This is a genomic window from Acinetobacter sp. LipI_15 (assembly GCF_058242865.1).
Genome location: NZ_JBZAYN010000001.1, coordinates 749,729 through 865,071 on the forward strand (window position 1 = coordinate 749,729; position 115,343 = coordinate 865,071).

A 115,343-nucleotide genomic window follows, 5' to 3' on the forward strand; every position below is an offset into this window, starting at 1 on the left:
TAAAGTACCAGAGTTAAATAGAGTAGGCGTAGACGCCATGTAATCGAAGCTAGACAATAAGTTATAGAATTCGATTGCACGTTCTTCACGGTTGTCTTCGTTCAATGAAAGACCCATTGAAACACGCATGAAGAATAATTGTGGTAATTCGAAACGTACGCCATCTGAGTGGATGAAGTAACGGTCAAATAAGGTTTGTAGACCTAAATAAGTAAATTGGTTTGAGCGTTCTGGTTGAATCGCAGCAGCCAATTTTGCAAGGTCAAAGTTAAGTAGTTCTGGAGAAAGAAGATCAAGCTCGATACCTTTCTTCAAGAAAGTTTCTAAAGCGTCGCCTTCATTCGTGTCAGTATCTAAACCTAAGAACTCTAAACCTGTAGCAACAAGGTCATTACGCAATAAACGCGCAGTCACATATGTATAGTTTGGTTCTTGTTCGATACGTGTACGAGTAGCCATCATCATGGTCGTTGAGATGTCTGACTCTTTTACGCCGTTATAAAGGTTTTTTACAGTCTCATCGATAATCGCTCGAACATCGATGCCTTCTAAACCTTCAGCTGCTTTGACAATATTTGCCTCAAGCGCGCCAAGATCAAGCGGTTTAAGCTGACCGTTTGAACCTGTCACTTGTAAAGTAGGGTGATGGTGAGCACCAGTTTGTTTACGAGCTTCGGCACGTTGTTCGCGGTAAATCACGTAAGAGCGAGCAACTTTTTGCTCACCTGTACGCATAAGCGCAAGTTCAACCTGATCCTGAATTTCTTCAATATGAATGGTACCGCCAGAAGGTAAACGACGGTTAAAGGTATTCAATACCATCTCAGTTAATTGAGAGATACGGTCATGAATACGGCTGGAGTCAGCGCTTTGCTGGCCTTCAACGGCCAAGAACGCTTTACCAATCGCCACAGAGATTTTTTCTGCATCAAAAGGTGCAACGTCACCGGTGCGTTTAATCACCTGAATTTGACCAGGGGTTGAATTCGTTACGCTCATGCTAGCATAGCTCCATTTGTCATCTATTTTTATGTTAGGACCGTTTGAACTGGGCAATTTTTATGCCACAGTGTTTGAGGTTTAAACACAAGACCTAGTGGTTTAAAAATTTATTGAACACAAGATACGGGAAAATTTAGGGTAGATCAATATTGACATTTATTTAAAAATTTCGGTCAGTCCGAACTGCCTTCCATTGCGTAAAAATCCCTATTTTTTATCTTTGTTATATATGCCTTATCCGACAAGGGCATAGCATAGCAAAGTCGAAAAAGAGTGCTTATAGATAACATTGTGGATAACTTCAGAAAGCGTAAAAAGTTGTGAATTAACCAGTCAGTTTTTATCCGATGAAAATGTATCCAAATTTATAATTGTTGCTATTGTGAGCAATAGGTCATGGAAATGATCGACAAATAAAATTGCAGAAATGTGGCAGGTTAAAATTTATTACAAAATACGATATTGATGTATCAGTTTCGTGAATGCCATCTTGTTTACAATGTAAACGTGTGTATATTGCAAACTATGTTTAAGCGTATCTATCGGATTTCAAATAGGATACGCCCAATCAAATAAGGGGCAATCAATGAGCCAAGAAGAAAAGTTACCTAAAATTTTAATTGTTGAAGACGATGAGCGTCTTGCTCGTTTAACTCAAGAATACTTAATCCGTAACGGACTTGAAGTTGGGGTAGAACCAGACGGTAATCGTGCGATTCGCCGTATTATCGCTGAACAACCAGATATGGTATTACTCGACGTGATGCTTCCGGGTGCAGATGGTTTAACCATTTGTCGTGAAGTTCGCCCACACTACCATCAACCAATTTTAATGTTGACTGCACGTACCGAAGACATGGACCAAGTGTTGGGTCTAGAAATGGGTGCAGATGACTATGTTGCAAAACCTGTTCAACCTCGCGTTTTACTTGCGCGTATTCGTGCATTATTACGTCGTACAGACAAAGCACCAGAAGATGAGGTTGCACAGCGCATCGAATTTGATGATCTTGTAATTGATAATGGTGGTCGTTCTGTCACACTCAATAATGAGTTGGTTGACTTTACCAGTGCAGAATATGACCTTTTATGGTTGTTGGCATCTAATGCAGGTCGCATTCTTTCTCGTGAAGATATTTTTGAGCGTCTGCGTGGTATTGAATACGATGGTCAAGATCGTTCAATTGACGTGCGTATCTCGCGAATTCGTCCAAAAATTGGTGATGATCCAGAAAACCCGAAACGCATTAAGACCGTACGTAGTAAAGGTTATTTATTCGTAAAAGAAACCAACGGCATTTAATGTAAAATACCGTCCCTTAGTTTGGCAAAGTAGGACACTTTTACGTGTTTAAACACAGTATATTTTTGCGCGTTTATGCGGGGCTACTGATTTTAGTCTTTTTAGTCGCTACATTTGGCTATTTGCTGGTGCAAATCATTAACTACCAGCGCGCGCAAGAATATCGTGAATCGCTTACTGACGGTTTGGCTTTCATTATAAGTGAAGGTATTGCACGTCAGCCAAATGAACAACAAAAGTCAGATTGGGTGTCAGATGCATCTGATCTACTTGAGTTGCCTATTTATTATGTAAAAGCTAATCAGGTTGATTTAACCCGAGCGGAAACAAAACGTATAGAAGAGCGTAAAGCTGTAGTGCGTTGGGACGCACAAACGACGGCAGCCTACATTATTATTGGCTTAAAAGATGACCCTGCACATCTGCTGTATATTAAAGCCGATAATATTTCAGAACGCCAAATGAAGGCGTTGCCTGTCTTTATACTGGATTATTTGGTTTATTACCCAGGTCAAGAAAAACAATATCTTGAAAAAATCCAGCATCATTTTTCTTACCCAATTTCAATTCAAAATGTTCAGAGTTTGCCTTTAGATTCTGAGCAAATCGGCCGATTACGCTTAGATCACAGCATTATTTTGTATCGTGACAGTGCGACGGAGCGCGGCACGACCATTTCGATTGTATCGCCAATTCCAAGTTCAACTTCAGAAGTCTTGGTCATGGGGCCGGTACCATTATTTAATTGGATGCCTTTCCAGTTGGCAGCCGGTATTACGCTACTAAGCTTATTTGTCTTGAGCTTGGGTGTTTATGGTCTATTGGTGCCGATGCAACGTAAGTTACGTGCTGTAAATTATGCGTTAAATAAAATGAAGGGTGGGGACTTATCTGTACGTCTGCCTGTCGAAAGTACCGATGAATTTGGTACTTTAGCATCGAGTTATAACTCGATGTCAGATCATATTGAGCGTTTAATTGAAGCACAGCGTGAGTTGATGCGCGCGGTATCGCATGAGCTGCGAACACCTGTGGCACGTATTCGCTTTGGTGTTGAAATGATGGCGGATGAAGACGACTACGATTACCGTCAGCAGCAAGTCGAACAGATTGATAAAGATATCGAAGCGCTCAACACCTTGATTGATGAAATCATGACCTATGCTAAGCTCGAACAGGGTATGCCATCTTTGGAGTTTGAAGATGTTAGCTTGTTTGAAGTCTTAGATCAGGTTCTGATTGAAACAGAAGCCTTAAAGACTGGGAAAACCTTGGAATTGCAAGCACCACCAATTGGAGTGGTTGTGGAAACCGAGCGTCGCTATTTACACCGTGTTGTACAAAACTTGGTGGGGAATGCAGTGCGATATTGTGATGATAAAGTGCTGATTAGTGGTGGTGTGAATGATGAAGGTATGGCTTATATCTGTGTTGAAGATGATGGCCCCGGCATTCCAGAAGAAGATCGTAAGCGTATTTTTGATGCCTTTGCGCGTTTAGATGATAGTCGTACCCGTGCTTCAGGGGGTTATGGTTTAGGCTTATCGATTGTTAGTCGTATTGCATATTGGTTTGGCGGGACTATTGATATTGATGAAAGTCCAATATTAGGTGGAGCGCGTTTCACCATGACATGGCCTGCAACTCGTTTTAAGAAAAATAAACCGAAGTTAGATATTAAAGAGCCGAGTACCAATGAAAATTAAGTAAGCTTAGATATGTAGCTAAGCTGATTTTAGTGAATGATAAGTATAAAAAGCCATTCAATTTGAAGGGCTTTTTGATATCAGTTTTCTACTTATTCCGTAATTGTTGCATCGGGTTCAATAATAGGTTTGCCATTTTTTAATGCGGCAAGAGCATCTGCATTAAAATCGATGAGTAAGGAGTTGTTTTTAGCATCGATAGAATAATTGCTAATAAGTTTTTGATCACCGTTTAAAGTTTCAAGTTTATATTCATCTGCAATATTCATAATCCCGTTAAGGTTGGTTGTTGCAGAAGCTAAATCTTGTCGTAACAACTCATAGATATCACGTAAATCAAAAATGGCATTTTGAGCATCAGGATGCTTATCTAAGTAGCTTTTAATATGGTGAATCACCAATTGCGCAGATAGAAAATAATCAGGTTTATGCGTAAATTCTAAAGTCATTATTGTCTCTCCGTTGTGATTGCTTTTTGTGTTTTAACTACAAATATCACACTCTTTGTGGGTCGTGTCAAAGAATTGCAAAAAAGTCACAAGAAGCTAAAAAAATGCCTTTTTACATAGAATCAATACAGCTCGGTTTTTATTTTAAGAACAGACCAAAATCAGAGGAGATGAATAAAGAAGTAACAAAGTTGAGGTGGGGGAGTATTTATTTAATAAATGACACAGTTGATAAAAATGCGGCAAATTTGCTGTGTATGTTGAGAAATGAGGGGGTTTGTTTATAAAACTGAACAGTCATAATTTTCTGATAAAATCACATAAATGTAATAATTAATAAAAAAATACGATCTAATCTAATTAAGCGATTAATCCTAATTTTAAGGGAGTAAACCCAATTTAAATGCTGAAATGATTAAAAAATCATCCTAAAGACGAATACCGATAAGCTAGCAAGAAGCCTCCTCAATCGGGTACAATTGGCGGGATTAATTTTGTGTTTGGTGTATTTGAAGGCCAATACATACATTCTTTGTTAATAAATAGGCCTGCCAGGAGTTATCCCCGCATGAGTGCCATTACTCCATACGATTGGGCAATTATTGCCTTCGTGATCGGCGTTACATTCCTTTGCGTCTTTATGCTGACCGTCCCTTTACTCCTTGGGGGTAAATCATGGGGTCGTGCTAAGCAAGAGCAGTTTGAGTCAGGTGTAGTAGGTGCTGGTGGTGCACGTATTCGCTTGTCTGCGAAATTCTATTTAGTTGCGATCTTCTTCGTGGTGTTCGATATCGAAGCACTTTACCTTTATGCATGGGCATCTTCTGTTCGTGAAACTGGGTGGGTTGGTTTTGCAGCTGCAGCAGTCTTTATTTTAGTTTTACTTGCTGGTTTGGTTTATGAATTGTCTTCTGGTGGTTTGAATTGGTCACCTTCTGACAAGCGTAAAGCGGCGGGAATTAAACCTAAAATTGGTTCGCCAAATATGGATATCGCAGAAATCACACGCTTTAACTCTATTGAAGAGTTGGTTATGGACCCTACAGGTCAAATTCCAGCGCAATCATCTGGTCGTGTGAAATCTAAGTCACCGACTGCATCATCTGACAAGGAGTAAGACGGGATGAAATATACATTAACCCGTGCGAATCCGGATGCTGATCAATATCCACTTCAAGAGCGTCAAATCGTTACCGATCCGCTTGAAGAAGAAGTGAATAAAAATGTGTTCATGACTCGTTTAGAGGATGTTGCACATACAGCAGTAAACTGGGGGCGTAAAAACTCAGTTTGGCCGTTTAACTTTGGTACATCTTGCTGCTACGTAGAGTATGCAACGACTTTAACAGGCGTGCATGACTTGTCACGTTTCGGTGCCGAGGTTATTCGTGCTTCACCACGTCAGGCTGACTTGATGATTGTTGCAGGTACATGCTTCATGAAAATGGCGCCTGTAATTCAACGTTTGTACGAGCAAATGCTTGAGCCTAAATGGGTAATCTCAATGGGCGCATGTGCAAACTCTGGTGGTATGTACGACATTTATTCAGTTGTACAAGGTGTGGATAAAATCATCCCTGTCGATGTGTATATCCCGGGTTGCCCACCACGTCCTGAAGCTTTAATTCAGGCATTGATGTTATTGCAAGACCAGATTCAACTTGAGCGCCGTCCTTTATCGGCCGTGATTGGTGATGATCTTAAGCCAGTGTATAAGCCAAAGATGATGCCAGAACGTGACCGTAAGAACGCACAGCGTATTGCAGTGAAAAACTTACGCTCAATGGATGAAATTAAATAATCACTGCGACGAAATATTGATACACCCGGACTGGGTGTAATTGTCGTTTTGATTGACTGAATTTGTATTAAATAGGAAGCCAAGCCAATGGCTGAAACTGACATTGCTATGCCAGAATCAACTCCAGTTGATTCCCGCCCTGCATTTGCAATTGTAGAAGAGCTCAAAACCAAATTTGGTGAGAACTTCTACGTGCAAACGACTTTTGAAGACTTTCCAACAGTCTGGGTTGAGCGCGCACGTGTACAAGAAGTTTTAATGTTCTTGCGTACGGTGTCACGTCCATACGTGATGCTGTTTGACTTGTCTGCGGTTGATGAGCGTTTACGTACACACCGCGATGGTCTGCCTGCATCTGACTTCACTGTGTTCTATCACTTGTTATCGTTAGAGCGTAACAGTGATATTCGTATCAAGGTTGCATTAGCTGAGAATGATGTAAACATTCCAACGGCAACCAATATTTGGCCGAATGCCAACTGGTACGAACGTGAAGCTTACGACATGTTTGGTATCAACTTCGAAGGGCATCCAATGCTCCGTCGTATCTTGTTGCCAACATATTGGGAAGGTCACCCGTTACGTAAAGAATATTCTGCACGTGCGACTGAATACACGCCTTATCGCCAAAACCAAGCGAAACAGGATTACGAACAAGAACATCTTCGTTTCGTACCTGAAGATTGGGGTATGAAGCGTGGGAATGATGATGAAGACTTCATGTTCCTAAACTTGGGTCCTAACCATCCATCTGCGCACGGTGCCTTCCGTGTGATCTTGCAGTTGGACGGTGAAGAAGTGAAAGACTGTGTTCCTGACATCGGCTATCACCACCGTGGTGTGGAAAAAATGGCTGAGCGTCAAACATGGCACTCATTCATCCCGTATACAGACCGTGTTGACTACTTAGGTGGTTGTGCGCAAAACATGCCTTACGTTCTTGGCGTAGAGCAAATGGCAGGGATTACCGTTCCTGACCGTGCGCAATGTATCCGTGTCATGATGTCTGAATTGTTCCGTATCAATAACCACTTGTTGTTCATTGGTACTGCGATTCAGGATGCCGGCGGTATGACCCCAGTATTCTATATGTTCGCTGACCGTCAAAAAATCTATGACGCGATCGAAGCGATCACGGGTTACCGTATGCACCCAGCATGGTTCCGTATCGGTGGTACAGCGCACGACTTGCCAAACAACTGGCAGCACCTCATTCGCGAAATCCTAGATTGGATGCCGAAGCGTATGAACGAGTACTACACTGCAGCACTGAAAAACTCAGTGTTTATCGGTCGTACCCGTAACGTTGCTCAGTATGATGCAAAATCAGCATTGGCTTGGGGTGTAACGGGTACTGGTCTACGTGCTACAGGTATTGATTTCGACGTTCGTAAATACCGTCCTTATAGCGGCTACGAAAACTACGACTTTGATGTGCCTTTAGAGTACGAAGGCGATGCTTATGCACGTGTTCTTGTTCACTTCCGTGAAATTGAAGAATCGCTGAAAATCATCAAGCAATGTTTAGACAACATGCCTTCTGGTGCATACAAAGCAGACCATCCACTGGCTGTTCCACCACCAAAAGATAAAACTTTACAAGACATCGAAACATTGATTACGCACTTCTTGAGCGTGTCATGGGGTCCTGTAATGCCAGCAGGCGAAAGCTCTGTAATGGCGGAAGTGGTAAAAGGTGCGTCGAACTACTACTTGACTTCAGACAAGTCAACGATGAGTTACCGTACACGTATCCGTACACCAACCTTCACGCACTTACAGCAAATGCCTTCTGTGATTAACGGCAGCTTAATGTCTGACTTAATCATTTATTTAGCGACAATTGACGTCGTAATGGCTGACGTGGATCGCTAAGGGGTAATCGCATTATGATGATTTTGACTGACAAAAAACCACGTGTGAATGTTGAAGGGATTTTAACTGCGGAAGAAATCCACGATATCGAACATCACATTGGTCACTATCCGTACCCACGCGCAGCATGTCTTGATGCTTTGAAGTGTGTACAACGCCGTAATGGCTGGGTAGATGATGCACAGATGAATGCTATTGCGCAATTGCTTAGCATGAGCCTTGCAGACCTAGAAGGTGTTGCAACTTTCTATAACCGTATTTACCGTCAACCAGTTGGTCGCCACGTAATTTTATTATGTGACTCGATTGCTTGTTTCTTGATGGGTGCGGAAACACTTGCTGAAGCATTCCAGCGTGAATTAGGCATTTCATTTGGTCAAACGACTGCAGATGGTCGCTTTACTTTATTGCCAATTTGCTGCCTAGGTAACTGTGACAAAGGTCCGACGTTAATGATTGACGAAGACACTCACGGTCTAGTTGAAGTGACTTCAATTAAACAGTTATTGGAGAAGTATGTATGAATACTGAACCAAAACCAATTTATGGCGACGGTAACCCAGAAACTCACCCATTAACTTGGCGTTTGAGTAAACAGGAACACGTTCGCAGTGCAGATGATTACGAAGCACTTGAAGGTTATGCAGGCTTTAAGAAAGCTGTTGGCATGCAACCGAAAGAAGTGCTTGAAGTGATCAAAGCTGCGACTGTAAAAGGTCGTGGTGGTGCGGGCTTCCCTGCAGGGATCAAATGGTCGCTTATGGCGCCAAATGATAACTCAGGCCCTCGTTACCTCATCTGTAATGCCGATGAAATGGAACCAGGTACCTTCAAAGACCGCCTGTTAATGGAAAAACTTCCTCATCAGTTGATCGAAGGTATGTTGATTGCTGCTTATACATTAGAAGCAACACAGGGTTATATCTTCATCCGTGGTGAATACATCGAAGCGGCTCAATACTTAAATGAAGCATTGGACCAAATTCGTGCCAAAGGTTACTTGGGTGAAAACATCTTAGGTACAGGTTGGAACTTCGAGTTACACGTGCATACTGGTGCGGGTCGTTATATCTGTGGTGAAGAAACTGCATTGATTAACTCGCTTGAAGGTCGCCGTGCGAACCCTCGTACTAAACCGCCATTCCCACAAGTTGCAGGTGCTTGGGGTCGTCCTACGATTGTAAACAACGTAGAGACTTACAACAACTTACCCGCAATTATGCTTCGTGGTCCTGAATGGTATATCGGTTTATCTGAAGGTAAGTCGAAAGATCCAGGTACTAAAATTTATGGCGCTTCAGGCAAAGTAAAATTCCCTGGTCTTTGGGAACTTCCATTTGGTACAACTGCGCGTGAAGTGATTGAAGATCATGCGGGTGGTATGCGTGATGGTTTAAAACTCAAAGCATGGTTACCGGGTGGTGCTTCTACAGACTTCCTTGCTGCTGAACATATTGACCTTCCTATGGATGCTGAAAGCATCATGAAAGCAGGTTCACGTTTAGGTACGTGTTTGCTCATGGTGGTTGATGAAACTCAGTGTATGGTTTCTGCGACACGTAACTTAGAAGAATTCTTTGCGCGTGAATCTTGCGGTTGGTGTACACCATGCCGTGATGGCTTACCTTGGGCGGTTAAAGCGCTTAAAGCCTTGGAAGATGGCACAGGTAAGAAAGAAGATATCGATCACTTACAAGAACTTACTCGTAAGCTTTGGATTGGTAAAACTTTCTGTGCGCATGCTCCAGGTGCGATGGAACCGTTAATGGGCGCACTCAAACATTTCCGTGGCGAATTTGAAGCTAAAGTCGTAAATGCGGCAGCTCAAACTAGCAACGTAGAACAAGCTTAAGGAATTCGACTATGGCTACAATTCATGTCGATGGAAAATCGTATGAAGTCAACGGCTCAGAGAACTTACTACAAGCATGTCTTAGCCTTGGCATCGACATCCCATACTTTTGTTGGCATCCATCCTTAGGTTCTGTCGGTTCTTGCCGTCAATGTGCTGTGACTCAATACGCGAATCCTGAAGATACTCGCGGTCGTTTAGTTATGTCATGTATGACGCCTGCATCTGACAATACCTACATCTCGATTGAAGATAACGAAGCAAAGAATTTCCGTGCTTCTGTTGTTGAATTCTTGATGACCAACCACCCACACGACTGCCCAGTCTGTGAAGAGGGTGGTCATTGTCATTTACAAGATATGACTGTAATGACTCAGCATGACCGTCGTCGTTACCGCTTCACAAAACGTACGCATTACAACCAAGAGCTAGGCTCTTTCATTTCTCATGAAATGAACCGTTGTATTGCGTGCTACCGTTGTGTGCGTTACTACAAAGATTATGCAGGTGGCACAGACTTTGGTGTGTATGCAAACGCTTCGCGTGTTTACTTTGGTCGTCCAGAATCAGGTACTTTAGAATCTGAATTCTCTGGTAACTTGACTGAAGTGTGCCCAACAGGTGTATTCACAGATAAAACTCACTCTGAACGCTATAACCGTAAATGGGACATGCAGTATGCGCCAAGCGTATGCCAAGGCTGTTCTTCAGGTTGTAACATCTCTCCGGGTGAACGTTATGGCGAACTACGTCGTGTAGAAAACCGCTTTAACGGTGACGTGAACCAATACTTCCTTTGCGATAAAGGTCGTTTCGGTACAGGTTATGTGAACCGTGAAGATCGTCCACGTCAACCACAATTCCGCTCTGGTGCAAATGTGACTACAGTTTCTGTAGACCAAGCATTGGATACCGTAATTGAAAATATCCAAGGCAAAAAAGTATTGGGTATCGGTTCACCACGTGCGTCACTTGAATCAAACTTCGCGCTTCGCGAACTTGTAGGTCAAGACAACTTCTCAACGGGTATGGCTCAAAAAGAGCAAAAACTTGTTGAACTTGCAGCTTCTATTATGCAAACCGAAGGTGTTTATAACCCAGGTATGCGTGAAATCGAAAGCTACGATGCTGTGTTGATTTTGGGTGAAGACTTAACTCAAACTGCACCACGTATGGCTCTATCTGTTCGCCAAGCTGCGAAAAATAAAGCCAAAGAAATGGCTGCAGAGCGCCGTACGCAAGAGTGGTTGGCTGAACCTGTACAACGTATTGCCCAAGATGCGAAATCTCCGATTTACATCCTTGCTGCAACTCAAACACGTTTAGCTGATGTTGCAACAGGTGAAGTTGTTGCATCACCTAACGACATTGCACGTTTAGGTTTTGCGGTCGCTGCTGCTGTCAAAGGTGAAGTGATCTTAGGTTTGGATGACGATGCAAAAGCATTTGCACAAACGATTGCTGACACTTTAAAAGCTGCGAAAAAACCATTAATCATCTCTGGTACAAGCTTGCAAGACGCATCAATCATGGAAGCTGCTGCACAAGTTGCACAGAACCTTGGTAATGCGGGCTTAACATTGACTGTTCCTGAAGTGAACTCAATGGGCTTAGCGATCTTTGGTGGTCAAAGCCTAGAACAAGCATTTGCACAAGATTACGATACCGTGATCGTGGTGGAAAATGACCTTTATCGTCGCTTACCAGCCGCGCAGGTGAATGCTGCACTTTCTGGTAAAGAAGTGATCGTACTTGATCATTCTGAAACTGAAACTGTGAAAAAAGCCAACATCGTACTTTCTGCTGCTTCATTTGCTGAAGGTGATGGTACAGTTGTCTCTCAAGAAGGCCGTGCACAACGTTTCTACCAAGTGTATGACCCAAGCTACTACAAACCAGAACTTGCGATCAAAGAATCTTGGCGCTGGTTACATGCCATTGAAACTGGCGTGAAAGGCAAAGCGATTTCTTGGACAGTTCTTGATGACGTGATTGAGTCAGTAGCGAAAAACGTTCCTGCACTTGAAGCAATTCAAGATGTCGCACCAGATGCTGGCTTCCGTGTACATGGTCTGAAAGTGGCACGTGAACCACGTCGTTACTCAGGTCGTACTGCGATGCGCGCACCACTTTCTATTCATGAACCAAAACAACCAGTCGATAAAGACTCTGCGTTGACGTTCTCAATGGAAGGTTATGTAGGTAACCAAACTCCAGCTTCACTTGTACCATTTGCTTGGTCTGCAGGTTGGAACTCTCCACAAGCTTGGAACAAATTCCAAGACAACGTGGGTGGTCACTTAAAAGGTGGCGATGCAGGCGTTCGTTTATTCGATCGTTTAGCGAAACGTCCAGCACGTACTTTCGTTGCACCGGCACCTGTTGCGGTTAATGGTGAAAGCTTCCGTCTTGTACCGATGCATCACATCTTCGCTTCTGGTGAATTTACAGTGAAAACACTTGCGATGGAATCGCGTATTCCTGAAGCAATGTTTGCTGTGGGTGAACAAGATGCAGCACGCTTAAATGTTCAAGATGGTCAACGTATCGCTGTGAAAGCAGGGGATGCTGAAATCGTCCTTCCAGTTCAAGTGATTGAATACTTACCTACAGGTTATATCGGTTACCCAGTGGGTCTTGCACCTACAGTATCGCTTGCAGAACCTGTTTCAGTCGCGGTAGGAGTGTAATTCATGGAACAAGAATTAATCCGTCAAACGCCGCTGTGGGCTGAAAACTGGCCAATCGCCTATTCAGTTCTTCAAGCAATTGTGATCTTACTGGTTGTAGTATTGATCGCTGCGTTGATGTCTTTTATTGAACGTCGTTTACTCGGCTTGTGGCAAGACCGTTACGGTCCGAACCGTGTAGGTCCGGGCGGTATGTTCCAGATCGTTGCCGACATGCTGAAAATCATGTTCAAAGAAGACTGGACACCAAATTTTGCTGACAAATTGACTTTCCGTATGGCTCCAGCAGTTGCGATGGCAACTGCGGTGCTATCGTTCATGGTTATTCCTGTTTCACCTTATCTAGGTGTTTCAGACATGAGCATCGGTCTATTGTTCTTTATGGCAATGGCTGGTATTGCGGTATATGCAGTATTGTTCGGTGGCTGGTCATCAAATAACAAATACGCATTACTTGGTGGTTTACGTTCTGCTGCTCAAACCATTTCTTATGAAGTGTTCTTGGGTATTTCATTGATGGGTGTGGTTGCGATTGCAGGCTCATTCAACATGCGTGAAATTGTTGAAGCTCAACGTGATGTTTGGTTTGTTATTCCTCAGTTCTTAGGTTTCTTGATCTTCGTGGTTGCGGGTGTTGCGGTAACTCACCGTCATCCATTTGACCAACCAGAAGCAGAACAAGAATTGGCGGAAGGTTACCATGTCGAATACGGCGGTATGAAATGGGGTATGTTCTTCGTTGCGGAATACGTCAACGTAGTACTGATCTCTGCATTAATCGTGACTTTATTCTTCGGTGGTTGGTTAGCGCCTTTCAACCTAGATATTCCATTCATTCCAGCTGCGTTCTGGTTCATTATTAAAACAGCATTCTTTGTCATGATGTTTGTCTTGGCTCGTGGTTCTTTAATGCGTCCACGTTATGACCAAGTCATGAACTTTGGTTGGAAAATTTGCTTGCCATTGGCGTTGGTTAACCTTCTGGTAACTGGTGCTGTGATTCTGATGAATCAGGCCTAAGACAGCAGGGAGAATAAAATGTTTAAATTTCTAGCTGGATTTGGGTCAATTGTACGTTCGTTGTGGATGGTATTCTCACACGCGACACGTAAACGTGACACCATTTTATATCCAGAGGTTAAAGCGGAAGACATCGTACCACCACGTTTCCGTGGTCGTATCGTGTTAACGCGTGACCCTGATGGTGAAGAGCGCTGCGTTGCATGTAACCTTTGTGCGGTTGCATGTCCAGTCGGCTGTATTTCACTACAAAAAGCTGAAAAAGAAGATGGTCGTTGGTATCCGGAATTTTTCCGTATCAACTTCTCACGTTGTATTTTCTGCGGTATGTGTGAAGAAGCATGTCCTACGACTGCGATTCAAATGACACCTGACTTTGAGTTAGGTGAGTATGTTCGTCAGGACTTAGTATATGAGAAAGAAAACCTTCTTATCTCAGGTCCTGGTAAATACCCAGACTATAACTTCTACCGCGTAACAGGTATGGCTGTTGCTGGTAAAGATAAAGGTCAGGCTCAACGCGAAAGCACACCAGTTGATGTACGGAGTCTATTACCATGATGTGGCCATTTTATTTGATGGCGCTTGTGGCCATCGTCTCTACCGTTCGTGTTGTAACTAACACGAACCCAGTACACGCTTTATTAAGCTTGATTATCTCTTTACTTGCAGTTGCAGGTATCTTCATGATCGTGGGTGCGCCGTTTGCCGGTGCCCTCGAAATTATCGTTTACGCTGGCGCAATCATGGTGCTATTCGTATTCGTCGTGATGATGCTGAATCTTGGTCAAAATACAGTTGAACAAGAAAGCAAATGGCTGACTTCTTCAGCGTGGGCATATCCTGCGTTGATGAGCTTCCTGATGGGTCTAATCCTTGTTTGGATGTTGAAGTCAGACTACACAACTGCTGGCACTGTCATGGGTGCTCAAGTTGTCGGTCCGAAAGAAGTGGGTACTTCACTCTTTACTCAGTACTTATTGCTGGTTGAAGTTGCTGCGATGTTATTGCTTGGCGCACTTGTCGCTGCATTCCATCTTGGCAAACGTGAGCCAGGTGCAGAAGAGGACAAAGAATAATGGGCAACATCCCTTTAGAACATGGTTTGATCGTTGCAACCATTCTTTTTGCACTGGGTTTTTACGGTGTGATGGTTCGACGCAACCTACTATTTATTTTAATGAGCCTTGAAATCATGATGAACGCTGCTGCTTTAGCGTTCGTATTGGCAGGAAGCGCATGGGCACAGCCAGACGGTCAAGTGATGTTTATCTTGATCTTAACGCTTGCTGCAGCAGAGGCTTGTATCGGTCTTGCGATCGTCCTTCAGTTCTATCATCGCTTCCATCATCTGGATGTGGATGCTGCTAGTGAGATGCGCGGATGAGTTATTTATATTTAACAGTACTTTTCCCGCTAATTGGTTTTATCCTGTTGGCGGCAGGTCGTAAAAATCTTCCTGAATCAGTTGCTGCAATTATTGGTGCAGGTTCAGTGGGTCTTTCAGCTTTATTTGCATTAATTGCGGGTATCGACTTTGTTAATAATGGTTCAGTTGCAACAACTCAGCATCTTTGGACTTGGTTCAGTGCAGGTAACTTAGCACCGGGCTTCACGCTTCATTTAGATGGCTTATCATTATTGATGATGGGCATGATCACAGGTGTGGGTTTCTTAATTCACATCTTTGCAACATGGTACATGCGTGGCGAAGAAGACTTTGCACGTTTCTTCTCATATTTCAACCTATTCGTAGCAAGCATGCTGCTTTTAGTGTTGGGTGACAACTTAGCGTTGTTATTCCTCGGTTGGGAAGGTGTAGGTCTATGTTCATACCTATTGATTGGTTACTACTACCAAACACCTGCAAACGGTTTTGCTGCTATTAAAGCATTCACTGTGACACGTGTGGGTGATGTATTCTTACTGATCGCATTGTTCTTGATCTACCAACAATTCGGCACTTTAAACATTGCAGAAGTTGTAGCTGCTGCGCCAACAGTTTTGGCTCAGAGTTCTTCGATTGCGATTTGGACTGCATTGATGTTGTTCTTGGGTGCTGCAGGTAAATCTGCTCAGATCCCATTACAAACATGGTTGGCAGATGCGATGGCTGGTCCTACACCAGTATCTGCATTGATCCACGCAGCAACAATGGTAACAGCGGGTGTTTACCTATGTAGCCGTATGTTCAGCGTGTTTGAACAAGCACCAGAAGTGATGATGTTCATCTCAATCACGGGTGCAGTGACATTGTTAGTAGCAGGCTTTGCTGCATTGGTACAAACAGACATCAAACGTATTCTTGCTTACTCTACTATGAGTCAGTTGGGTTATATGTTTATGGCTGTAGGTGCTGAAGCTTACCAAGCTGGTCTATTCCACATGCTGACTCACGCATTCTTCAAGGCATTATTATTCTTGTCTTCTGGTGCAGTGATTTTGGCTTACCATCACGAACAAAACATCTTCAAGATGGGTGGTCTATTCCACAAAAACAAATTCTTGTTTGCTTGTTTCGCGATTGGTGGCGGTGCATTGGCTGCGATTCCATTCATTACGATCGGCTTCTTCTCGAAAGATGCGATTCTTGGTGCTGTATGGGTGAAAGGTCAAGCGATTGCAGTTTATGACTGCTTGTACTGGACTGGTGTAGCAGGTGCGTTCTTAACTTCAATTTATACATTCCGTCTTATTTGGGTTGTATTCTTTGGTAAAGAAAACACGCCTTACCACGAAATCAAAGGTGTTACTTACTGGGGTCCATTGGCGATTCTTGCAGTGCTTTCAACTGGTTTAGCTTATGTATTAAAAGCACCAGTAACGAATATTTTAAATGCTGCACAAATCCCAGCGTTTAATATTCCAGAAGCACTAGAACACGGTATGCATAGCGCTGAATATACAGCAGTTGGTATTGCACTTGCAGGTCTTGCAGTTGGTGTGGTGTTATTTGCCTTTGCTTATGGTGCAGTGAAATCGTTCGCGAAAACTTCACTGGGCGCGGGTCTTGCAAATATCTGTCGTAATGCACTTGGTTTCGATGCTTTGTACAACATTGTTTTCGTTAAGCCTTATTTACTACTGGCTAAAATCTTTGGTCGTGATCCAATTGATGGCTTATGGCTTGTATTGCCTGCACTTGTTAAAGGCGGTAATAGCTTTACAAGTTCACGTCAAACAGGTTCATTGCGTGAATACGCATCTAGTATGGCATTCGGTACGTTTGCATTACTATTGATCCTGGTCGTGATTCAGGTCGTGGGGAAATAAAATGGAAACTCCAAACAATTTAATTCTACCCGCTCTGATCCTTATTCCGTTCATTGCAGGTTTTGTATGCTGGCTTGTCGATAAACTCGACAAGCACTTACCACGCTATATTGCCTTAATTGGTATGTTATTAACGTTGGTGTTAACCGTCGTTTTATGGCAAAGCGGTAGTTATAACTACGAGTTGGGTACGCAAGCTCCACAGTGGGCTGCTCAATTTAACCTACCGTGGATTACCACTTTAGGGATTAACATTCACCTTGCGGTGGATGGTCTTTCACTGCTTATGGTGGGTTTAACTGCATTACTGGGTGTACTTGCAGTTGGCTGTTCATGGGGTGAGATTCAAAAGAACGTTGGTTTCTTCCACTTAAACCTACTGTGGTCTTTAGGTGGTGTGATCGGTGTATTCTTAGCAATTGACATGTTCCTATTCTTCTTCTTCTGGGAGATGATGCTGGTACCAATCTACTTCTTGATCGCACTTTGGGGTCATAAAGGGGCAGAAGGTAAGTCACGCGTTTACGCTGCAACTAAATTCTTTATCTATACTCAGGTTGCGGGTCTGATCATGTTGATCGGTATCTTGGGTCTAGTGGTTGTTGGCTTCCAACTTCACGGTCAAATCAGCTTTAACTATGACTTCTTGATGAGTGTTGCACACACTGTTGAGGCAAAAGCTCCAGCACTTGCGTATGCATTCATGATCTGTATGTTTATTGGTTTTGCGGTAAAACTTCCAGTTTTCCCATTACACGGCTGGTTACCAGATGCACATGCGCAAGCACCTACAGCGGGTTCTGTCGACCTTGCAGGTATCTTGATTAAAACTGCGGCTTATGGTCTTTTACGTTTCGTTATTCCATTCTTCCCAGTAGCATCTGCTCAGTTTGCTGACATCGCGATCATTCTTGGTCTAATCGGTATTTTCTACGGTGCATGGTGTGCATTCCAACAAACAGACATGAAACGTCTGCTTGCGTACACATCTATTTCGCACATGGGCTTCGTACTTCTTGCCTTGTATGCAGGTAACATCCTGACATTCCAAGGCTTGATGATTATGATGCTGGCTCACGGTCTATCTTCTGCTGCATTGTTCATTATGTGTGGTCAGGTTTACGAACGTCTGCATACACGTGACATGCGTTTGATGGGCGGTATCCGTGGTCAGTTCCAATACCTTTCATTCTTCTTAATGTTCTTTGTTGCGGCACTTGTAGGTATTCCAGGTCTAGGTAACTTCATCGGTGAATTCCTGATCTTGATGGGTTCTTATGACAAGTTCCCTGTGTACACAATCCTTGCTGCAGTAAGCTTAGTATTTGCCGGTCTTTACGGTTTAATCCTGATCCACAAAGCATTGTTTGGTACACCAAACGAAGAACAAAAACAGCATTACGCAAATCCGTTGAAAGACTTAAATGCGCGTGAAGTTGTGATTCTTTTAATCTGTGCTCTTGGTCTAGTATGGCTTGGTCTATTCCCACAAACCTTCCTTGATATTTCAAATTCAAGCATGGCGTGGATTGCAAATAGCTATATTCCAGTTCAAGAAGTCGTTGATGTTGTGCAGCAGATTGCTGTACAACCTGAAAATGTGGAGATGCAATAAGCCATGGACTTCACAATGTCATTTTCTGAGCTTATGCCATTAGCTCCTGTGATGATCGTGGCTTTAACTGCGATCGTCGTGATGTTGCTAATTGCAATCAAGCGTAACCACAATTTAGTTGCAACGACTTCCGTTATCGGTCTGAACCTTGCAGCCTTTTATATTATTTTTGTTTTCGTTGCAGGGCAGTATGCACCTGCAAACGTAATGAATTTGTTCATCGTAGATCCATTTACGATGTTGTACCAATTCGTGATTTTGATTGCAGCACTTGCTTGCTGCACATTGTCACATGCGTATATCGAAACCTATAAAGATAACCGTGAAGAACTTTATATCTTGATGCTGTGCTCTGTAACAGGTGCATTGTTAATGGTTGCAAGTTCGCACTATGCGTCTTTCTTTATCAGTCTTGAGTTAATGTCGATTCCTGTATACGGCCTATTGGCTTATACACACCAACGTTCACAGTCGCTTGAAGCGGGTGTGAAATATTTGGTGCTTTCAGCAACCGCTTCTGCGATGTTGTTGATGGGTATGGCTTATGTATATGCATATACAGGTACAATGGCATTCGTTGCTGAACCAGGCAAAATGTTCACAACTTTCAGCCAACCGGGCGTAGTCCTTGGTCTTGCACTGATTGTTTTTGCTGTTGCATTTAAATTGTCTCTTGCGCCATTCCACAAATGGACACCAGACGTGTATGCAGGTGCGCCAGCGCCAATCGCGACATTCTTAGCGACTGTGGCTAAAGTGGCAATGATCGGTCTATTCGTTCGTTACTTCTTAGCTTCTGGCTTAATCCTTTCTGACAGCTTCATCACGATCGTGACCATCATTGCAGTATTGTCTATCCTTGCGGGTAACTTACTAGCAGTACGTCAAGTGAACTTGAAACGTATCCTTGCATACTCTTCAATCGCTCACTTTGGTTACTTACTTGTTGCGATTGTCAGTGCACGTAATACTGATTTTGTTCAAGTACAAGGCTTTGCAACATTTAGCAGCGTCAACGTTTATGTGATTACTTATGTATTAACAACGATTGGTGCGTTCGGTGTTGTGACACTGATGTCTAGCCCTTACAACAACAAAGACGAAGCAGGTAGCCTTGCTGAGTACCGTGGTTTGTTCTGGCGTCGTCCAGTGTTGACTGCAACACTGACTGTCATGATGTTATCTCTTGCAGGTATCCCATTAACAGCAGGCTTTATTGGTAAGTTCCTTGTGATCAAAACAGCTGTTGCTGGTGGTTCATGGTTCTTAGCTGCAATGGTGATCCTTGGTTCAGGTATCGGTTTGTACTACTACCTACGTGTGATGGTTGTGATGTACATGACTCCACCGGAAAACCCACGTATCGACGCTGTCGATCATTGGGGTCAAAAAGTGGGTGGTATTATGGTGCTTGGTGCAGCTGCTCTTGTGTTGTTGATCGGTGTATATCCAGATCCAATCATTGCAGTTTCTCAAGTGGCATACTTTGCGATCTCACCTGAATTACAACAGTTCATTTTTAGCTTAATTCAAAGTGGTTTTAACTAATGAATTAAGCAATTAATTTGCTTATTACAAAAAAGCCTCCTGTAAAGGGGGCTTTTTTATTTTTATCATTTGTTAAATAGCTTTATAATGGTTGAAATTTTATCTTAACCTTTTAGGTGTTCTCCCGTGGCTATCCATGAAATCCGTCATCCTCTTATTCGACATAAACTCGGCTTACTTCGTCGTGCAGATATTAGTACTAAAAACTTCCGTGAGCTTGCTCAAGAAGTGACTATGCTTCTGACTTATGAAGCAACGAAAGATTTACCAATGGTCGATCATGAAATTGATGGTTGGAATGGTAAAGTAACTGTAGATCGTATTGCCGGTAAAAAAATAACAGTTGTACCGATTTTACGTGCAGGTATTGGTATGTTAGATGGTTTCTTAAACCTGATTCCAAGTGCGAAAGTATCTGTATTGGGTTTAGAGCGTGATGAAGAAACTTTAGAAGCGCGTACTTACTACAAAAAATTAGTACCAGACGTACAAAACCGTTTAGCGATGATTATTGACCCAATGCTTGCAACAGGTTCATCGCTCGTTGCTGCTATTGACGTTCTAAAAGCCAGTGGTTGTAAAGATATTCGTGTCATGGTGCTTGTAGCAGCTCCAGAAGGCATTAAACGTGTGAATGAAGCTCACCCAGATGTGATCATTTACACAGCATCTGTAGACCAAGGTTTAAATGAAAACGGTTATATCGTTCCTGGTCTTGGCGATGCAGGCGATAAAATTTTCGGTTCAGTTCAAAAAGACTAATTTTTGAATCATGAACAGAAAAGGGGCTTTTATAGCCTCTTTTTTATATACTAAAGACATTGGAATAAATGGAATAGGGTACTTTATGAAGTCCGAACAATATAAAGGTAAAGTGAAGCAGTACAATCCTGAAAAGGGCTTTGGCTTTCTTTCATGTGAAGAAGGTGATGTATTTTTCCATATCTCTGACTTTCCCGCAGATGGTGTCGAGCCAAAACGTAATGATCGTGTGAAATTTAATGTGGTGAAAAATGGTGATCGTTATAAAGCCATAAACATTGAGCGTGAAGAAGACAAATCTGCAAAAGCTAAAAAATCTAAAGTAGTGGCAAATAACCAGTCAATTACTTCAGCTTTGCTTTCGAATTTGCGTAAATAATGTGATTTTAAGATTTCATAGAAATCTTTGAAATAAAAAAGAGGTCTATAGGGCCTCTTTTTTTATTATCATAAGAGTATTAAAAGAAAAGATGAGAGACAATTTTTATGTTTAAAGAGGGGAAAATCAAAAGCTATAACGTTGAGCGCGGCTTTGGATTTATACAACAAGATCAAGCAAAGGATTTATTTTTTCATATTCGTGATTTTCCTAGCCGACACATCGAACCACGTGTTGGAGAAAATCTCAAATACAGGATTGAAGCAGATCAGGGTAAATTTAAAGCGGTAAATATCATCCGTTTAGATTTGAAAAAAGAGCGGTCCACTCATGAACAGATAAATCCGTCATTTGAATCAAGGTCGGATCGAGTGAATGACCAAGCTACTCCTCACGATACAGCCAAAGGCACAGTTTGGGGCAGTAAAATCTTCAGCATGATTGGACTCATTGTAATTGTAGTATTAGCTGTGGCTGTATATGGGAAATATCAGCAGTACCAAGAACAGAAGCAACTACATTTACAACAGCTCATGCAAGAAAATGAAAACATTGTAAAAGAACAACGAAAAGCACAGGGGGATTTACCCGATCGGGTGCTGTCTGAGCAAGGTGAAAAAAACCTATACGGCACAGCTTCAACGCAGGCTCAGTCTGTTGTTCGAGACACTGTGCCAGCTCATGCTTCAAGTGATACGCCAAGGGCGGCAGAGAAAGCACAGTTTAGTTGTGATGGGCGTACACATTGTAGTCAGATGAAATCTTATGAAGAAGCGGTCTATTTTCTACAACATTGTCCAGGCACGAAAATGGACGGAAACAACGACGGAATACCTTGCGAACGACAATTTAATAAATAAGAAAAAGCGCCATTAGGCGCTTTTTTATTTAGACAGATTTTTCACAAAATTGCATAAAGGCTTTGAGCCCTGGTCCTTGGTATTTCTGACGATGTACCAACATGAATAATGGACGGGCAAGTTGCCAGAACGGTGTATCTAAAACCACCAATTGACCTTTTTCACGTAAAGGCTCAATTGCCAGTTTAGAAATACATGACATTCCTAGGCCACCCGCCACGATTTTTAAAATGGCTTCGTTATGACCCAAGGTTAAACGAATATTGGCATCTGGCAGGTCTTTTAAAATTGCGTTGTCAAATACTTCACGTGTGCCTGAACCTTCTTCACGTAAGATCCATTCTACGTTATCGAAGTCAGCTGCAGTCAGTGCACGATCCAGCTTCGCTAAGGGATGCTCTGGGGAACAGCACACCGCAAGTTCATCGTCACGCCAGTGAATACATTGTAGCTGTGGCAGATGGCATGAACCTTCAATTAAGGCCAAATCTAACTGAAATTGGTTTACCGCTTCAATCATTTGGCGGGTATTGCCGACTTGAAGTTGTAAATGTGCTTGAGGTTGAATTTGTAAGAAATCTGCCATGAGGTCTGGCATCAAGTAGTCACTGATGGTTAGGGTCGCGCCCAAACGCAGATCAATACTTTGTAGTTCGCCTTTGGCTGCTTGTTCAAAAGCTTCACAGCGCCCTAAAATTTCCAAAGCTTGTGGCAATAAAAAACGACCCAAGTCATTCAATTGCAAGCGTTTACCAAGTCGGTCAAACAGTGGAGCACCGAGACCATCTTCGAGGTCTGCCAATGCCATACTTGCTGCACTTTGAGTAAGTTTGACAGCATCACTGGCTTTGGTAACGGTACCTTCTTGAGCGACTGCTACAAAAACAGCCAACTGGCGTAAAGTCATGCGCATGAATCAGGCCTTAACATTTAAAAAATATTAATAAATTATGCTGTCATGCTAACATGAGCACAGTCTGTCACGCCACGTTCAAATCATGTCAATTGAAAAATTTAGCTTAGAAAAGGTTTTATCTGTACACCGTTGGACCAATACTTTGTTCAGTTTTACCATGACACGCCCTGCACATTTTAAATTTACCGCTGGTCAGTTCGCACGAATTGGTTTGAAAGTGGGCGATGAATTGGTGGTTCGTGCCTATTCTGTGGTGTCGTCACCCTTTGATGAAACTTTAGAGTTTTTCTCTATCGTCGTTCCTGATGGTGCGTTTACTTCAAATTTGCAGCATCTACAAGTGGGCGATGAGCTGTATTTAGAAAAAGTGCCTTATGGTTTCCTTACCTTGGTGCGTTATCAGTTGCCATTGCCAAAGGACTTATGGCTGTTGGGAACAGGAACGGGTCTAGCACCATTTTTATCGATGCTACAAGACTTTGAAACGTGGTCTAAATACGAAAAAATTAATCTAGTCTACAGTGTGCGTACAGTATCAGAACTGGCTTATGTCGAGCGTATTCAAGAAATCGCCGAGACCTTTGGTGAAGGGCATACGGGATTTAAATTTATTCCTATTGTGACACGTGATCCAAATGCACCGCTGCATGACCGTTTACCCGTTTTAATTGAAAATGGCGAGTTAGAACAGGCGGCAGGCTTAGCATTTAATGTGGAAACGACGCATGTCATGTTGTGTGGTAATCCACAAATGGTTGATGACACCAAGGCGGCATTAAAGGCGCGTGGTTTGACCATGAACCGTCGTGGTGAAGGAAATATTGCTGTAGAAAATTATTGGTAATCTGCCATGAAAAAAAGCTCATCGATGGATGAGCTTTTTTATTTTCGGAAACTAAATACGTTTTGTTGTTAATGCAGAATTTTATTTAAGAACTGCTGCGCTCGTTCACCACGAGGGGCATTAAAGAAATCATCTTTGCTGCAGTCTTCTACAATTTTTCCTTGATCCATAAAGATCACTCGGTCTGCAACCTGACGAGCAAAGCCCATCTCATGGGTTACACACATCATGGTCATACCTTCTTTGGCAAGACCCACCATTACATCAAGCACTTCGTTAATCATCTCTGGATCAAGTGCCGAAGTTGGTTCATCAAACAGCATGGCAATCGGGTCCATACTGAGCGCACGTGCAATGGCAACACGTTGCTGTTGTCCACCTGATAACTGTGCAGGGAATTTAGCGGCATGCGCACTCAAACCCACACGGTCTAAATAAGCCAAGCCTTTTTTCTTGGCTTCGGCTTCTGATCGACCCAAGACTTTGACCTGCGCAATGGTCAGGTTTTCGGTAATGGATAAATGTGGAAACAGTTCAAAGTGCTGGAACACCATACCTACACGACTACGCAATTTATTTAAATCGGTTTTTGGGTCATTAATGGAAATTCCGTCGACCAAAATCGTACCGGCTTGAAAAGGCTCAAGCCCATTGACGGTTTTAATGAGCGTTGATTTACCTGAGCCAGAAGGTCCACACACCACAACCACTTCACCTTGTTTGATTTGAGTCGTACAATCGGTGAGCACTTGAAAATCTTTATACCATTTACTGACATTTTGGAGGTCAATCATCGTTTTTTGATCGGTCATACACTTAACCTCCGTTGTAATTTTTTAACTGCATAGGTGGCGATCATACTAATAGTGAAATACACCAGACCGGCAAACAGAATGTATTGAGTTAACAATGACATGAGGTCGCCTCGAACATAATTGGTGCGGAAAAAGTCTAACAGCCCGATGGCATAAACCATGGTTGAATCTTGGAACAGAATGATGGTTTGCTGTAAAAGCAGTGGCGTCATTTTGCGGAAAGATTGCGGCAAAATAATTAGGCGCATTGCTTGGCCATAGCTCATACCCAAAGCATAAGCTGCAGAAGTTTGGCCTTTAGGAATCGATTGAATCCCGGCACGGACAATCTCTGAAAAGTAAGCAGCTTCAAATAGCATGAAGGCCACGATACTCGACACGAGGGCAGTATCAATCGTTAGATAGTTACCTGTGATCCCTGTGTAGATAAAGGGTACGGCAAAGTAGAACCACATCAGCACCAAGAGCAAAGGAATAGAACGAAAGAGGTTCACATAGCCTTTAGCAAAAATATTAAATACTTTAATCGAGGACAGGCGCATCAACGCCAATAAAGTCCCAATAAAGACACCACCAATGGTTGCCGTGATCACCACTTTTAGCGTGATGCTGAAACCATGCCATAGCGCAGGGCCAGACGCTTGGAGGTCTTGAATAAAAGAACTGAGCCATTCCATTATTTATCTCCTGCAATTAAGCCAGGAACGCGTAGGCGTTTTTCCAGAAAATTCATGAAACCAATTAAACAGATATTGATCACGATGAAAATAATGGTGACGTAGGTATAAATTTCGATGGTGTTTTGCGTGTATTCACTGATGGTTTTCATCTGCGAAATGATTTCTGCAACTCCGACCAAAGACGCGACTGAGGTGTTTTTGACACAGTTGGTCAACTCAGAGCTGAGGGGTGGCAAAATCGTGCGGAATGACTGCGGTAAGATCACATAGCGGTATAGTTGAGCCGTACTAAATCCCATGGCATAACCTGCATTGGTTTGCCCCAAAGGAAGCGCTTCAATACCAGTCCTGACTTGCTCACAGACCCGTGCAGCTGTAAATAGACCCAAGCCGACACTTGCAGAAATTAAGGCGGTCGTATTTGCCCCAAGGTCATTCATCCACCAGCTTTTAATCGCAGCAGGGAGGAAGTTAGGTACAACATAGAACCAAATAAACAGTTGAATCAATAAGGGTACATTTCGGAAAATAGTCACGTAGGCCGTACCAATACCTCGTGCTATAGGACTCGGTAGGGTACGCATAATACCCAAGATGCTGCCAAGCACCATCGCAATGCTCCATGCCACCAAAGCGATGACAAACAGCCAGCCGATTCCAATTAAAATCCAATTCAGGTAGGTCGAATCACCTACACCAGTAGATTGGAACAGCACACCCCAATTCCAGCTATAATTCATAGGAACTCCCTATAATGAGCTTAAGCCAAAATCCGTTTGGCTTAAGCATCTTTAGAATGTTTAGGGAAAGTTATTCGTCACGGTCATGTGGATTGCTAATCAATGCTTTTAATTGATCAGACATCGGGAAATTCAAATTGATATTTTTTGGTGGAATTGGCGTTTGGAACCATTTTTTATACATGTCATTGATTTCACCAGAGCTATAGGTCGCTTTGATTGCATCATCAACCACTTGTTTAAAGCCAGTATCGCCTTTACGTAGCATACAACCATAAATTTCTTGAATCGGTGCTGTACCCACGATTTCCCATTTATTTGGATCTTTGGCTTTCGATTTTTCACCCGCCAGCAAAATATCATCCATCATAAATGCCGCTGCACGACCATTTTGTAGCATGAGGAAAGACTCAGCGTGGTCTTTGGCAGAAATGACTTCACCAATACCTAACTCTTTTTCATGTTGACGAATATAACGCTCAGATGTAGTTCCTGCCGTGGTGACTAATTTTTTACCTTTAAGGTCAGCGAAGTCTTTAATCCCAGAGTCTTTTGCAGTAAGTAAGCGTGAACCCACCTCAAAGAAACCTGTTGAGAAATCAACTTGTTGTTGGCGTTCTTTATTGTTGGTGGTTGAACCACACTCTAAGTCAACAGTACCATTAGAAACCAATGGAATTCGGTTTTGGCTGGTCACTAAGTTATAACGGATTTTTAAATCGGGAAGATTTAATTGTTTTTTTACTGCTTCAACTACTTTTAATTGAAGATCATGCGCATAACCCACAGGTTGGTTTGGATTATCTGCGATATATGAAAATGGAATCGATGAATCGCGATAGCCTAAAACAATCGTGCCCGATTTTTTGATCTTATCTAAAGTCCCTGAGTCAGAAACAGCAGCTTCACTTCCTGCAGCTTTATCCGTTGTAGGTGCTTTATTGTCACTACATGCGCTAAGCCCTAAAGTGAGCGCACTTGCACAGAACAAAGTTGCTAAATGTTTTTTTGACGTCATCGTTAAAACTCCTTTTACCCTGATTTAATATCCACTTTTTATGATCTTGTTACGTATTTAGTTTTATTGCTCTGTTTTTAAGAATGTTTCAACAATAAAAAAGAGATCATTTTCTACATCTTAGGTGATAAATCGAACAAGGCTCAAGCAAAATTTATTGCCGAATTGTTACTAAGAAATGGGATAAGTTATGAAGATTTTTTATAAGAAGGTTTGCTATAAGTCATTAAATATAAAATAATTTAATTTTATTGTGAAATAAATGATGAAAATAAAAGGGCATAAAAAAACCTCCAAATGGAGGTTTTCGGGATTAAACTTTAGTTTAATCTCCGTGTTAATGCACAAACATATCCATAAATTCACGAATTTCTTGAATCGCTGTGTCTACGTCGGAAGTCAACCAAGTCGGTTCAAAAAAGCCAGCATAATGCTCCAGTCGATCTTGGGGAACAACTAAGCGAATCGGGCATTCTTCTTCGAGCAAGCGCCAAGGAATAATAGGCACTTCATTATCTAAAAAAGCCGCAATATTTCGAATATCAATCACCATCGCATTGATGCATTCAGGGAATGGCATCACTGAAAACTCTTCAGTACGTCGGCGGAAATATTCCAAATCACCCCATTTCAACACATAACTTGGCTTACTAAATTCAATAATGCCAATAAGATGTTGATCGCGAGTGTAATGAAGGGAACATTGATGAGTGACGTCAGTGTCAAGATCAAGCGTTACACCTTGTTGATGGTACGCCATAGATTTGATAACAGGTGAAAAATAAGGTGCATGATTATAGCTCATTTCATCCATCAAAAGCAGAGAATTCCATCTAGCTCAAAAAAGCAGTTATTTTCGAAAAACTTATCACTCTGAAAATGAATACGATTGAAATGTAGTATTCAGCTCATTGTCCCATATTTATACCTTAGCGATTGATTTTAAATCTAAAATTAAGGGAATTATCTAAACAGAAAAACGGATGTGAATTGAAATGATCTTTCAAGTTACATGTTTTCACGGATTGTAATTGTTCTTCACACAACAATGGATATTGTATTGCTAGTATAAAAAGTGAACGACGAACAACAAAATAGCGAGGGGAATATGACACACGATTTTAATAAACCGCCCCATACCACCAGCGCAGAAGAAACAACACAAAAAAAACGTATCCCAGTGTATATGCTAATTTTAGTGGGTATCTTCTTAATCGCGTTATTGTTTTATATGTTTGCAGATATGAAACCGTCTGCTTCGGATGCACCACCTGATCATCCTGCACCGAATGCACAAACTGCAACTGCCAATGATACGACTAGCGGTACAGCGGGGGATGAAGCTGTTGCCAATGATTCAAATACTGCAACTGCGACAGATCATTGATGATAAATACATGAACATAGTGATGTGATTCTAGGATTTGTACCTTAAGCATCTCATCAGAATGACACAAATAAAGCCTTGGTTATGCCAAGGCTTTTTTACATTCAATTGTGAGCTTTTGTTGGAGTTATGCATACTTTGGTTGATTAAAAAATACGCAAAAACTAAGGTGGAAAAGAAAGCTCAAGTTTAAAGCACCAATGCTGTGTGATATCGCGGCATACGTAAAAATGCACATAACAACAGATCATGTATAACAATGAGGGCGAACGTATGAATGATTATCTGGGTGGTCCGCGTGGCCGTTTTGATGCCATGTATTATTGGGAACAGTTTCACCCCATTTTAAGTGCAGTAGCAATTCTCCTGATTGGTTGGGTCATTGCTTTATTGATTGCTGCTGGCGTCAAAAAAGTTCTGCAACAATTAGGTACAAATCAAAAACTTTCAAATGCAACTGGGCACCGTTCCAATGTTGAAAATATAGTCTCCAGAGTAGTGTTCTGGATTATTTTGATCATTGCCGTCATTGGTGCGCTCAATGTGCTGAATTTGACCAGTGTCAGTGGCCCATTCAGTAATATGATTCAGCAGTTCTTGTTATTTATTCCACAGCTCTTGGCTGCGGTAGCTGTAGGTTTTATTGGTTGGATCGTGGCGAGTTTGGTCAAAGTCGGTTCAAAGAAACTGCTTGATAAAACCCAACTCGATGAAAAACTTAGTTCTGAGGTTGGCGTCAGCCCAATCAGTCAAAATATCAGTGAAATAGTTTATTGGCTAATCTTGTTACTTTTCCTACCGATTGTTTTATCGATCTTGGGTTTGAATGGTCTCTTGTTCCCAATCCAAAATATGGTCACTGAAGTTGTTTCTTATCTTCCCAATATCTTTATTGCCGGTGTTATCGTCTTTGTGGGTTATATTTTGGCGAAGATTGTGCGAGGCATCGTGGAAGGCTTGGTGAACAGTTTAAGCCTGCAGCAGCAAGTCGAAAAAGTGGGCATGTTTAAAAACGCAAAACTTGCTCAAGTTTTGGGTAATTTCGTCTTTGCTATAGTCATCATCACGGCATTAATTGTGGCTTTCGAAGCACTTGGCATCGAGGCGATTTCTCAGCCGGCAACGGCCATGTTGCATGAGATCATGTATGCAATACCGAACATCATTGCCGCAGGTTTAATCTTAATCTTGGCTTATGTGGTGTCACGCTTTGTGGCACGTCTAGTGGTGGATGTGATCTCGGGTACTGGTGTCGATGCTGTACCAGAAAAATTAGACATTCAACGCTTTTTGGGCAAAACCAAAGTGTCGGATGTTGTCGGTTGCCTCATTGTATTTTTCACCATGTTGTTTGCGGTATCTGAAGCTGCTAACCGTTTAGGCTTTGAGCAAATCAGTGCCCTTATTGCTATGTTTATCCAGTTCGGTGCAAGTATTTTACTTGGTGCTGTAATTTTGGTGGTGGGTTTCTGGCTTGCCAATATTGTGGCAAATGTGGTGCAACGAGGGGAATATAACAGTTCACGTTGGTTAGGTAATTTGGTCCGTGTGCTGATTATGGGCTTGGTTGTAGCCATGGGCTTGCGTGCCATGGGTATTGCCGACTCGATCGTGAATTTGGCCTTTGGTTTAACTCTCGGTGCGGTTGCAGTTGCTTTCGCTTTGGCCTTTGGTTTAGGTGGTCGCAATCCGGCGGAACGATTGTTATCAGATCTTATTGATAAAGCAAAACGTGAAGCCAACGAACCGAATCCAGTACAGGAACAGGCGAAGGCAAAAACCACCTTTAATACGCCAACATCGTCTACAGCGAGTCCAACGCCATCAACATCTGTGATGACTTCTGAAGTGAAAACCGATGATGGCTATCCAAACATTCAACAGGCTGCTCCCGGCGTCAGTGAAAAAGAAACCGCGACGCCAGATCAGTTGGATGTAAACCCAAGTGATCAACCACAAAATAATCCATTTGGATCGACAGGCGAGGCTGAAAAACAGGTCGATGCACCTTCGGCACCTTTAACCCCGCCAAAACCAGATGATCCAAATTAAACTATTCTGTCTTTAAAAAAATCGGCCACGCTTAAGTGGTCGATTTTAATGCTTTATAAGGAATATTGTATGGCAAAAACACCGAATAAATTTTTAGCCCCAGTGATTATTGCTGGGATCACAGTTGGTTTTTTGGCGAGCGCACGACGCTTTATTTTTGCAAAATCAAAACGCACTGATTTTGAGCAGACAGAACAATCACCGCCAAAAAGTGAAAAAAATTATACCAATCAGTCCAAAAATAATGATTGAAATTTACTCGAAAATTGGTATTTTAAGTAATAGTGATATATGGAATATTACTTAAAATATAAAAACTTAGGATTCATATTGCTGTCATGAATGACACTTATGATCTGTGCAAAGGAATGGCAAAATGGGGGTAATTTCAATGCTCAATACTTTAGTATCGACACTCAAACAAACCGCAAGCGTGCAACCACAACATATTTCAGTTGCCGTTGAAAAAATGGATCTGACAATTCAACGAACTTCGACGTCGTCAGTATCATTATTTAAAACCGACTATCTTGAATAAGTCCGATTGGGCAAGAAAAAGGGCTGAATGAATCAGCCCTTTTTTTATGCAGAGATCTTCTGCAGGTTATATTTAATTAATTCTATGTCGAGATCAGACGTATTCAGAAGCTGCATGCGCAGAAGCCCATGCCCATTGGAAGTTGTATCCACCTAAATGACCTGTTACATCAAGTACTTCGCCAATAAAGTACAAACCTTTCTGTTTTTTACTTTCCATGGTTTTTGATGAGACTTCAGTGGTATCGACACCACCCAGTGTAACTTCAGCAGTACGGTAACCTTCAGTGCCTGATGGTTTTACTTCAAAGCTTTCTAAACGGCTTGCAATGAGTTCTAGTTTTTCATCACTGATATTGCCAATGGCTAATTCAGCTTGTTCAGGCCAAATCAGATTTTGTAATTCCACAACCACGCTTTTCGGTAAGTGTTCATTGAATAGTGTGCGCAGTAACACTTTTGGTTGACTAGATTTCTTAGATTTGAGGAAATCTAAAACATCTAAAGTTGGCAGGAAATTGATGTTAAAGCGTTGACCGACATCCCAGTAGTTTGAAAGCTGCAATGAGCTTGGGCCACTTAAACCACGGTGAGTAAAAAGTAAAGCCTCAGTAAAACTATTTAACTCATTCGATAACGTCGCTTCAACAGCATTGCCGCTCAAGCGAGTGGTGACTTCTTTAAAACTATCGGAGAAAGTGAAGGGTACTAGGCCAGCGCGAGTGGGGTAGACAGAATGACCAAATTGTTTGGCAATCTCATAGCCAATTCCTGAACCACCTAAAGTAGGAATAGAAAGACCGCCACTGGCAATAACCACGGATTCTGCTTCAAAAAAGCCTAGATTGGTTGCCACTTGAAAGCCTTGTTCAGGCAAGGCATTGACTGCTTTTACTTCACAGTTGGTTTTAATATCCACCAAGCCCGTTCTGTCACATTCTGCCAATAGCATGGCGAGAATTTCTTTTGCACCATTTTGGGTAAATAATTGCCCATGTTTGCGCTCTTCGTACTCAATGCCATATTCGCAGACCATACCAATGAAGTCCCAGTTGGTATAGCGAGTTAATGCCGAAATAACAAAGTGCGGATTATGTGAAATATAATTTTCTGGTTCGACATACAAATTGGTGAAATTGCATTTACCGCCGCCAGACATTAGGATTTTTTTGCCAACTTTATTAGCTTTTTCAACCACCAAAACTTTGCGTCCACGCTGCGCCGCTTTATATGCCGTCATTAAGCCTGATGCACCAGCACCTAAAACAAGGACATCATATTGATTTTGCGACATGGTAAGTTTCCGCATGGAAGAAAGGACGCAGGATTATACGCTTTTTAGCGCTTCGGTTGAACCTTTCAGGCGACCTTGTAGGCCACCAGTATGAATCACTAAAACACGTTGATGGTTTTTAATCTGACCCCGCTCAATCATGCAGAAAATACCTCGCAGCATTTTAGCCGTATAAACCTGTTCTAATGGAATCGCAAAGCGTTGTTCAAAGTCATGCATAAACTGTAAAAGTTCCGGCGTTGTTTTGGCATAACCGCCACAGCAAAATTCATCACTGATGCTCCAATTGGTTTTCTGCGTCAACTGAGCAACATCGTCGCAAAGAAAATTGCCTTTGAGCGCTGAAAAACCAAGAACAAGTTGATGTTCCGCACTGGCTTCGATCAAGCCCGTTATGGTTCCACCTGTACCGACTGCACAGCAGATGAGATCAAAATTTTGTTGATTTTCATGGCTTAAGATTTCCCTACAGCCACGGATAGCCAATGCATTGGTTCCACCTTCAGGAATGACATAATGTTCGGGAAATTCCTGTCGTAATTGCGCTAAAGCGTCAACTTGTTTCATTTCCCGATACTGTTGGCGTGTGACAAAACTGAACTGCATACCAAACTGTTCGGCGGTGGCTAAAGTAGGATTTCGGGCTTGATGTTGTAATTCCTCCCCACGGATGATGCCTAAACTGCCGAATCCAAATAAATGTGCAGCATATGCAGTGGCTGCAATGTGATTTGAATAAGCACCGCCAAAGCTAAGCACCTGTTTAAACCCTAATTTCTGCGCCTCAATAAAATTATATTTGAGTTTATAAAATTTATTGCCTGATATTTGTGGGTGTACCAAGTCCAAACGCTTAATACACAAATTAACCCCTTGATATTGAATAGTCTGCTCAGGAATGGCGTGGGCGATAGATTTAAACATGTTGGTAATCGTTATCTTGGTGGTTGGAGGTCAAATAGGTAGGCATTGTAAAACGGGAGGTGCAGAAGATGAAATCCTTTACATCTTGTATTGTTCAACTTTGCTTATAGTACTTCACTGCCAGCGTCCGCTAACTATCAACATCAACTAACTAGCAACATCAACGGAGGTGACGACAGACATACCGGGTCTTAAGTTTTCCAAACCTTGTTGATTGGGATCAATCGCAATTTTCACGGCAATGCGTTGCACGACTTTGGTGAAATTTCCTGTGGCATTGTCAGGTTTCAAAACACTAAATTCAGAACCAGCCGCAGGGGAGATTTGCTCAACTTTGCCGTAAAATTTTTGATGTTTCATGCCATCAACGCTGAACCACGCTTTTTGACCTATATGCATATCTGCAATTTGCGTTTCTTTAAAGTTGGCAGTCACCCAGCGCTGCTGTGGAATCAAATACATCAGTTGAGTGCCTGCTGCAACGTATTGACCAATCCGCGGGCTGACTTCACCTAGCTGACCATCCATAGGCGCTACAATCGTGCTGTAGTCTTTGGTAGTCACAGCCTGATCAAACTGTGCTTTGGCGCTATTTACTTGCGCTTTAAGCCCCGTCGCTGCAACTTGTGCGGTTTTAAATGATTCTTTGGCAACCAGCAAATTGGCTTCTGCTTGATGAAGTTGGGCCAAACTATTTTTAGCGTCTGCAGTGGCTTTGTCTTGTTCCGTTTTCGACGCAGCACCAGTATTGCCGAGTTGTTGGTAGCGCGTCATTTGTGCAAGGGCTAACTCATAGGCCGCACGTGATTGGTCCACTTTCGCTTCGGCTGCCGTAATATCCGCTCTGCGTTGTTCAATGGCCTGGCTTTGATTGGCAAGCGAGTTCTGTGCTTGTTCCACCCCAGATTCAGCTTGTGTGACTTTTTGATCATAGGTCGTTGCATCGATATGCATAAGCACTTGACCTTTTTTCACATGATCAAAATCCGTCACCAAAACATCTTTCACATAACCATTAATTTGTGATGAAAGCACCGTGGTTTTGCCTTTGACATAGCTATTTTCAGTCGACTCGATACTGTTATGAAATGGACCAATCCGCCACGCCCATAAGATCAGCGCAATCCCCAGCAAGAGGATGATCAACATAAAAATCAGGGTCCGCTGCGGCGTAGAGATAAGCTTGCTTGATGGCGCAGGCATAGCGGTTGCTGTTTGTGGTTGCTGCGCTGCTGCTTGCTCAGTGGGTTTATGGTCTTCGGTCATGGTGTTCTCAATATCAATTAGGTCATTTGGCTGTTGCTTATGTTGTTTAAGTCGGGAAAATTTTAGCTACTATCCGTGCGTTGCTGTTGGCGTAATTGATATTTATTTTTGCCAATCAGAAACAAGCCCCAAAGCAACAATATAACGGCGAATATGCCATTTAAAAAAATCACATCGTTATAGGCTCGAACTTGGGCTTCTCGAGTGATGGTTTGATTAAGGCTACGTATGGCTTGTTGTTGATCTAAATTAGGGTCTAAAGAATATTGATGCGCACTTTGCGCCAATTGTTGTAGGCGCTGTTCCACTATAGGTGAGGTTTGCGATAAATCATTATAAATCTGTGCCTGATAGGTTTGGGTACGCATTTGCTGGTAGTTCGAAAAGAACGAGGATCCGACCAATCCCCCAAAGGTTTGCGTTGCAGAAAACAGCACGATAAACGTCACCATGTGCGATGGGCCTTTTTGCAAAGCACTGACAATGCCTGTAAGCAAAAGTGGGCCAATAAACATGCCACTAGCAAAGCCCACCAAAAACTGACTCCAATAAAAATCATGCGGTCGAACATCACTGGTCAGGTGGTAATCCAGCGCACAGGCAAAGAGCACGAGACCTGCTGCACCAAGCAGATGAAGCACGATTTTTTCTTTGGAAAAGGTCAGGGCACTAAACACTGTACCTAAGACAATCCCGATCAGCACGACGGTATAAAAGGAAACAAATTGGTCGGGTCCCATGCCCATGGTTTTCAAAAAATTCACGGCCGCATAGCTTTGTTCAGACATGAGAAAGCGAATGGCAAAGGCACCGATAATAAAACTCACGGTCGACGATGTTCCGAGCCAGCGTGTGACAATGAGGGGATTGACCCGAAAATGTTCATAGGTCAGACCGACAACTAAAAGAATCAAAGCGGCGATGAGTACATAGGCCAACCATTCAGCCTCAAACCACCAAACAATCGGGCCTTGAGTCAACACGATACATAGCAAAGCAAAGCCGGGTGCTAATAATGCAAAGGTGAATAAATCTTGCTTTTCAAACACCTCGATTCTTAGACTTCGTGGCAATTTAAGAGAGACCACCATCGCCAAACAACATAAGGCTAGACCTAATTCAAAGGTGTAAAAAATAGACCAATCATTTACATCGACCAGATAGGGCGACATGATCCATGCCAGCGGAATCCCCAACTGCTGAAAGCCCAAAGCCAGATAAAGCCCACGACCAAAATGAGCACGTTTAAACGCTTGCATGATGTAATACATCCCAAGCGAACTGAGTGGAGCTGCAAGTAAGCCGCTAATCACCCGTGCAAAAATTGCCATTTCATAGGTATGGACGAATAAATGCAGCACCATCACCGCGATAAATAAAACCAAACCAATTTCTGAAAATAGCCTAAGTCCATATTGTTGACGGGCTTTAAATAAGATCAGGTTGGAGCTGACATTGGCCATAACAAATGCCGCAGGGATCCATGCCGCTTCTGAAGGCGTTAAGCCATATTCACCTTGTAGAAGGGGTAAATTTGCCGTAATGAATCCATTACTTAAGCTCCCCGAGATCGCAACAAATAAACCGATAAAGAAGTATAAAAAACGCTTATAGGTGGGATGCGCAATCGCAGCGGGAGAGCCGGGCAAAGTCGGTTTTTCTTCGGGTGTCCAATCCGGAGCAGGTTCCAATAAACGCGGAGATTTGGACATGACGTGTTACCCGCAAATACCATGTAGTAAAAATTCCACGGCACGTTTGGCGAGTTTTTCCTGATCTGCTTCGGTATGGCCTTGCAAAGCTGCCCGCAAAATAGAGGTGACCATGGCATAGTCCGCCGGTTTAAAGTCTGCTCGGCAGCGACCATTTTGAATGGCCTGATCAATCATCGGTTGTAAAATGGCATCACGTCGTTGGTATATTTCAACCATGGCAGGATCATCCCGATCGATCACACGCCAATATTCCATTAAAGCCGTGAGATAGGGAATATTATAAATATGGTCTTGAATGAGGCGAATAAATCCATCATCGAACTGTGCATAATTAAGCGCACGCTGTTCAAGTCGGTTCAAGGCACCTTGCATTAAGGCGAGTACCAACTCACGACGCTCATTAAAATTACGATAAAACGTCGCACGTCCAACTTGAGCTTGATCCATGATGAGTTGTAGAGGCGCATTGATTCCGTGAATACGGAATACCTCAATCGCAGCTTCTAAAAGCACTTCTCGGTTTTGCGCAGCGAGTTGTTGACGTGTGGACATTATTCTTTGACATCATCATTCTAAATTTATCTAGCTATTAAACGGACAAAAGTGTCCGAAGTGAAATCGTATTCGATAGCAGTTTTGTAACTTGTCTTCTATGTAGTTAAATAAAATGAATCAATTATTTATTTTTAAAAGGAAATATTTTTCTATCGGCATCAATCTGCATACGCATTGGTAAGAACGTCGAGACATAATTCCTGACAATTGACCCTAAATCGGTAGATAAATAAGGTGAATATCTACACAAAAATGCTATGCTAAATTTATAAACAAGATAATTATAAAAATGGAGGGCATCCAATGAGCAAATTAAGTCGGGCTGTGCTGCCTATGCTGTGCCTGTGCAGTTTTTGGATGGTGGGTTGTGATACGACTGATGAATTGCATCGTCCTCAAAACGAACATCGCACCATGATCATTGGTGGTGTCCCTGTAAATGACCATGACTATAAATTACCGCGTGAAGATGTTGCGCTCAATGAAGCCGCTGCAGATGACGATTAGCACATAGGTGCATAAAAAATAGGGTGGACATACTGTCAGTACACGGTAGTGAGACGTGACATGTAAAGAGTCACAGATGCAGTGTGCTACGTCAGATGTGTGAACATTTTGAAGTAGACGCCTTACTTCTGCAGTGTAGTTTGTTGGATTAAAGCCTTACAAACATTTAAAAAGGCTCTGTACTCGCCCAGTATGCCCGAACTGGAATGAACCGTGGTTCAGATGCTTAAATCAGGTCAATCTATCAGGCCTATTTGCCAATTGGATGCCTGAATTTCTAAATTATTTTGTCTAAGTTGCTGACTAATGCTATCGGCCTGTTTCTGTAAATCTGCCACTGCAATGGTTTTAATCCAACGGATTTCACTCGAGCTATAACGACCATTTTCACGGCGTGAGCTGTCGATTGCTTGTTGCAAGATTCGATGCTGCTGGGTCAATAAATCACGTTCATTGAGCACTGAAAGCATGGAGCGTCCAGAACGGGTTTTAGCCTGTGCATTGGTGGCGTGAATCTTTTCAATTAAACCATAAAGTTCTGTATTTACAGCAAATGCTTCTTGAATTAAAGCATTCGGTTCTTCACTAGGTGCATCACCTTCTTGAATGAGCACGTTGTTATTGATTCGTTGTTGCAGGGAGGCCAATTTAGTTTGTAAGTCACTGCGTAAAAGTAGGGCTTCGGCTAATTTCATTGTCTTGATATTAATTTGTACTTTTAGCGATCATGCGTTGGATTAATGCAGTATTCAAGTTATTTATAGTGAAAAATTTGGTCAATTAAAATAAACACTGCAAATTATAGGGAGAAATTCAGAGATTCTGTCTGTAAAATTGCCACGAATTTAAGTGAAAACGGTGTGACAGTGGAATCATTTTGGATATTAGGCTCGATTGCGGCAGCACTATTACTTGGTGCAATGAGCCCGGGGCCAACGTCAATTTATGTGGCGAAGAATTCCATTGCAATTTCACGTAAACACGGTTTATTTACTGCACTTGGTACAGGATTGGGCGCTGCAATATTTGGGCTTTTAGCGGTATTGGGTTTGCAGGCATTTTTATTGGCTGTACCTTCTGCATATTTGGCTTTAAAAATTTGTGGTGGTTTATACCTGCTTTGGATGGCATTTAAAATTATAAAACATGCCAAAGAACCGATTGAAGCTGGTGATGCCAGCAGCTCGCAGATGTCACTCCGTCGTGCCTTTACGACTGGTTTAATTACCCAGTTGTCGAATCCGAAAATTGCAATTGTGTTAGCCAGTATTTTTACGGCACTTTTACCGAAAGAGATTCCGACGTATTTTTACTTTGTACTGCCAGTTTTGTGTTTCTTTATCGATGCAGGGTGGTGCTCATTGGTCGCTGTGGCTTTGTCAGCAGAAAAACCACGTAAAATCTATTTGAAGTTTAAAGCGGGTTTTGATCGGGCAGCTGGGGCAGTGATGACAGTGCTGGGTTTAAAGTTGATTTTTGGTATGAAGTAAAAATAATAGATAAAGGGCCTTCATTGATGAAGGCTTTTTTTATGTCGATGAGAACGTACTCAAAATTTTAAAGCGAGAATGGTATTTATCACTTAACCACAGGTTTAGTAGTTGCCAATACCAAAAGTATGTTGTTAAAGCGTTGCTGTAATGGAAAATTGCCTTTAGAAAAATTGGCAACACATCATTTTAAATTTGCTGAGTTTGAAAAAGCGTATGATGTGTTTAAGCATACGGCTGATGAAAATGATGATTGAAGTGGTTTGATGTTTTAATCAATGCTTTGATTTTGTAATGAAGACTCCCTCTCCCTATGGCAGAGGGTTGGGGTGAGGGTGTTCTGATATTTAGGTACATTTGCTTTACTTTTGTCAGGGCAAAAGTAACAAAACCCCTTTGTTCGTAAGAGGTTACTTCCGTGTGCTCCTAACGAATGGGCGAAATCCATGTCGCAAGGCATTTGATTAAGTATCTTTAAGTTTTTTAAAATAACTTTAGTTCTATAAAAAGGAGTACGTTGATAATAAAAATTTACTAAAATAAGAGTAGTTTTGTTTTTAGTTAATTAAATTCAGTAAGTGAGGCTCAGTTTAGTTATAGAACGACGGATTAAGACGTGTTCTTGCCTAAAGTGCATTCAAATTATTCTTCGTACAATTACAATAAATTAATAAAAATATTAAGGTGTCGAATAATGTTAATTCAGGTGCAACAAAAAATTGAGGGAATATTTCAGCAGTTAAATAGAAGTCAAAAATTCTATTTGATAGGGTGTGTGTTAGCTTTAAATACATTTTTTTGGTATCTGATGCCAACGAATGATTTTTTCAAAATTAGTTTGTTTCTTCTAAGTGTATGTTGGGCTGGAGGTATAACATCTGACTTTTTATACTGTTATCATAAAGCATGGGGAACAATATTAGGTAAAGTTATTCTTGTTGCTATATATGCATTATTAACAAACATTACATATGGTTTTGCAGATCAACTTGTTAATCACATTGTCGGATATGAATCTAATGGATTGAATAGAGTCACGAGTTTTGTGGCTATAATGATAATTCCGATAGTTTTTATTTTAGTTACATTCATCGTATTTCTACTTCTTATATTTCTAAGTCAATTTTATATGATGTACGTAATTTGGGCTAAAGAAAGAGATGATTTAAAAGAAAGCTATTCTGGATGGAGCTGTGCAGCTAGATTTTTAATATATCCTTTTATCTTTATGCTTTTATTTACCTTTGGAGATAAATATAAAGATAAATATTCAAACTTTATTTCTGAAATGGCCCAATCATATATTTATGCTTTTGAAGCAAAGAAGTTTTCAAGATGCATCACTCCAAAAGATAGTAAAGTAATAGCAGTTTCAAGTGATGAAATTATACTTGTGAGTAAAAAAGATGATAACTATAGCTTTGTGCCTATGCTTTGTGATCCAATCTTGAAGAAATAATATTTATAAAAAAGCCCCTACAACGTAGAGGCTTTTTCTTATCTTAATCTAAAAAATTAAGACACTTTATCACCCGGTTTAGCACCCGATTCAGGTGAAATCACCCAAACACCTTCGCCATTACCCGCAGCTAAAACCATACCGTTAGAAATACCAAAACGCATCTTACGTGGTGCAAGGTTCGCAACCATTACCACCAATTTGCCTTTTAAGTCTTCAGGTTGGTAGAACTCACGAATACCGCTAAACACGTTACGTGGCTCAGCTTCACCGACATTTAAAGTCAATTGAAGCAGTTTGTCAGAACCTTCAACGTGAGCAGCTTCTAAAACTTCCGCCACACGCAAGTCAACTTTCATAAAGTCTTCGATACCAATGATTTCAGCTTCGCCAACTTTAGGCTCAGGTTTCTTTTCAGCTTTCTTCTCTTTTTTCTTTTCCGCTTTTGGTGCTTCAGCAGGCGCAGCTAAAGAGTCTTTAGACGCATCAACCATCGCAGAAACGGCTTTCGGGTCTACACGCTGCATCAATGGTTGGAATTGAGCAATTTCATGATTTACCAAAATCGTTTTGCCTGAAGCAAAGTCGAAAGATTCTAATTTTAAGAAGTCTTGAACTTGAGCAGCCAAAGTTGGAAGAACTGGAGCAAGGTAAACTGCCAATTGACGGAACAAGTTAATACCTACAGAACATACGTCATGTACTTGTTGTTCTTCACCTTCAATCTTCGCTAAAGCCCAAGGCTTTTTCTCATCAATATATTGGTTGGCTTTGTCCGCAAGTGCCATGATTTCACGGATTGCCGCAGAGAATTCACGCGCTTCGTATTGTGCAGCGATAGATGCACCTGCATCAATAAAGCTTTGCACCAACTCAGGCTCTGCACATGTTGCAGAAAGTTTGTTATCAAACTTAGTATTGATGAACTTGGCACAACGACTTGCGATGTTCACGACTTTACCAACCAAGTCAGAGTTTACTTTCTGAACGAAATCATCAAGATTTAAGTCAGAATCTTCAACTTTGTCAGAAAGCTTCGACGCGAAGTAGTAACGTAAGTATTCAGGGTTTAAATGCTCAAGATACGTTTCCGCTTTAATGAAGGTACCGCGAGATTTAGACATCTTCTGACCGTTTACAGTCAAGAAACCGTTGACGAATAAGCTTGTTGGGGTGCGGTAGTTTGCACCTTCAAGCATTGCAGGCCAGAACAACGCGTGGAAGTAAACGATGTCTTTACCAATGAAGTGATACACCTCATTTTTAGAATCTTTTTTCCAGTAGTCTTCAAAGCTTAGGTCAGGACGTTTAGTCTTGATGTAGTTTTCAAAGCTCGACATATAGCCAATTGGCGCATCAACCCAAACGTAGAAGTATTTGTTTGGCGCATCTGGAATTTCAAAACCGAAGTAAGGCGCATCACGTGAGATGTCCCAATCAGACAGACCTGCTTCAAACCATTCATCGAGTTTGTTGGCAATTGACACAGGCAGACGGCCTTCGTCTCGTGTCCATTTTTGCAGGTATTCACCAAAGTTTGGCAGTTTAAAGAAGTAGTGATCTGAAGATTTTTCTACAGGTGTCGCACCGCTCAAAGTCGATTTTGGATTGAGTAATTCAGTTGCGTTGTATGTTGTACCACACACTTCACATGAGTCGCCGTATTGGTCTTCCGCTTTACATTTCGGGCATGTACCTTTAATGAAACGATCCGACAAGAACATTGCTTTTTCAGGGTCAAACAATTGCGTCACAGGGCGTACAGCAATGTTGTTCGCTTCACGGTTCTTAATATAAATCTCAGAAGCACGTGCTTGGTTTTCAGCACTGTTGGTTGAGTCGTAATGGTCAAAATCAACTTTAAAGCCAGCAAAGTCACGCTCATGTTCTTTTTGCACATTGGCAATTTGCTGTTCAGGTGAAATACCATTGGCTTCCGCACGCAGCATAATCGCTGTGCCGTGAGCATCGTCCGCACATACATAAGTCACGTTATGACCCATTGCACGCATGGCACGAACCCAAATATCAGCTTGGATATAACCGAGTAAATGACCCATATGAATTGGGCCATTCGCGTATGGAAGGGCGTTAGTAACTAAAATATTACGCACGGATATGACTCTCTCATTCGTATTTATGCAATGGGCTGTAATTTTACATGAGATAGCCAGTACTTGCACAAGGGAATAGGTGAAATCTTTGCAAAAGTAAAAAAATCTATATTGCTGACACAATTACAGTGATAATAGGGCATAACTGTGATGCCTAAGAGTAACAAGCCCATGTATGAAGATGACTATGAAGACGATCAGCCAATCACTCGTATTCCTCAAAATGAACAGCGTCATAAATTGGGGCATCACATTATCAAAGATGCGCAGCAATATTTAGAACAGATTTCTGCAGATGAGCATGCCTTGCTGATTCAAACCCTGCGTCATTTGGCACAAGATGAGCCTTATTTCGATATTTTGGCCGATGAACTAGATCAGCCTGTAGAAATGAAAGTAGCGAATGATGCTTTAAATTTATTGTATTTTTGGCAACTGCTTCATCAACACGAAAATGATGCAGACTTTGATTTTCTGAATGTCATCAATAGCGAGTTTTTTCAAACTGAAATGTTGAAAGCCTTTGATGCTTTGAATATTGGTGAACATAAAGCAGCGCGCCGTCAGGTACTTTTAGATGCGTTTAAACTGTATAAATTAGACATTCATGCAGGCTGTATCCCAGTGTTATATGCACAGCTTGAAGGCATCTTGACAGACGTGCTGATTCAAACGGGTTTCTTAAGTCAAAATGGCACTAAATTTGTCGATGTCTATAAAATTGTACCGGGGCTTAAAGGCAGTGAAATTAAAAGCCTTTGGCACAAATCTAAAATTGCCAATGAGTTAAATCCGTATTTTGCCGAATTGGCGGCCTATCAAATGGATAACAGCTCTACCGTAGCGATGACCCGTCATAATATTTTGCATGGTACCGATGTCGCGCATTTTAATCAGGGACGGAGTTTTATCCTGTTTATTTGGCTGTTTTCCGCAGTGAGCTTTATGAGTACGGTCAGCAAATAAGTTTAATTTCAAGAGATCAATGCATAGGAGTGGCATTGATCTCTTTGCATTACATCATCCTTTAAAATTAAAAGCATAGAGTAAAATCGACCATACATATTTGTATCAAGCCATTGTGAAAATAGGCAATCACATGGCGTTTTCCTGTGGTTGATTTGTTTCTAAATGCGTCTATTTCAGGTATCTGCTTCAAATCGCGTTATAACTATTGTTAGACAATAACTGAGAATAGGGTGAGCGAGATGACAACAGAAAGCACATTAAATGATTTAAAAAATAAAGCATCAGAACTCGGTGATGACATACAACTCAAGGCCAAAGAGGCGCAACTAGAAGGCGAAAAAGCACTCGATGGTGCAAAGCATAAAGTTGAAGAGCTCAAGCTTGAGGGTGAAAAAGCCTTAAATGAGGCCAAACATGAACATGCAGAACAGCATGCAGAAACCAAAGACCGTCTAGAGCAGTTAAAAGCAGAAGCGAGTCATAAATTTGATGAAGCCAAAGTCAAAGCAGCTGAACTTAAACATGAGGCTGTCGAAAAATTTGATGAACTGAAGGTGCAGGCGACAGAGAAATTTGACGAGTTAAAAAAGAAAGCCTCTGACACACTGCATAAGTTTAAAAAAGATGACCAAGCTTAATTGGGTCTAATGAAAAAAGCCGCTCTATCTTGAGCGGCTTTTTTAGGTTTCATTGCTTTAATCCATCTAAATTTTCAGTCTTAATATTTTTGACTTGATCATCGACTACGGTAATCACGTAGCGCATATTGGCAATTTCATAGGTGTAATCTACCGCCAATTTTGCAGGCTGATTTTTCTCTTGCAGCGGATAAGACACCATTTTCATCGGAGAAGCTTGCATACGCGAGCGCATGAGATCGAGGCTATCACCAATCGCCACAGTTTGTCGGTCAGGTGTTTGAATGGCTTCAGTCATAACTTCTGCATGGGCTGCTGAAGTCAGGAGCATCAAGGCACATAAAGCCGTTTTATACATATTCTTCTTATACACAGTCTTCTGATACATCGTCATCCCCATTTTAAAAACTAAAAAGCACAAAATGTGCCTTTAGATTGCACATCCATCGCTATGATTATTCTGTTGAAACGACTGAAATATAAACTGAAATTACGCTGAAAATGTATGGTTGATATGTAATCAATTCAAATTTAAAGGCTTTGGTTTAGCCGCAAAAATCAGTTGCAGGTGCATTTTTAAGTGTCACACGTTAGAAAAATTGTTTGAAAGCTGACTAAATTACTCAACTTTATAAGCTTATAGGGATAAGTCATTCATCTCCCTCTTACTCTGGGGCAAATGAACAGGTAAACTATCGCTATTATCTTTTGATGTTCCTGTTTGGAGACAACATAATGTCGTGGCTTTCTTCTCTAAAATCTGTGTTTTCACCCTCCCAAGAGGTGAAAGAAGAGGAAATCCAACAGGTTTTACAAAACTACGTACTTCCCAATTCAAATAATGCTTTAAAAGACCGTATTACACAGGTAAATGTGCAAGGTCAGATCTTGCAGATCACGATTAATACCTTTCCTTCAGAAGCCGATGACTTACAAAAAATCCATGATGATTTGGCCGATGCATTGGAAAAATGTGGCATCACAGAATTAAATATGCACGTGATTCAGCAAAAGACTGGACATACATCGGGTGGTTGCGGTCATCACCATGCAGAAGGCGAAAGCTGTTCTAGCCAAGAAAAAGCAGAGAGTTCAGCAGCCAAAAGCCAGTTACCTCCAGTTGTGGATGCGTCTGCGAAAACACCTGAAGCACCTGCTGAAGTTGATCCGAATAATCCGCCGATTCAAAAAGCGGCTCCACAACAACGTGATGTACCGAAACATCCACGCATTAAAAATGTCATTTTGGTGTCATCTGGTAAAGGCGGTGTGGGTAAATCGACCACCACTGTGAACTTGGCGCTCGCATTACAACAGCTGGGTTTAAAGGTTGGGGTATTAGATGCAGACATCTATGGTCCAAGTATTCCAACGATGCTCGGCAATGCAGGCCGCACGTCGATGATTGAAGCTGAGCAATTTGTTCCTATTGAAGCATATGGTATGGCTGTGCTTTCAATTGGTCACTTAACTGGGGATAACAATACGCCAGTGGCTTGGCGTGGGCCGAAAGCGACAGGGGCGTTAATGCAGCTCTTTAACCAAACTTTATGGCCTGATCTGGATGTATTGGTCATTGATATGCCACCAGGCACAGGTGATATCCAGTTGACGCTTGCACAGCGTATACCGGTGACAGGTGCTGTGATTGTGACGACACCACAAAATGTTGCATTAATGGATGCGACCAAAGGCATTGAGTTGTTTAATCGTGTACATATTCCCGTGATGGGCGTGGTTGAAAATATGTCGACTCACATCTGTTCGAACTGTGGGCATGAAGAGCAAATCTTTGGTACAGGTGGTGGCGACCAACTTTCAGCCCAATACGACATTCCGCTCTTAGGTCGTTTACCGCTGAATGTACAAATTCGTGAAAATGCCGATGCAGGGAAACCATCTGTGATAGCAGGTGATGATGCTGCTGAAAGCTACATGGCGATTGCACAAAAAGTTGCAGATGCATTACCTCAGGCTGAAAAAGATAAAAACCGTATTTTCTAAGGGTGAACTGAAATTTAAGTTGATCGTATTAAAATCTGGCCTCGTGCCAGATTTTTTATAACGTGGTATTGGGAGTGTTTGAAAATTATGAGTACTGAACTTTAGACATTCAACGATGTCTATGAATTACACATCTAAAAAACGATTTGCACAATTTCTTATTTTTCCTGCGATTATAAGCCGTCTGCCAAGGATAAAATTCTTGAGGCATATCAAAGGATGTCGCGTTTGTACTTAGTTTTTACAAAATAGCTTTCACGATATTTCTATTATTTTGGCTAGGATCAATTCTTTGAACGGCAGTAACTGTACAAACGCATTGTGTCTTAGATTTTTTGCCAAATGTCCTCTGTTACAAGGGGCTTAGCATTGAAAAAATATAGAGGAACAAATAATTTTAAATATTATTTGAAGTCATTAAAACCCACCCATCAAATGAGGGTACGCCTTAGTCTAAGAAATTAAAAAGCCCGGTAATTACCGGGCTTTTTAATTGGTTTTTTAGGAGGAAAGAGACGGGTTTGCTTTACGTTTAGCAGTGATAATATTCACCGTAATTGCGATGATGACCATGATAATGCCTACAATATCTGTAATGGTTTCTGGAATAATCATACACAGCGCACCCACACCTAAAAAAATACGCCAGAACCAGTTGAGATAAGTCTTGAAATAACCTTCAACTGCGGAGCCTAAAGCGAGAATTCCTATCACTGAAGTGACAGTAATACTCACTATAGTTGTCCATGCAGGAAAGGCAAATTCTCGAGCATTGACTGCAACATTGGTGGTATCAATCATCAGCATGGCAGGGTTATAAACGAATAAAAATGGAACAATAAAACCAGCAAGAGATAGTTTTAAGGCCTGAAACCCAGTGCGCATTGGATCACCGCCTGCAATTCCTGCGCCCGCAAAGGCGGCAAGGGCAACTGGTGGGGTGATGTTTGCAAATAAACCAAAATAGAACACAAACATATGCGCGACTAATACAGGGATATCAAAGTTTGCGAGTGCTGGTGCTGCCATGGTGGCAGTAATGATATAGGCCGGAATAGATGGAAGCCCCATGCCTAAAATCATCGATGCAATCATGGTTAAAAATAAAGTGAGAAAGAGACTACCTGCACCTAAACTCATAATTGAAGAAGTCATTACTGAACCAAAACTTGTCAGACTTACTACGCCGATAATAATACCAACGACAGCACAAGCAGCCATCACAGATAATGATTGTTTGGCTCCATCAACGAGCGCATCTAAAATATCTTTTACACCCATTCGTGTTGATTTTCTTAAAGCTGCTACAAAGATGGTCAGGACGATGGTGTAGACAGCAGCATAGCTCACAGGAATATTTTGAAATAAGAAAAAGACCAGTGCCAAAATTGGAATAAGTAAATGTCCACGCTCTTTTAGAACTTCTTTTACTTTAGGTAAATCAGCTTTAGGTACGCCTTTCAGATCATCTTTACCCGCACGGAAATGAACTTGAGCCATGACGCCAAGGTAATACAGTAAGGCAGGTAATAATGCGGCTAGTGCAATCGTGCCATAACTCACGCCAGTTGTTTCGGCCATAATGAAGGCACTCGCACCCATGACTGGCGGCAAAATTTGTCCACCGACGGATGCACTGGCTTCAACGGCACCAGCAAAATTCTTGTGATAACCAATTTTTTTCATCAATGGAATGGTAAATGAGCCTGTGCCAACAACATTGGCAACAGCAGTTCCATTAATACTGCCCATAAATCCACTTGAAATTACAGCAACTTTGGCAGGACCACCTTGTTTATGACCCGCCAATGCCATGGCAAGATCATTGAACAATTTCCCCATACCTGATTTTGCAAGAAAAGCACCAAAAAGGATAAATAAGAAAATAAAAGTGACGGATGCACCAATTGCCGAAGAATATAAGCCTTCGGTTTTTAAATACATATGTCCGAAAATGTCGCTGATGGTATAAGGGCGAGTAATTAATCGATCTGGCAACCAATCAAAGTGACTGATAAATGTATAGGTCAGGAAAATTAAACTTAAAATGGGCAGCATCCACCCCATGACCCGGCGAGTTGCTTCTATGACTAATACCACACTCATAATTGCAAACGCGATATCTAAGGTATTTGGAATACCACCTCGAGTGGTCATAATAGATTGATATTCTTTCCATAAATATAAAAAACTGAAGATGGAAAGCAAAGCCAAGAACCAATCGAGAAGTGAAATATGCTGTCGGGAGCTTGTTTGACGAGCTGGATAGAGTAAAAAAATGAGTGCTAGGCCAATAGCGACATGGGCTGCACGCTGTATTAACTCAGGTAAAGGATTAAACGTAATAAATAAATGAAATAATGAATAAAAGATCGCTACAAATGCAACAAAGTAGGTAACAGATTTGCTCATATTGATTCGAGTAACAGATTCCCGATCAAATTTTTCTAATATGGCTTGTTGTTGTTTCTCATCGAGTTGTTCTAATACAACTTTATCTTCTTTGGAATTCATAGGCATTCTCCAATCCACCAAGACTTCCATTTGGGTTGATATTGAACCGAGATGTTGACCAAACTATAGTCTGGGTAACTTTGAAAAATAGACCAAATTTTTTGGTCAGCGAGGATCGTGCCTTGCATATTTCTAGAAATCACCCAGTTGATTTCATCTATATTTTGATTGACCCGCATTCTAATCACACCATTTTTTTGAAACTCAATGGGATAATTTGAGGGTGTACCTGCACCAAATGAAATCAAATCGGTGTGGCGCAGTAAAAACGTATTCTTTTGACGCTGATATTGTTCAGACCAAGCCGTCTTTTCTACTGAATGCTTCCACTGTAAATCAAATTGATCAGTTGAAATTTTGCATATATCAGTTTCAACTCTAACCTGCGTATACAGTGTTGGATAGCTAGCATAGATTAAGAAGAACAATATAAAAAATGCAGTATAAACTGCATTTTTTTGAAGCTTATTATTTTTTAGCCACTTCATCATAGTAGCGTTTCGCGCCTGGATGTAGAGGCGCTACAAGGCCTTGTTGAGCACCTTCAAGCGTGATTTCTGTTGCTGCTTGGTGTGAAGTTGCCAATTGAGGCAAACTGTCAAAGAAAGTTTTTGTTAGTTTGTAGACATCATCATCCGATATATCTGTGCGAACAACTAATGCATTTTTAATTGCGGCAGTTTGAATGTCCGCAGTATTGCCATATGTGCCTTTTGGAATAATCATCGGTAAGAAATAACTTTGATCTTTAGCTATTTCTTTGACTTTATCTGCATTGATTGAAACTAACTGTAGATCAAAGCTTTGTTGAAGTTCCATGAGTGATGAATTTGGAATGCCACTAGTCAGGAATGCTGCATCAAGCTTGCCACCTTTTAAAGCATCAGCGGCTTCAGCATAGCCTAAATAATCAACTTTAATATCTTTATAGGTGATTCCAAAACCATTCAACAGTGTACGTGCATTTACTTCTACACCTGAATTTTGTGCACCTACAGCGATACGTTTACCTTTCAAATCTTCGATATTTTTGATCCCTGATTTTTTAGAGGTTACGATTTGTACGTAGTTGGGATAAAGCGCTGCGACTTGGCTGACATTCTCAACTTTACCATTTGCGAAACTTCCTGTTCCGTTCAGTGCTTCTGTTAAGCTGTCACTCATAACAAATGCCATTTCAACTTTATTCTGTTTCAGAAGGTTTAAGTTTTCGACGGATGCACCTGTAGTTTGAGTCTTAGAATTTACACCAAAAGTTTTGTTATAAATTTCTGCAAGACTCGTCCCAATCACATTGTAAGGTCCTGATGCTCCGCCAGTTGCAATGGTTACGAACTTAGTTTGAAGTTGGTTAGATGTAGCTGTTTCTGTGCTTTTTCCTTCCGTGGTATTTTTTGAAGTAGATTGATCATTTGAGCAAGCAGTAATACATGCCAAAGTGACCGAGAGTAACGTGAGTTTTGTCCATTGGTTCATAGAAACGTCCTTTTACACATAAATTTTGAATATTGATTTGATGAATTTTAGTTTTAATTTCCACTACTCAATTGAACATAACTTAATCAATTATTTTTGAAAAGTATTTTTTTTGATTTTTAGTCTCCAATAAATAATGGCTATGCGTAAGAATGGCATGGGGCGGTATTGTTTATTTTAATAATATTTTGTTACGTGTAATAACTGTAGGGTATGTATGGGGTTTATGTGAATTTTCTATTAATAAATATAAGTTCAAACTATTTCTTTGAATTGTAAAGTGCTCTGAATGACTGTTCAGCTAAGGTTCTGTTTTTTCTATTTAAGTTGCTGAATTCATAAAATTAAATAAGGAGTTTTTTATAAGCATTTCTATTTTTTATTTTGCTAATACGAAACAACTGAATTAATCTTCGCGGATTAAGTTTGAGGTCAAAGTATGATTTCATGGTTTTTTATTGGTCTAGTTATCAGTATTTTGTTAACGCCGGGACCAACCAATACGCTACTCGCATCTTCGGGTATTCAAGTTGGGCTACGTAAATCATTCCGACTCATTCCAGCGGAAGCCTTTGGTTATCTTATTTCGATTAGCCTATGGGGTTTTCTCATTGGTAAAATTTCCGTACATCTGCCTTTACTGCCGACCATTTTAAAACTGTTTAGTGCTGGCTATATTCTATTTTTGGCTATGCGATTATGGCGTACAGCAACTGTTGCTGAAAATTTTAATCAAAAGGGCATTCGTGCACGCGAACTTTTTGTTGCGACGTTATTAAACCCCAAAGCATTATTATTCGCATCTGCGATTTTTCCTGCATTGGCTTGGCAAAATGCGCAGTATTATGTAGCTCACATGCTGATCTTTTTGTTGTTGATTGTTCCAATAGCATTCTTTTGGACCTTTCTTGGTTCCGTTTTGGCATCGAATAAAATTAGTTGGCTCAATCAAGCCAATCTACAACGAACAGCATCGCTAGTCTTGGTCAGTTTTTCGATTCCACTGAGTTATTCTGCGATTTTAAAACTCTAAAGAGATTTGAAAATGACTAAATCCGCTTAGTTCCGCAAAGCTTATTTTCATTAAGTCGGATTTCAGTTAAAGTACCACGCAATAATTGATTTAAGTTTTTGGATAGAGATAAATGGCTATTAAGTCTGATCGTTGGATTCGCGAAATGAGCGAAAAACACGGCATGATTGAACCGTATGCAGAAAACCAAGTCCGTTATGATGAAAATGGCGAAAAGCTTATTTCGTATGGCGTGTCGAGCTATGGTTATGACGTGCGCTGTGCTCGTGAATTTAAAGTCTTTACCAATGTTCATTCAGCAATTGTTGACCCTAAAAACTTTGACGATAAAAGCTTTATTGATATCGAATCAGACGTTTGTATCATTCCGCCAAACTCGTTTGCACTAGCACGTACAGTCGAATATTTCCGTATTCCACGTAATGTGTTAACCGTTTGTTTGGGTAAATCAACCTATGCGCGCTGCGGTATTATTGTCAATGTGACGCCTCTTGAACCAGAGTGGGAAGGTCACGTGACTTTAGAATTTTCGAATACAACCAACTTGCCTGCACGTATTTACGCGGGTGAAGGTGTCGCACAAATGTTGTTCTTTGAATCAGACGAAGTGTGTGAAACCTCTTATAAAGACCGTGGTGGTAAATACCAAGGTCAAACCGGTGTGACTTTACCGAAAGCTTAATCCTTCGGATTTAGTTTAAAAAAGCGGGCGAAGTAGCCCGCTTTTTTGTTGGGTCATTCATCGGAAAATAGACCATTCGGTGGGGAAGTTTTTGCAATTGAGTAATTATTCAGCATAATAAAAAGTTAAGTGACTGGTCTATCACAAGTCTCCATTTAAGGAATAAATGGACAATAACATCAAAGCCAGTTCTCAGGAATAAATATAAGAGAGATGCAGAGCATCTGATAAAAGGAAGGTCGAGATGACTCAATTCACCCAGGCTAAGTTATTCCGCCAGAGTTGCTTAGCAGCCGCAGTCAGCATGTTTGCTGCACCATCTGTTTATGCGCTTCAAGATTTATCAGATGAAGCACTTTCAGCCACAACGGGTGAAGGTGTTGCACTCACTTTAGAAAATTTCAAAATGGTCTTTCAAGGCCCAAATGACCGTTCTGCGGCTTCTAGTTATGCATCTGCTATGGTTGATCCCGGGAAAAATGATACAGGTTTTATTCGAATTATTCCTACAGGTGAAAACTATGAACAATTAGGGCAGCGAGCTTACGATAAAATCTACAAAGCAGCTTATGTTGATGCTTATCAGCAAGGGCGAGTTACGGGCTATAACGGTGTTTATGACTCAACTTTCTTAAGTTCTAAAAGCACCTATGAGACCAATAATGCTACACGTGTAACCAATGAAACCATAACAACATATTCAACAGAATATCGTGGTCGATTAGTACAGTCTTATCTTGAATCGCCAACGATGCAGGCATATTACAATCAGCGTTATGATGATTATTATGATGGTAAGATAAATTTTGAAAACGATGGAACGACGGAAGGTTCTGGTGCTACTTTATGGAATAAAAATAAATCATCTGAATATGCTTTAAAAAACACCTATGAAATGATTGAGTTACTATACGGTAACAATAGTACGGGTAATTTACCTACTGGGTCTACGTTTTATAAAAATTATGTCTCAGGAAAAATTACACGTTCAAATCTTATTGATCCAACAAAAGATGCTCAGTTAAATGCCAAAGCAGTTGAGACACTCAATCAGTTGGCAGAAGAATATGCCGAACTTAAAGCTCAAGAGGCAAGCGATGCAGCATTAGCAACGGTGAAAAAAAATGCTGAGATTACAGCCAAACAAATTGCATCGACTGCAACCGTATCGAGCCTCAGATCGAAAGCAGATGTTTTTATTTATGGCTTAGCATTATCCAATAGCAAAGATAAAAATGGCAAAAGTTCATTAGCAACGCGCTATACAGACCAGGGGTTTAATTGGGGTACAGCAGAAAACCCGTGGCTTTTTCATGCAGGAAATCAAGATGTTGAACAATTTGCGAAAGATAATAAGGGGAATGTTGGTTACTTAGCCATTGAGGCACCATTAAAGAAAATTGCAGCAGATGATGCATCTAACAACATCAAACTTGGTTTGTGGATGGATGTATTTTCACGGTCTTTAAATTCAAGTAATGTTGTTGATCCTATCACTGGTGCGCCCACCAGCGGCTTAGATAAAGACTATCGTTTACGGACTCAAATTGTTGCCAATGGCCTGAGTTTAAATGGTTCACAAGTTCGCATTTTCCAAACCCTGAAATCAACAAATACCAACTATAACCAAACTTTAGGTTTAGCCAGTTTAATTCGTATTAATACCAATGATCGTGCTGAGTCACTGAGTATCAATGATGGAGATTTGGATGCTCGCGGCATGCGTATCAGTACAGCTGCACGCTCTGAATTGGATGATGGAACAGCAGCGACACCAGCGATGGATCGTTCTGCAGCTCCAATCTTTCATGAAACTGAAGGTCTATATTTATATAGCCCAAATATCAATTTAGTTTTAGGAAATATGTATCAGCCCTTTATTGTGGGTTCAGAAGGTCGAAATATTATTTTGGAAGTGACACGTATTCCAAATGTACCTTCTATTTACAGTAAAATTTATACTTACTATACGGATATCGCTGGTAATACCACAGGTACATCGGGTTTAACTGCTGCAGACTTTAAAGGTTCAACCTGTAATGTCTATAGTTGTGGCACGGAGTTAAAAGCAAACTCTTCAGATGCGACAGCACTATATCAAGGACGTAATGCAACACACAGTAGCATTGCGATCGGTACAGTAGAGCGCTTGCCTGGTAATCTGTTGAATGCAAAAAGTACGGATACTGCGACAGGTGTGGTGTTTAAAGGTGTCAATGGACAAAGCACGAATTTAGGATCTGTTGCCATAGATGGCGTATTGATTCAGCACTTAAAAATAAGAACAACAGGGCTGTAGGAGAAATCACATGTATAAAATTTTATGCGCTGTTGTTTGTGCTGCACTGACACAAACTCATGCAGGTTTAGTGTCTATGGATAATAGGGAACTTACCGCTGCAACCGGTCAAGGCGGTGCAGATCTCAGTTGGACGCTTTCATTAAACCATCAATACGCCAATGATATGTCGAAAAACAACATTTCTATCATGGATGCGAATGGTAAAACTACTCAGGCTTTTTATGGATATCAATGTTCATCCAATGAGTTTTGTCGCTTAGCTCTTGCACCCAATAATCATGTGGATGCAAATGGTAATAAGAAATGGTTGGTGTTTAAACAGTTTCAAGGAACGTTACAGATCGATCAATTTTCACTAGATGGTGTGACGATTATCAATCGTGAAGGTAATCCACAAACGGCTATGCAGTTGACATTTTATGATGATAAGCCATTAAAAATTAGGAATTTAGGCTTTGCTACGTTGGCGGTGGAAACAGGTACGACAGGTAAGGAAGGTTATGAGAATACCAGTACTTATACGACCTATACCGAAAAGAAAGCTGATGGAACAACTTCAACTTTAGCTGTGCCTGATTTTGATCGTGGTTCAGAACAAGGATTTATGGGTGTTAATGTGCACGGCAACATGCACATGAGTGGAAAGTTAAACATCTTCAGTTTTAACTGCACTGGAAATGGTGCAGGTCGCTGTTAATCAGCTGTGACTGAATATAAGGATATAGTGATGAAAAAAATAACAACTTTAACGGCACTCGCAACCAGTATTTTACTTGCTCAACATGCATATGCTTTTGAAGCGATGACCGATGAAAGCTTGGGTGCAGTTACTGGCCAAGATGGTATTTCGATTACCTATGAAGTTTCTAGAGTCAAAGTTGATCAGTTAAATTGGGTTGACCCAACTGACCAAAATAAGATGAAAATGGGTTTGCACAATGTACAAATAGATGGCGTTGGACAAAGTACCATTAGATCAAAATTAGATTTTGATGTGGGGACGACGGATGCAGGTGTAGGTATGCGTATTGCAGCCAGTGTCAGCCCATTTACGGCTGTTGCACAAAATATTATGCTGCTGTGTCAAGGTGCAACGTGCCAAACGCCTGCGCAAAACTTAGGTTCGCTTACGATTGCAACAACTTCACCTTTAAAAGTATTACTTGAAACCAGCAATGGTCTATTTAACCGTAATGATACGGCGTATATGGAATTTCAATTGCAAAATGCCAGTATTAGTCATGGTATGAATGGACATAGCGTAACCTTAAAGGACTTTAACTTTAACTTTGCTGGTTCAGGTTATATGTATGTTGCAGCTGATGAAGGCATTGTTCTCACCACAAAATCCACAGGGAGCAAAGATCATACGGTCAATTTGGGGCGGGTCAAGGACACATCAGATGTGCATAGCTCACGTAGCGATGCCACAAACCCCGGCGTTAATATCGATTTACGATACGATACCGATGGTGGTGCACAGCGCAATTTAATTCGTATGGGAGCATCGGGTGCTGTCACTAATGCACGAGTGGCCTTAAATGCCAATCAAGACGGAATTAAAGATTTTGGTCTAGCAACGAAAGCTTCAGGATATGAGTCTGTTGGTTCAGGTGGTTTACATTTAGGAGTGCGCGCGGATTTTACTTTAAAGGATGATCCTAGCCTTGTTGCAGGTCAAGCACCGACAACCTTAGAAATTGGCCATACGGGTATTGGTAGTTATGCCATTGAATTTTCTAATTTAACGTCTTTAGTTGCTGATAAAAATGCCTATATTGATTTTGGCGATATTTATATCAATACTATTCAAGCAAAAAGCCTTGATTTTCTGGTAAATGATAAATTAAAAGCGACATTAGGTTTAACCAATAATGTTTTAACCCAAAACTTGTCAAATCAAACGGCGGGCGGAAATTTTGCACTAGTGGCGATTCGTGGTATGGATTTTCAGTCCATCGCGCGTACCGCACGATTTATTTCTGATAACTCAATTGCTGCAATTGCAAGTAATGACAACAGTTGGGGGATTGGTATCCCGATTTATAATATGAATGCCAACGTTGCATTATCAGAGAAAAAATACAGTTATAAAAATGCGGCTGAAAAATCAGGTATTGGCTATAACCTTGTAATGAGCACAGATGGTTATGGTGTTGATAAAAAAACAGGAACGCCAAGTACAACATCCATTATTTTGATTGATGGTAAAAAAGGTATTAATGGTCAAGAAGTCAATTATTATGCCGGCTTAAGAAACATCAATGCACTTATTCAATCTGATGGTGTGATTGGTTATGAAAATGATGGCATCTATGTACGTGCAGATAATTTATTGATTGCAGCTAATGCCGAGTTAGCGATTGGTCAACTTCCGGGTTCAACCTATAACTGTGCGACTACAGCTTCTGCCAAATGTGGGACTACAGTACCTTTAGATAATTTCTCTAAACGTGATGATGTGTTGACGAATATTGCGTTTAAACTTGATGGTAAAGGTGAGCTATTTATAGTGCCGGGTCTAAATGACAGTGCGGAAAATAATTATTTATCTTTCCGTGGAAGCTATGAATTTAAAGCATTAACAGATGCTGAAAAGAAAGATCAAAAAGTTATGGGAAGCTATTTAAGTTTGATGAATGAAGATGTAAATGCCAGCGGTGTCGTTTCAGCTTCAAGTATCAATATTAATAAAATGCAGGGCGATCTAGGCTTTGATGCTCGAATTAAAATGAAACAAGATTCGGTAGAGTTTGATAATCAGGTGAAATTCAATCCAACCAATAATATGTCTAAAGCGTTTCGTGCAGAAGTATCGATGTTAACAAATGGCAATATGCAAAAGATGGCGGATATAGCCCTAACCGGTGGAACAATGCGAAGCACCATGGGGATTACTCCACGCTAATAATATTAAATCAATAACAAATAAATAAAATAACGAACAGGGAATTTGTTATGAAAAAGAAGTTAATCAGAGGTTTGATCTTCTCGACATTTGCGATGAGTAGCTTATCTCATGCAATGATGGCTTTAGATGATGAAAGCTTATCAAAAGTTGATGGTCAAGCATTACTCTCCATGGAATATACGCAGGGGTATAATTCTGTGGATGAGAGTGGACAAGCCGTAGACCAATCCAATGTCGGCTTTTATAAGCTTGGTTTAGAAGCTGAAATGGAGCTCAATGCCAATATTAAAAAGCTCCAATTGGGTTGTGGTGGTGCAAATGGCTCAGGTGCTTGTGATATTGATATTGATCATATTTCACTGAGTGGATTGCCTGCAAATAGCAATTATACGTCGGATGAACGTGCGGCAACTTCTGCTTTGTTGACCAATCCTTTTATCGAAATTGCAATTAAAGATCCGAAATCAGCGGCAACTCGTGAAGTGATGGGCTTTCGTTTGAGCGCTGAAAAAATTTCTGGATTAATGACATTAGGTACAGAAAATAGCAATACACCCAATGGTATCAATACCTTTAGTGGTTATATGAAAACCAAAGCATCTGCGGGTGTTGCAACAACTGCCGAGCGTGTGATGGACTATGCTTCTACGCAGCAATATATTGAAGGAGCAGTTAAGGGGACATTATTTGGTGCTGAAGTTGATCTACCGCTTCACTACAAATCAGATAATTATTCCTTTAATTTAAAATCAACCACAGCTCCTTTTACGATTCCAGCCACTGTTGTAAGTGGGAATCGAATGACAGATGTACAGTTAAAGGGTACAGGAACTGTTGATCGTCTAGATTTTAGTGGTCCATTAGTAGCTCAAATCTCTCTACTCGGTTTAAACATTAATTTGGATAAAGATGTGACGGGGTATCTTACTGGGCTAAAAACCGATATTACGGTAAATCAAAGTTTAGGTTTGATTCACGCACTATATTTAAATAACCCTGCTTCGCTGTCTTTGCAAGCTCAAAAAATACTCTGGCCTGGTGCTGCAGTCGCAGCAGAAAGAGGGTGGTGGTTGGCGATGGAAGATGAAGTTGATTTGGGCAGTATTACACCATCAGATAAAGTGGCGATTACAGATGAAGTGTTGAAACAAACGATCGCCGGAATTAACCATGACTTAAGTACCAATGTTCGTAACTGTGGAGATTTAATCTTTGGTTGTGTTGCGGGTTCTGCTTTAGATGTTAAAGAGATTAAAAACCCGTCATTAATTGATTTCCCATTAACCAATTTAAAACTTTCTGGACAGGAGTTTCGTTCTAACTGCTTCGGGGGGCTGAAATTCTGTTAAGGCTTAAAATATTTGACATAAAAAATCCCGCACGTAGCGGGATTTTTTATGTTTAGCGCAAATTATTTTGCAATTTTCGCTAAAAGGTCTTCTTTACTGAGGTTGCTTGATTCTTCATCACGGCGACCTTTGTACTCAAATGTACCAGCATCCAAACCTTTCTCGCCAATGACAATACGGTGTGGAATACCTGTTAACTCGATATCAGAGAATTTAACACCAGGACGCTCATTACGATCATCAAGAAGAACATCATAACCAGCAGCAGTTAACTCTGCATACAGTGCTTCAGCTGCTTCCATTGTACGTGGTGACTTATGTGCATTCATGGGCACAATAGCAACTTCGAAAGGAGCAATTGCAGATGGCCAGATAATCCCTTTGTCATCGAAGTTTTGTTCAATCGCAGAAGCAACAACACGAGTTACACCAATACCGTAGCAACCCATAGTCACAACGAGAGGTTTGCCATCTTCACCTAAAACTTTACAGCCAAGCGCTTCAGAGTATTTTTGACCCAACTGGAAGATATGACCAACTTCGATACCACGTTTAATCAAGATTGTACCTTGACCATCTGGAGAAGGGTCACCTTCAACAACATTACGCAGGTCATAAACTTCGGTGAATTGTGCATCACGTTCCCAGTTTACACCTACAGCATGTTTATCAACTTGGTTTGCACCAGCAACAAAGTCTGAAAGTACAGACGCTGCACGGTCAACAATAACGGTAATGCCTTTTTCGGTTAAGCCTTGAGGGCCACAGAAACCAGCAGTTAAGCCTAAGTCAGCTAATTGTGCTTCAGTTGCAAAAGTTAATGGAGCAGCAATTAACGGGTGTTTTTCAGCTTTAATTTCATTCAGTTCATGGTCGCCACGTAGGAATAAGGCAACCACTGGTGCAGCTTTACCTTCTTCAGCAACACCTTGAACCAATAATGCTTTGACAGATTGAGTAGGGTCTGATTTAAGGAATTCAGAAACATCAGCTATGGTTTTTTGATTTGGTGTATCAATAATTTCAAGTGCTTTAGTCGGAGCAGCACGTTCACCAACTAGTACGGCTTCAGCCATTTCTACGTTAGCAGCATAATCTGACTCTGTAGAGAATGCGATGTCATCTTCACCGCTAGAAGCAAGTACGTGGAATTCATGAGAACCCGAACCACCAATTGAACCTGTATCCGCTTGAACTGGACGGAAATTTAAACCTAAACGCGTGAAAATCTTGCAGTAAGCTGCATACATGTTGTCATAGGTTTCTTGTAAAGAGGCTTGGTCAACATGGAAAGAATAGGCATCTTTCATGATGAATTCACGTGAACGCATCACACCGAAACGAGGGCGGATTTCGTCACGGAATTTGGTTTGTACTTGGTAGAAGTTTGCAGGCAATTGCTTATAGCTTTTCAACTCATTGCGAGCAAGATCTGTAATCACTTCTTCATGTGTAGGGCCAAGTACAAAGTCATTGTTATGACGGTCTTTAAAACGTAAAAGTTCTGGACCATATTGTACGAAACGACCTGATTCTTCCCATAAAGATGCAGGTTGAGTGACAGGCATCAGGACTTGAAGTGAACCAGCACGATCCATCTCTTCGCGGATAATCGCTTCAACTTTATTTAATACGCGAACGCCCATCGGCAGCCAAGTGTATAAACCTGAAGCCAATTTACGAATCATCCCGGCACGAAGCATAAGCTGATGTGAAATAACTTCAGCATCGTTTGGGGTTTCTCTTAACGTTGCAAATAAAAAGCGACTCGCGCGCATGGAAACTGTCCTAAAAAATTAAGCGTTAAAGTGGAGAGTATACAATAAAAAATGAGGTGAACATTTTCCAAAGTCACCTCATTTTAGATTTTGTCATTATGACACGATTTTTTTGGCCTGACGTGCAAGGAAGTTTCGGAAATCATCCAAATAGGTAAAAATCACCGGCACAACCACAAGTGTTAGTAGGGTAGAGGTAATCACCCCGCCAATCACGGCATGTGCCATTGGCGCGCTTTGTTCACCGCCTTCACCTAAACCTAGTGCAAGCGGAACCATACCCATCACCATTGCACTGGTGGTCATTAAAATAGGGCGTAAACGGGTTTTACCTGCTTCAATAATTGCGTCATAACGATCTACCCCATGATCCATGGCTTTTTTAATAAAGTCGATGAGTAGAATTGCGTTCTTTGTCACCAAGCCCATGAGCATAATAATCCCGATAATGGAAAAGAGGTTCATGGTTGAATTAAATAAGAACAGGGCTAAGAACACCCCAATCAATGATAAGGGTAATGACGCCATAATGGCTGCAGGGTGAATGAAGCTATTAAATTGTGAACCCAAAACAATATAAATAAACACAATAGAGAGCGTAATCGCTGTCATTGCATAACCCGCTGATTCAGCCATATCTTTATTGGCACCTTGCGTGACAAAACTATAACCCGGTGGCAAGTCGAAATTTTTCTCAATCTCATTGATTTCGGCTCCAATATCACCCGCGGGACGACCTGCCGTGTTGGCTTCAACCATCACTTCACGTGCCAGATCACGACGGTTAATTTGTGAAGCACCCAATGTTTCTTCAAAGCTAGCCACACTTGCCAATGGAACCAAGATAGGTAAGCCTGTGGCATCGGTTTTTTGCGATGTGATGTACATGCTTTGAATGTCTGTTGGTAGTCGACGCTGATCTTCAGTGAGACGTAAATTTACATCATAGGTTTCGCCTTTATCATCCTTCCACGTTGTTACATTATCCCCCGCAAGAAGAGGGCGTAACACATTGGCGATCTGATTGACGGATAAACCTAAATCACTGGCTAAAACGCGATTGATATGTACACCTAGCGTCGGTTTAGGTTCTTTAAGCGAGCTTTCTAAGTCGACAATACCTTCGACTTTGGCAACTTCAACCAAGAATCGATCTGAAATGCGTTGTAACTCATCTAAGTCTGGGCCTTTAATCGAGATCATGACCGGCTTTTGACCGCCCGAAACTGTTTCATCAGCTGAGGCAATCGAGGTAATAGTAATTCCTGCCACATGTTTTAAACGGGTACGGAATTCATTGTTGAGATCCGTTAAGGTTTGACTACGCTCTGTACGTGGTGAAACGGTGACACGAATGCTGGCATGGTTTTTACCGCGATCAGTGGCACTATTAATGGCACCATAAGTGGCTTTGACTTCTGGATGCTGGCGAATGATACGATCGACTTGCTTAAGCTTCGCCTGTGAATATTCAAGGGTTGCATCAACGGGTGTTTCAAATTTGATCCGAATTTCACCTTTGTCTGGTACCGGTACAAATTCGGTTCCGATCAGTTTGGATAAACCCAATGCACCAAATAATGATGCGACGGCGATTAAAAGGGTGATGAGACGGAACTTTAAAGCAAGCTTGAGTAATTTTTCATAATGATGGCTTAAGTTATCGAGCTTGCCCGAAATCCAGTTAAAAAAGCGTTTGATTTTGCCGGGCTTTTTATTTGGATCGTGGCGTTCTGCCCAGTGAGCAGACAACATCGGGTCAAGGGTGAAACTCACAAACATCGAAATCAGTACAGCGGTACTAACGGTTACACCGAATTGATAGAAGAAACGCCCAATAATACCGCCCATAAATGCCACAGGTAAAAATACCGCGACAATGGTCAAGGTCGTGGCCAATACAGCTAAACCAATTTCTTTCGTGCCGTCGAGTGCGGCGGTGACATGGTCTTTGCCCATATCGGCATGGCGGACAATATTTTCACGAACCACAATGGCATCATCAATGAGTAGACCGATACTCAGCGAGAGAGCCAGTAGGGTCATCATGTTGATGGTAAAACCAAAAATCCAAACAAAGGTGAGGGTGCCCAGTAGCGAAATCGGTAGGGTTAAACCTGTAATAGCTGTCGAACGAAATGAACCGAGAAATAGCAAAACAATGAAGACTGCAAGTACAGCACCTTCAATAATGGTACGTGCCACATCTTTAATGCTGCCACGAATACCTTTAGATGAATCAACCACAATTTCTGCCGTCGTGCCTTGTGGTAATTGCTGTTGAATTTTACTTAAAGTTTTACGGGTATTATCAATCACCTCAATCACATTAGAGTCCGAACTTCGCAGAATGTCGACAGCAACGGCTGTTTTACCATTCAGATAGGCACTCGACTCCATTTCGGCTTGGCTATCTTCTATCTCGGCAATTTGTTTGAGATAAATCGGCGCGCCATTTTTATTGGCAACCACTAAATCTCCAAAAGAATTTGGGTGAATAACCCGAGATTTAATTTCGACCACCAATTCTGAGTTCTTTTGTTTTAAGGTTCCTCCCGGAACTTCAATATTTTCAGATTTTAGGGTGTTTATAACTTGATCGATCCCAATCCCGAAACTTTGTAATTTTTGCGGATTTACTTGTATTCGAATTTGACGCTGTGCATCACCCAATAAATTGACCGTACCGACACCGGGAACTGTTCTGAGTTGTGGCACAATCCGTTGATTGAGATAGGAACTCAAATCACGTAAAGACATGTCCTTCGATTCAAAAACAATCGACATAATCGCACTGGCAGTAGGGTCGTAGCGCTCTACAATCGGGTCATCAATTTCATCACGAAATTGTGCAGTTACTGGTGCAATTTTATCTCGAATATCTTGTGCAGCTACAGAGGACGAGACATCTAGATTAAATTCGACAATGACCGTGGATAAACCTTCACTGGACTGTGAAATGACTTGCTTAAGGCCTGAAATGGTATTGATCTGATCTTCAAGTTTCTTGGTGATTTCAGATTCGACAGACTCAGGAGAAGCACCCGGATAGTTGGTGTAGACAACAACAAAAGGGAAGTCGACATCAGGAAACTCTTCAACACCCATACGTTGCCAAGAAGCGAGTCCTAGCACCATCAGACAGAACATCATCATGATGGTGAAAACAGGATATTTCACACTAATTCGGGTTAACCACATAACAACTGTCCTGCCTTATTCTTTTAATTTTGGCTGATACTTACATCTTGTTTGATATCTGAATCATTAAATTTAATTCGGCTGATCAGATCGCTATTTTGTAAGCCCTGAACAATCGCGGTGTTATTGCTATAACTCTGATTCAAAATTTGTACAGGTACTTTGGCAATTTTATTTTGACGAATGACCCAGACATAAGGTTGGTCTTTTAGACTTTGAATGGTATCGAGTGGAATTTTTTGGCCTGAAATATTATCTGTACCTAAGATGTGACCTTCGACAAAAGCACCAATACTTAATGAAGTAATAGTTTCATTTGGGGCTGCAAAAAATTCAATTTGACGATTAGCCTGATCGGCAATCGGTGAAATTCGGCTGATTTGTGCTGTGAGTAAATTACTATTACCTTGGATGCTATATTCAATCTTTTGTCCAATTTTCAGTGCAGCTTGCTGATCACTTGGTAATTTGGCTTGAATTTCTAATTGGTCTGGATTGACGATTTCAAAAAGGGTTTGTCCGGCAGCAACTGTTTGTCCCGGTTCAACATCACGTTTGGTAATCACGCCTTGGATAGGGCTATAAATGGTGCCATCTTGATTGGCTTTTCGCGCAATATCGACATTGGCTTGTTGAGCACGAACATTTTCCAGTTGAGCTTGGTAATCGACACGACTTTGTTCAAACTCTACTTTGGAAATAAAGCCTTGATTTAGTAAACGCTGTTTGCGCTCCATCATCAGTTTGGCTTGATTGGCTTGAGCTTGTGTGGATGCGAGGTTCGCTTGTGATTGAGCAAGACGTGCTGCGTTGTCTTGATTATTTAAATGCACCAACACTTGGCCTTTGCTGACACGTTGTCCGACCTCTGCATTCACATTGGTTGCAGTCGCAGTGACTTGGGCTTGAATACTGCTCTGATTGACTGCCCGAATGGTGCCTGTAAAGGCTGTTTTTGAAATGGCGTTGCCTTGTTCGATCGTCACCAGATCTTGTTGAATCAATTCAATCTTATTTTCTGGTTTTACACTTTGCTGCGGATCTTCTTTTTGACATGCAGCCAAAGTCAGGCTTATGCAAAGCAGGCTAAGCTTTAAAAAAGGGGATGATTGCTGTGCAGATTGCATAATGGTCCTTATATCAGCGGTCTACAAAAGCAATTGAATAACAAGTTTATTCCATCGCTTTTAAACGCGTAATAATTCTGTCGTATTCAGCTTCTGTATTTCGATAGCGAGTTTGTAACGATTGAATGTATTCTTTTTTCGCTACCATATTTTTTTGATTATTATCCAACATTGTTTTTAATTTTGCCGGAACGGTTTCACCTTTTCGAAAATGTTCACGTTCTTGGCGAACAAATAATACACGATCATTTTGTAATTGTTTTAATTGTTCTTGTTCAAACACGATCTGTTTACGTATACCAGTCAGTGCATCACGCTTTTTAATGGCCGCAGTTCGGCTATTGGTATAGGCTTTTTTAAGTTTGATATCTGAAGCTTGCTGACGTGCTTGGGCAGCACGCTGAGGAGCTTGTCTAACGTCCGCTTCAGCATTGTAGGGGCGGTTACGTTTAATCACTTGCATATTTTGATCAAGTGCTTCATAACCATAGCGGATGTGATTTGGTGTCACATTGGTACTGATGTTTGCTATGCCTTTACTGTCATAGTAACGATACCAAGTCGCCTTTTGTGGTTGCTGCGTATTGGTTGGTGCAGCAAATAAAAGCGGGGTATAAGCCACTAAACAAGTCGTCAGAATGACTTTTTTTGAGAAATGTTTAAGGCCAATCAAGTGAATTTTTTTTGTAAACGGACTCAACCTTGTACTCCCCAGTTTAAAGTTGACTAAATTACTTATTTTAAAGTAATAATCTTGCTATAATATGCTTAATTAAGACAATTAAATACTATTCCAAGTTAAAAAAAAATCGTTGGTCATCGGAAAGTGTGAAGCAGTTAATAAAAACAAGAAATCTTGTGTGTTTGCGCAGAAAATGTTCATTGAAAACGCAAGTAAAGATATGTTAAAAATGTTCACAACTTGTAAATAATAATGCTGCTAACTTAATTGTTTGTACATCCTCAATGGGTAGGGTCAATAAATGGACGATAAATTCCAAAATCTAAAAGTCATGGTAATTGATGATTCAAAAACCATTCGTCGTACGGCCGAAACGCTGCTTCAGCGTGAAGGATGTGAAGTAGTCACTGCTGTAGATGGTTTTGAAGCACTTTCAAAAATTGCAGATGCGAATCCAGATATCGTATTTGTCGATATTATGATGCCACGTCTTGATGGCTATCAAACTTGTGCCCTGATTAAAAACTCTCAAAATTATCAAAATATTCCTGTGATTATGCTTTCAAGTAAAGACGGTTTATTTGATCAGGCGAAGGGTCGTGTTGTGGGTTCGGATGAATACTTAACGAAGCCATTCAGTAAAGATGAATTGCTGAATGCAATCCGTAATCACGTTACAGCTTAATTAGATTTTTTATTTTTTGGGGAAAAAGCATGGCACGTATCCTAATCGTTGATGATTCACCAACAGAAACATTCCGTTTTAAAGAAATTTTAGGTAAACACGGATTTGAAGTGATTGAAGCTTCAAATGGGGCAGATGGGGTGACGATGGCTCAAGCTGAGTTACCTGATTTGGTCTTGATGGATGTGGTAATGCCGGGTGTGAATGGATTCCAAGCAACACGTCAAATTGCACGTGGTGCGACCACCAAACATATCCCGATTGTCATTGTAAGTACCAAAGATCAGGCAACTGACCGTGTTTGGGGTAAACGCCAAGGTGCTTCTGATTATCTAACTAAACCTGTAGACGAAAAACAATTAATTGATGTGATTAAGCAACACCTCAATGCAGGATAAAGCTCTATGGCAGCAAATGGATTTATCGAATTACTTCGAATCGCAAAACGAGGAAACAAAAACTACGTTTCCACTGAAAATGAAGTAAACCGATGGTCAGGCATTGCTTTTGAGATGATGGGGCAATATTACGTTGCTCCTTTAGGTGAAGTAGCTGAAGTGATCTACCCACCAAAATATACGCCAGTTCCCAATACCCAACCTTGGGTGATGGGATTAGCCAATATTCGGGGACGCTTACTTTCTTTGTCTGACCTAGCACAATATATAACCGGTCATCGAAGTAGTTTTTCACCCACTCAAAAAGTTTTATGTATTAGTCATAATGACCATTATGTCGGTTTGGTAGTCGATCAAGTTTTGGGTATTCAACACTTTAATAAGAAAAGTTATTTTTCTAAACATAATGAGTTGGATCGAAATTTGCAGGAATATTGTCAGGGGTATTTCCACCAGCATAACCAGCAGTGGAATGTATTTCTCTTCAGTCGTTTACTGCAAAATCCAAAATACATGAACGCATCTATAAAATTTATAAATTAATTGTCGCGCACGAACGAAAGAAGGCGTAATCGGGGAGAAGCTGAATGGGCTTTAAACTTAAAAAGAAAAATACGGGTGAAAGCACCAGTGGTCGTAAAGGCGGTAATGCTTTTCTGGCAAAACTGCAATCACAGACAGATCAATTATCTCGAGTTTTTGGTGATAGTGAAAAATCCAAACCATTTATTTATGGTGCGATTGGTTCATTAGTACTGGCAACGATCATTTTATTATACCTATTCTATAGCGTTCCTCGCGGTAACCAATTAACGCAAAGTTTGGGTGAACTCCGTCTTCTTTCGCAAACAATTTCGCGTCAAGCAACTGAGGCAACTGCTTCAGGTACTGAAGATGCAATGAAAAAATTAATTGCCTCTCAAGATTCGTTCAAAGAAAACTTAGAAACAGTAAAAGATATTCATGCGAATACCGATGCGCTGAAATCTGTAGATACGCAGTGGGCTGAAGTTTCAAAAAGTATTGACTTGATTACTTCGCAACAAAAAATCATTAACAAGTTATATGACACGAACATCGCGATTGGTGAAACCATTCCGGGGATTCAGGCGGAATATAACCTGATGGTCGATCAAATGGCGCGTCAAGACATGCCTTCGAACCAGGTGGTTATTGCGAAAAACCAAGTATTCATTGCGGAACGTATTTTACGTTCGATCAGTTCGGTGCTTTCAGGTTCTGATAGCTCACGTGAGTCTGCGGATGACTTCAGTGCCGATACGGAAACCTTCGGTTTGTACTTAAATGCTCAATTGGACGGTAGTGCAGAGCTCGGTGTACAGCGTATTGAAAGCCCTGAATTACGTGAATCACTTGAAGGTATTAAAGCCGAATATGACGACGTATTAAAATCAGCTTCAGCGACGATTTTGAAAAACTCAACACAAATTGTGAACGTACGTAAAGCATCTTCACAAATTTTTGCTGAGTCAGACAATTTGTTGGGTAATTTAAATCAATTGTCTTCTAACACTGGTCTGAAAACCATTTTACCTGCGGTACTGTTGATTCTTGCATTAACAGCCTTCTTGATCTGTGTATTCAAACTTCTTTCTTTACGTGGTCAATCTGATAAATTCCGTGTAACCCGTCTTCAAGAAGAATATGACCGTAACCAGAACGCGATTTTACGTTTACTCGATGAAATTGCCGATCTTGCAGACGGTGACTTGCGTTCGTATGCGACGGTATCTGAAGACTTTACCGGTGCGATTGCCGACTCGATTAACTTCGCAATCGACCAATTACGTGACCTTGTATCGCGTATTACAGAAACTTCTCAAGAAGTTGCACAATATACGGCGAATACGCAGGGTATTACCAACCAGCTTGCAGAAGCATCTGAGCATCAGGCGCAAGAGATTGCTGGTGCATCTGCCGCGATTAACGAAATGGCAATGTCGATTGACCAAGTATCTTCGAACGCTGAAGAATCAGCTGTCGTAGCAGAACGTTCAGTACAAATTGCTGCAAACGGTGCAGATGTTGTAAACCGTTCAATTGAAGGTATGGACACGATTCGTGAGCAGATTCAGGAAACTTCAAAACGTATTAAACGTTTGGGTGAGTCTTCTCAAGAGATTGGTAACATTGTCGCATTGATTAACGATATTGCCGACCAAACGAACATCTTGGCATTAAACGCAGCAATTCAGGCATCGATGGCAGGTGAGGCAGGTCGTGGTTTCGCCGTGGTAGCGGATGAGGTACAGCGTCTTGCGGAACGTTCAGCGTCTGCAACCAAACAGATTGAAGGCTTGGTAAAAACCATTCAAACGGATACTAACGAAGCCGTAATTTCAATGGAACAAACGACTTCGGAAGTTGTACGTGGTGCGAACTTGTCTAAGGATGCCGGCGTAGCACTGGATGAAATTCAGTCTGTATCGGGTAACTTGGCGAAACTGATTGCAAACATTTCGGATGCTGCAAAACTTCAGTCTGCTTCAGCAGGTCATATTGCGACAACGATGAACGTTGTACAAGAAATTACCTCGCAAACCACCAGTGCAACATTTGATACTGCACGTTCGGTATCTGAATTGGCGAACATGGCTGAATCATTACGTGAATCTGTATCTGACTTTAAACTCCCAGAGTAAGTCAGGCGCAAACCTGCAGTACCTTAGCTACGGTTAGGGTACTGCACCGATTACAGATAACACATCGATAAGGTGAACTTAACGTCACAGTTAAGTCTTAGGTGATGGTTACAATTAAGTTTGAGCAACCTTCTTGGTGGCAAAACATAAGAAGCCTTAGCTATGAAAGAAATATTAAAAAATTTAGTTGAAACAACTACGCTTCCTGAAGATAGTTATCTTGATCAAGATGCAGAAATTTTAGAGATTTTTGTTGAAGAAATAGAAGAAATCTTTGAAGAGCTGGCGGGTTTATTTACAACTTGGTTGGAAAATCCACAAGATAAAGACACTTTAACGACGATTCGTCGTCATTTCCATACCCTGAAAGGTTCAGGTCGTATGGTCGGGGCAAAATCGGCGGGTGAAACTGCATGGGCATTGGAAGATACGCTGAATCGTGTTATTGCAGGTTCAGTACAGTTAACGCCAACCGTTCAAAAGTTTGCACAAACAGTTTTAAATGTTTATCAATATAAGCTCTATCCACGGTTTAAAAATGTTGCCGAATTGGATGTTGACTTACGTCCATTGGTTTTAATGGGGCAACAATTACAACAAAATATTAGCCTTGAGCCTGCACTCGAAGAATTATTAAAACTGGCAGATCAATTAAAATCTGAAGATGGTCTCACTGGTTTAGAACTGATTGAAGTTGAAGATACAGCACCTGTAGAAGTGCTTGAAAGCACGATTGATGCGGTTGTTGAATCAGAACCTGCTCCTGAACAAGTGGATGCAGATGCATCACTGGTCGAAGAGACTGTGAGCATTTTTATTGAAGAAGCTGAAGAACATCTACAAACGATTGATCAGTTCCTCCAATCTGATGATAGTAAATCACAAGACTATAATGGCTTGATTCGCGCGCTACACACCTTACGTGGCAGTTCGTCGATGGCACAAATCGAAGAGATTTTTGAAGCCAGTTCAAAAGTTGAAAATTTATTCAAAACCTTATTGCAAGACGAAATCGTATCGAGCTCGAAAGAAACTGCTTTATTGATTCAATATGCTGAATTTGTTCGTGATTATTTACACGTGCTGCGTTCAGGAGATAAGGCAAATCTTGCATCTATTTATGAAACCTTCAAAGCCGCTTGGGATGATTATGGTTTTGCTAGCCAAGATCAATTGGCGCCTGAAGATAATCCACAAGGTTTGGTTTCTAAACTAATCGAATTAAATATTGATCAGTTATTGGATGCTGAATTTGAGTTTGATAAACGTGCCCTTGCTGAATTCCCAGACTATATTCAACAGCTCAGTCAACAAGCTTTAGAGTTGATTGAACATACGGATAATCGTGCGTCTGTTGGAATCCATGATTTCACAACTCAACTGCGTGCAGCATATCAGTCTTTAGTTGAAAAGCCTGAATTACTCCATGCTGATTATGGCTATGAGTTATTTGCGCAAGCACATCAGGAGTTTATTCACTTATTTGACACTTTAGCTGCGGGTCAGCGTGTAGTGTTAAGTGAAGAGGTTCAGCGTTTCTTAAATGAGCTGACTGCATTTGTACAACAAGACATTGAAGCAGTTGCAGCGACGACAACACCAGAAGCCCATGTAGTTGCTGAACCTGTTGCCACAGTAGAAGATAAAGCCGCTGTTGCAAATACAACAGCAGTAGACTTTGCACAATTAAGTCAGCGTATTCAACTTGATCATCAACAGATGCAAGCGGTGGATGCGAATAATGACTTTGATGAAGATCTTTTAGGGATCTTTATTGAAGAGGCAGAGGAGTTATTGGTAGGTATTGACCAAGACCTCAGTACTTGGACGCGCGATCAAACCAATACTTCAGCTTTGAATAATTTAATGCGTTATTTGCATACCCTAAAAGGTGGTGCAAATATGATTGCCGCGTCTCATGTGGGTTTAATTTCGCATGAATTGGAGTCGATTTATGAGCGCATTATTCGTCAGCAAATTTCGATTACTCCTGCGTTAATTCAAATTATTCGCTTGGTGCAGGATGATATTTCAGATCGTATTCAAACCATTCGTGACCAAGGGATCGACTACCCAGCGAATAATGTGATCGATATTCTCAAGAATATTCAGTCAATTGTGGCAGTAGAACATTCAGAACCTGTTGCATTGGCTTCGGCTCCTATTTTAGCTGAAACTGAACAAGCAGCAGTAGAGCCAGATGTGTCGGTGTCAGAGCCGATGGATGTTGCTGAAGACACAGCAGAAGCAGTGGTTGAAGCTCAAACGACTGCTCACACTGAGTCCGCTGTTGAACATCTTGAACATGCGGTTGCTGATCATGTTGAGCATCCAGATGATGATCTACGTTCTGTCATGGAAGAAACCTTCCTTGAAGAGTCTGAGGAAATTCTTGAACAAGCCGTTCAATTATTAAATCAATGGACTGAACAACGTAGTGACCGTAACGTATTGCTTCAATTACAACGTGCTGCCCACAGTATTAAGGGTGGTGCGCGTATGGTTGAAAATGAACCTGTTGCCGCAATTGCGTATCAACTTGAGACGACGTTTGAGCATTTCGCGGTTCATCATTTCAACTCAAATGCATATGACGGCTTACTCAAAACGACGTTAGCATGGTTAAAAGAAGCGATCTTCAACCACGACTATAGTAATTTTGACAGCATCAAATTGAGCTTAGAGTCCATTCAATATGTGGATGTTACGGTTCAACTGCCAAACCGTGTTGCAGAATTGGAACAAGGTATCGTCAGCAAAGGCTTTGAATTTATTCAGGGTGATGGTGTTGAACCGCCATCGATGTTGGGTGAGTGGACTGAAGCCAATTCTTCTGATAACAGTAATGAGATGATTCGTATCTCGGCTGATCTCGTCGAGAAGATGATTGACTTATCAGGCGAAAACTCGATTAACCGTTCACGTATTGAGATGGACTTAGGTCAGCTAGGCAATACCTTGAATGAAATGGAGTTAGCAATTAAGCGACTTGCTGACCAGTTACGTCGAATGGATGGTGAGCTTGAGTCACAAATTATTGCCAAACATGGTTCTGAAAATTCACGCTATGCGGATTTCGACCCATTGGAGATGGACCAATATTCATCGATTAACCAATTGTCAAAATCTCTAGCCGAATCTGCGTCGGATTTGGTTGACTTCAAGAGTACTTTGGCAGAAAAAATCCGTGATGCGGAAGGTTTGTTATTACAACAATCACGTATTCAGTCAGAAATTCAAGAAAGTCTGATGCGTACCCGTTTGGTGCCATTTGATCGCTTGTTACCACGTTTACAACGTATTGTGCGTCAAACTTCTTCGACCTTGAACCGTCCTGCAGAATTGATTGTTCAAAATACAGAAGGTGAATTGGACCGTACGATCTTAGAGCGTTTGGTGACACCATTTGAACATATGCTGCGTAATGCGGTCGACCATGGTTTAGAAGATACTGCTGACCGTTTGGCTTTAAAAAAGCCAGAAGTGGGTAGCATCGTCTTGAACATTAGTCGTCAGGGTACTGATGTACTGGTGTCTTTCAGTGATGATGGTAAAGGGATTGATGAAACCAAAATTAAAGACAAAGCCTTAAAACTTGGTTTAATCAAAGCGGATCAGTTCCTCGATAAACAAGAAATCTTGCAATTGATCTTCCATCCAGGTTTCTCAACGGCACAATCGGTAACGCAAATTTCGGGTCGTGGTGTTGGTCTGGATGTGGTGCAAAGTGAAATTAAAGCCTTGGGTGGTCATGTTTCCGTTGAGTCTGAGTTAGGTAAAGGGACGACCTTTACCATTCGTGTACCAACCACAGTAGCGGTCAGCGATGCCTTGATGGTGAAAGCGGGCGATCAGCAATATGCGATTTCATTAGCGCAAATTGAACGTATTGTCCGTATTGCACCTACGGCACTTGAAACTTACTTCAATAGTAAGGATGACGTGTTTAAAATTGACAACACCAATTACAAACTACGTTATCTATCAGAGTTTGTGGGTAATCAGCCAATTCCACGTTTAAATAATGTCGGCCATTCATTGCCTGTACTACTAATTAAAGGCAACAGTGGTCAAACCATTGCTTTATTGGTCGATCAGCTGGTGGGTTCACGTTCTCAAATCGTGGTGAAACCAATTGGTCAACAATTTACCAGTGTAGCCGCGATTGCAGGTGCCACGATTCTAGGTGATGGTCATGTATGTTTGATTTTGGATGGGCAAAATATTGCACGTCAAATTCAAACTACGCAGCGTGTTAAACATTCAGCTGAACAGCGTGATTTGGGCCGTCAAGCCAATGCGCGTCGTTTAGTGATGATTGTCGATGACTCGGTAACTGTACGTAAAGTGACTTCACGCTTACTTGAACGTCAAGGTTATGACATTGTGACAGCGAAAGATGGTGTGGATGCAATTGAGCAGCTTGAAAATGTCCGTCCAGACTTGATGCTACTCGATATTGAAATGCCACGTATGGATGGTTTCGAAGTGACAAACTTAGTTCGTCACCATGACATTCACCGTGACCTGCCAATCATTATGATTACATCACGTACAGGTGAAAAACATCGTGAGCGTGCATTTAGCTTAGGTGTGACTCACTATATGGGTAAACCATTCCAAGAAGCTGAATTGCTTGCCAATATTGAAGCTTTAATTGCAGAAAAGCAGGGGTAATCTATGAGCCAAAATACTGTTTCTCAAGTTGTCAGCGATAAAATTGATCAACAGGAACTGCAACATCTCATTACGGTTTCTACCGGTTTTATCGATGCGTATATCATTGATTGTCATGGTAAAGAGCCAATGTTGTTGCCACAAAATATTGTGCTTTCAGCGCTCGATAGTGCAACCAAGGTTCCTTTTGTTGAATGGCATGAATTGAAATTGCCTGTTTTCTCGGTCAATGATCCTGCAAAAAATCAGGGCGTGGCTTTGGTGATTGAAGGCGATGATGTTGGACAGCGTTTTGCACTGATGTGTAATGAAATGCCGAAAACCATTCGTCTGCGTATTTCTGAAGTGGTTGATGAAGAAAAAGCTGTGAAAGACGCCAATATTTTCCAATATGTACGCATGGCCGATCAGGTATTTCATATTCCAAATTTAGCTAATATTCAAAACAGTATTGGGCTTCAAGCAGCTTAATATTTGCAAAACGCGATATAAAAAAAGGAACTCAATGGAGTTCCTTTTTTTTGACTATGCAGGGAATATTTAAGCCAACAGGTTTTCTAAAATCTTTTCGTAAATTTCAGAAAGTGGCTCCAATTCTTCCACATTGACATGTTCATTGATTTGGTGAATCGTGGCATTTAAAACACCCAGTTCAAGCACCTGCGCACCTGTAGGCGCAATGAATCGACCATCAGAAGTACCACCACTGGTCGAAAGTTCAGTTTCAGTCCCAGTAACTTCTCGTATGGCATCACGTGCGGCATTCACTAACTCACCTACAGGGGTTAGGAATGGAAGACCAGATAACGTCCAAGAGATGTCATATTCAACGCCATGACGATCTAAAATTTCCAAAGTACGTGCTTTGAGTTCATCTGCCGTTACTTCTGTTGAATAACGGAAGTTAAATAGTAAATTCATCGTGCCCGGAACAACGTTGGTTGCACCTGTGCCGGCATTAATATTGGAAATTTGGAACGACGTTGCAGGGAAGTATTCGTTACCATTGTCCCACACGGTATCGCAAAGCTCAGCCAATGCTTTTGAAGCTGTATGGATTGGGTTGATTGCTAGATGTGGGTAAGCAACGTGACCTTGTTTACCTTTAACTGTTAAATTGGCATTTAGCGAACCACGACGACCATTTTTAACAATATCGCCAAGTGTGTTGGTGCTTGAAGGTTCACCCACCAAACACCACGTCATTTTTTCATTACGCGCTTCTAAAGTTTCAACAACTTTGACTGTCCCATTGATCGAAGGACCTTCTTCGTCAGAGGTAATGAGAAATGCAATCGAACCTTTATGGTTTGGATGTTTCGCAACAAAACGTTCGGAAGCGACAACCATAGCTGCCAACGCTGTTTTCATATCTGCGCTGCCACGACCATATAGTTTTCCGTCGCGAATTTCAGGAAGAAATGGGTCAGAACCCCATGCATCCAAGTTACCCGTAGGTACCACATCAGTATGACCTGCAAAGCAAAATACTGGTGCTTCAGTCCCTTTACGTGCCCAAAGATTATCTACATCATCGAAACGCATATTTTCAATGTTAAAGCCAATCTTGGCTAAACGATCTGCCATAATGTTCTGGCAGGTATGGTCAATCGGTGTCACCGACGGTTGGCGCAGTAGTTCTAGGCTGAGATCAAGAGTTGCTGTTGAGGTCATGCTAAATACAGAAGTCAAAAATGTCGCAATATAATAGGCGAATCAACAAGCGAAGGGAAATTTAGACGTAAAAAACCCTATTAAAAAATAGGGCTCTTTTATAAAATCTTGGGAAATAAATTAATTGCGGCGAATTTCTTCTGAAGTTTTCTCTGCAGTATTGGTTACCGCATCTCCAGCTTTAGATACGTCTTGACCCATACCCTTTACTGTATTACAACCTGTCAGTATAAAAGCGACCATAAGTGATGCAGCTAGAATTTTTTTCATTGACTGTATTCTCCATTATGAAAGAATAATTTTTAGAGGAATAAATTATTCTGATGTGAGATTTAGATTAAAAAATAGCCGTATCAAACAGTAGGTGGTTTTTACGGTGGTTGAGTAAATAAATGTAAATTTCTACTAAATGGTGCATTGGGTCTTAAATCGTTTGCGGCAAGATCAAGCGTGGCTGTCTATACATATAATAGCTTTCATCACTGTCTTTTTTATATAAACCATCTGTCCACCAATGTGCGGTTGTACTTGTCGGTTGCTGCTGCACGCAAATCCATTCATGTCGTTGTAGGCGATAGTAACCTTGACTTGTGGATGGAATAGCGTGTCCCCATTGACCTATTCTGCGCGCAGGATTGACCCAGTTTGGCAATGTGTTGGTACGCTGAATAGGTAAATATAATTGACCTTTTAAAACACAATAGCGCTGTTGAATTTGCTGCCCAAGTGCTTCATCAAATTGGAATTGTTTTTGGGTGAAATGATTAAGCTTTCGAGCCAAAGTATCACTACGATTTAAGCCATACCAATAGGGTAATTGAAAATCGCGCTCGGCTAGATAATATTTTAAAGCCACTTCCCAATGTTCAACTTTACCACTTTCGGTATTTTTTAAAACAAAATCGAGTTCACCTACTGTACGAGGGCCGTCAATTTTTTGAATGCTATGTCCGAGTATCTGGTAGGGATGGTATGGGTGATCGAGAAGCCAAAACCATATAAACATTTCGAAACGTAAACCAAGGCGAGTACTTTTTAATTTTTGTAAAAACTCTACTAATTCACTTGGGTGTTGTTCGAGTTGTTTTAAACGGGGTAGGTAGGCTTCAAAATGTTTATGCCAAAGCTCGCTTGGATGAAAATGAAAGGGATAGCGGATTTCGAGTTCATAGGGAATTTGCTGCAGAATATTTGGGCTGGCAATACAGAAAGCCAATTGGCGAACTAAGGGCTGTTTAAATTGCAACCATGGCTCAAAATAAGACGACGTTGTCGGGGTTACAGCCATATTGAAACCTTTCGAATAATGCAGAATAACAACGGATAATTGTTAAAAACATCTTATACTACCTGAATTGAAAGTTCAGGGTAGCGGTATGAAGACGTTGTTTTGGCGAAGCTTAGTGGTTGTCTTTGTCATTTTAGGCTTTATAGGGGCTTTATTGCCGGGAATGCCCACGACAGTCTTCTTAATATTAGCGGCATGGGCGGCTTCAAAAGGTTGGCCTCAAATGGATGCGTGGTTGTTGAATCATCCTAAATATGGGCCAACCTTGCGTGCTTGGCGCGAAAATGGCACCGTCCCCCGCAAAGCAAAATGGTTCGCATCAATCATGATGTTGGTGAGTGGTCTGATTATGCTTTTTACTTCTGCACCGATTGCCGTCAAGATATTCACTGACTTAACCATGTTGATCGTTGGCATTTGGTTATGGACACGACCTGAGCCAAATCAGATACGGACTATTGAAACATCGCCGCAGACACAACCAGTAGATAAAGATAAGCAGAAAGAGCAAGAGCATGTCTGAATATACCCAAGATCAAGCCGATATCCTGATTAACTTGAAAGATCAAACTTTAACTTTGCCGAAGCTGAATAAGTTTTACCTCATTTCATCGGGTAAAAATGGCATTGGTGAACAAGAAAATAGTGGTAAGACTCCACGTGGTTGGCATCAAATTGCGGAAAAGTTTGGTGGACAACAACCTCAAAATGCAGTTTTTAAAGCACGTCAGTGGACCGGAGAGGTTTACGACGAGCAACTTGCTGCATCACACCCTGATCGGGATTGGATTTTATCTCGAATATTGTGGCTCAGTGGTTTGGAACCCGGCTTTAATGTGGGTGAGGGCTGTGATACTTATCAGCGTTATATTTATATTCATGGCACACCAGATACTGAACCAATGGGTATACCTATGTCACATGGTTGTATTCGCATGCGAAACAGCGATGTTGTAGAACTTTATCAATTGATTCCATTAAATGCGCTGGTTTACATCACTGAACATTGAACACGTCGTTAAAAGCACAAGCCATGAAAACCGAAGTTCATGGCATCAAAACAAAGATTTGAAAAATTAAAGTGAGTTTGAAAGGCGTTTTTTTGTCAGGACTAATGCTCGCAAACCAACAGAAAGTCGTGTTTGAATGTATTTTGTACACTAGGGTGTTTTAGAATGCAGTGTGTGTGGTGAATTAATCGTCGGTTCGCTGAACGATTAGCTATGAGTCCACGCGAAAAACTGTTTTTATGTGAATGATGCAGAATATAAGTCCTATTTTTAGTAATAAATTTACAGGTTTATAGCTAAAAAATGTTCAAAAATACTGATTTTTCCGTAATATAACTTATTTTTTAATCACTCAAACAGAAAAAGTGGAAAAGAGTTAGAAAAGCGTTTGACAGACCGTGAGGATTCTCTATAATGCACCTCATCAAACGATGAACATGTTTTGAAAAGGGCGCTTAGCTCAGTTGGTAGAGCGTCTGCCTTACAAGCAGAATGTCGGCGGTTCGATCCCGTCAGCGCCCACCAAACCTTTTCAGCGTTAAGATATTTAGAGTGCAGCGGTAGTTCAGTTGGTTAGAATACCGGCCTGTCACGCCGGGGGTCGCGGGTTCGAGTCCCGTCCGCTGCGCCACTTTAAATCTTAATTCGTTTGAACCACAACAGCGACATTGTGTAAGTGCAGCGGTAGTTCAGTTGGTTAGAATACCGGCCTGTCACGCCGGGGGTCGCGGGTTCGAGTCCCGTCCGCTGCGCCATTTACATGATAGATCTTTTGAGGGCGCTTAGCTCAGTTGGTAGAGCGTCTGCCTTACAAGCAGAATGTCGGCGGTTCGATCCCGTCAGCGCCCACCATATTTTTTGCGATGCAGCGGTAGTTCAGTTGGTTAGAATACCGGCCTGTCACGCCGGGGGTCGCGGGTTCGAGTCCCGTCCGCTGCGCCATTTCAAAGAATATAATTGTTGTACCCTTTAAGGGCGCTTAGCTCAGTTGGTAGAGCGTCTGCCTTACAAGCAGAATGTCGGCGGTTCGATCCCGTCAGCGCCCACCATATCTTTTAAGATATAGGTTGTGTTTCGAAAGAAACTACGTGATGCAGCGGTAGTTCAGTTGGTTAGAATACCGGCCTGTCACGCCGGGGGTCGCGGGTTCGAGTCCCGTCCGCTGCGCCATTTATCTTAAAAATCTCTGTTCAAGAGAATGCCTTTAGAAAAATCTTCGATTTTTCTCTTGCGCTCAGACAAGGCTCCGCTTTGTTACTCTTCGCTCAGGGCGCTTAGCTCAGTTGGTAGAGCGTCTGCCTTACAAGCAGAATGTCGGCGGTTCGATCCCGTCAGCGCCCACCATATTCTTCTATAGAAACTTCTTTATCCAAAAGCTTGCCTAAATTTTCTGATTTACATAAAATTCGCTCTATAATAATTTTAATATTGTATGTGATCTATGAGAAATCCATATCAGCGCAAGGCAGCGTCTAAAACTCAAACTACAAATTACAATCCTCAAGAAACCTATAAACAATTTATTGAAAATATGGTCGCTCAAGGTGGCGTGATTGCGTTATATCAAGATGGTTGGGCACTTTGTGCGACACCTACAGGTCAACGTTCCTTCGCTATTTGGCAAAACCGTGGTTTGGCACGTTTATTAATTAAAGACAATTGGTCCAATTATGAAATTCAGGAAATTTCATTAAAAGACTTTATCGAAAAAGTCATTCCGTTTTTACGCAGCGAGAGCACTACGGTATCTTTAGATTTGACCCCAGAAGGGCAAAATATTTTGGTTGCGCCTGAAAAGATGCTGTTAGATATTAAAAATTATTTATATCAAGTCTATCAACAGCGCCCAGAAATCTTTGAAAACCTTAAAATTCCTTTGCCACGTAGCATTCGTTTAAATTAATTGTTTATTTACAGCATAAAAAAGCCCTTGTTTACTGATCAAACAAGGGCTTTTTTTAATATTCGTTAAGTACAAAACCGCTCAAAAAAGCAAAATATTCACGTAGCCAAGAGTTGTAGCGGATGTACAGCGGTGTAGGCGCTGCAATGGTATACACTTGTGTATAGCCTAACTTTCGTGCAATTGCTTTTGCACGTGGGAGGTGAAAGTCACTACTGGCAATTGCAATGGGGGCATCAAGAGAAATCTGATGTTGTTTTAAAATCATTTTACTGTTGATCAGGTTGAGTTCTGTACTGGTACTTTTACTTTCTTCATATATGCCTGCCGCTGAAATGTCATAGTGTTGAAGTAAATAGCGTTTCATGACGGAAGATTCGGTCATTTTTTTATTAAAGCCTAAACCACCGGTCATGATCACAATAGTATTGGGTTGTTGCAAGGCATACGGTGCTGCGGCATCGAGACGCGCCTTTAAGGTCGGAGAGGGTTGACCATTTTCAATACCACTACCCAAAACGATGATGGCTTGGACGGAAGTAAATGGCTTGGATTGCTGGCTATTGAAGTGTAAATACGCAAAAAACAGTAAAAGGCTCAATAGCCAAAGCCAAAACAACCACCATGTAGCACGCCAGAGCCTTTTGAGTTTAGGGTATTGATCTAAAATATTGTGGATTTGGGTTGAAAATAGTCCGGATAAAATAAAAATACACCCAATGACTAAGGGTAAAAGGATGCCTAAATGAATTTTATCTAATGTAAGTAACCAAATGGCATCTACGCAGAGCAGCAAGCCTACACAAAGCAGCAGTATTCTTTTCATGCAAAAAATTAAAGCAGTATTCGTATTTGGCCTAAGTATAGCGTGAAAAAAACCAGACACGAGGTCTGGTTTTTAGTTGGGACTATTTATGAGTAAACATCTTATTAGTAAACATCACGACGGTAACGCCCAGCTTGACGCAGTTCAGCCACGACATCTTCACCTAGTATATCAATCAGTGCGTGGTCAACGTCCGTTGCCATACCGTTGATACTACCGCAAACGTAGATCACGGCACCTTGTTCTACCCATGATTTTAATAAGGTCGCATGGTCACGTAGCTCATGATGCACATAGCGTTTCTCCGCTTGATCACGAGAGAAGGTGAGGTCTATGCGTTGAACTAAGCCTGTGTTTTGCCATGCTTCAATGATGTCTTGATAGAAGAAATCATGTGCGCGTTGACGCTCACCAAAAATCAGCCAGTTTTGCGTATAGTCTTGACGAACGCGTGCATGTAAAAGACTGAGTAAACCTGCAATACCTGTACCGTTACCAATACAAATCACAGGACGATTATCTGCAATCAAATGGAATGATTCATTGGTGCGAATACGCAGTTGTAGTGTGCTATTAATCGCTGCATGTTGTGTTAACCACCCTGAGCCTAAGCCAAGTTCACCCTCTGCATTGGATTGCTGACGCACCACTAAGCGTAATACTTGCTGACTTGGAATACTGGCAATGGAGTATTCACGAGTTGGAAGCGGTGGAAGCTGTTCAAGCAAATGATCAAGATTGGCAAAGGGTTCAATATCTGTATTTAGGTTGCGATCCCATAATGCATCTTCAATACGTTGCTGAGTAGAATCAACCACTTGCTGACTTTGAATCTGGTACTTTTGTATGAAGTTTGCAATACGTTCAGCACTATTACCCGGCTGAATCTCTGCAATATCACCCGCTTGCCAGTTGGCTTCATGTTGCGGTTTTAACTCAATATTAAATGCAGGTGCACCTAAACTGTTCGGGTTGAGCAGATCACGTTTGCTCAATGTCCACGCATCAAAAGTTTTTTCAATTTGCATGTGTTGAAGATCAAGTTTAGTCGCTTTGGCTAAAGCGCTATTCCATGCTTGAATGGCTTGGGTGTCGCCATTATTGACTTCAATTGTGTCAAACAGGGGCTTCGCAGCATTACTTTGCATCCAACGATGAATCGCATGACCAAAGCTACAGAAAGTATCCGGATACTCTTCTGAACCTAAAGCTAATACGGCAAACTGAACATGACTCAAATTGAGGCCTTGTGTCATCAGTTTACGTTCAAAGCTTGAAGCAAGGTCAGGTGCTTCGCCAGTGCCATAGGTACTTGCAACAAATAAAACCTGAGAGGCTTGCGTTAAGTCATCTGCTGAAAGTTGCTGAACAGCTTTCACTGTGACAGGCTGACGAGCCTCTTGTAAGCTTGTTGCTGTACGCCATGCCAATTGTTCAGACTGACCTGTTTGTGATGCATAGCAAATTAACCAAGGCTGTGCATTTGGGTCGATGGTAACTGGTGCTAAGCTTTGACGGGCATGCTGTGTCAGTTTTTTCTGTTTACGACGTTTGAGATAGAGCATCCATCCTGTGACAAAGAACAGCGGCATCATGAGGGATGCAATAACCACAAAGAACTGATAAATCGGTCCGAAGAAACTACCGCGATGTACAGGCAACATGCTGGTCATGATTTTTTCATTTAGCTTTTTATCTTCGTATAACTCGATATCGGTAAGAGCATCCGTTTTGTAGTTATAAGTCGCTTTGTTGCGCGCACGTTCATGTTGAGGGACGGCATCCACAAAGTTAATTTCTAATTCACCATTGGCTTTTTTCGGAATATTAAAAGTGACACTTGAGTATTCACGACCAATATTTTGATTAAAGCCGTTCCAACTTTGCGTAAGGGCAATATTCACTTGTTCTGGTTTTAGACCACGTTTTTCTCCGCGACCTTCAGCACCATGTTTATTTTCTTGAGCACCGTGTTCAGAGGGACTCGACGTTGCAGGGTTTCTTTCAGAACGTGCTTGGTGTTCGCCATGAGTTTGTTTTGCCTCAGTGGCTTGTTTTTCACCACCTTGCTTTGCACCCGCCTGTTCAGCAGATTGCCCATTCGGTTTTGGACCTTCTTGTAACTGGGGCTGTGGACGTTCAACGCCCATGATTTTAAACATGCCATTACGCCACCAATCATAAGACCAGTACAGGCCTGTACATGCCAAAATGAGATAGAAAATAATCACCCATGTGCCGACGACAGCATGTAGATCCCACAGGAAATTACGTCCTTTGAGCTTTGGTTTAACTGCAAGCCATTGTTTAACAGAATGTCTCTTTGGCCAACGCAGATATAAACCACTCAATACAAAATAAATCAGCATCAGTGTACATGCGCCGGTAATTTGTTTACCAACAGGGCCAACAGTTAAATTACGGTGTAGCTGCTGTACAAACTGGAAGAATTTTTGACCTTTGATTTCAGGTAAAACTTCGGCTGTATAGGGGTTAACCATCATGTTATAACCACGACGAGCACCTTCTTTGACAATATTCACGGTACTTGAGGCGGTCGCATCTGAGGCAATAGAGATACTGTTAATTTTCATGTCAGGATCAGACTGACTAAAGTGCTGATAAAGCTCAGCAGGGGTTAGTTTAGGCTGCTGTTGAGCCTGAACCACATAACTGTCCTGATTGATTGCTTTAAGTATTTGCTGTTCATAGGAATAAAGGGCACCTGTAACCCCCATAAGCGAGAGTATTAAGCCGGCACTAATCCCCAAGAACCAGTGAATCTGGAAAAGGGTTTTCTTAAACATGATGGATTTAATATTGATAAAAGGTTGCTGAATTGCGACGAATTATAAACGATGATGTAGTAGAGAATGTGGAAAAAGTAAGTAATATTCATTCTCATTATTGTAATTATCAATGATCATTCGAAAATTAAACAGATAAAAAAACCTCCAAAAAGCGGAGGTTTTTTATACATAAATGTCTGTTTGGCTTAAATAGCTTTAGCAGGGCCTACAGTTTCATTTAAGTGTTTACGAATGGTCGAAAATGGAAACTTCTTGCTATCCATACGTTTAGGCAAGATGTATGCACCGTCTTGACCCTTCACTTTAAAGTTTAAAAGGATGAAGTCTTTAGTGTCATACCATTCATGAATGTCTTTCCAACCGACAGTCATCGTCCCCATGTTTGCGCCCATACGTTGCTGCATAGAGATCCCATGCGGCTGAACACCCATACGAATGCCTTTAATTTCTTGTACAGGGACTTCATTCAGTTTGCGTTTCGCATACCATTCGATACCGAATTTACGCACAAGGAAGTAAATCACAACACAGACAATAGCTACCCAGCAAAATACTGTTGAATAGTTCTTAATAAAGATGAGGCCCAAGAGTGCCAGTGCAAGAATTGCACCCATAATTAGCCATGTTTTTTTGCCAATTTTGAAGTTACTGCGAGACAGAACAAGTTGAGCATAACGTTGTTCTTCTTCAGAAATTTCATAAGCCACTGGCTCTAGCGTGTAGGCATATAAATTTTTTGCGGTCATAGTGAAAGTAACAGATTTAAAACTGTAAAAAGTTTAGCATTATTTATACCAATTCAGTGAGTATATTGTTCCAAAATCATCCAAATTATAGCGAAGCCAGTTCAGTCGATGCCTGATCATGCTCATGACTGAGATTTTGTTTCAATTGGCTAAATTGGTTCAACACGTTAAACATCAACGAAAGCTGTTGTAGCACGATCAAGGATTTTTGATCTTCCTCACTATTTTGTGACAACCGCTGACGGATTTCTTGCAACATATTTTGTGCCGTTAAGTCAGGTACTTCGTCACGTAGTAATGCACCTTGAATGTCATCTGTGGCTTTATCCAATAAGGTTAAGACCTGTTGGTCTTGAATTTTTTCACGATGCGCACCTAAGGCTGCGATATAACTAATAAAGGTATGATTGAGACACAAAAACTCAAAGGCCAAAGCTTTTTGAGTCGGATCGGTATCGGGTTCGGTGGCTAAAGTGGAAATCAGTGAAGCCACTTCTGCATCGGTATTATGGGCTGCACGACGGACCACACGATAATTCAACCCGTTATTACGACCAGATTTATATTGTTCAACCACTTCGGCCAAATAATCACACTGGGCTTGAATCGAACGGCTGATGGTTCGAGGCAGGCGACGGAATTTCCAGTCTGGGAAAATGAAACTCACACCAAACCATGCCAAGGCACAACCAATCAGTGTATCAATCATACGCGGCATAGCTGCAGCAAAACCCATTCCATCTAAGTTAAAGTTGATCAGCGCCAAAATGGTAATAAATGCAGTGGCTTGTGCATATTGCTTACTACGTAATTCAAAAAACAGCACGCCACTTAAAATGAGCAGTAATAACTGACCTTCGACAGAAGGGACAAAATATAAAATTGCATAACCTAAAATAATCCCGACCAAGGTGCCAATGATACGTAAATAGAGGCGGCGCTTGGTGGCGTTAAAGTTCGGCTGGCTGACAAACAGGGCAGTCAATAAAATCCAATAGCCATAACTGATATTGGTCACTTGGACAAAAATATAACCAATAAATAACACGGTCGATAAACGCACAGCATGACGGAACAGCACCGACTCAGGGCTCAAATGTTGTTTGAATCGAATGACGATGTCGTCCCAACCTTTTAAATCATCATCTTTTAAACGATTTTCAATCAGGGCTTGTCGGTCAATATAACGCTCGGTTTCGACGTTACGTAATTGCGCATCTATGCCTTTTAGGTTTTGGTATAAAGCAAATAAAGAGTTGATCCAAACTTCATCATATTTTTGCTCTTCACGCAGCTTTTCGAGTGACAGTTTTAGATTGTGGAATGCATGTTTAAAGCGTTGATTATGATGATATGGCTTTCGCTGTAAGATACTGATACTCAAATCTTTACAGGCTTTTCCTTGAATTGAAAGCACACGTTGAAAGCGAAATAAAATATCACTATGTTCAAAAATACGGGTCAATTTTTGATAATCAATATGCGCGGAATCGGCACGTTCATGAATGTCTTGCGCGACAAAATAATATTGCAGGCTACGACGCGTATCTTTTTGTCCACGGTCGCCTTTTAAACGCGTTAATAAGGCTGTTTTCATATCGTTGAAAATGCCAATTAATTTGCCATTTTCTAGCGATAGCTCAATCAAACTTTGCTGATAACTTTCCGGCGTCATATCGACATCGAACAAGTTAGATTTTGCAAATAAGAAGTCACCAAGGGACGAATAGCTTTGCGCCAATTTGTCCTGAACTTGACGCACTGGAAATAGTAGAAAGCTCAAAGTCGAAAGCAGTCCGTACCACATCGCACCGATGACCAATAAACCTGCTTGTGTATACCAATTTTCAAAAAGTTCGACCCCAAGCATGGAATACACGGAGATCACCAAACAGCCATAAGAAATGGTGGCGTAGCGACGACCCAATGAACCCAAAAGAATCCAACCGATACAAGACACAATTAGGCCTAATGCAAATAAAATCGGATGCGGGAATAACAGATAAATGGATACCGCAGTAATAAAGAATCCGATATAGGTATAAATTTGATTGAGCACGCGGACTGAAAAGCGGTCATCGATATCACTTAGACCCGCGGCAACCACCCCCAAGGTGAGGGGAATGGTCATCAATTGCTGATCTAAAAAATATGGGACAAAGGCTGTTCCTGCGAAGGCAATGACCATGCGCAAGTTATACATAAAGGTCGTGTTATAGGTTGCTTGTTTCAGTCGTGCGAGCCAGGCGTTCAAAATTTTTCCTTTGCTAAAGCGATGGGGCAGTAAGCAATGTGTATCGTGTGAATTTTCACATTGAAGCCAAGAAATAATACTATGTGCAGTGTAAACTTGTCTGCAAAACTTGCTTGCGATAAATGAATTATTCTTATGAAAAGCGTCGAATCACAAAAGGAATTTTCTCAACGCTGGATCGTCTTATTGGCGTTGCTGACTGCTTTGGGGCCACTTTCAATCGATATGTATTTGCCTGCTTTACCTCAAATGGCCGATGATTTTGGTGTCACAACCCAACAAGTGGCCAATAGTCTTCCTGCGTATTTCTTGGGTTTGGCGATTGGGCAGTTAATTTATGGGCCAGTCAGCGACCGCATTGGGCGTAAAACGCCGCTATATTTCGGTTTGGTTATATATATTTGTGCCAGTTTTCTGTGTGTCATTGCTAATAGTGAATGGAGCTTGATCGCGGCTCGCGTTTTGCAAGCATTGGGTGGCTGTGTCGGTGTAGTGATTGCCCGTGCCGCAATTCGTGATCGCTTAAGTATGCAAGCTTCTGCTCAGGCCTTTGCCAGTATGATGATCGTGACAACAATTGCACCAATCATTGCACCTACTTTAGGCGCATGGGTTTTGCAGGTGTTTGAATGGCAATACATATTTGCGGTATTGGTACTTATCGGTATTTTTTGTCTTTTCTGCGTACATTTTTTCTTTCAAGAAACCCTGCCTGTTGAGCGACGCTTAAAATTAAGTTTGAAACAAGTCTTAGGTTTATATGGTGCGATTTTACAGGACGAAACTTTCCGTAAACCGATGCTCACAGGCTGTTTCTCTGGCGCGATTTTATTTTGTTATATCAGTGGCTCATCTGCCATTTTGATGGATGGTTATGGTCTGAGCCAACAGCAATTTGCTTATGTATTTGGGGCGAATGCTTTAGGGATTATGGTGTTTTCAACCCTCAATAAGAAACTTGCAAATCGACTGGATGTTCGCCATCGTTTGCAATTGGGTAATGCACTTCAATTGTGTGGTGTGCTGATCTTATTGGCGGCAGGATTATTTCATCTTTCCTCTATCTTTGTTGTAATGTTTGGCATGTTCTTATGTGTTGCTTCAATCGGCTTCACTGGGCCAAATGCCATGGCATTGGCGATGTCTGAACAAGGCTCACGAGCTGGCACAGCCAGTGCCATTATGGGAAGTATGCAATTTGCGTGTGGTCTATTGGCCGGAGTGTTTTTGAACTTTTTAGTATGGTCAGCGCTGATCAATATGGCCCTGATTATGCTGCTATTTGTGGTTGTTGCAATGTTCACCATGCGTAGTTTAAAAGCTTCAGCCATGGGTTGAACTAAATGCAGGTGATGACGTTTAGCAGGTCTGACTTAAACGTCGGTCATCAACGTACGTGTATTATTGATCAAATATCCGCGTCACTCATTATAAATGTTCATCATCCATAACGATGAATGAGGGCGCTATTTATCGCACCTTGAGCTCAATTGCTGTTTACTCGAAACTTATATCTAAACAATCATCCATTTGGAAATAATTAGTGAAACTGTGGATCGCTGTTGTCCCACTCGAATGAAATAGAGCAACTGATAAATAAGTATTATTTGCATCAAACACAGTACTTTATGCTGAATCAATACATTGTGAATGTCTCTATCGGTAATATGTCGGATTTTATCATTTTTATGACATACCTATAGGGTATGGATATTTACCTTTAAGGTATGAGTAATGAGCTTTTTTGCCATCTGTATCGGCTAAGTCTGAATTTTAACTAAATATTTCAGTCTATTTTCAGTGATGGATTCAGCGTTTTTGCTTTTTGCTTTCAAGTATTTCGTTATTGGGGGCAACAAGTTGGGGCTTTAATGCGACTAAAGCACGGATATGCAGCTTGAAATTTGTCCGCTCAAATAGGCGAATAACAAAGCGCCCAGAGTTAGGGCATACAACAATGACAGGACAATAGAGAGCTTAGGATGAAAACTCAAACTGTATTCCACCCAATGAAAACCCTTGTTGTTGCCATGAGTTTGGCTACGGTCTCAATGACTCATGCAGGCAGCAATACTTCTGAAATTGAACAATTACGTGCAGAAGTTGCAGAACTGAAAAGTTTAATTAAAGCGCAGCAGCAAGTTCAACAACAGCAACAAACAGAGATTCAGCAAGTTAAAGCGCGTCCTGTTGCACCACCACCGCCACCAGCTACTCCAGCTGCAAGCTTAAAATCTAAAACAGGTGCAGATGTAAGTCTTTACGGTTTTGTTCGTGGTGATGCGAACTACATCATCGAAGGTGCGGATAACGACTTTAACAACGTACATACGTCTAAAGAAGAAGCACGAGATAAACTTCGCGCAACTGCAAAAACCACACGTTTTGGTTTAGATTTTACAGCACCTGTCGGTGGTGATAATAAAGTGGGCGGTAAAATTGAAGTCGACTTTGCAGATGCAAGTGGTTCAAATGATGGACTTCGCTTACGTCACGGTTACTTAACCTTTAACAACTGGTTATTTGGTCAAACGACATCTAACTTCTTATCTAGCCATGCACCAGAAATGATTGATTTCAATACAAACTTGGGTGGTGGTACTACACGTATTCCTCAAGTTCGTTATAACTACAAATTAGCTCCAGATACTCAATTATTTGTTTCTGCGGAAGAAGGGGATAGTAAAGGGACTGTTACTGCAGATCCGACATATCGCCTTCCAAACTTAACTGCCAAAGTGACTCAAGGTTTTGCAGCAGGTAAAGGTACCGCTTCAGCTCGTGCATTGGTTGAAAACTACAAATCTAAAGCTGCGGATGATACTGAAACAGCTTGGGGTGTAGCAGCGGGTGCATCTTATGCAGTGACTGATCAATTGAAATTGAATGGTGATGTTTCGTATACAGAAGGCAACAGCAACTATTTATATGGTTCTAACTCGGCTTACTCTGTTGTAGATGGCAACATCGAGCAAAACAAATTCACTGCTGTACAAGTGGGTGCAACTTATAAGTTTAATGAAAAACTACGTTCGACTTTAGCTTACGGCGCGCTATTTGCGGATGATGGCAGCGCGTATGCGAAAGATGCATTGAATTCAAATGCGAACGAAGAAGCACAGCAAGCTTGGATTAACTTTATTTACGCACCTGTAAAACCAGTTGAACTTGGCTTGGAATATGTGAACGGTAAACGCAAAAACTTTGCTGGTGAATCTTATAACGATGACCGCGTTGGCTTAATGGCTAAATATAGCTTCTAAGCTCAAATCATCGATCAGAATCGATCAAAAAAGCCTGACTTAGTTCAGGCTTTTTTTGTTTAAACAGAGGATGTATTAACACAAATGAACTCACAGCACTAAACAGATAGATTCATTAAATCGCCTGAGTCATGATGTCGTACTGGTTAAGGCAGGCGTTGAACCACGTCCTATAATGCATTATGTTCAAATCTTTAATATTTTATATAGATAAAAAATGCGAATGCATTTAAATAAAAACAATTAGATATAACTTTAAATTATAGAAAAATTAACTTTTTGCAATAAAAAGTACTGAAATTTTATTTTTCAGGCTGCATAATGTGCGACTTTTCAGAAATAGTGCGAAACAGTACAGACATACACAATGTTCTGTCATTAAATTTGCTTCATTTGAGGCTGTTTCTCAATTTAAAACTTTTAGCGATTTGTTAGTCATTTTGAGTTGATTTTTAAAGCTCAGACTTACTTATTTGAATCAGATGATGAATATTTTTCAAACTCTTTAGCTTGAGTCGTTTAATTGCATTATTGATTTGAAATTACAAAATGTAGTTGTATTTCAGACCATAAAGGCAGCTAATGCTGATAGAAGAGCTTTAAAAATATTCAAATAATTTTGGACAAATTATATGGAATTTACTTTTAACGCGTTTTATACCTTAATCGCAGCGGTAATTGTGCTTTTGTTGGGACGGTTTCTTGTTAATCGTATTGGTTTTTTAGGCCGATATAACATTCCAGAGCCTGTTGCCGGTGGTTTAGTTGCAGCGATTATTTCTTTAGTAGTGCACAGTCTTTGGGGCTATAGCATTACAACGAGTAGTGAATTACAAACGAGTTTCATGCTGATTTTCTTTGCTTCTATTGGTTTGAGTGCAAACTTTGCCAAATTGAAAGAAGGAGGAATTGGTCTTGTTATTTTTCTGGTAGCCGTTGCTTCTTTCATTGTTGTGCAGGATGTCGTTGGTATCAGTCTTGCGACTTTATTGGGTATTGATCCACTGATTGGTTTGATTGCAGGTTCAATTACGTTGACAGGTGGTCATGGTACAGCTGGTGCATGGGGTGAAATTTTAGAAGTTCAGCATGGCATTCAAGGTGCGTTAGCCTTAGGTATGGCAAGTGCGACATTTGGTTTGATTATTGGCGGTATTATCGGTGGTCCACTGGCGAAGCTATTAATCAACCGCTATCAACTTGCAACGCCCCGTAGTCATGAACAAATTGAAAAAAGTGATAACACGCCTTTAGCAGATATTAATTCAACAGAATATGTACCGTTTGAATATCCGCATCGAGTTCGTCTCATTACAGCAGATAATGCGATTACCACATTAGGTTTATTTGCAGGGTGTTTAGCATTTGCGGACTTCATGACAGGTTTTAGTAAAGGTACTGTATTTGAATTACCGACATTTGTTTGGGCACTGGCTGGCGGCGTAATTTTACGAAATGTACTGGAAGGTATTTTCCGTGTACAAATTTTCGACCGCGCTATCGATGTATTTGGTAATGCATCTCTATCTTTGTATTTGGCGATGGCATTGTTGTCATTAAAGTTATGGCAATTATCCGATCTCGCTGGCCCACTTGTAGTCATTTTGGGTGCACAAACGCTGACGATGGCTTTGTATGCTGCTTTTGTGACTTTCCGTGTCATGGGTAAAAACTATGATGCTGCTGTTTTATCAGCAGGTCACTGTGGTTTTGGTATGGGTGCAACGCCGACGGCTGTGGCAAATATGCAAGCGGTTACAAATATGTATGGCCCTTCACATAAGGCATTTTTAATTGTACCGCTATGTGGTGCATTCTTTGTTGACTTAATTAATGCGACGGTTATTCAGTTAATTCTCAAATTTTTCGCTTAATTCTACAAAGGCTCTAATTTAGAGCCTTTGTTTTTGTATTCGCATTTTAGGTATTGATTATGGATGAACAATTAAATGCAACTCTCATGGGCTGGGTCAAAGTTTTTAATGATCCACTTTGGGATTTCTTAGTCGTATTTTTAGTGGCGGTTGGTATTTTCTATACCTTAATCACTGGCGCAGTTCAGATTCGTCTATTTTTTCATAGTATTAAAGTGATGAAATCTAGCCGTAAAGAAGGCGATGATGAACATGGGATTACACCATTCCAAGCCTTTGTGACGGGACTGGCCAGTCGTGTCGGCGTAGGTAATGTCGCAGGTGTTGCAATTGCGATTGCGATTGGTGGGCCAGGTGCAGTGTTTTGGATGTGGTTTACCGCATTTTTAGGCATGAGTTCAGCATTTGTGGAATCTTCACTTGCACAGCTCTTTAAAGTGCGTGATACGCAAAATCAGCAATTCCGTGGTGGACCAGCGTATTACATTACACAAGGTTTAAAGCAAAAGTGGTTGGGTGTGGTTTTTGCCATCGCGCTGATTTCAACCTATGGTTTTGTCTTTAATGCGGTGCAAGCCAATGCGATTACAGGTGCGACCTCACATGCGTGGGGCTGGGATAAAGCCAACATCATTTTAGACTTAGGTGGTTTCGGTTTTGAAATCTCTTGGGTGGGCTTATTCTTGGTGCTCATAACTGCGCTGATTATTTTTGGCGGGATTAAACGGATCGCCAAAGTTGCAGAAAGATTTGTGCCCTTTATGGCTTTGCTTTATCTCGCAGTTGCTTTCTATGTTGCATTTGCTAACTTTGCGATTCTCCCAGATATTTTCCAGTTAATTTTCAGTAAAGCCTTTGAATTTGATGCAGCAGCAGGTGGTTTTTTCGGTGCCATGGTTTCTATGGCAATGATGCAAGGGATTAAACGTGGTTTATTCTCCAATGAAGCCGGTATGGGTTCTGCACCCAATGCTGCGGCAGCATCAGACGTTAAACACCCAGTCAATCAAGGCTTAGTTCAAATGCTCGGTGTATTTGTCGACACATTTGTGGTGTGTACCTGTACGGCCATCATTATTTTGGCGTCCGGTTTGTATGAAAATGCAGGCTTTGAAGGCGTTGCTTTGACGCAAATGGCGCTTGAGAGTCAGATTGGTGCTTGGGGAGATGACTTCCTTGCCATTATCTTGTTCTTATTCGCTTATTCTTCAGTAATCGGTAACTATGCTTATGCTGAAGGTAATGTACAGTTTATCAATAACAATCCTAAAGTGATGTTTATATTCCGCATATTCGTCCTCATGATGGTGTACTTTGGTTCAATCATGAGTGTGCCACTGATTTGGAACTTAGCAGACCTCTTCATGGGCGTGATGGCAAGTATTAACCTCTTTGCGATTCTATTGCTGACACCATTTTTATTGATGCTGTTGAAAGACTATACCTCACAGTTAAAACGTGGCGTAAAAGAGCCCGTGTTTAAAATGGATGAGCATCCAAAATATAAGGATCGCGTTAATTCCGATATTTGGTAAAGTCAAAAATTAACTTAAAAAGCTCCGTTATCGGGGCTTTTTTTGCTAGATAAGGGCTTAAATCCTGATGTGGAAATTCTGCTAGACATTGAAACTTTGACAGCCAATGACTTTCTAGGCTGTATGTCAATATAATGTGTATCGATCATCGGCATTAACGAATAATAACAGTGACGTGAATGCGGACTGATTAGACTACTTTTTCTCTTCAAATCTCGAGTTGTATTGTATTTGGAATATCTCTCAATGAAAAGCATAACTGTTTTGATGACTGCATTCGCAATCAGCCTTGTGGGTTGTCAAAGTGTGGGCTCAAAAACGGTCAGCGCTGAAACAACCTCACAAATTCGAACTTATACAGCAGCACCTGCTCAAGTTGCGAATAACCGCATTGACTTTAAAAAAGTGAAGAAGCAGGAAAAGCGTCCGATTGTTGCTTTGGTTTTAGGGAGTGGTGGGGCACGTGGTTATGCACACATTGGCGCCATTCAGATACTTGAACAGCAGGGAATACACCCTGATTTTATTGTTGGAACCAGTGCGGGCAGTATTGTAGGTTCAATCTATGCTTCAGGTAAAAGTGCCAATGAGTTAAGAGATATCGCCTTAAATATGAAAGCCAATGATGTTCGAGAAATACGCTTGGACAAAAAAGGTTTTTTTGACGGTAAAAAAGTTGAAGATTATATCAATGAGCAAGTTGATGACGTGCCTTTAGAGTTGTTAAAAACCCCGATGTATGTGGTGGCAACTGAGTTAAAGGATGGCAAAAAAGTCGTGTTCAACTATGGCAATACGGGACAGGCTGTTCGTGCCTCAGTGTCGATTCCGAGTATGTTTATTCCAACGATTATTGAAGACACAGAATATGTCGATGGCGGCTTGGTCAGCCCAGTTCCTGTGGATGTTGCACGAGATTTAGGGGCAGATATTATTATTGCGGTGGATATTTTGGCACGACCGATTCATACCGAAACGTCGAATGTTTGGGGCTTGTTTAACCAAAATATCAATATTATGCAAAATCGTTTAGCTCAAGAAGAACTCAAGCGTGCAGACATTGTGATTCAACCTGATTTACGTGAAAAAGCACATATATTTGATGTGAAAGGCCGTGAAGCGACGATGCTAGCAGGTGAAGAGGCAACTTTAGAAAAACTTGGAGAGATTTCTCGGGTTTATGCTGAACATCAATACAGCAAGGGGCATCATATTCCTTATTTAGCAGCCAAAGATTAGGCAGGTACAATCAGTAAATTGAAATGCATCCTGTTCACGTAATAGGGTGCATTTTATATTTTGGTCAGGCATTTTGATCTTCTCATGCTCAATAGCATCCAGTAATCATTAATATATTGGATGATGATTGGTTTTAGGTCTTAATCAAAAGATTTGCCAGATATAAAAATCGTGATAATAAAAAAATACACAGTTAATTATTTGAAATTAATTAAGAAAATCCTATTAATTGGTTTTACGTAGATTTTAAGAGTATATACCTATATTAGCATTTTTATTCATGTGCTTACGTTTACCAATAGCGTTGAAGTGTTTAGAATATCATCAGGTTATTAATACTTAAAACCAATAATTGTTTTGAAGGTAGCAGTAGATGAAAACGCTTGATGTGGGGCAAAAAGTAAAGCTTGCGATGATGGAAGATAGCGTATTTATTGTCACTCATGTACATGTCGATAATTCTTATACGCTAGAAAGCACTAATGATGGTGAACAAAAAACCAGCTATGACAACGTATCTTTCGAGATGTTAAAAGTCTTAGAAGATTAAGTTTAATGCCGTGCTATGTTGAATCGATGGAACAACGCGTTTTAATGAATATGTTTTAAATATAAAACACAGCGTAGCTTTGCTTAAAAAACTGATAGTAAGCGCGATAACTACTTGTTTATCGGGTGTATATCGTTATCGATATATATTTTACTGAATGATGGTATGATCACTATAAATAATAATGATGGTTTTTTTGCCGATTTGAACATTTAATTTTGATTAAAATCTATATAATAATCACATTAATCATTGTTATATCACGAGTCTAGAGAAACAAGATGTCCCCATTAGATCAAATTGCGAATGCACTAGACGACCAGTCAGAATTATCGATGTCAGTTTTAATGACTCCTGACATGGCGAATTTTTCGGGTAATGTGCATGGTGGAACGATTCTAAAATTGTTAGACCAAGTCGCGTATGCTTGTGCAAGTCGCTATTCTGGTAGCTACGTGGTGACACTATCAGTCGATAAAGTGAATTTTAAAGAACCAATTCACGTGGGTGAGTTAGTGACTTTCCTTGCAAGTGTGAACCATGTAGGTCGTACTTCTATGGAAATTGGTATTCGTGTTGAAGCGCAGAACATTCAAAAACGTACAGTGCGTCATACCAATAGTTGCTATTTCACAATGGTCGCTGTAGATGATCAAGGTAAACCGAAACAAATTCCGGCATTGAATCTAGATAATGACTGGAAACGTTGTCGTTTCGAAGCTGCGGAACATCGTAAAGTGGCGCGTTTACAGGAAAATCATCATCCTTCTTGCAGTATTTATAAAAAGTCGACACAAAGCTAATCGCTTTGGTGGCTGAATATTTGAAAAGATCGCTTAAGCGATCTTTTTTTTATTCTGAAATTCGTCTGGAGAGTGCAGTAGGGATTTGAATTCCGAGTGTGCGACTAAAGTTTTTTTCTTCAAAGCTTAGTTAAAGATAGTCATTCAGTCCAATACCGTTTAATATAAAACGATACGTATCGTTTTTTTTAAATTATGAGTGAAACTGAAAAAACTTCTCGGCGTAAGCAATGTATCTTACAGGCAGTCACAGATGCTTTAGCGGAAAGTGATTATCGAAGCATGACCATTGAAGATATTGCGGCTCGTGCAGGCGTGGGAAAATCGACGATTTACCGTTGGTGGAAGCATAAGTCCGATCTGGTTTTCGATGCTTTTAAAGCGCACACCGCGTCGGTGTTTGAACTCGATTTATCACAAAGTTTAGAGTTCAATCTAAATCAACAATTGCTCAAACTATCACGGGCTTTAAATCAGCATGTGGGTCGAGCATTGCTGGTCGTTTTGGCGGAGCATCGTGAAGCAGCGGGTGAGTTTTTTAAACAGTATTTGTTACCTCGACGCGAAGCGACACGTGAGCTGATTCAATTGGCCATTCAACGTGGAGAAATTCGAGCGGATTATCCTTTTGAGCTGATGTTAGATATGTTGTATGGCCCGATTCATTATCAGATCATTTTCTTTAATACTCAGCCAGATGAAGACTATATCAAGCGACTGGTGCAGTTGGCGCTTAAGCCGATTCTGATTGAATCAGAAGCCACACATGGTGGTGAGGCAAGGACATCATGATCCATCAAAATCATGCATCACTATGGAACAAGTCTTTTGTTTTTTGTTTGTGTAATAACTTGTTTTTATTTAGCTATTACTTTGCGCTGCTGACCATATTGCCCATTTATATTATGAAAGAATTGGGTGGTACGATTCAGCAAGCGGGTATGGCTTTAACGCTGTTTTTGGTGTCATCCATTGCGATTCGTCCCTTTTCCGGCATGATCATTGAGCGTTTTGGTAAAGCCAATTCTGTACGTATTTCAGGCTTTATCTTTGTCGTTTTTGCGCTGAGTTATTTGTGGATTGACAGCATGTGGTCGTTGTTGGTCATTCGTTTTTTACATGGTTTTTGGTTCAGTATATTAACCACGGTCAATGTTCCCATCGTAAATGATTACATCCCAGATCATCGAAAGGGCGAAGGCATGGGCTACTTTGTCATGTCGACCAACTTAGGCGTGGTGATCGGGCCATTTTTAGCGCTGAGTATGATTCAATTCAGCAGTTTTAGTACCTTATTTGCAGTATTAGCCTTCTTGGTTGCAGTGGGCTATATTTTTACGTGGTTAGTTCAAATACAAGAATACGTACAGCATAAATCAAGTGATCAAGCGAGCCAATCCGCAGCCATCCAATGGCGTGATGTGATTGAAACACGAGTACTTGCCATCAGTTTTGTGGCACTACTAACTGCGTTTGCATATTCGAGTGTGATGAGTTTTATCACCGCTTATGCAGAGTTGAAGCATTTACTCGCTTATACCAGTATCTTTTTTATTGTCTTTGCTGTGTCGATGTTGATCGTCCGTCCTTGGGTTGGCAAAGTTTATGATCGCAAAGGCCCGAGTGCAGTCATCTATCCATCCTTTATTTGCTTTGCCATTGGTTTGGTGATTGTGAGTTTTCTCACGAATCAATGGGTGCTTTGGATATCGGCCGTTTTTATGGGCATCGGCTACGGTTCAGTGTTCCCATGCCTGCAAACGGTCGCGATTCAAACGGTAGAAAAAGCCCGAATGGGACATGCGATATCCACCTTTTTTGCCTTGTTTGATATTGGCCTTGCTGTCGGTTCGGTCATTATGGGTGTGCTGATTGCATACTTTGGATTTCAGGCAACCTATTTATTTTGTGCGGTGATGGTGCTGTTCACTTTGTGGATGTATCGTTTATTCGTGGCAAACCAATTTAAACGCAGTGCTTTAGGAGCTGAATAATGGAATTACGACATCTACGATATTTTGTTGCGGTTGCCGAAGAGCTAAATTTTACCAAGGCTGCGCAGCGAATGTGTACTGTGCAACCTTCTTTAAGTCAGCAAATTAAAGACCTAGAACAGGAAGTTGGGGTGCAATTATTGATGCGAACCAACCGAAAAGTTGAACTGACTGCAGAAGGTCAGGCCTTTTTAAAAGAAGCGCGTTTGAGTTTAGAGCATGCTGAAAAAGCCATGATAGATGCGCGTCAAATTGCGAAGCTCAGTAAAGAACAACTGAATATCGGCTTTGTTCCTGTGGCTGAAATGAAGGTCTTTCCTTATATCATGCCAAATATTCGAGCTCAGTTTCCTGAGTTAAAAATTCATTTTCATAGTTTAATGGATGTCGATCAGATCAGCGCAGTGCGTAAAGGGGAAATTGATATTGCCTTTACCCGTTATGTCGAAGAAAGCCCTGATATAGAATCTGTTCAGATTTTTACTGAGCCTTTGGCGCTGATTGTGCCGAAAAATTCGCCTGTGGCAGAACAGCGGCATATCAGCATTAAAAACATGAATAATCAGGATTTTATTATTAGTGATGAACATTCATCACCTGAGCTATACCGAATTATTCAAGATTTCTTTAAGCAAAATAAACTGAATGTGAACTTGGTGCAGCATTCGACCAATATTTTGTTAAATGTCAATTTGGTCGGTATGGGCGTGGGATGGAGTTTAGTACCGTCTTATGTCATTCCTTTGCTCGGTGATAAAATATTGGTTAAAAGTACCGTTGAACCTTTGCCGACCATTGGTTTGTATGCAAGCTATCGAAAAGATCGTAAAAATGATGCGATCGAGTTGATTTTAAAAGTATTAAAAGAGCAGTTCTATATGGGCTTTTTCTAAGCCTTTAAATATTGCCCTAAGATTTAAATGAAAAAATCCCGAATTAAGCGCTTCGGGATTTTTTTAGTTATCGTATTTTTAATCATAGATTAAATGAAGAATGGAGCTTGTTCAGCTCATTCATTTAAACCATTTTTGTAAATAGGGTTTCATCACACGGTATGCAATCAAACCGATAATAATAATCAGATAGAGTGGCCAAATCGTAATGAGAATAACCAGCAGGCTCAACACAAATTGCCAACCTTTTTGAATACCGTACCACGCTCTTTGCCAGAAACTATCGCCATTTAACTGCGCAATAGCATCAAGATTAATATCGATATGTTCACGGACAGTGGCAGGTTGAGTAAATCCAATCACAATCGTGCTATAGCGGACACGATCTTGAACTTCTAAGCGGGTCAGACGTGAGATTTCATTGATTTGTGCTGCTGCAACATGGTCGGGCACGACCTGTGTTTGCGACATTTTTTCTTCGAGTAGTTTTAGCTCATAGCGTTTTGCCGAATATTGCTGACGGTTCAAAAAATGCATTAGTGGCAACAGTTGATTGACGAAATGTGCAGCTTTTTCACTTGGCACACGAATGATCATTTCCGCTTGCGGATTTACTTTTTCAAAGATTTTAATTTTGCCGTCAGCAATCGGGTAGGATTGACTCTCTTGCACCACAAAGTCGATATTTTTCTGTTCAATAAAGCCACCTAAACTTAGCGTGAGTTTTTCAATTTCTAAGGCCGTTTTAACCACATCTTTCGACTCAAAACTGACATTGGCTTCTCGAACCATTTTACGAGAGGCTTCGGCTGGGTTGACCTGCTCATTTAAAATAGTTTCAGGTTTTTGTGTTGTTGCAGGCGTGGTAGACGGCTCATTGGAAGTGCTTTCCGCTGCTTGATCTTGCTGTGTACTGACTTGAGCAGGTTGTGCATCTGCGCTGGCTTCAGTTGCCATTTCTTCGGTTTTCTTGGAACAGCCTGAAATTAAAATCACCGTAAACATGGCAATTAAATATTTATTTTTCATCGATGTAGAGCTCAATTGTTTGATTATCAGAAAGTCGGAGTAAATACTTTTTGCTTTAAATATAAATTCAAATTTAGCGTAATTATTAGTCGGGCGTATTGTATCGGAAAGTGTTTAAAGCACGGATGAACGCAACATAATTCTACATAAAGCCGCGTATAGTAATAGACAGAATAACAAGGATGAAAATAAGGATATCTACAATGAACCCAGCAATGAAACTCTACAGCAATCCACGCTCACGCAGTAATACCATTCTGCCTTTATTAAAAGAATTAGACATCGAGTCAGAAGTTGACATTATTGAAGTGCCATATGAAGAGATGCATCAAGCGGCATATCTCAAGATTAATCCCATGGGCAAAGTTCCCTGCTTGGTCGATGGTATTGCTGTGATCAGTGAAACTGCAGCCATCTTTAGCTATTTAGCCGATAAATTCAGTGACAAAGGTTTAGCACCCGCATTGGATGATCCAAAACGGGGTGAATATTTGAAATGGATGTTTTTTTGTCATGGTCCGCTGACTGAATATATGGACATGAAAAATGTCGGCATTAGTACTGAGTTGATGGATGAAAAACGTGGCAGTTTGAGTTTTGGTAATGAAAAAATACTTTTAGATTTTATTAAAACAGGGCTTGCGCAGGCCCAGCCATATCTGTTGGGGGATAAAATTAGCGCAGCAGATTTGTATTTAGCTTATTGGATGGTGTATGCAATTTCATTCAAAATAATGCCATATTTAGATGAATTTAAACCTTTTATTCAGCAGATTCAGCAACGTGAATCGGTAAAAGATGTGCATTGGTTTCAGTCGGTTTAAACCGATTTGTCGTCAAAAAAACCACGCGATGTGCGTGGTTTTTTTAATTGGGTACTAAACCCAATTAAGCATGCAATTTTGCAAACAATTGTTGGCTCACACTGTCTAAAGTTTGTGGAATTGCAATCGCTGCAACAAAACGGTCTGGGCGAAGAATCGTAACAGATTCAGTGGTTTTACCAAACCAACCACGAATATCGGTACCAATATCACCAATCGTAATCACATTGTCGTACTTGGTGCGATTTTCATTGCTAAGCTGAACAGCAGGCAATACTTGGATAAATTTAACGCCCAATTTTTGCCATTTTTTCATGGTCGCATCTGACAGACCCCATTTCGGATCGACGCCCCAAGCAATGATTGCAAAGTCGTTACCGATGACTTCATCAAGTAGGACTTTTTCACCAGATTCAAGTTGAACATATGGTTGAATGAACATTTTACCCACAGGTGAATCTTTAACACCGTTATTGATCAATGCACCATCGTTGTACTTCGGCATTGGCTTGAAGCGCATTTCCAATAGATATTGTTTGATCGGTTTGATGTAATTGAGCGCATACGCGATACCATCACGCACGAAACCTTGCCATTTTTTTGGTGGCGCAAGGACATGACCCGCCATTACAGAAAGATCAATCATCGCTTTGGCATGATCTTTACGTTCAACTTGGTATGTATCTAAAAGCGCTGGGCCAGCTTTGCCTTGTACAACCATTGCAACTTTCCACGCAAGGTTGAACGCATCACGCATACCACTGTTATAGCCTTGACCTTGCCATACTGGCATGATGTGCGCAGCATCACCTGCAAGTAAAATACGGTCTACACGGAATTTATCTGCAATACGGGCATTGTGGGTATAAACACGCTGACGAATCACTTCAATACCGTCGGTCGTTGGAAGCACTTTCGACAATAATTTGGCAATGTTTTCAGGTTTGCTTAATTCTTCTTGAGTTTCACCAGGCATCACCATAAATTCGAAACGACGAATACCGTGTGGAAGAGCAGCAGATACATAAGGACGCACAGGGTCACAGCATAGGTAAATGTGTGGCGTTGCAAGTGGGTCATTATTGATGTCGATCACGATCCATTGGTTCGGTGCAGTTTTACCATCGAAGCCGATGTTGAGGGTACGACGGACCACTGAGTTGCCACCATCACAAGCAATCAAATACTGCGCTTGAATTTTTTCAGCTTCACCGTCTTTATTTTGAATATTTAGCGTTACACCATTGGCATCTTGGCTAAAATCAGACAATTGACGAGAGAATAAAACATTTGTGGTTTCGTACTGTTTTAAACCTTGTAGTAGTACATTATCGACTTGCGGTTGAATAAAGGCATTACGACGTGAGAAACCAAATTCACGAGTGAGCGGTTGAATGTCAGCGAAACAACGACCTTTAGGGGTTAAGAAACGCATCGCGTGGTTCGGTGTTGTATGTGGTAATACTTGATCCACTAAACCTAATGATTGGATGGTACGTAATGATTCATCATCAATACCAATCGCACGTGGGTAGTCAATCAGGCTGTCCAGTTGTTCAATCACAGTGACTTTGACACCTTGCTTACTTAAGTAGTTTGCAATGGTTAAGCCGACAGGACCTGCGCCCAGAATGGCAACTTCCGTTGTGTAATTTGCTTTATTGCTCATGCGTAAACATCCAATCACTTCACATATGCCACTATTAAGTTCTAAAGCAAGGCTTTCAACAAGCTAGGCATAAGTCGAAACGATGAATCGAATTGTCGTGTTTTTTGCAGGGTTTTATTTTAAGTGAATGATATATATTTATTTATATGAAAATCATCAATCATTTTGAATGATTTATCTATCATTAAAATCTATCAATTAGTAGCTTTGAACATAAAAAAGCCGAACCATTTTTCAATGATCCGGCGACTTTAATTCATTTAGCACAACATTCTATTAGTGAGGGATAAATGTTGAGCAGCAGACTAAATGAATTTAGCGTGTGGAGTACGCTATCCGTCTATTACTGAGCAGGTTGAGCTGGTGCAGAACCTTCAGCATTGGCTTCTGAAGCAGGTTGAGCAGCAGTACCTTCAGCAGCAGTTGTTTCAGTCGCTGGCTGTTCTTGAGTGCTAACCACTACTTTTTCCTGTTCAGGTGCTTCTTGTTTATCTTTGCTTGCAGCAAAACTTGTTGCAGCTGCAGCAGCTAGAGTAGAAGCAAGTAAAATTTGAGTTAATTTCATTTTGAGCATCCTTATATATTTTAGTAAGTCCTGAAAAGATCATCACGTCCATCAGGAGAGAACTCATGCTAAATTGAGAAAACCGAGTGATCAATGCGAGCAACAAAGTGAAACAGACTGGTTAACTGGATGAATACATAACCGTCCATCCTGTGTTTTAAATGTAAAAAAATATCGGAATCTTCATTTAACTTTGCAAGAAAAAATGACCAAATCGGCTTCATGATTCATTCATTGTTTACATGATGATTACATCGATGTCGTAAATAAGCAGAATCCAGAAATTTCACTAAAATCCAAATGTAAGGATTCTTTTCGATATGACCATTTTTTTTAATATAAGAGTTAACTTTGCCAGTAAAGTGTGACCAGATATGTCATGCATTCATACAAATGGAATAAACAGGCTCTTAATCGCCAGATGATTATACAATTCGTCGGAATATTAGGCTGATCTATGCTTTAGGAAAATGAAGACAGAGAAATGAAGACTAGGCTTGCAGCATTTTTTTGAAATCATTATGGTAAAGGCCATCAATCATTGGCTATTTATTTGAGTGACTCACTTTTGAAATTAGTTTCTACCCACGGTGCGATTCCGGTTCATATTATTTCTGGCTTTTTAGGTGCGGGTAAAACCACGGTTTTGCAGCAGTTATTAAAGCAAAAGCCAGCGGGCGAAACTTGGGCCGTACTGATGAACGAGTTTGGGCAAATTGGGGTCGATCAACAGATGTTGCCGCAAGATCAGGGCTTTGCGGTGAAGGAACTATTGGGTGGATGTCTATGTTGTAGTAGCCAACTGCCGATGCAGATTGCATTGTCACGGTTATTGTCTGAAGTGAAACCTGACCGACTGTTTATCGAACCGACAGGTTTAGGGCATCCGGGACAACTTTTGGAGCAATTGACCGAGCCACATTGGCATCCGCATTTAGCCATGCGGGCATTGGTGACCGTGGTCGATGGTTCACGCTTACATGATCAAGATTGGACCGCACAAAATCTGTATGCCGATCAACTCAAAGTGGCGCAAATCGTGGTGGTGTCACATGTCGATTGTATGAGTGAAGCCGATCAAGCTGGTTTGGAACGACTCAAACAAGCATATTTACCGTATCAGCAGCAATGGATCAATGTTGTAAAAGGTGATTTAAAACTAACAAATATTGATCTTGCCTATATGGGAAGTCCTCGTAAAATTCAGCCTTTATTGGCGATACAAAAGCAAACGTTGGTCGATGTACCCACAGAAATTAAACAGTTGCCTTATCATTATGTTGAATCCGCTCAGGGCTATAGTGTCGCAGGTTGGAAACTCCCAAAACGATGGACCTTCGACTTTTTTGAGCTGTTAGATTTACTCTGTGAGCAGCAAGATTGGCTACGGATCAAAGGTATTTTTCAGACAGACCAAGGGTGGAAAACCTTTAACTTTAATCCCGATCAGTTTAATTATCAGTCGAGCGAGGAAAGTATCGATAATCGTGTCGAAATTATTTACCAAACTGAACGTGAATGGCTCGAATTTGAAGATCGCTTAATGCAGTGTCGTATCGATGCCGAGAAAGCGGAGAAATAAGTAAATCAGCGCAGCAAAAGCTTGCTAAATCTTATATGCTAGGCGCCAAATTTGAGGACTTTCACATGGCGCTAAAAGCTACAATTTATAAAGCAGATTTGAACATTGCCAATATGGATGTACACCAATATGGTGATTATCAATTGACGATGGCTTTGCATCCTTCTGAAACGATTGAGCGTTTGATGGTACGGGTCTTGGCATATGCACGCTATGCAGATGAAGCATTAGAATTTACCAAAGATCTTTTTGAAACAGACGAACCGGCGTTGTGGGAAAAAGATTTAACAGGTCAATTGGTGAAATGGATTGAAGTCGGTTGTCCTGACGAAGATAAAGTCAAAAAAGCCAGTGCTCGTTGCCCACACGTTGCTGTGATTACCTATGGTTCTTCAGTAGACGAATGGTATAAACGCAACAGCAAACTGAAAACCCTGAAGAATGTTGAAATTTGGCAATTATCTGAAGCGAGTACAGCTGCCATTCAAGAGTTATGCGAACGAACCATGTCTTTACAATTAAACGTAATGGATGGCGAATGGACTTTGATAGGTGATAAAGCTCAAGCTGTGATTGAATGGACACAATTGCAATAAGCGCCTGATGTGATTTAACTCATCACGATGGATGTGAGTTTAGGCTTGCATCCTTATATATAACAATTTTTTAGTGAATACTATTCTGTTGATTTAAAAGTTGATTTGAAACTCAGTCGATCTAAAACCATCATAAAAATCTAATTTGGGAAAATTTTCAGGCCTCAATTTATGTAATGCTCATGGATGAATCCTCTTTATTATCATTGTAAATAGCGTTGTTCTTACCGCATAAACGTCTTCATTCAATGAACGTTCAAAGTGTTCAAGGGCATCATGTTCAGACTGATTCTGTTTATAATAGTGCTTTATTTAGATTGCGGCATTTGAGGTTGAGAGCATGAGCACGGAATTAGAAATTATTGACTTAGTGGTAGGTGAAGGTAAAGAAGCGGTTAAAGGCGCTTTGATTACAACTCACTATACAGGCTGGTTAGAAGACGGTACTAAATTTGATTCATCACTGGATCGTGGTAATTATTTTGAAACAGTGATTGGTACAGGCCGTGTAATTAAAGGATGGGATCAGGGCATCATGGGGATGAAAGTCGGTGGTAAACGTAAGTTAATCGTGCCATCACATTTGGCTTATGGTGAGCGTAAAATGGGCAATGTGATTCCTGCCAATTCAAATCTTATTTTTGAGATTGAATTGTATGATGTAAAAACGCGCGATTAATACAGCGACTGTTTTAGATCAGTGACATGGAAGTTATTGATCAATTTGATAAAATAGTAGTTGTTATTTTTGTCTTTTACCGTAGATTAGAATAATTGCTCGAGTATAAACGCAGGAATCAAAGCCGTTGTCTTTACAGTTGCCTTGCACCAGATTGTTCTGGGTTCTTACCTTTATTATTTTTACATTGGCACTCACTGTATCGACTGCTCAAGCACAGTATGAAACTGCTCCTAAATCGTTTTATTTAAAACATCAAAACGAAGTTAACCAAATCTACTTCACGGAAGACACCAGTAGCCTCTTACAAGGCAAATGGTTGTTTTATCCAAATCAATTTTTAACGTCTCCGAGTTCGGTTCTAGTCGGTCAAACGGTCTATCTGCCTGCTTCATTTAAAGATATTACAGGGGACAGTAAAGGTTTTGGGACATTTACTGGACATTTCCAAATTCCCAAACAATTTATTGGCCGACGTATCGCGGTCTTGATTCCAAATCAGTACGGTGCGTATCGGGTATTTTTAAATGGTGATGTGATCGTTCGTTTGGGAGAAGTTGGGCGTACTGAAGCAGAACAAAAAACGGAGAATGCACCGCGAATTGCCTATTTTGTGGCACAAGATGAATATTTCACTTTAACCATTCAGGCTTCAAGTTTTAACAGTATGCATGGCGGGTTTGAAAACCCAATGCGTATTGGTATCGCCAAGACAGTAAACCGCCAATTCCAACAACAAATGATGAGTATTGGGATGGTGTCGGGCGCCGTCTTGGGTGTGGGACTATTTACGATCCTATTTTCTGTTTTCCGAGGTTTACGCGGTCGCAATAGCCGAAGTAACTTGGTGTTTGGCTTATTTATTGTCTTTTTAGCACTCCATAATTTATTTTCAGCACCTTATGCCTATACCACTTTTACCGATATCAATTGGTTGTGGGGCACGCGATTAGAATACTTATTTACCTATTTGGCATCGATTTTCTTTTTAAGTTATATCCACTTGCTCAGTCGTCGCTATTTATTTACCTTAAATTATCAGATCGCGATGTTGCTGTTGTCGTTGAATATTTCAGTGACTTTTGTTTCGACGCCTGAAATTTTTCAGCCTTTGGCAACCTACAGCTTTGCCTATGTGATCGTTGTTCTGAGTAATTTTGCGTATGGTTTTTACTTAACACTGAAAAAGAAAGAACCGTATTCAAAATTAAATTTAATCGCGGTTATTTTCCTGTGCATTACTTTTTTAAACGACTTCTTGCTGATGATGAATTTGATTGATTCAGTCAATTTATCGTTCATTTCAACCAGTTTGTATGCCTTGTTGATCATGTTTCAGCAATCGCACCATTATGCACAGCAGTCGATGCATACCGAGCAGTTGAATAATAGTTTGCTTGAGCTAAACAGTTCACTCGATCAGAAAGTTAAAGAGCGCACCTTACAGCTTCACGAGCTGAATAAAAAATTAGAGCTACAAATTCGTATTGATGCCTTAACAGGGGCATTTAACCGTCGTGCATTGAATGCTGAAATTCAACGCTTATATTCGGAAGTCCGTTTTCATAGTCACCGAACATTGGTCTTTGCCATGTTAGATGTCGATTATTTTAAAAATTATAATGACCACTATGGACATCTCAAAGGCGATGAGGTGTTACAGCAGATCGTGAAAACCATGCAAAATACCCTACCAAGTTCAGCCTATGTGGCTCGCTACGGGGGAGAAGAGTTTGCCATATTGATGCATGATGTTCCGTATGCGATTGCCCAAGAGCAATTGCAATTGGTACTCGAAGCCATGCGTAATGAACAACTTGAACATGTTAATCGGGGTGATGACAAAAATTACGTCACACTGAGTTTGGGCATGGCATGGATGGATAAGCAGAATGACTTCGACAGTATCGAAGCCTTAATGAAGCATGCAGACCATTATTTATATATGGCTAAACAGGCAGGACGCGATCAACTTAAGCCTTGATACACAGTTGTAAACGGTTAAAACTTTGCGGTGCTATTGTTAGTACCATTGCCAATACTCATTTAAATTCATCTCTCAAATTCATGCTGTTTGAAAATCTATCCTTCTATGAACTTTATTTCTCTACTAACAGAGCTGTTTAACCAATTTGAGCGGAACATCGGCAGGCTCAAAATCCTGATGTGTGACAAAGCCATATTTTTGGTAAAAGGCGAGTGCCGTATGGGTACTTTCTAGACTGATCTCGGTAATATTCTTTTTCCGGACACAGTGAATCATGTTTAACAATAACGCCTTACCAATGCCTTGGTACTGACATTCAGGGCAGATATAGTTCAGTAAAATTTGTCCCTGATCACTGACTAAAATAAAGCCGACCACTCGATTGTCACTGACGTAGACCCAACTATCGTTGTAAAGCATCCACATTAAGATATTTGATTGATTTGCCTCCTCAAGCCAAGTTTGAATCACACTTTCATTACGTTGATGGTCCTGGATACATGAACGAATGCTGTTGTGAATCACGTTAATAATTTCGGGTATGTCCTGGATTTGTGCTTCGCGTATCATAATTTTTTCTTTTTATAGAAAACTCCAACAGCCTGTCATTTCAGAAGATATCGCCATGTGCTTAAAGAGGTTTCTTGTTGCGTTTTATGTTTTTTTGCTGCCATTGCGCTGTTGGGTTGGGTTTTTATTTCAAAATTGTTGCAAAATTTACAAATGTATATTTATAAATTAATCGTTAAATACGGATAAATAACGACATAAATGCATCTAACTATACTGTTTTTAAAGTAATAATAGATTTTTTAGAAATGTATACATACTCAATGATTTCAGCAGGTGTAATAGTTTGAAATAAATTAGCAAAGAAAATAGGCAAGATTTCAGCTTTAAAATAATTTTGTATGAATTTTAAACGTTATTGTGCGTTATATTAGTCCATAAAAATATTCGGTGATTAATGATGTGTATGCGCGTCATCGGCAGTAGGTTGTTATTATGGTTAATTTTCTCATTGTGATGTGTATTCTGATTGCGTTGTCTGCAGCAGGAATCGTGGTCAAAAAAATAATAAAAACAGAAAAATATCGTCAAAAATATACGCGTTACCAAGCACCAAAAAAATCGAAAAGTATCTCTTTAGCATCGAATGATGATGCTATACGCCAAGTCGATCAGGTCATTGAAGTTGATGAATATGAACAGCAACTTTTTGATGATATTGCGGAAATTTTCTTTCAACAACAATACAAATTAGATTCGCTACAGGCGGCCGAACAGTTACAAGAAGTTTTTTTACGTCGCATGCCAGTCAATTGTAAAACTCAAATTCGCCAATTAGATCTGAATGAATGGTCGATTTATTGGAGTTTTTACAATCAATCGCTCGAGTATTATTTAGGCCGATACGGTGAGTTTTATACACATGTCGACCGTTTTGGCGAAGAACATAAAATTGAATATCGCTATCAAGACTCCGCAAGTTGAAGCAAAATGCGATCTTGGACTAAATCGAGATAACTCAAATCATCGGTTATTCGGGCCATTAAAATCGCGCCTTCATAATCCGCCAAGCTGACTTTGGCAAGTTGAGCGGCATGTTCGATGCTCATGCATCGCTGAAAAAACACTTCAAAGGCAAGTTGCCACTCGTGAAAGATGGACTGTAATTTTGCAAAAATCTCGGTAGGCAAATGTTGCCGTTCCATACTTAAAATCCCGACCAAACAACCTAATCCACCTTGGCTAAAAAACTGGATGGCCAGTTGATGGATGTGCGGGTAAGTCTGTTGAGGTGATGCAGTGGATTGCTGTAATTGCTGAAAAATACTGTGCTTTAACTTCACGTGTGTCAGGTTTAAAATTTCCATCAGTAGAGCGTCTTTATTCGGATAGTCATAATAAAAAGCAGCTTTTGAAAGTCCACAGGCTTCAGCCAATTTCCCCATGCTACAGCCCATATAGCCATAGCGTTTAAAGGCGTGTGCTGACTGTAACAATAGATGTTCTGAGGTGTTTTTCCGTGGACGCATGTAACTCTCTATCCGAATAAATCAATGTGATGTCTATGGAGTAAATTGCTCTAGGCGACTAATAGTTCATCAAACCTTCCTATCACTTCCTGCCATAAGGGTTCAGCACCTTTGCGGAAATATCCCATATGACCAATCTGTTTTAGGCCGTAATCTTGCGCTTCAATATTGATATAGTGCATTGACGCTTGCGCATAATGTTGCATAAAAGCATGTCGTGAATTGGGTAATGCCCAGTCATCATCAAGTGCAGCGACCGCATAAATCGGCGTTTGAACTGCAGCATATTGTTGAGATAGCTCACTCAGCTCAGGATCGGCAAAGAAATAGGTTGGGTTTTTACACCAACGGCGCCATTGTTTATAGACATCGACAGGAAGGTCAGCGCCCATATTGAGTTTGCTCCAAGGCAAATACCCTTTGACGGCAACCATCGGCGGAAAAACGATATTCCACATCACATGAACTTTCATTTTTTCTTTAAAGGGCATATAGCCATGCCAACCTGCGCCAGTGCCAAAACAATACATGGCACGTATCTGATCATGATTTGAGGTGAGGCCTAATGCTTGACCGCCATAGGAGTGTCCCACTAGAAAAGTTTCCTGACCGTGTTGTTGCATATAAGCTATGGCACCAGAAAGGTCATAACGTCCCCAGTCGAGGTAGGACATCTTAAAGCCTTTAAGTTTTGACGGTGCAGAACGTCCAATACCACGATAATCAAAAGTAAGTACTTGATAACCGAGTCCTGCGGCATACTCGGCAAAACGACGGTAAAATTGTTGAGGTACACCTGTCGCACTTGAAATAATAATATTGGCCTTAGCGGCAGTATTAGGCCGATATTCAACGCCTGAAAGCGTATAACCATCGGTTGCAGGGAAACTCACGGGTGTACTATGTATTTCTTGCGCTGCTGGTTCTAAATCCGTTGACATAATTTTTCTCTTGATAGGCAGGACGTAAAGGGTTTACTCACTTTAAATAAAGGGTTATTTGCCCTGAAAATTGGCTGCGCGACGTTGTAGCATGGCCATCACACCTTCTTGTACATCTTGTGTTTTTAGTAGTGGTTGTAAGTGCTGATCCAATTGAGCAAAGGCAGCATCGGCTCCCAAATGCACCCCTTGCTGTGCTGCAGCGAGTGTTGCCTGAACCGCCAGTGGTGCAGCCTGTGCAATTTGTTCTGCAAGTTCAATTGCACGAGATAAGGGCGCTTGGTCGGTGATTTCAGTCACCAAGTTCATGTCATATGCCGTTTGCGCATTGAAACGTTCACCTGTGAGTAAATAGCGCATGGCTTTATTCCAACCCGCTGCTTGCACAAAGCGAACTGTTGCGCCACCAAAGGGAAGAATGCCACGTTGCACTTCCATTTGAGCAAACTCCGTGTGACGCTGTGCGATCACGATATCGGCATTCAGCATGAGTTCAATACCCGCTGTAAAACAGAACCCTTGTACCGCGACCACAACTGGTTTTTTTCGTTGTCGTGAGTTGGTTCCCCACGGATTAATTTGCTGATCAGGAAAATTAAACAGCCCGCTGCCAAGTTTGGGTTGTAGTTCGACCAGATCTAGACCCGCAGTAAAATGATCGCCATGAGCAAAAATCACCGCACAGCGTAAATTTGGATCATCTTCATATTCAGTGAGCGCCAGTGAAAGGTCATGAATTAAATGACTGTCAAACGCATTTCGTTTATCTGCACGGTCCAAACCGATTAAATAAAGATGACCACGAATTTCTCGACTTACACGACCTTGTTGTTCTGACATTTTAATGATTCCTTCTGATTATTCTTTAGGCATAACTAAGTTTTTAAACGATTGTTAGAAAACTGTCAAAACTGATGCGTTCAAAACATCAAAATCAAAGTAAGTTGGCTGAATGGTTTGATTTAAAATTTACAGAGTTGATATGAAATAATGCAGGATATAGCTTGCCTTTGGGCCGATTTTTTCCATAATAGCAGCAGCTTTTTTAAGGCCCAATCAACCATGTCGAACTTAGAAATATTTGCAGTCATTATTAGCTTAATCGGGGTGACTTTAACCATAAAGCGAAATATGTGGTGTTGGTGGTTTAACTTTGCAGCTTTTTTGCTGTATGCCTACTTGTTTTATACCTACAAACTTTATGGCGAAACCATTTTGCAGTTTTTCTTTGTGGTGGTGAACTTCTACGGTTTTTATCACTGGTTGAAGGGCAAACAACAAGACCACGACATTCGTATTGAACCTATTGCGACCAAAATTGTGATCTTTCAAATGCTCTTAGCTGCGGTGGGCGGTTTGATTTTTGGTTTAAGCCTGCACTATTTTACCGATGCAGCCGTACCAATTTTGGATGCACAATTGGCCGCGTTTAGCTTACTCGCAACGTATTGGACCAGCCGGAAACATATTGCTACTTGGGTGCTTTGGGTATTTGTCGATATTATCTATGTGGGTATGTTTATATACAAAGACCTGTATCTCACTGCGGCGTTGTATGCAGGTTTTGTGGGCTTGGCGGCATTTGGTTGGTGGCAATGGACACAAGTCAAAAATAAACAGCAGCAACAGGCGATGAAAGCTTTATCCATTTAGCCCACAGATGTTTTTTTCATTCCCAATTTGACAATTTATAAAAATATATTTACTTTGTAACCATAAAGGGCATTTCATAATCGGGCTTCACCCCGATGAGAAGTGCCTTTTTTATGCCTTAAGAAATGTGGCTGTGTTCATTTGAGTCTAAGACATGTCATAAAATCCTCTGTGAATTTATAAGCAAAATTGGGTGTCTGCGAAGCTTGATTTTAATAGCCGATGATCCGATCCCGATGAATAAGTAAAGAGCGTGCAGAGTCATGATTATCGACTTTCAACTTGAGCAGCAACTGCGTTTTGACCGACAAGCTACGGTTCTACTGCAGCAAAAGGCGAGCTTTTTTCAGTTTGAGCAAATAGCAGATGTGTATAACGCTGAATGGCTCAAGGCATTTCCACAAGGGACGCAATGTAGCATCAGCGGTTTGGATGATGGTGCAGATGAATATGGTATCCAAATCAGTTATAAACACCAAAGCGTCTTGATCGATTATTCACAAGCAATCAAATTGGTACACCGTGATCGAGATGGTATGGTGCATAGCATGATCTTAAATTAACAACTGATGTTACGCACGTAAAAGTACTTATGCACTTTTAAAATGATTTTTAAGTCTATTCGACGGAGTCTTACATCTAAAGATTGAATAAAGGGATTAGCCTTCGGCTGGAGGTACTCTTACGGAACATTGTTTCTCATTCGGCAAAATGAGAAGCGTGCTTCGTAAAGAAACCATCTTGCGGTGCAATGCACCTCACCGACAAAACTCGTTCACTACCGTCAAATTATTCAAAGCATCGCAAAAACATTTTTGATTAGAAGTAGTCCTGTCTCAAACACTTGCGGATGACCTTACCGCGTATCGTTCTTTTATTTGAAGTAAATTGCGCTTTGATGGTTACTGCATAACATCAGTTAATCAGCTATGTTTCGAACTTTTTCATGATTATGGCTCGCACTGCACGTCTTTTGAACCTAGCGCTTTAATACATGCAAAACCAATACAACAGCTGCCTGAACAAGCTAGCTTTGATATTTTTAGCCTCGACTTTGGTCATTGGTGCACAAAGTTGTCTTATGCAGGGATGTATTTAAAAATCGATGCGGGCTGGGAATTTCAGCTCGAGTTTAAAGATCAGCATGGGCAAATCTATCAAAAAGTCCTTTAAGGCAGAGTCCAATGAGTTGCAGTATGGCAATTCTGTTTTTTCAGTTTGGTTTCAGGTCAATGACAGCCATAACGCTTTCCGATTTAATCCAAAGCACAGTTTTAGCAACTGTAGACTGGGCGAAATAAAACAATAAAACCTATATTGACCTGAAGGATTACGAGAATGGCACATCAATTTACCGTCAATGCCACTATTCATGGCGTTTCAATTGAAGATTTTAAACGACTAGCCGCAGATATTAGCTTGCATGAAGCGGTGTGCAAACGCATACCGGGTGAAAATCTAGAAATTTTAGAATCAAAGAAAACAGGCGATATGTATACCTTAAAACGTGCGTATAACCTTGATGTAAATATTCCAGATATTGCCAAGAAATTTTTAAAAGATGCGTTTCGCTTAAAACGTACAGATATTAGTAATTTGGCGGCGTTAACGTCAGATGTCAAACTAGATCCGAACCTACCGCTCGAAGCCAGTTGTAAACGAAGTGTCAGTGGTGATGCAACACAAGTGAGTTTCAATTTGGACTGGACGGTGAAAGTCAAAGTTCCACTGATTGGTGGATTACTTGAAAAACATGCAGAAGGTGAAATTCGTCGTTTTAGTCAGCTTGAGATTGAAATTGTAGAAGATGAATTACGTAAAAATTTAAAAGCCTGAATTGATTTGAAAGCAAGTTAAAAAAAGCGGTCATTGACCGCTTTTTTATTTTTAGTGCGAAGTTTTTTCAAAACGTTGACGATAGAGCATCGCAGTAAAGAAGGTCACCAAACAGACGCTCCATATATAATACATGGCGCCAATGTTGCTGTATAAACTCAACCATTGAACCAATGGCAAGGTGATACCACCCGCGATGGCATAGGCCAAATTGTATGAAAATGAAATGCCCGAGAAACGAATCTGTGCAGGGAACATTTTCACCATACTATAAGACACCATACCAACCGTGCCTGATGCCAAACCGAGCAGCATATAGAGCGCAAACACGGTCGATGCTGCCACATGGCCCAAGCTGTTATAGAACACGCCCGCGATTATTGCGACAAGGAGTGAACCGAACAGCATCACTTTACTCGCACCGAAGCGATCTGCCAAAAGACCTGCCAAGATACAACCGACCATTTGCATCACAATAGCGGCACTTTGCATTTTAAAGGCATCGGCACGTTCAAAACCAAAGGCGCCCGTGAGTAAATTTGGCATCGCTAAAATCAGCACAACAACGCAGCCAGTTAAGAACCATGTAAACAGCATACCAATCACAACGCCTGTTTTGTGCTGTTGCAGTACTTGTTTCACTGGAAGCTCTTTAGCCAATTGTTTCTTTTCTTGCATGGCTTTAAATACAGGCGTTTCTTTTAAATAACTGCGGAGATAGAGCGCAACAAAGCCAAAGATCCCGCCTAAAATAAATGGAATCCGCCATGCCCAATCATGGATTTCTGACTCTGTAAATTGTAATGAAATAAACAAAGACATCAGTGCGCCCAATAAGATACCCAAAGATAAGCCAGCAGTGAGTAGGCCATTGGCGATACCAATTTTTTGCTCAGGCACATGCTCTGAAACAAAAGTCCATGCCGCTGGGATTTCACCACCAATCGCGATGCCTTGAATCACACGCATCAGTAGAAGCAGGAGTGGTGCTGCATAGCCAATACTTTCAAAAGTCGGCATCACACCGATCATCAGTGTAGGTAGAGCCATGAGTAAAATAGACAAACTAAATAAACGCTTACGACCAATCAAATCGCCAAAATGCGCCATCACCACACCACCCAACGGGCGGAAAAAATATCCGGCTGCAAAAATACCGTAAGTATTCAGCATCGCCCAAAATGGACTGAGTCCAGTGGGGAAAAACAGTTCCGAAATAATTTTGGCGTAAAATACATAAATGACAAAGTCATAAAACTCGAGTGCGCCACCGAGGGATGACAGCCCGAGGGTACGTTTATCTTGACGAGTCAGGCGTGGCTGAGCTTCCATGCAAATATTTTCCAGCAGCAAATAGCATTTGAGGATTTTAGTGATTCAAATTTTTATTGAATAATCAAACTTTGTTGCCTTATTAAAAACTTATAGTTATGAAAATATCGTGAATTAAGAACAAAATAATATAGATAAAGTCGCATTAACTTAAAGAATGATTGGTGATGGATGGCGTTAAATCTTGGAATATAAATGATAAATATCAATAGTATAGGGCGGTGTGATCTGCTATTTTACTTTGTGCTCTATATAAACCATAAAAGATTCAAAGCCATAGCATGCCGTTGTTTTATACTCAGAACCGATAATAATGCATATTGCATGGTTGTTTTTTTTTTAAATAACTGATGTTACGCAGTAACATCAGAAGCGTAATTTGATTCAAATGAAAGAATGATAAGTGGTAACG

General features: G+C 41.0%; 101 protein-coding genes and 8 tRNA genes (1 of these 109 cut by a window edge). 71 read left to right on the forward strand and 38 right to left on the reverse strand.

The genetic code is table 11. The features are described 5' to 3' along the window. On the reverse strand, positions 1 to 999 hold the start of the coding sequence (locus AC4CU0_RS03615) for a ribonucleoside-diphosphate reductase subunit alpha (RefSeq protein ID WP_180164137.1). The gene continues 1,833 nt to the left of window position 1, outside the view; the window shows 999 of its 2,832 coding nt (coding positions 1-999); it begins with the start codon at positions 997 to 999; the stop codon falls past the left edge of the window. Positions 1,000 to 1,588: 589 nt separating this feature from the next. On the opposite strand from AC4CU0_RS03615, the gene bfmR reads away from it, so the two are divergent. After that, entirely contained in the window at positions 1,589 to 2,305 is a 717-nt protein-coding gene (bfmR, locus tag AC4CU0_RS03620) for a response regulator transcription factor BfmR (protein WP_067764711.1), read from the forward strand. A 44-nt stretch (positions 2,306 to 2,349) separates the two neighbouring features. Further along, a complete protein-coding gene (gene bfmS / locus AC4CU0_RS03625) occupies positions 2,350 to 4,011 on the forward strand; it encodes a sensor histidine kinase BfmS (protein ID WP_078192297.1) in 1,662 nt (553 codons plus the stop codon). A 92-nt stretch (positions 4,012 to 4,103) separates the two neighbouring features. On the opposite strand, the gene AC4CU0_RS03630 is transcribed toward bfmS, so the two are convergent. Continuing rightward, positions 4,104 to 4,460, reverse strand: coding sequence for a hypothetical protein (locus AC4CU0_RS03630; protein WP_078192296.1), 357 nt, complete (start codon positions 4,458 to 4,460; stop codon positions 4,104 to 4,106). A 568-nt stretch (positions 4,461 to 5,028) separates the two neighbouring features. On the opposite strand from AC4CU0_RS03630, the gene ndhC reads away from it, so the two are divergent. The 16 genes from ndhC (at position 5,029) to AC4CU0_RS03710 (ending at position 22,135) form a co-directional block, all read left to right on the forward strand. Then, positions 5,029 to 5,577, forward strand: a complete 549-nt coding sequence (gene ndhC, locus AC4CU0_RS03635; protein ID WP_078192295.1) for an NADH-quinone oxidoreductase subunit A — start codon at positions 5,029 to 5,031, stop codon at positions 5,575 to 5,577. Between the two features lie 6 nt (positions 5,578 to 5,583). Continuing rightward, positions 5,584 to 6,261 carry a NuoB/complex I 20 kDa subunit family protein gene (locus AC4CU0_RS03640; RefSeq protein ID WP_078191105.1) on the forward strand — a complete coding sequence of 226 codons (678 nt, stop codon included), beginning with the start codon at positions 5,584 to 5,586 and terminating at the stop codon, positions 6,259 to 6,261. Between the two features lie 87 nt (positions 6,262 to 6,348). After that, positions 6,349 to 8,136 (forward strand): NADH-quinone oxidoreductase subunit C/D, encoded by a 1,788-nt coding sequence (gene nuoC, locus AC4CU0_RS03645; protein ID WP_078191104.1) that lies wholly within the window; start codon positions 6,349 to 6,351, stop codon positions 8,134 to 8,136. Positions 8,137 to 8,150: 14 nt separating this feature from the next. After that, entirely contained in the window at positions 8,151 to 8,660 is a 510-nt protein-coding gene (gene nuoE / locus AC4CU0_RS03650; RefSeq protein ID WP_078191103.1) for an NADH-quinone oxidoreductase subunit NuoE, read from the forward strand. Continuing rightward, positions 8,657 to 9,988, forward strand: a complete 1,332-nt coding sequence (gene nuoF, locus AC4CU0_RS03655; RefSeq protein WP_111884890.1) for an NADH-quinone oxidoreductase subunit NuoF — start codon at positions 8,657 to 8,659, stop codon at positions 9,986 to 9,988. The genes nuoE and nuoF overlap by 4 nt, the downstream gene beginning before the upstream one ends. Positions 9,989 to 9,999: 11 nt before the next feature. Beyond that, on the forward strand, positions 10,000 to 12,678 hold the full coding sequence (gene nuoG, locus AC4CU0_RS03660; protein ID WP_490742484.1) for an NADH-quinone oxidoreductase subunit NuoG: 2,679 nt from the start codon (positions 10,000 to 10,002) through the stop codon (positions 12,676 to 12,678). Between the two features lie 3 nt (positions 12,679 to 12,681). Beyond that, the gene (gene nuoH, locus AC4CU0_RS03665; RefSeq protein ID WP_490742485.1) at positions 12,682 to 13,698 is read left to right on the forward strand and encodes an NADH-quinone oxidoreductase subunit NuoH; all 1,017 of its coding nucleotides are present in this window, start codon (positions 12,682 to 12,684) and stop codon (positions 13,696 to 13,698) included. 18 nt (positions 13,699 to 13,716) lie between these two features. Further along, positions 13,717 to 14,259, forward strand: coding sequence for an NADH-quinone oxidoreductase subunit NuoI (gene nuoI, locus AC4CU0_RS03670; protein ID WP_078191099.1), 543 nt, complete (start codon positions 13,717 to 13,719; stop codon positions 14,257 to 14,259). Next, positions 14,259 to 14,777, forward strand: a complete 519-nt coding sequence (nuoJ, locus tag AC4CU0_RS03675) for an NADH-quinone oxidoreductase subunit J (RefSeq protein ID WP_171262661.1) — start codon at positions 14,259 to 14,261, stop codon at positions 14,775 to 14,777. Before nuoI ends, nuoJ begins: the two co-directional genes overlap by 1 nt. Then, a complete protein-coding gene (gene nuoK / locus AC4CU0_RS03680) occupies positions 14,777 to 15,085 on the forward strand; it encodes an NADH-quinone oxidoreductase subunit NuoK (RefSeq protein ID WP_067665227.1) in 309 nt (102 codons plus the stop codon). The genes nuoJ and nuoK overlap by 1 nt, the downstream gene beginning before the upstream one ends. Beyond that, entirely contained in the window at positions 15,082 to 16,971 is a 1,890-nt protein-coding gene (nuoL, locus tag AC4CU0_RS03685) for an NADH-quinone oxidoreductase subunit L (RefSeq protein ID WP_078191097.1), read from the forward strand. The genes nuoK and nuoL overlap by 4 nt, the downstream gene beginning before the upstream one ends. A gap of 1 nt (position 16,972) precedes the next feature. Then, positions 16,973 to 18,586 carry an NADH-quinone oxidoreductase subunit M gene (gene nuoM / locus AC4CU0_RS03690; RefSeq protein ID WP_180039662.1) on the forward strand — a complete coding sequence of 538 codons (1,614 nt, stop codon included), beginning with the start codon at positions 16,973 to 16,975 and terminating at the stop codon, positions 18,584 to 18,586. Between the two features lie 3 nt (positions 18,587 to 18,589). Further along, complete coding sequence (gene nuoN, locus AC4CU0_RS03695; RefSeq protein WP_078192290.1) at positions 18,590 to 20,134, forward strand: NADH-quinone oxidoreductase subunit NuoN; 1,545 nt, start codon at positions 18,590 to 18,592, stop codon at positions 20,132 to 20,134. A gap of 126 nt (positions 20,135 to 20,260) precedes the next feature. After that, positions 20,261 to 20,896, forward strand: a complete 636-nt coding sequence (gene upp / locus AC4CU0_RS03700) for a uracil phosphoribosyltransferase (protein ID WP_078192289.1) — start codon at positions 20,261 to 20,263, stop codon at positions 20,894 to 20,896. A gap of 85 nt (positions 20,897 to 20,981) precedes the next feature. Then, complete coding sequence (locus tag AC4CU0_RS03705; protein ID WP_078192288.1) at positions 20,982 to 21,275, forward strand: cold shock domain-containing protein; 294 nt, start codon at positions 20,982 to 20,984, stop codon at positions 21,273 to 21,275. 107 nt (positions 21,276 to 21,382) lie between these two features. Next, on the forward strand, positions 21,383 to 22,135 hold the full coding sequence (locus AC4CU0_RS03710) for a cold shock domain-containing protein (RefSeq protein ID WP_490742486.1): 753 nt from the start codon (positions 21,383 to 21,385) through the stop codon (positions 22,133 to 22,135). 28 nt (positions 22,136 to 22,163) lie between these two features. On the opposite strand, the gene gigC is transcribed toward AC4CU0_RS03710, so the two are convergent. After that, a complete protein-coding gene (gene gigC / locus AC4CU0_RS03715; protein ID WP_078191091.1) occupies positions 22,164 to 23,048 on the reverse strand; it encodes a LysR family transcriptional regulator GigC in 885 nt (294 codons plus the stop codon). An 85-nt stretch (positions 23,049 to 23,133) separates the two neighbouring features. On the opposite strand from gigC, the gene AC4CU0_RS03720 reads away from it, so the two are divergent. Next, the gene (locus tag AC4CU0_RS03720) at positions 23,134 to 23,895 is read left to right on the forward strand and encodes a ferredoxin--NADP reductase (RefSeq protein ID WP_490742487.1); all 762 of its coding nucleotides are present in this window, start codon (positions 23,134 to 23,136) and stop codon (positions 23,893 to 23,895) included. A 68-nt stretch (positions 23,896 to 23,963) separates the two neighbouring features. Here the strand turns inward: AC4CU0_RS03720 and AC4CU0_RS03725 are convergent, their stop codons facing one another. The 5 genes from AC4CU0_RS03725 to AC4CU0_RS03745 all read right to left on the reverse strand — a co-directional run bounded on the left by AC4CU0_RS03725 (position 23,964) and on the right by AC4CU0_RS03745 (position 27,908). Continuing rightward, complete coding sequence (locus AC4CU0_RS03725; RefSeq protein WP_078191089.1) at positions 23,964 to 24,707, reverse strand: amino acid ABC transporter ATP-binding protein; 744 nt, start codon at positions 24,705 to 24,707, stop codon at positions 23,964 to 23,966. Next, a complete protein-coding gene (locus AC4CU0_RS03730; RefSeq protein ID WP_180021328.1) occupies positions 24,704 to 25,387 on the reverse strand; it encodes an ABC transporter permease subunit in 684 nt (227 codons plus the stop codon). The genes AC4CU0_RS03725 and AC4CU0_RS03730 overlap by 4 nt, the downstream gene beginning before the upstream one ends. Then, positions 25,387 to 26,130: an amino acid ABC transporter permease gene (locus AC4CU0_RS03735; protein ID WP_180021326.1), complete on the reverse strand. Its 744-nt coding sequence runs from the start codon at positions 26,128 to 26,130 to the stop codon at positions 25,387 to 25,389. The genes AC4CU0_RS03730 and AC4CU0_RS03735 overlap by 1 nt, the downstream gene beginning before the upstream one ends. 70 nt (positions 26,131 to 26,200) lie before the next feature. After that, the gene (locus AC4CU0_RS03740; RefSeq protein ID WP_180004747.1) at positions 26,201 to 27,148 is read right to left on the reverse strand and encodes a transporter substrate-binding domain-containing protein; all 948 of its coding nucleotides are present in this window, start codon (positions 27,146 to 27,148) and stop codon (positions 26,201 to 26,203) included. Between the two features lie 337 nt (positions 27,149 to 27,485). Beyond that, entirely contained in the window at positions 27,486 to 27,908 is a 423-nt protein-coding gene (locus AC4CU0_RS03745) for a hypothetical protein (protein ID WP_078191199.1), read from the reverse strand. 348 nt (positions 27,909 to 28,256) lie between these two features. Here AC4CU0_RS03745 and AC4CU0_RS03750 point away from each other — a divergent pair, with 348 nt between their 5' ends. From AC4CU0_RS03750 to AC4CU0_RS03765, 4 genes are all read left to right on the forward strand, one after another. Further along, on the forward strand, positions 28,257 to 28,535 hold the full coding sequence (locus AC4CU0_RS03750) for a hypothetical protein (protein WP_078191085.1): 279 nt from the start codon (positions 28,257 to 28,259) through the stop codon (positions 28,533 to 28,535). 273 nt (positions 28,536 to 28,808) lie between these two features. Beyond that, positions 28,809 to 30,587 carry a mechanosensitive ion channel gene (locus AC4CU0_RS03755; RefSeq protein WP_490742488.1) on the forward strand — a complete coding sequence of 593 codons (1,779 nt, stop codon included), beginning with the start codon at positions 28,809 to 28,811 and terminating at the stop codon, positions 30,585 to 30,587. Between the two features lie 69 nt (positions 30,588 to 30,656). After that, complete coding sequence (locus tag AC4CU0_RS03760) at positions 30,657 to 30,839, forward strand: hypothetical protein (RefSeq protein WP_490742489.1); 183 nt, start codon at positions 30,657 to 30,659, stop codon at positions 30,837 to 30,839. Between the two features lie 124 nt (positions 30,840 to 30,963). Beyond that, positions 30,964 to 31,125, forward strand: coding sequence for a hypothetical protein (locus AC4CU0_RS03765; protein ID WP_162689753.1), 162 nt, complete (start codon positions 30,964 to 30,966; stop codon positions 31,123 to 31,125). A gap of 93 nt (positions 31,126 to 31,218) precedes the next feature. Here AC4CU0_RS03765 and AC4CU0_RS03770 read toward each other — a convergent pair whose 3' ends face one another. The 5 genes from AC4CU0_RS03770 to AC4CU0_RS03790 form a co-directional block, all read right to left on the reverse strand. After that, positions 31,219 to 32,418: a BaiN/RdsA family NAD(P)/FAD-dependent oxidoreductase gene (locus tag AC4CU0_RS03770; RefSeq protein WP_490742490.1), complete on the reverse strand. Its 1,200-nt coding sequence runs from the start codon at positions 32,416 to 32,418 to the stop codon at positions 31,219 to 31,221. Positions 32,419 to 32,451: 33 nt separating this feature from the next. Next, complete coding sequence (locus tag AC4CU0_RS03775) at positions 32,452 to 33,342, reverse strand: 1-aminocyclopropane-1-carboxylate deaminase/D-cysteine desulfhydrase (RefSeq protein WP_490742491.1); 891 nt, start codon at positions 33,340 to 33,342, stop codon at positions 32,452 to 32,454. A gap of 147 nt (positions 33,343 to 33,489) precedes the next feature. After that, complete coding sequence (locus AC4CU0_RS03780; RefSeq protein WP_490742492.1) at positions 33,490 to 34,608, reverse strand: HlyD family secretion protein; 1,119 nt, start codon at positions 34,606 to 34,608, stop codon at positions 33,490 to 33,492. A gap of 62 nt (positions 34,609 to 34,670) precedes the next feature. Then, positions 34,671 to 36,320 (reverse strand): MFS transporter, encoded by a 1,650-nt coding sequence (locus AC4CU0_RS03785; RefSeq protein ID WP_490742493.1) that lies wholly within the window; start codon positions 36,318 to 36,320, stop codon positions 34,671 to 34,673. 6 nt (positions 36,321 to 36,326) lie between these two features. Then, positions 36,327 to 36,875 (reverse strand): TetR/AcrR family transcriptional regulator, encoded by a 549-nt coding sequence (locus tag AC4CU0_RS03790; RefSeq protein WP_490742494.1) that lies wholly within the window; start codon positions 36,873 to 36,875, stop codon positions 36,327 to 36,329. A gap of 306 nt (positions 36,876 to 37,181) precedes the next feature. Between AC4CU0_RS03790 and AC4CU0_RS03795 the strand changes: the two genes are divergently transcribed. Further along, positions 37,182 to 37,385, forward strand: a complete 204-nt coding sequence (locus AC4CU0_RS03795; protein WP_078191077.1) for an NF038215 family lipoprotein — start codon at positions 37,182 to 37,184, stop codon at positions 37,383 to 37,385. A 236-nt stretch (positions 37,386 to 37,621) separates the two neighbouring features. On the opposite strand, the gene AC4CU0_RS03800 is transcribed toward AC4CU0_RS03795, so the two are convergent. Then, positions 37,622 to 38,080, reverse strand: a complete 459-nt coding sequence (locus tag AC4CU0_RS03800; RefSeq protein ID WP_490742495.1) for a DIP1984 family protein — start codon at positions 38,078 to 38,080, stop codon at positions 37,622 to 37,624. A 171-nt stretch (positions 38,081 to 38,251) separates the two neighbouring features. On the opposite strand from AC4CU0_RS03800, the gene AC4CU0_RS03805 reads away from it, so the two are divergent. Then, positions 38,252 to 38,875 carry a LysE family translocator gene (locus tag AC4CU0_RS03805; protein WP_180107332.1) on the forward strand — a complete coding sequence of 208 codons (624 nt, stop codon included), beginning with the start codon at positions 38,252 to 38,254 and terminating at the stop codon, positions 38,873 to 38,875. Positions 38,876 to 39,569: 694 nt separating this feature from the next. Further along, positions 39,570 to 40,334, forward strand: a complete 765-nt coding sequence (locus tag AC4CU0_RS03810; protein ID WP_490742496.1) for a hypothetical protein — start codon at positions 39,570 to 39,572, stop codon at positions 40,332 to 40,334. A gap of 56 nt (positions 40,335 to 40,390) precedes the next feature. On the opposite strand, the gene metG is transcribed toward AC4CU0_RS03810, so the two are convergent. Further along, on the reverse strand, positions 40,391 to 42,448 hold the full coding sequence (gene metG, locus AC4CU0_RS03815; protein ID WP_490742497.1) for a methionine--tRNA ligase: 2,058 nt from the start codon (positions 42,446 to 42,448) through the stop codon (positions 40,391 to 40,393). 171 nt (positions 42,449 to 42,619) lie between these two features. Here metG and AC4CU0_RS03820 point away from each other — a divergent pair, with 171 nt between their 5' ends. Both AC4CU0_RS03820 and AC4CU0_RS03825 read left to right on the forward strand, forming a co-directional pair. Further along, positions 42,620 to 43,414 (forward strand): hypothetical protein, encoded by a 795-nt coding sequence (locus tag AC4CU0_RS03820; RefSeq protein ID WP_180007599.1) that lies wholly within the window; start codon positions 42,620 to 42,622, stop codon positions 43,412 to 43,414. Between the two features lie 242 nt (positions 43,415 to 43,656). Next, a complete protein-coding gene (locus tag AC4CU0_RS03825; RefSeq protein ID WP_168379312.1) occupies positions 43,657 to 44,055 on the forward strand; it encodes a hypothetical protein in 399 nt (132 codons plus the stop codon). A gap of 49 nt (positions 44,056 to 44,104) precedes the next feature. Here AC4CU0_RS03825 and AC4CU0_RS03830 read toward each other — a convergent pair whose 3' ends face one another. Beyond that, on the reverse strand, positions 44,105 to 44,443 hold the full coding sequence (locus AC4CU0_RS03830; RefSeq protein WP_168379311.1) for a hypothetical protein: 339 nt from the start codon (positions 44,441 to 44,443) through the stop codon (positions 44,105 to 44,107). A gap of 347 nt (positions 44,444 to 44,790) precedes the next feature. Here AC4CU0_RS03830 and apbC point away from each other — a divergent pair, with 347 nt between their 5' ends. Further along, the gene (apbC, locus tag AC4CU0_RS03835; protein WP_490742498.1) at positions 44,791 to 46,059 is read left to right on the forward strand and encodes an iron-sulfur cluster carrier protein ApbC; all 1,269 of its coding nucleotides are present in this window, start codon (positions 44,791 to 44,793) and stop codon (positions 46,057 to 46,059) included. A gap of 501 nt (positions 46,060 to 46,560) precedes the next feature. Here the strand turns inward: apbC and AC4CU0_RS03840 are convergent. The 3 genes from AC4CU0_RS03840 to AC4CU0_RS03850 are packed head-to-tail and all read right to left on the reverse strand — an operon-like array spanning position 46,561 to position 50,049. Further along, positions 46,561 to 48,573: a TRAP transporter permease gene (locus AC4CU0_RS03840; protein ID WP_180063268.1), complete on the reverse strand. Its 2,013-nt coding sequence runs from the start codon at positions 48,571 to 48,573 to the stop codon at positions 46,561 to 46,563. Next, the gene (locus AC4CU0_RS03845; protein ID WP_257222191.1) at positions 48,570 to 49,064 is read right to left on the reverse strand and encodes a DUF1850 domain-containing protein; all 495 of its coding nucleotides are present in this window, start codon (positions 49,062 to 49,064) and stop codon (positions 48,570 to 48,572) included. The genes AC4CU0_RS03840 and AC4CU0_RS03845 overlap by 4 nt, the downstream gene beginning before the upstream one ends. Further along, complete coding sequence (locus AC4CU0_RS03850) at positions 49,042 to 50,049, reverse strand: TAXI family TRAP transporter solute-binding subunit (RefSeq protein ID WP_180083599.1); 1,008 nt, start codon at positions 50,047 to 50,049, stop codon at positions 49,042 to 49,044. The genes AC4CU0_RS03845 and AC4CU0_RS03850 overlap by 23 nt, the downstream gene beginning before the upstream one ends. A 439-nt stretch (positions 50,050 to 50,488) precedes the next feature. Here AC4CU0_RS03850 and AC4CU0_RS03855 point away from each other — a divergent pair, with 439 nt between their 5' ends. The 6 genes from AC4CU0_RS03855 to AC4CU0_RS03880 all read left to right on the forward strand — a co-directional run bounded on the left by AC4CU0_RS03855 (position 50,489) and on the right by AC4CU0_RS03880 (position 58,326). Beyond that, positions 50,489 to 51,082 carry a LysE family translocator gene (locus AC4CU0_RS03855; RefSeq protein ID WP_078192265.1) on the forward strand — a complete coding sequence of 198 codons (594 nt, stop codon included), beginning with the start codon at positions 50,489 to 50,491 and terminating at the stop codon, positions 51,080 to 51,082. A 112-nt stretch (positions 51,083 to 51,194) separates the two neighbouring features. Continuing rightward, positions 51,195 to 51,764 carry a dCTP deaminase gene (dcd, locus tag AC4CU0_RS03860; RefSeq protein ID WP_005008040.1) on the forward strand — a complete coding sequence of 190 codons (570 nt, stop codon included), beginning with the start codon at positions 51,195 to 51,197 and terminating at the stop codon, positions 51,762 to 51,764. A gap of 244 nt (positions 51,765 to 52,008) precedes the next feature. Continuing rightward, positions 52,009 to 54,063: a hypothetical protein gene (locus AC4CU0_RS03865; RefSeq protein ID WP_490742499.1), complete on the forward strand. Its 2,055-nt coding sequence runs from the start codon at positions 52,009 to 52,011 to the stop codon at positions 54,061 to 54,063. Between the two features lie 10 nt (positions 54,064 to 54,073). After that, the gene (locus tag AC4CU0_RS03870; protein WP_168379306.1) at positions 54,074 to 54,763 is read left to right on the forward strand and encodes a hypothetical protein; all 690 of its coding nucleotides are present in this window, start codon (positions 54,074 to 54,076) and stop codon (positions 54,761 to 54,763) included. A 30-nt stretch (positions 54,764 to 54,793) separates the two neighbouring features. Further along, on the forward strand, positions 54,794 to 56,974 hold the full coding sequence (locus tag AC4CU0_RS03875; protein ID WP_490742500.1) for a DUF6160 family protein: 2,181 nt from the start codon (positions 54,794 to 54,796) through the stop codon (positions 56,972 to 56,974). Positions 56,975 to 57,024: 50 nt separating this feature from the next. After that, positions 57,025 to 58,326: a hypothetical protein gene (locus AC4CU0_RS03880; protein WP_490742501.1), complete on the forward strand. Its 1,302-nt coding sequence runs from the start codon at positions 57,025 to 57,027 to the stop codon at positions 58,324 to 58,326. 62 nt (positions 58,327 to 58,388) lie between these two features. On the opposite strand, the gene AC4CU0_RS03885 is transcribed toward AC4CU0_RS03880, so the two are convergent. From AC4CU0_RS03885 to AC4CU0_RS03900, 4 genes are all read right to left on the reverse strand, one after another. Continuing rightward, positions 58,389 to 60,104 carry a proline--tRNA ligase gene (locus tag AC4CU0_RS03885; RefSeq protein WP_490742502.1) on the reverse strand — a complete coding sequence of 572 codons (1,716 nt, stop codon included), beginning with the start codon at positions 60,102 to 60,104 and terminating at the stop codon, positions 58,389 to 58,391. A gap of 96 nt (positions 60,105 to 60,200) precedes the next feature. Continuing rightward, positions 60,201 to 63,305: an efflux RND transporter permease subunit gene (locus tag AC4CU0_RS03890; protein ID WP_490742503.1), complete on the reverse strand. Its 3,105-nt coding sequence runs from the start codon at positions 63,303 to 63,305 to the stop codon at positions 60,201 to 60,203. A gap of 23 nt (positions 63,306 to 63,328) precedes the next feature. After that, entirely contained in the window at positions 63,329 to 64,432 is a 1,104-nt protein-coding gene (locus tag AC4CU0_RS03895) for an efflux RND transporter periplasmic adaptor subunit (protein WP_313043124.1), read from the reverse strand. 46 nt (positions 64,433 to 64,478) lie between these two features. Then, entirely contained in the window at positions 64,479 to 65,072 is a 594-nt protein-coding gene (locus AC4CU0_RS03900; protein ID WP_373684563.1) for a hypothetical protein, read from the reverse strand. Between the two features lie 343 nt (positions 65,073 to 65,415). Here AC4CU0_RS03900 and pilG point away from each other — a divergent pair, with 343 nt between their 5' ends. The 6 genes from pilG (at position 65,416) to AC4CU0_RS03930 (ending at position 74,008) form a co-directional block, all read left to right on the forward strand. Continuing rightward, positions 65,416 to 65,799, forward strand: a complete 384-nt coding sequence (gene pilG, locus AC4CU0_RS03905) for a twitching motility response regulator PilG (protein WP_078191060.1) — start codon at positions 65,416 to 65,418, stop codon at positions 65,797 to 65,799. Between the two features lie 29 nt (positions 65,800 to 65,828). Then, positions 65,829 to 66,197 carry a response regulator gene (locus AC4CU0_RS03910; protein WP_078191059.1) on the forward strand — a complete coding sequence of 123 codons (369 nt, stop codon included), beginning with the start codon at positions 65,829 to 65,831 and terminating at the stop codon, positions 66,195 to 66,197. Positions 66,198 to 66,203: 6 nt separating this feature from the next. Continuing rightward, positions 66,204 to 66,740 carry a chemotaxis protein CheW gene (locus AC4CU0_RS03915; RefSeq protein ID WP_078191058.1) on the forward strand — a complete coding sequence of 179 codons (537 nt, stop codon included), beginning with the start codon at positions 66,204 to 66,206 and terminating at the stop codon, positions 66,738 to 66,740. 44 nt (positions 66,741 to 66,784) lie between these two features. Further along, positions 66,785 to 68,860 (forward strand): methyl-accepting chemotaxis protein, encoded by a 2,076-nt coding sequence (locus AC4CU0_RS03920; RefSeq protein ID WP_180004985.1) that lies wholly within the window; start codon positions 66,785 to 66,787, stop codon positions 68,858 to 68,860. 162 nt (positions 68,861 to 69,022) lie between these two features. Next, positions 69,023 to 73,537: a hybrid sensor histidine kinase/response regulator gene (locus AC4CU0_RS03925; RefSeq protein ID WP_490742504.1), complete on the forward strand. Its 4,515-nt coding sequence runs from the start codon at positions 69,023 to 69,025 to the stop codon at positions 73,535 to 73,537. Positions 73,538 to 73,540: 3 nt separating this feature from the next. Beyond that, entirely contained in the window at positions 73,541 to 74,008 is a 468-nt protein-coding gene (locus AC4CU0_RS03930; protein ID WP_078191055.1) for a hypothetical protein, read from the forward strand. Between the two features lie 69 nt (positions 74,009 to 74,077). Here the strand turns inward: AC4CU0_RS03930 and dapE are convergent, their stop codons facing one another. The 3 genes from dapE to AC4CU0_RS03945 form a co-directional block, all read right to left on the reverse strand. Then, entirely contained in the window at positions 74,078 to 75,211 is a 1,134-nt protein-coding gene (gene dapE / locus AC4CU0_RS03935; protein WP_180089113.1) for a succinyl-diaminopimelate desuccinylase, read from the reverse strand. Between the two features lie 120 nt (positions 75,212 to 75,331). Further along, entirely contained in the window at positions 75,332 to 75,481 is a 150-nt protein-coding gene (locus AC4CU0_RS03940; RefSeq protein WP_180004989.1) for an entericidin A/B family lipoprotein, read from the reverse strand. A 154-nt stretch (positions 75,482 to 75,635) separates the two neighbouring features. After that, positions 75,636 to 76,499 (reverse strand): DUF1853 family protein, encoded by an 864-nt coding sequence (locus AC4CU0_RS03945; RefSeq protein ID WP_490742505.1) that lies wholly within the window; start codon positions 76,497 to 76,499, stop codon positions 75,636 to 75,638. A gap of 88 nt (positions 76,500 to 76,587) precedes the next feature. Here AC4CU0_RS03945 and AC4CU0_RS03950 point away from each other — a divergent pair, with 88 nt between their 5' ends. From AC4CU0_RS03950 to AC4CU0_RS04000, 11 genes are all read left to right on the forward strand, one after another. Further along, positions 76,588 to 77,022, forward strand: coding sequence for a YbaN family protein (locus AC4CU0_RS03950; RefSeq protein ID WP_180048956.1), 435 nt, complete (start codon positions 76,588 to 76,590; stop codon positions 77,020 to 77,022). Next, on the forward strand, positions 77,015 to 77,509 hold the full coding sequence (gene elsL, locus AC4CU0_RS03955) for a cell wall-recycling L,D-carboxypeptidase ElsL (protein WP_490742506.1): 495 nt from the start codon (positions 77,015 to 77,017) through the stop codon (positions 77,507 to 77,509). The genes AC4CU0_RS03950 and elsL overlap by 8 nt, the downstream gene beginning before the upstream one ends. Positions 77,510 to 77,958: 449 nt before the next feature. Next, positions 77,959 to 78,034: transfer RNA gene (locus tag AC4CU0_RS03960), tRNA-Val, on the forward strand. A 29-nt stretch (positions 78,035 to 78,063) separates the two neighbouring features. Next, positions 78,064 to 78,140, forward strand: a tRNA-Asp gene (locus tag AC4CU0_RS03965). Positions 78,141 to 78,187: 47 nt separating this feature from the next. After that, positions 78,188 to 78,264 (forward strand) — tRNA-Asp (locus AC4CU0_RS03970). A 21-nt stretch (positions 78,265 to 78,285) separates the two neighbouring features. Then, positions 78,286 to 78,361: transfer RNA gene (locus tag AC4CU0_RS03975), tRNA-Val, on the forward strand. A 13-nt stretch (positions 78,362 to 78,374) separates the two neighbouring features. Continuing rightward, a tRNA-Asp gene (locus tag AC4CU0_RS03980) sits at positions 78,375 to 78,451 on the forward strand. A 31-nt stretch (positions 78,452 to 78,482) separates the two neighbouring features. Further along, positions 78,483 to 78,558: transfer RNA gene (locus AC4CU0_RS03985), tRNA-Val, on the forward strand. Positions 78,559 to 78,602: 44 nt separating this feature from the next. Then, positions 78,603 to 78,679, forward strand: a tRNA-Asp gene (locus AC4CU0_RS03990). A 98-nt stretch (positions 78,680 to 78,777) separates the two neighbouring features. After that, positions 78,778 to 78,853: transfer RNA gene (locus AC4CU0_RS03995), tRNA-Val, on the forward strand. Positions 78,854 to 78,950: 97 nt separating this feature from the next. Next, positions 78,951 to 79,412: a DUF2750 domain-containing protein gene (locus AC4CU0_RS04000; protein WP_078191441.1), complete on the forward strand. Its 462-nt coding sequence runs from the start codon at positions 78,951 to 78,953 to the stop codon at positions 79,410 to 79,412. A gap of 55 nt (positions 79,413 to 79,467) precedes the next feature. Here the strand turns inward: AC4CU0_RS04000 and AC4CU0_RS04005 are convergent, their stop codons facing one another. The 4 genes from AC4CU0_RS04005 to yccS form a co-directional block, all read right to left on the reverse strand. Beyond that, positions 79,468 to 80,238 carry a YdcF family protein gene (locus AC4CU0_RS04005; protein WP_490742507.1) on the reverse strand — a complete coding sequence of 257 codons (771 nt, stop codon included), beginning with the start codon at positions 80,236 to 80,238 and terminating at the stop codon, positions 79,468 to 79,470. A gap of 104 nt (positions 80,239 to 80,342) precedes the next feature. Continuing rightward, positions 80,343 to 83,045, reverse strand: coding sequence for a PepSY domain-containing protein (locus AC4CU0_RS04010; RefSeq protein WP_490742508.1), 2,703 nt, complete (start codon positions 83,043 to 83,045; stop codon positions 80,343 to 80,345). A 188-nt stretch (positions 83,046 to 83,233) separates the two neighbouring features. Then, positions 83,234 to 83,794, reverse strand: coding sequence for a YcxB family protein (locus AC4CU0_RS04015; RefSeq protein WP_490742509.1), 561 nt, complete (start codon positions 83,792 to 83,794; stop codon positions 83,234 to 83,236). An 85-nt stretch (positions 83,795 to 83,879) separates the two neighbouring features. Further along, entirely contained in the window at positions 83,880 to 86,048 is a 2,169-nt protein-coding gene (gene yccS / locus AC4CU0_RS04020) for a YccS family putative transporter (protein WP_490742511.1), read from the reverse strand. A 135-nt stretch (positions 86,049 to 86,183) separates the two neighbouring features. Between yccS and AC4CU0_RS04025 the strand changes: the two genes are divergently transcribed. The 10 genes from AC4CU0_RS04025 (at position 86,184) to AC4CU0_RS04070 (ending at position 98,199) form a co-directional block, all read left to right on the forward strand. After that, positions 86,184 to 87,386, forward strand: a complete 1,203-nt coding sequence (locus AC4CU0_RS04025; protein WP_490742512.1) for a multidrug effflux MFS transporter — start codon at positions 86,184 to 86,186, stop codon at positions 87,384 to 87,386. 644 nt (positions 87,387 to 88,030) lie between these two features. Next, on the forward strand, positions 88,031 to 89,311 hold the full coding sequence (locus tag AC4CU0_RS04030) for a DcaP family trimeric outer membrane transporter (protein WP_490742513.1): 1,281 nt from the start codon (positions 88,031 to 88,033) through the stop codon (positions 89,309 to 89,311). A gap of 632 nt (positions 89,312 to 89,943) precedes the next feature. Then, entirely contained in the window at positions 89,944 to 91,185 is a 1,242-nt protein-coding gene (gltS, locus tag AC4CU0_RS04035) for a sodium/glutamate symporter (RefSeq protein ID WP_490742514.1), read from the forward strand. Positions 91,186 to 91,244: 59 nt separating this feature from the next. Then, entirely contained in the window at positions 91,245 to 92,720 is a 1,476-nt protein-coding gene (locus AC4CU0_RS04040; RefSeq protein WP_490742515.1) for an alanine/glycine:cation symporter family protein, read from the forward strand. A gap of 246 nt (positions 92,721 to 92,966) precedes the next feature. Continuing rightward, positions 92,967 to 93,959: a patatin-like phospholipase family protein gene (locus AC4CU0_RS04045; RefSeq protein ID WP_180055511.1), complete on the forward strand. Its 993-nt coding sequence runs from the start codon at positions 92,967 to 92,969 to the stop codon at positions 93,957 to 93,959. A gap of 373 nt (positions 93,960 to 94,332) precedes the next feature. Then, positions 94,333 to 94,509 carry a hypothetical protein gene (locus tag AC4CU0_RS04050; RefSeq protein ID WP_168379284.1) on the forward strand — a complete coding sequence of 59 codons (177 nt, stop codon included), beginning with the start codon at positions 94,333 to 94,335 and terminating at the stop codon, positions 94,507 to 94,509. 281 nt (positions 94,510 to 94,790) lie between these two features. Then, on the forward strand, positions 94,791 to 95,312 hold the full coding sequence (locus AC4CU0_RS04055) for an acyl-CoA thioesterase (protein ID WP_078191431.1): 522 nt from the start codon (positions 94,791 to 94,793) through the stop codon (positions 95,310 to 95,312). Between the two features lie 195 nt (positions 95,313 to 95,507). Then, entirely contained in the window at positions 95,508 to 96,104 is a 597-nt protein-coding gene (locus AC4CU0_RS04060) for a TetR/AcrR family transcriptional regulator (RefSeq protein ID WP_180063249.1), read from the forward strand. After that, positions 96,101 to 97,306: an MFS transporter gene (locus AC4CU0_RS04065; RefSeq protein ID WP_490742516.1), complete on the forward strand. Its 1,206-nt coding sequence runs from the start codon at positions 96,101 to 96,103 to the stop codon at positions 97,304 to 97,306. Before AC4CU0_RS04060 ends, AC4CU0_RS04065 begins: the two co-directional genes overlap by 4 nt. Next, on the forward strand, positions 97,306 to 98,199 hold the full coding sequence (locus AC4CU0_RS04070) for a LysR substrate-binding domain-containing protein (protein ID WP_078192238.1): 894 nt from the start codon (positions 97,306 to 97,308) through the stop codon (positions 98,197 to 98,199). The genes AC4CU0_RS04065 and AC4CU0_RS04070 overlap by 1 nt, the downstream gene beginning before the upstream one ends. Before the next feature lie 120 nt (positions 98,200 to 98,319). On the opposite strand, the gene AC4CU0_RS04075 is transcribed toward AC4CU0_RS04070, so the two are convergent. Next, entirely contained in the window at positions 98,320 to 99,228 is a 909-nt protein-coding gene (locus AC4CU0_RS04075) for a DUF4349 domain-containing protein (RefSeq protein ID WP_490742517.1), read from the reverse strand. A gap of 215 nt (positions 99,229 to 99,443) precedes the next feature. On the opposite strand from AC4CU0_RS04075, the gene AC4CU0_RS04080 reads away from it, so the two are divergent. Further along, complete coding sequence (locus AC4CU0_RS04080) at positions 99,444 to 100,052, forward strand: glutathione S-transferase family protein (protein WP_490743457.1); 609 nt, start codon at positions 99,444 to 99,446, stop codon at positions 100,050 to 100,052. Positions 100,053 to 100,116: 64 nt separating this feature from the next. On the opposite strand, the gene AC4CU0_RS04085 is transcribed toward AC4CU0_RS04080, so the two are convergent. Together AC4CU0_RS04085 and AC4CU0_RS04090 are read right to left on the reverse strand one after the other, a co-directional pair. Continuing rightward, positions 100,117 to 101,721, reverse strand: a complete 1,605-nt coding sequence (locus tag AC4CU0_RS04085; RefSeq protein ID WP_180007543.1) for a bifunctional 3-(3-hydroxy-phenyl)propionate/3-hydroxycinnamic acid hydroxylase — start codon at positions 101,719 to 101,721, stop codon at positions 100,117 to 100,119. Positions 101,722 to 102,064: 343 nt separating this feature from the next. Continuing rightward, on the reverse strand, positions 102,065 to 102,286 hold the full coding sequence (locus AC4CU0_RS04090; RefSeq protein ID WP_078191424.1) for a hypothetical protein: 222 nt from the start codon (positions 102,284 to 102,286) through the stop codon (positions 102,065 to 102,067). A 568-nt stretch (positions 102,287 to 102,854) separates the two neighbouring features. Between AC4CU0_RS04090 and AC4CU0_RS04095 the strand changes: the two genes are divergently transcribed. The 4 genes from AC4CU0_RS04095 to AC4CU0_RS04110 all read left to right on the forward strand — a co-directional run bounded on the left by AC4CU0_RS04095 (position 102,855) and on the right by AC4CU0_RS04110 (position 107,127). After that, positions 102,855 to 103,868 (forward strand): CobW family GTP-binding protein, encoded by a 1,014-nt coding sequence (locus AC4CU0_RS04095; protein ID WP_490742518.1) that lies wholly within the window; start codon positions 102,855 to 102,857, stop codon positions 103,866 to 103,868. Positions 103,869 to 103,933: 65 nt separating this feature from the next. Further along, positions 103,934 to 104,464 carry a YaeQ family protein gene (locus tag AC4CU0_RS04100; protein ID WP_078191423.1) on the forward strand — a complete coding sequence of 177 codons (531 nt, stop codon included), beginning with the start codon at positions 103,934 to 103,936 and terminating at the stop codon, positions 104,462 to 104,464. A gap of 340 nt (positions 104,465 to 104,804) precedes the next feature. Continuing rightward, a complete protein-coding gene (locus AC4CU0_RS04105; RefSeq protein ID WP_078191421.1) occupies positions 104,805 to 105,143 on the forward strand; it encodes an FKBP-type peptidyl-prolyl cis-trans isomerase in 339 nt (112 codons plus the stop codon). Between the two features lie 187 nt (positions 105,144 to 105,330). After that, the gene (locus AC4CU0_RS04110) at positions 105,331 to 107,127 is read left to right on the forward strand and encodes a sensor domain-containing diguanylate cyclase (RefSeq protein WP_490743458.1); all 1,797 of its coding nucleotides are present in this window, start codon (positions 105,331 to 105,333) and stop codon (positions 107,125 to 107,127) included. Between the two features lie 126 nt (positions 107,128 to 107,253). Here the strand turns inward: AC4CU0_RS04110 and AC4CU0_RS04115 are convergent, their stop codons facing one another. Continuing rightward, positions 107,254 to 107,700 carry a GNAT family N-acetyltransferase gene (locus AC4CU0_RS04115; protein ID WP_490742520.1) on the reverse strand — a complete coding sequence of 149 codons (447 nt, stop codon included), beginning with the start codon at positions 107,698 to 107,700 and terminating at the stop codon, positions 107,254 to 107,256. 435 nt (positions 107,701 to 108,135) lie between these two features. Between AC4CU0_RS04115 and AC4CU0_RS04120 the strand changes: the two genes are divergently transcribed. Continuing rightward, positions 108,136 to 108,624, forward strand: a complete 489-nt coding sequence (locus AC4CU0_RS04120) for a hypothetical protein (RefSeq protein WP_180074120.1) — start codon at positions 108,136 to 108,138, stop codon at positions 108,622 to 108,624. On the opposite strand, the gene AC4CU0_RS04125 is transcribed toward AC4CU0_RS04120, so the two are convergent. Genes AC4CU0_RS04125 through AC4CU0_RS04135 form a run of 3 tightly spaced genes read right to left on the reverse strand, consistent with a single transcriptional unit; the run spans position 108,606 to position 110,950 of the window. Further along, complete coding sequence (locus tag AC4CU0_RS04125) at positions 108,606 to 109,169, reverse strand: TetR/AcrR family transcriptional regulator (protein WP_490742521.1); 564 nt, start codon at positions 109,167 to 109,169, stop codon at positions 108,606 to 108,608. The two genes, AC4CU0_RS04120 and AC4CU0_RS04125, sit on opposite strands and share 19 nt — an antisense overlap. A 50-nt stretch (positions 109,170 to 109,219) precedes the next feature. Beyond that, entirely contained in the window at positions 109,220 to 110,110 is an 891-nt protein-coding gene (locus AC4CU0_RS04130) for an alpha/beta hydrolase family protein (protein ID WP_490742522.1), read from the reverse strand. Positions 110,111 to 110,164: 54 nt separating this feature from the next. Further along, positions 110,165 to 110,950 (reverse strand): crotonase/enoyl-CoA hydratase family protein, encoded by a 786-nt coding sequence (locus tag AC4CU0_RS04135; RefSeq protein WP_180007551.1) that lies wholly within the window; start codon positions 110,948 to 110,950, stop codon positions 110,165 to 110,167. A gap of 222 nt (positions 110,951 to 111,172) precedes the next feature. Between AC4CU0_RS04135 and pnuC the strand changes: the two genes are divergently transcribed. The 3 genes from pnuC to AC4CU0_RS04150 all read left to right on the forward strand — a co-directional run bounded on the left by pnuC (position 111,173) and on the right by AC4CU0_RS04150 (position 113,599). Further along, entirely contained in the window at positions 111,173 to 111,763 is a 591-nt protein-coding gene (pnuC, locus tag AC4CU0_RS04140; RefSeq protein WP_111885562.1) for a nicotinamide riboside transporter PnuC, read from the forward strand. 263 nt (positions 111,764 to 112,026) lie between these two features. Continuing rightward, complete coding sequence (locus AC4CU0_RS04145; RefSeq protein WP_490742523.1) at positions 112,027 to 112,326, forward strand: hypothetical protein; 300 nt, start codon at positions 112,027 to 112,029, stop codon at positions 112,324 to 112,326. 775 nt (positions 112,327 to 113,101) lie between these two features. Beyond that, positions 113,102 to 113,599 carry a DUF2505 family protein gene (locus AC4CU0_RS04150; protein ID WP_180005318.1) on the forward strand — a complete coding sequence of 166 codons (498 nt, stop codon included), beginning with the start codon at positions 113,102 to 113,104 and terminating at the stop codon, positions 113,597 to 113,599. Positions 113,600 to 113,650: 51 nt separating this feature from the next. On the opposite strand, the gene AC4CU0_RS04155 is transcribed toward AC4CU0_RS04150, so the two are convergent. Further along, entirely contained in the window at positions 113,651 to 114,931 is a 1,281-nt protein-coding gene (locus AC4CU0_RS04155) for an MFS transporter (protein WP_490742524.1), read from the reverse strand. Positions 114,932 to 115,343: the final 412 nt, after the last annotated feature.

Bases quoted from the DNA above. Each gene is read 5' to 3' on its own strand.
- bfmR (WP_067764711.1), top strand. From the start codon at position 1,589: ATGAGCCAAGAAGAAAAGTTACCTAAAATTTTAATTGTTGAAGACGAT.
- AC4CU0_RS03630 (WP_078192296.1), bottom strand. From the start codon at position 4,460: ATGACTTTAGAATTTACGCATAAACCTGATTATTTTCTATCTGCGCAA.
- ndhC (WP_078192295.1), top strand. From the start codon at position 5,029: ATGAGTGCCATTACTCCATACGATTGGGCAATTATTGCCTTCGTGATC.
- AC4CU0_RS03640 (WP_078191105.1), top strand. From the start codon at position 5,584: ATGAAATATACATTAACCCGTGCGAATCCGGATGCTGATCAATATCCA.
- nuoC (WP_078191104.1), top strand. From the start codon at position 6,349: ATGGCTGAAACTGACATTGCTATGCCAGAATCAACTCCAGTTGATTCC.
- nuoE (WP_078191103.1), top strand. From the start codon at position 8,151: ATGATGATTTTGACTGACAAAAAACCACGTGTGAATGTTGAAGGGATT.
- nuoF (WP_111884890.1), top strand. From the start codon at position 8,657: ATGAATACTGAACCAAAACCAATTTATGGCGACGGTAACCCAGAAACT.
- nuoG (WP_490742484.1), top strand. From the start codon at position 10,000: ATGGCTACAATTCATGTCGATGGAAAATCGTATGAAGTCAACGGCTCA.
- nuoH (WP_490742485.1), top strand. From the start codon at position 12,682: ATGGAACAAGAATTAATCCGTCAAACGCCGCTGTGGGCTGAAAACTGG.
- nuoI (WP_078191099.1), top strand. From the start codon at position 13,717: ATGTTTAAATTTCTAGCTGGATTTGGGTCAATTGTACGTTCGTTGTGG.
- nuoJ (WP_171262661.1), top strand. From the start codon at position 14,259: ATGTGGCCATTTTATTTGATGGCGCTTGTGGCCATCGTCTCTACCGTT.
- nuoK (WP_067665227.1), top strand. From the start codon at position 14,777: ATGGGCAACATCCCTTTAGAACATGGTTTGATCGTTGCAACCATTCTT.
- nuoL (WP_078191097.1), top strand. From the start codon at position 15,082: ATGAGTTATTTATATTTAACAGTACTTTTCCCGCTAATTGGTTTTATC.
- nuoM (WP_180039662.1), top strand. From the start codon at position 16,973: ATGGAAACTCCAAACAATTTAATTCTACCCGCTCTGATCCTTATTCCG.
- nuoN (WP_078192290.1), top strand. From the start codon at position 18,590: ATGGACTTCACAATGTCATTTTCTGAGCTTATGCCATTAGCTCCTGTG.
- AC4CU0_RS03705 (WP_078192288.1), top strand. From the start codon at position 20,982: ATGAAGTCCGAACAATATAAAGGTAAAGTGAAGCAGTACAATCCTGAA.
- AC4CU0_RS03710 (WP_490742486.1), top strand. From the start codon at position 21,383: ATGTTTAAAGAGGGGAAAATCAAAAGCTATAACGTTGAGCGCGGCTTT.
- gigC (WP_078191091.1), bottom strand. From the start codon at position 23,048: ATGCGCATGACTTTACGCCAGTTGGCTGTTTTTGTAGCAGTCGCTCAA.
- AC4CU0_RS03720 (WP_490742487.1), top strand. From the start codon at position 23,134: ATGTCAATTGAAAAATTTAGCTTAGAAAAGGTTTTATCTGTACACCGT.
- AC4CU0_RS03725 (WP_078191089.1), bottom strand. From the start codon at position 24,707: ATGACCGATCAAAAAACGATGATTGACCTCCAAAATGTCAGTAAATGG.
- AC4CU0_RS03730 (WP_180021328.1), bottom strand. From the start codon at position 25,387: ATGGAATGGCTCAGTTCTTTTATTCAAGACCTCCAAGCGTCTGGCCCT.
- AC4CU0_RS03735 (WP_180021326.1), bottom strand. From the start codon at position 26,130: ATGAATTATAGCTGGAATTGGGGTGTGCTGTTCCAATCTACTGGTGTA.
- AC4CU0_RS03740 (WP_180004747.1), bottom strand. From the start codon at position 27,148: ATGACGTCAAAAAAACATTTAGCAACTTTGTTCTGTGCAAGTGCGCTC.
- AC4CU0_RS03745 (WP_078191199.1), bottom strand. From the start codon at position 27,908: ATGGCGTACCATCAACAAGGTGTAACGCTTGATCTTGACACTGACGTC.
- AC4CU0_RS03750 (WP_078191085.1), top strand. From the start codon at position 28,257: ATGACACACGATTTTAATAAACCGCCCCATACCACCAGCGCAGAAGAA.
- AC4CU0_RS03755 (WP_490742488.1), top strand. From the start codon at position 28,809: ATGAATGATTATCTGGGTGGTCCGCGTGGCCGTTTTGATGCCATGTAT.
- AC4CU0_RS03760 (WP_490742489.1), top strand. From the start codon at position 30,657: ATGGCAAAAACACCGAATAAATTTTTAGCCCCAGTGATTATTGCTGGG.
- AC4CU0_RS03765 (WP_162689753.1), top strand. From the start codon at position 30,964: ATGGGGGTAATTTCAATGCTCAATACTTTAGTATCGACACTCAAACAA.
- AC4CU0_RS03770 (WP_490742490.1), bottom strand. From the start codon at position 32,418: ATGTCGCAAAATCAATATGATGTCCTTGTTTTAGGTGCTGGTGCATCA.
- AC4CU0_RS03775 (WP_490742491.1), bottom strand. From the start codon at position 33,342: ATGTTTAAATCTATCGCCCACGCCATTCCTGAGCAGACTATTCAATAT.
- AC4CU0_RS03780 (WP_490742492.1), bottom strand. From the start codon at position 34,608: ATGACCGAAGACCATAAACCCACTGAGCAAGCAGCAGCGCAGCAACCA.
- AC4CU0_RS03785 (WP_490742493.1), bottom strand. From the start codon at position 36,320: ATGTCCAAATCTCCGCGTTTATTGGAACCTGCTCCGGATTGGACACCC.
- AC4CU0_RS03790 (WP_490742494.1), bottom strand. From the start codon at position 36,875: ATGTCCACACGTCAACAACTCGCTGCGCAAAACCGAGAAGTGCTTTTA.
- AC4CU0_RS03795 (WP_078191077.1), top strand. From the start codon at position 37,182: ATGAGCAAATTAAGTCGGGCTGTGCTGCCTATGCTGTGCCTGTGCAGT.
- AC4CU0_RS03800 (WP_490742495.1), bottom strand. From the start codon at position 38,080: ATGAAATTAGCCGAAGCCCTACTTTTACGCAGTGACTTACAAACTAAA.
- AC4CU0_RS03810 (WP_490742496.1), top strand. From the start codon at position 39,570: ATGTTAATTCAGGTGCAACAAAAAATTGAGGGAATATTTCAGCAGTTA.
- AC4CU0_RS03820 (WP_180007599.1), top strand. From the start codon at position 42,620: ATGTATGAAGATGACTATGAAGACGATCAGCCAATCACTCGTATTCCT.
- AC4CU0_RS03825 (WP_168379312.1), top strand. From the start codon at position 43,657: ATGACAACAGAAAGCACATTAAATGATTTAAAAAATAAAGCATCAGAA.
- AC4CU0_RS03830 (WP_168379311.1), bottom strand. From the start codon at position 44,443: ATGTATCAGAAGACTGTGTATAAGAAGAATATGTATAAAACGGCTTTA.
- apbC (WP_490742498.1), top strand. From the start codon at position 44,791: ATGTCGTGGCTTTCTTCTCTAAAATCTGTGTTTTCACCCTCCCAAGAG.
- AC4CU0_RS03840 (WP_180063268.1), bottom strand. From the start codon at position 48,573: ATGAATTCCAAAGAAGATAAAGTTGTATTAGAACAACTCGATGAGAAA.
- AC4CU0_RS03845 (WP_257222191.1), bottom strand. From the start codon at position 49,064: ATGATGAAGTGGCTAAAAAATAATAAGCTTCAAAAAAATGCAGTTTAT.
- AC4CU0_RS03850 (WP_180083599.1), bottom strand. From the start codon at position 50,049: ATGAACCAATGGACAAAACTCACGTTACTCTCGGTCACTTTGGCATGT.
- AC4CU0_RS03855 (WP_078192265.1), top strand. From the start codon at position 50,489: ATGATTTCATGGTTTTTTATTGGTCTAGTTATCAGTATTTTGTTAACG.
- dcd (WP_005008040.1), top strand. From the start codon at position 51,195: ATGGCTATTAAGTCTGATCGTTGGATTCGCGAAATGAGCGAAAAACAC.
- AC4CU0_RS03865 (WP_490742499.1), top strand. From the start codon at position 52,009: ATGACTCAATTCACCCAGGCTAAGTTATTCCGCCAGAGTTGCTTAGCA.
- AC4CU0_RS03870 (WP_168379306.1), top strand. From the start codon at position 54,074: ATGTATAAAATTTTATGCGCTGTTGTTTGTGCTGCACTGACACAAACT.
- AC4CU0_RS03875 (WP_490742500.1), top strand. From the start codon at position 54,794: ATGAAAAAAATAACAACTTTAACGGCACTCGCAACCAGTATTTTACTT.
- AC4CU0_RS03880 (WP_490742501.1), top strand. From the start codon at position 57,025: ATGAAAAAGAAGTTAATCAGAGGTTTGATCTTCTCGACATTTGCGATG.
- AC4CU0_RS03885 (WP_490742502.1), bottom strand. From the start codon at position 60,104: ATGCGCGCGAGTCGCTTTTTATTTGCAACGTTAAGAGAAACCCCAAAC.
- AC4CU0_RS03890 (WP_490742503.1), bottom strand. From the start codon at position 63,305: ATGTGGTTAACCCGAATTAGTGTGAAATATCCTGTTTTCACCATCATG.
- AC4CU0_RS03895 (WP_313043124.1), bottom strand. From the start codon at position 64,432: ATGCAATCTGCACAGCAATCATCCCCTTTTTTAAAGCTTAGCCTGCTT.
- pilG (WP_078191060.1), top strand. From the start codon at position 65,416: ATGGACGATAAATTCCAAAATCTAAAAGTCATGGTAATTGATGATTCA.
- AC4CU0_RS03910 (WP_078191059.1), top strand. From the start codon at position 65,829: ATGGCACGTATCCTAATCGTTGATGATTCACCAACAGAAACATTCCGT.
- AC4CU0_RS03915 (WP_078191058.1), top strand. From the start codon at position 66,204: ATGGCAGCAAATGGATTTATCGAATTACTTCGAATCGCAAAACGAGGA.
- AC4CU0_RS03920 (WP_180004985.1), top strand. From the start codon at position 66,785: ATGGGCTTTAAACTTAAAAAGAAAAATACGGGTGAAAGCACCAGTGGT.
- AC4CU0_RS03925 (WP_490742504.1), top strand. From the start codon at position 69,023: ATGAAAGAAATATTAAAAAATTTAGTTGAAACAACTACGCTTCCTGAA.
- AC4CU0_RS03930 (WP_078191055.1), top strand. From the start codon at position 73,541: ATGAGCCAAAATACTGTTTCTCAAGTTGTCAGCGATAAAATTGATCAA.
- dapE (WP_180089113.1), bottom strand. From the start codon at position 75,211: ATGACCTCAACAGCAACTCTTGATCTCAGCCTAGAACTACTGCGCCAA.
- AC4CU0_RS03940 (WP_180004989.1), bottom strand. From the start codon at position 75,481: ATGAAAAAAATTCTAGCTGCATCACTTATGGTCGCTTTTATACTGACA.
- AC4CU0_RS03945 (WP_490742505.1), bottom strand. From the start codon at position 76,499: ATGGCTGTAACCCCGACAACGTCGTCTTATTTTGAGCCATGGTTGCAA.
- AC4CU0_RS03950 (WP_180048956.1), top strand. From the start codon at position 76,588: ATGAAGACGTTGTTTTGGCGAAGCTTAGTGGTTGTCTTTGTCATTTTA.
- elsL (WP_490742506.1), top strand. From the start codon at position 77,015: ATGTCTGAATATACCCAAGATCAAGCCGATATCCTGATTAACTTGAAA.
- AC4CU0_RS04000 (WP_078191441.1), top strand. From the start codon at position 78,951: ATGAGAAATCCATATCAGCGCAAGGCAGCGTCTAAAACTCAAACTACA.
- AC4CU0_RS04005 (WP_490742507.1), bottom strand. From the start codon at position 80,238: ATGAAAAGAATACTGCTGCTTTGTGTAGGCTTGCTGCTCTGCGTAGAT.
- AC4CU0_RS04010 (WP_490742508.1), bottom strand. From the start codon at position 83,045: ATGTTTAAGAAAACCCTTTTCCAGATTCACTGGTTCTTGGGGATTAGT.
- AC4CU0_RS04015 (WP_490742509.1), bottom strand. From the start codon at position 83,794: ATGACCGCAAAAAATTTATATGCCTACACGCTAGAGCCAGTGGCTTAT.
- AC4CU0_RS04025 (WP_490742512.1), top strand. From the start codon at position 86,184: ATGAAAAGCGTCGAATCACAAAAGGAATTTTCTCAACGCTGGATCGTC.
- AC4CU0_RS04030 (WP_490742513.1), top strand. From the start codon at position 88,031: ATGAAAACTCAAACTGTATTCCACCCAATGAAAACCCTTGTTGTTGCC.
- gltS (WP_490742514.1), top strand. From the start codon at position 89,944: ATGGAATTTACTTTTAACGCGTTTTATACCTTAATCGCAGCGGTAATT.
- AC4CU0_RS04040 (WP_490742515.1), top strand. From the start codon at position 91,245: ATGGATGAACAATTAAATGCAACTCTCATGGGCTGGGTCAAAGTTTTT.
- AC4CU0_RS04045 (WP_180055511.1), top strand. From the start codon at position 92,967: ATGAAAAGCATAACTGTTTTGATGACTGCATTCGCAATCAGCCTTGTG.
- AC4CU0_RS04050 (WP_168379284.1), top strand. From the start codon at position 94,333: ATGAAAACGCTTGATGTGGGGCAAAAAGTAAAGCTTGCGATGATGGAA.
- AC4CU0_RS04055 (WP_078191431.1), top strand. From the start codon at position 94,791: ATGTCCCCATTAGATCAAATTGCGAATGCACTAGACGACCAGTCAGAA.
- AC4CU0_RS04060 (WP_180063249.1), top strand. From the start codon at position 95,508: ATGAGTGAAACTGAAAAAACTTCTCGGCGTAAGCAATGTATCTTACAG.
- AC4CU0_RS04065 (WP_490742516.1), top strand. From the start codon at position 96,101: ATGATCCATCAAAATCATGCATCACTATGGAACAAGTCTTTTGTTTTT.
- AC4CU0_RS04070 (WP_078192238.1), top strand. From the start codon at position 97,306: ATGGAATTACGACATCTACGATATTTTGTTGCGGTTGCCGAAGAGCTA.
- AC4CU0_RS04075 (WP_490742517.1), bottom strand. From the start codon at position 99,228: ATGAAAAATAAATATTTAATTGCCATGTTTACGGTGATTTTAATTTCA.
- AC4CU0_RS04080 (WP_490743457.1), top strand. From the start codon at position 99,444: ATGAAACTCTACAGCAATCCACGCTCACGCAGTAATACCATTCTGCCT.
- AC4CU0_RS04085 (WP_180007543.1), bottom strand. From the start codon at position 101,721: ATGAGCAATAAAGCAAATTACACAACGGAAGTTGCCATTCTGGGCGCA.
- AC4CU0_RS04090 (WP_078191424.1), bottom strand. From the start codon at position 102,286: ATGAAATTAACTCAAATTTTACTTGCTTCTACTCTAGCTGCTGCAGCT.
- AC4CU0_RS04100 (WP_078191423.1), top strand. From the start codon at position 103,934: ATGGCGCTAAAAGCTACAATTTATAAAGCAGATTTGAACATTGCCAAT.
- AC4CU0_RS04105 (WP_078191421.1), top strand. From the start codon at position 104,805: ATGAGCACGGAATTAGAAATTATTGACTTAGTGGTAGGTGAAGGTAAA.
- AC4CU0_RS04115 (WP_490742520.1), bottom strand. From the start codon at position 107,700: ATGATACGCGAAGCACAAATCCAGGACATACCCGAAATTATTAACGTG.
- AC4CU0_RS04120 (WP_180074120.1), top strand. From the start codon at position 108,136: ATGGTTAATTTTCTCATTGTGATGTGTATTCTGATTGCGTTGTCTGCA.
- AC4CU0_RS04125 (WP_490742521.1), bottom strand. From the start codon at position 109,169: ATGCGTCCACGGAAAAACACCTCAGAACATCTATTGTTACAGTCAGCA.
- AC4CU0_RS04130 (WP_490742522.1), bottom strand. From the start codon at position 110,110: ATGTCAACGGATTTAGAACCAGCAGCGCAAGAAATACATAGTACACCC.
- AC4CU0_RS04135 (WP_180007551.1), bottom strand. From the start codon at position 110,950: ATGTCAGAACAACAAGGTCGTGTAAGTCGAGAAATTCGTGGTCATCTT.
- pnuC (WP_111885562.1), top strand. From the start codon at position 111,173: ATGTCGAACTTAGAAATATTTGCAGTCATTATTAGCTTAATCGGGGTG.
- AC4CU0_RS04145 (WP_490742523.1), top strand. From the start codon at position 112,027: ATGATTATCGACTTTCAACTTGAGCAGCAACTGCGTTTTGACCGACAA.
- AC4CU0_RS04150 (WP_180005318.1), top strand. From the start codon at position 113,102: ATGGCACATCAATTTACCGTCAATGCCACTATTCATGGCGTTTCAATT.
- AC4CU0_RS04155 (WP_490742524.1), bottom strand. From the start codon at position 114,931: ATGGAAGCTCAGCCACGCCTGACTCGTCAAGATAAACGTACCCTCGGG.